Source organism: Fulvimarina pelagi HTCC2506 (assembly GCF_000153705.1).
In the GTDB taxonomy this organism is placed as follows: Bacteria; Pseudomonadota; Alphaproteobacteria; order Rhizobiales; family Rhizobiaceae; genus Fulvimarina; species Fulvimarina pelagi.
In genome coordinates, this window is the sequence record NZ_DS022272.1 from 1219592 (window position 1) to 1334075 (window position 114484).

Genomic DNA, 114484 nt, shown 5'->3' on the forward strand with positions numbered 1-114484 from the left:
ATCCGTATTAGGCGATCTGATCGCGCGATTTCGAAGCCCCATCGATCCGCAGTCGCGATACGCCACCCGGTCTGGCCCTCGCCGTTATTAGAGGCAATTCGATCGACAGCGTCAGAGTGATCCGTGTTCATATGGTCGACCGCTCGTATTGCGGCCATTTCGAGCTCGGCGAGCCGATCGTCCACCAGATCGTCTGCTTTTAGATCGTAGGCTCTGGCAAAGCCGCCGTTGAGACTGGCCTCCACCGGTTCGAGAACGACAAAGCGGAAATCGGGAAAGTCGACATATAGCTCGGCCTTGGGGTGCCGAGCGAGGAAGCGCGTACGCAGTTCCTGCCGATCATTTGATTGAGGTTCGACAAGTCTGGCGTTCGCGCAGATTGAAAGGCGTGGATGGGCGAGGGGGTCTCCTTTCGCCGGCTCACCGAGCAGCAACGAGCAGCGAGTGTCCGCCGCTAGCGCTCGCGAATGCAACGAAAGACCTGAAATCAAAAGCACCGGGCGACCGATGAAGTCGGTCGCGCTGAGCACACGGCTCACCGACGGGAAGCCATCCTCGGGCCGCAGAACGCTCAACGCACCGAAACGGGCCGATCGGCTGAGGTGTCGGGCCAGCTTGCGTACGTCGTCGTCGACTGGCTGGGTGAGGGGTGTCTTCGTCTCATCGTTCATGATCGTTTGCGCCTGCAAGTTTGAGGTGCCCGCACGGAATTAAATCTGCTGCTCGCCTCACGTTTGCGTTCGCGTCTGGACGGCATATCTCCGCAGTCGAGGGCCAATCGCAGAAAGGAAGTTTCGTGGCGGAAGAGCTGAAAGCGACGATAAAGGCGATCTTGGGCGATATGAAAGCTCCCGATGGCGGAGGAGACGTCGTTTCGCGCGGCATGGTGTCCGATATTTTCGTCGCCGACGGCAAGGCATTCTTCTCGCTGACGGTTCCGGCGAAGGATGCCGACAAATTCGAGCCCTTCCGGAAGGAAGCCGAGCGTTACATCGAGCAGCTCGACGGGATCACCAAGGCGATGGTCGCGCTGACGGCCGAGAAGCAGGCCGGGGAACCGGCTAGCAAACCGTCGCCGATCCCTGCCCAGCCGAAGAGTCTTACTGCCGGGCGAGACGCCGCGCCGCGCGCGACCAAACCGGGCATTCCGAATGTCGACAAGATCGTCGCCGTCGCCTCCGGCAAGGGCGGAGTCGGCAAGTCGACGACTGCCGTCAACCTGGCGCTCGGGTTTCGCGATTTGGGACTCAAGGTCGGGATCCTCGATGCAGACATATACGGTCCGTCCATCCCACGCCTGCTCGACCTCAAGGACAAGAAGCCGCAATCGGCCGGAGGGCGGCTGCTGAAGCCGCTCGAAGCCTATGGCATTAAAGTGATGTCGATCGGACTGCTGGTTGCCGAGGAAACGGCAATGGTTTGGCGAGGGCCAATGGTGGTCTCGGCGCTCAACCAAATGATGCGGGAGGTCGAATGGGGCCATCTCGACCTTCTCGTGGTCGATATGCCTCCCGGCACTGGTGACGCCCAGCTGACAATGGCGCAACAGGTGCCGCTCGCCGGAGCTGTCATCGTCTCTACGCCCCAAGACCTCTCGCTCATCGACGCCAGGCGGGGAATTACAATGTTCCAGAAGGTCGATGTCCCGATCCTCGGGATCGTCGAGAACATGAGCTATTTCATAGCTCCGGACACCGGGGCGCGATACGACATCTTTGGACATGGCGGTGCGGAGGCCGAGGCTGCCAAGCGCGAGGTACCGTTTCTCGGCGCGATGCCGCTCGACATGCACATCCGCGTCCGCTCCGATGAAGGTGTTCCAATCGTCCAAGCCGAACCCGATGGCCCCCATGCGGAAATCTATCGGGACATGGCTTCCCGGGCACTGGCGGGCCTCGAAATGGGTGAGACGAGCAGCGTGAGTCCTAGTATCGTTTTCGAGTGATTGAACATTTCGCCTCTTGCACACTCGATGCAAAAGCTGTCGGATGCGGGAATAGAAGAGACGGCATGAAGATCGGCTCTCGATATTCTGACAGGAGGCACGACACCCTATGCGGCTTACCACTCGGCTTCTCGCCGCCACGGCCTTGACGCTTGCGCTCGGCACGGCGGCTTCTGCGAAGACTCTGGTTTATTGTTCCGAAGGCTCGCCGGAAGGCTTCGATCCAGCACTTTACACCGCCGGCACCACGTTCGATGCATCCTCCAAGACAATTTATAATCGGCTTGTCGAATTCGAACTCGGTACGACGAACATCAAGCCGGGGCTTGCCGAGAGCTGGGAAGTGTCGGACGACGGGCTGGAATATACGTTCAATCTGCGGCCCGATGCGCAATTCCACACGACCGATTTCTTCACACCCTCGCGACCGCTGACAGCCGACGACGTCGTCTTCTCCTTCGATCGGCAGAACAACGCTGAAAATCCGTACAACGAATACGTCACCGGGGCGGCTTGGGAGTACTGGAATTCGATGTCCATGCCAGACATCCTCAAATCAATCGAGAAGGTCGACGACCAGACGGTGAAGTTCACGCTGAACGAGCCCTACGCGCCGTTCCTTGCCAATCTTGCCATGGACTTCGCTTCGATCGCCTCCAAGGAGTACGCCGATCAGCTCGCCGAGGCCGGCAACGAGGCACAGCTCAACCAACAGCCGATCGGAACCGGGCCCTTCCAGTTCGTCGCCTATCAGCCGGACGCGGTGATCCGCTATCGGGCCCATCCCGATTACTGGAACGGCAAGGAAGCGATCGACGATCTGGTCTTCGCTATCACCACCGACGCTTCGGTGCGACAGCAGCGCCTGCTCGCCAACGAATGCCAAGTGATGCCCTATCCGAACCCGGCCGACATCGAGAGTTTGAAGGGCAATGAGAACCTGACTGTGATGGAGCAGGAAGGACTGAATGTCGGCTATCTCGCCTACAACACGCAGATCGCTCCCTTCGATAACGCTCAGGTCCGCAAGGCCCTAAATATGGCGATCAACAAGCAGGCGATCATTGATGTCGTGTTTCAGGGCTCCGGCGAGATCGCCAAGAACCCGATCCCGCCGACGATGTGGTCCTATCGCGAGGAGACCGAGGACGACGCCTACGATCCGGAAGCCGCTCAGCAGATGCTCGAAGAGGCTGGCGTCACCGACCTCTCGATGGAAGTCTGGGCGATGCCGGTGCAGCGACCCTACAATCCCAACGCGCGGCGCATGGCCGAGCTGATCCAGGCCGATTTCTCCAAAATCGGTGTCGATGTCGAGATCGTCTCATACGAATGGGGCGAATATCTCGAGCGATCCAAGGCAGAAGATCGCGAAGGCGCGGTACTTCTCGGCTGGACCGGCGACAATGGCGATCCGGACAATTTCCTCGCCGTGCTCCTCGGCTGCGATGCCGTCGGCAACGCCAACCGTGCTCAGTGGTGCAACGAGGAGTTCGACGCCAAAGTGACTGAAGCCAAGCGGCTCGACACCCAGGAAGAGCGCGCGGCCCTCTACAAGGAGGCCCAGGCGATCTTCAAGGAAGAGGCGCCGTGGGCAACGATCGCCCATTCCGTGACCTTCATGCCGATGCAGAAAAATGTAACCGGCTATGTCCAGGACCCGCTAGGCGGCCACTGGTTCACGGGCGTCGACATCGCGGAGTAAGAGCAAAGCTTATGGGGTCGCCGAGAGGCGGCCCCAGAATGCTCGCTTCGTTCTTCCCGTCATGCGAATATGCGCTGTCAACGACATCGGCTCCAAGTCGGTGAGACGGACTCCATGACGTCTTGCTCTCAGTCCCCTGATCGGCGGTCCTGATGCTCCGCTTCATTCTTTCGCGTATCGGCGTTCTGGTCCCGACTTTCGTCGGCGTCGCGATCGTCGCCTTCGCCTTCATCCGGCTGCTGCCCGGCGACCCCATCATCCTTATGAGCGGCGAGCGCGGCATCTCCGAGGAGCGCTATGCGCAACTCCAGGCCATGCTTGGATACGATCGGCCGCTGCCGGTCCAGTTCTGGGATTATTTGACCGGACTCCTCCAGGGCGATTTCGGCAATTCCATCGTCACGAACCGCCCGGTGCTCGAAGAGTTCATGACGCTTTTCCCGGCAACGATCGAGCTTTCGCTCGTCGCCATCACGCTCGCCGTCCTCATCGGCATTCCGGCGGGTATTCTCGCTGCGATCAAGCGTGGTTCTTGGTTCGATCAGGTCACCATGGGCGCCGCGCTGACCGGCTATTCGATGCCCATTTTCTGGTGGGGCTTGCTGCTCATCATCTTTTTTTCGGGCTATCTTCAATGGACGCCGGTCTCCGGCCGCATGTCGTTGATGTTCTACTTCGATCAGCCGACCGGGTTCATGTTGATCGATAGCCTGCTCTCGGGGCAGGAGGGCGCTTTCAAGTCTGCTGTTTCCCATCTCATCCTGCCTGGCGTCGTGCTTGCAACGATCCCACTTGCGGTCATCGCTCGCCAAACCCGCTCGGCCATGCTTGAGGTGCTCGGCGAGGACTATGTCCGCACCGCGCGCGCCAAGGGACTCAGCGCATTCCGTGTCGTCTCGGTTCATGCCCTGCGCAATGCACTCATCCCGGTGGTGACGACGATCGGCCTCCAGATCGGTGTGCTGATGGCTGGAGCGATCCTTACCGAGACGATCTTCTCCTGGCCGGGCATCGGGAAATGGATGGTCGACAGCGTGTATCGCCGTGACTATCCGGTGGTGCAGGGCGGGCTGATCCTCATCGCGCTAGTCGTCATGATCGTCAATCTCATCGTCGACGTCCTCTACGGGCTGATCAATCCGAGGGTGCGCACGCGATGAGCCACGTTGAAGCCGACGAAGCGCGCGAAGGCATCGGGGCCGGCATCGAGGACCGAAAGGCAAAGGTCAGCCCGCGCCGCCAGATGCTCAAGGAGTTCTGGTACTATTTTTCGGAGAACAAAGGCGCCGTCGTCGGCCTTTACGTTTTCATCGCGATCATTCTGATCGCCATATTCGCCCCCGTTCTTGCGCCCTACGACGCGACTGCGCAGAACCGGGGTGCGCTGCTGGTGCCGCCTGTCTGGGCCGATAACGGAAGCTGGGCCTACATTCTTGGCACCGATGCCGTCGGTCGCGACATGCTTTCGCGGCTCATCTACGGCGCTCGCTATTCGCTGACGATCGGTCTCGTGGTGGTCACCCTCGCGGTGACCGTCGGTATCTCGGTCGGCCTGATCGCCGGCTATGTGCGCGGCTGGGTCGATATCGTCATCATGCGGCTGATGGACATTATCCTTGCCTTCCCCTCGCTACTGCTTGCCCTCGTTCTCGTCGCCGTTCTCGGTCCCGGACTGCTCAACGCCATGATCGCAATCGCGCTCGTTCTGCAGCCGCATTTCGTGCGCCTGACCCGCGCTTCGGTGATGGCCGAGAAACAGCGGGAATACGTGACGGCAGCCAGGGTGGTCGGCGCCAGCCCACTGCGACTGATGGTGGTGACCATCCTGCCGAACTGTCTCGGCCCTCTCATTGTCCAAGCGACGCTTTCGTTTTCGTCGGCGATCCTGGACGCGGCCGCTCTCGGCTTCCTCGGCCTCGGTGCCCAGCCGCCGACGCCCGAATGGGGCACGATGCTGGCCGACGCGCAGGAATTTGTGCTGCGCGCCTGGTGGGTGGTGACCTTTCCCGGCCTTGCGATCCTGATCACTGTGCTCGCCATCAACCTCGTCGGCGATGGTCTCCGCGACGCGCTCGACCCGAAGATGAAGCGGAGTTGATCTCGATGCCGCTCCTCACCATCCGCAATCTCACCGTCACTTTCGACACCGCCTCTGGACCCTTCAAGGCCGTAGACAGCTTCGACCTCAACGTCGACAAGGGCGAAATCCTCGGCATCGTTGGCGAATCCGGATCCGGCAAGTCGGTCGCCATGCTGGCGCTCATGGGTCTCCTGCCACCGACAGCAACGGTGACCGCCGACGAACTCGCATTCGAGGACCACGACCTTCGAACGATGAGCGGACGCGAACGGCGCAGGCTGATCGGGGCAGAGATGTCGATGATCTTTCAGGAGCCGATGAGTTCGCTCAATCCGTGCTTCACCGTCGGATTTCAGATCAAGGAGACGCTGCGCATCCATCTCGGCCTTGACCGGAAAGCGCGCCAGAAGCGGGCGATCGAATTGCTCGAGTCCGTCGGCCTGCCCGAACCCGAGCGGCGGCTATCCGCCTTCCCGCACCAACTTTCCGGCGGGATGAGCCAGCGTGTGATGATCGCCATGGCGACGGCTTGTCATCCGAAGCTTCTCATCGCGGACGAGCCGACGACGGCGCTCGACGTGACGATCCAGGCGCAGATTCTCGATCTTCTCGTCGACCTCCAGAGAGATCGCGGCATGGCGATGGTGCTGATCACCCATGACATGGGCGTTGTCGCCGAAACCGCGCACCGGGTCGTCGTGCAATATGCCGGCCAACAGGTGGAGCGCCAGCCGGTCGAAACCCTCTTCGACGAGCCGCATCATCCGTATACCGCCGCGCTCCTCTCGGCCATTCCAGAGCGTGCGACGGGGGACCGGTTGCCGACCATTCCTGGTGTCGTGCCGGGGCAGGGGGACCGGCCGGACGGCTGCCTTTTCAATCCGCGTTGCTCGCGCGCCGACGACAGGTGCCGCACAATCGAGCCCCCGCATCAAAGCGATGCCCTGGGGCAGGCGCTCTGCCATTATCCTCTCAATACCGAGGAGGCGGCATGAGTGCGATCGTCTCAGCCGAAGGCGTCAGCCAGGTCTACGAGGTCAAGCGCGGGCTCTTTGCGAAAGCGGCCGGCCTCAAGGCCGTCAAGGAAGCGAGCTTCACGGTCGAGGAAGGCGAGACCCTCGCGATCGTCGGAGAATCGGGTTGCGGCAAGTCCACGCTCGCCCGCATCCTGACAATGATCGAAGAGCCGACCGAAGGCCATCTCACGATCGACGGCATCGACATTTCGGCCGGGCGTTCGAGCGATGTGAAGCGCCTACGGTCGACCGTCCAGATCGTCTTCCAGAACCCCTACGGCGCCCTCAATCCGCGCCAGAAGGTGGGCGCGATCATCGAGGAACCGCTCAAGATCAACTCGAAGCTCTCGCGGGCCGAACGGCGCGAGAAGGCTAAGGACATGCTGGCGCAGGTCGGGCTGCGCCCGGAACACTACGACCGCTATCCGCACATGTTTTCCGGTGGCCAACGCCAGCGCATCGCCATCGCACGAGCTCTGATACTCGATCCGAAGATCCTCGTCCTCGACGAGCCGGTCTCGGCGCTGGACGTGTCGATCCAGGCCTCGGTGCTTAACCTGCTCGCCGACCTGCAGGATCGGCTGAAGCTCACCTACATCTTCATCAGCCACGATCTCTCGGTCGTGAAGCATGTGGCGGACCGGGTTCTCGTGATGTATCTCGGCCGCCCGGTCGAGATCGCACCCAAGGCGGCGCTCTATTCCGAGCCGAAGCATCCCTATACCAAGGCGCTTCTCTCGGCGACGCCGGCGACCAACCCCGACGATCGCGGCGAACGCATCCGCCTCACCGGCGAGCTCCCGTCGCCTTTCGATCCGCCGCCTGGCTGCTCGTTCAATCCGCGCTGCCCGCACGCCAACGAGCGTTGCCGGACGGAGCGTCCCGTGCTGACGGAGCATGGCCCGACGCGTGTGGCATGCTTTGCAGTGGACGAAGGGCGAATCTGACAGCGGCCTCAACACCTGCGGCATTTGCGCGCTTGCCGGGGCGCTTGCTGACCCTCTTTTGATCTGGACCGATGTCTGGAACCCGAGGGAACTCTCATGCAAGTCACACGGCCGCTCCATAACCGCATCGCGCTTGCTTTCGATTTCGACGAGACGCTGGCGGAGTCGTCCTTGGAAGTGCTCGTGAAGGCGATGGGGCTGGATGTCGACGATTGGCATCGCAATTTTCGCGAGCCGCTGGACGAAGACACTTGGGACTCGATCAATGCACGCGCATACGCGCTGATCAAAGCCGGGCGTGAGCGAGGCCGGCCGCTGAACCGCGACGCGTTGCGCAAGGCCGCCGCGGAGATCGAACTCTACGACGAAGTAACACAGATGCCCGAGCGCATTCGATCGGCCGCGCGTGAGGTCGCGCCTGGGGTGGAGGTCGACTTCACGGTGATCTCCTCGGGCTATGTCGACATCATCGAGCACACAGCGATCAAGGATTGCTTCGACCGCATCTGGGGCTCTTCGCTCCATTTCGACGAGAGTGGCGAGGCAGTTTTCATCAAGCGGGCGCTCACCCATCCAGAGAAGGCGCGATACATGGAAGCGCTCTCTAAAGGCTTCAGCATTCACGGATCGAACGCCCCGGAATCGACGACCAAAGCCGTTTCCGACGAGGATAAAGCTGTGCCGCCGAACCAGATGATTTTTGTTGGCGACGGCGCTTCCGACCTTCAGGCCTTTCAATATGTGGAAGCGAACGGCGGGATCGCCATCGCTGTTCGCCAGGACGGTGGCTTTGCAGGCGCGAAATCGATGCACGCGCGTCAACGGCCGACCAATCTCGCGCCAGCGAGCTATGCTAAAGGTGGCGAGATGATGCAGTCGCTCACCTACGCAGTGCAGTCGATTGCCTCGCGGATCGCCCTCTCGAGGCTCGGTCAGAAGGGTGGCGAATAGCCGTTTTCCTCAGCTCATCTGCCAGTGCGGGTAGGTTTTTTGTCGTCGTTCGGGTGTGGGCCGATTTTGAGGGCCTGTCCTATATCCGAAGGCAATGGCGCTGGGATCGAGCGCGAGGGAATGCACGCTACGGATCGTATTAAACTGTCCAGCATCGTGTCGAACCGAATGGGAGGAGCCTCATCATGAATGCACCAGTTTTTCCGGAACTGAAGATTCCCGATACGATTGCCGCCGGTCCCGGTCCGGGCAACACGGCGCAGCGCGTACTCGACGCCTATCACGATCAGGGTGTCGCCGATCACATGAACCCCGACGTGCTGCGGGGCATGATCGAATCGAAGAAGATGCTCCGTGAAGTCTGGGGCACGAACAACATCCATACTTTCGCCTGTGCGGGTACAGGCTGGTCGGCGCTCGACATGATGTTCAGCGTGGTCCATCCGGGCGACAAGATCGTCCTCTTCGTCAACGGGACGTTCTCCGGGATCGACGAACTGTCAGTTCGCATGAAAGGCGCCACTCCCGAGGAACTCGCGGCAAACTCGCTCGACCCGAAGGCCTCTTCGGTGGTCACGATCAAAGTGCCGCATGGAGAGTCGGTGACCGGCGAGATCGTCGAGAAGGCGCTTACCGAGCACAAGCCGAAATGGGCGGCCATGGCCCATTGGGAAACCGGCTCAGGCCGAGTCAATGATATCCGAGGGTTCAGTGATGCGTGCGAAAAGCACGGCGTCATGGGCCTCGTCGATGCCGTCTCCTCCCTCGGTATCGCCGAGTTCAGGGTCGACGATTATCCGGGCATCCACGGCTGGGCGTCATGCCCCCAGAAGGGCGTCATGGCCTTGCCGCTCACCTATGCGCCGGTCACGTTCACCGACACCTACATCGAAGAGCTGAAGAAGGTCGGAGGCCGCTGCTTCGTCCATCACCCGATCATGGAAGCCCGTCACTGGGCGATCATCGAAGGTCAGGATGTAGAAAAGGGCACCTATCACCGCACCCATTCGCCCTATGCTGTCGCGAGCTTCCACGAAGCGCTTCGTATGGTGCTGGAAGACGGCATGCTTCAGCGCGCCGAGAAGTACCGGACAGCGGAGAAGGCTCTGCGAGCAGCCCTGACCAAGATGGGCTGCAACGTCACGTCCAACATGACGAGCCTTCTCGTTCTCGACCTGCCCGATCAACTGAAGGGTCAGGAAAAAGACTTCGTCAACAAATGCCGCGCCGAGAATTTCTGTATCTGGCCGACTCTTTCAGAGCCGACTCAGATCCGCGTCGGAATCCTCAATCTCTTGTCTGAGGCAGAGCTTACCGAGATTGTCTCCCGATTCGGCGACATGCTGAACCGGTTCGACTACAAGACCGATGTCGATGCGGCGGTGGCCGAACTGAAGAGCCATCTGAACTGACGCAAACGATCCATAGCATGAATTTCGAGGCCGGCATCTCAGGGTGCCGGCCTTTTCAGTTCCAGATGCCGCTTGGCGGTTATCCGATGATCGCGTGTGGGATGAACCGCGACAGATTTCTCGTAATTCGGCTTCTGTCCTCGCGCATGCCGAGACCGCAGCAGGTGTTGCCAACGATCCAGGTCCCGAGGACGGCGTACTTGCCATCCTTTTCGAACAGTCTCGTCAACTCCTGAACAATGAAGCCTTCCTCGCCATAATTCCCGTCCGAGACTTCAGTCTCCAGACCGGCTTCGATGACCGTGATATTTTCGCCCTCGCGGGAGTGAAGGGGTTTCCTCACCGCATTCTTGAGATTCCCCGCGCGCGGATCGTCCGCGAAATAGGCGGGGAGAAGGTTGGGATGACCGGAAAAGCGTTCCCAAAGCAGTGGAAGCAGGCCCTTGTTGGAGAGGATCGCCTTCCAAGGCGGCTCGACGAACTGCGTCCGTGAGTGGGGAAGGTGCTCTGCGAAGGGCTCGCGCAGCATATCCTCCCATGGATAGAGCTTGAAACAGAGTTCGATCGTCCGGTCCTGCATGTCCGTATAGCGACCTTGATCGTCGACGCCGATCTCTCGCATGTCGAGAAGTTCGGTGCGGTGGCCGGCTTGAATGGCGCAGTCCATCAGATAGGCGGCAGTGCCGCGATCCTCGTCGCTCTCGGTATAGGCGGCGAAGTGGAAGATTGGCTCGTTCGAGAATTTCCGGAACGCCTCAATCAGCGTTTCCTGGATGGCATTGAACTGATCGGCGTCCTCCGGCAGGACGCCCCGTTCCACGTTGTCGGTTAGCCAATTGTACTGGAAATAGGCCGATTCGAAGATCGAGGTGGGCGTGTCCGCATTGTATTCCAGAAGCTTGGCCGGCCCGGTGCCGTCATAGGCGAGATCGAAGCGGCCGTAGAGATGGCGCTCCTGATCTTCAAAGGAGCGGCGGACGAGATCCTGCATTGGCTCAGGGATCGCGAGCTTCGTCATCATCGCCGGATCGCGGATGACGTCTTCGGCGACGTCCATGCACATCTGATGGAGTTCCGCGCTCGGATCCTCGATCGCTTCCTCGATTTCGGCTAGTGTGAAAACGAAGGCCGCGTCGTCGAGCCAATAGGGCTCTCCATACATTTCGTGAAAGCCGAAACCGACGGCTTCCGCCTTTTCGCGCCAGTCTTCGCGCTCTGGCAGACTGATCCGCTGCACTTTACGTCAGCTGCCGAAAAAGCCCCGGGACGACGATCGTCCGCCGAAGCCCGAGCGCGAAACCGTGCGCGTGTTCACGTTCACAGGCCGCGAAACCCGTTGGCCGCCCTGTACTGCGCTCGTCACCGTCTGCCCGCCACGGGTCCGGTAGATCGGCGCGGAGTAGGTGTAGCTCGGCGAGGAACGGTAGTTCCGGTAGGCGGCGTAACTCGCCAGGTTGCCGATTGCCGAGGAGATCAGGTAGCCTGTCATAAAGGGGATGAAAAAGGAGCCTGCGCCATCATTGGCCTGCTGGTTGACGAGGTTACTCGTCTCCAAACAGCGGCCCTCGCCATATTCAGCCTCGCAAGCGGCCTGCCCGTCGAAGCGCGGAGCGTTCTTGAGGTGCTCGCTCAGCGCGGCCTGGTATTCGGCTTCGCAGATCTGAAGATCGACGCCGGACGCGGCGCACTCGGTGGGTGTGGAGAAGAGGGCTTCGGTCGGCGGATCCTCGCCGCAGCCAGTCAGTACCATTCCCGTCGCCGCTATAGTACCGAGGGTGAGGAGAGGGGGGCGTGCCCCGATCTTGCGCTTTCGCATCCTTCCTTCCTCCTCAGTAGGTCATGCAGGCGGCGTTCAGAAGACCGACCGCGATGGAATTTCCGGCGCTCCAGACACCTGCTGCGATCTCACCTTTGGTGATTCGCTCGTGCAGCTTCGTCATTGTCATGGACGCAATGAAGAAAGCTAGGATCTGGACGAGAACACCAATGATCGCCCAGATAATGAAATCAATGATGGCGACGGAATTTTCAGCTGCAGACGACAAGACGATGCCGAATCCGATGATCGCGCCGAGATAGGCGAGTACGGCGGCCATGTTGCCTTCGCGGATCAGCGTTACCTCCTTGTGCGGGGTCAGCGCCGTATAGATCGCAGCAAAAAGGCCGTAGAGCACGAGGCCCAGAATGAAATACGCCAGGAAACTCGGCAGGCCTGAAACGTAACCGAACATCGTCCCTCCAGTCTCTTGTTAGAAAGCGGCACGACCAATAGCTGCGGTCGTGGTTAAACCCGTCTCACATCCGCGGCGCCGAGGCCATAGCCGAGGAGGAATTCGATCGAGCCCCCCTGCCGGGACGACCCCGCCGCCAGTTCGCGCTCGACATTGATGAGAAGCATCTCCTGGGTCCGGCCGACAGGTCTTGCGTAGAGCATGCAGGTCTGGTGGATGGCGCGTTTGCCACGTCCATCCTCGATGTCCTCGACGAACTCGACGAGGTCCGCGCGTTCCTCGCCCGCTCCCCAGAAGCGCTCGAAAAGGACGCCGTCCGCATCGTACCGAGCCTCGCCCACCATGCCGCGCGGGCCGATCCAGCGGTCCCACTCGGCCTGCCCGGCGGGCACGACGCTGTCCCAAGGATGATAGATGCTGACGTCGTCTATGGTGTCGCCGTAGCGGCCGCTTGCCGAAAGCACTTGGAGCAGCCGATCGTCGTCGTCATAATATCGGGACAGGACGGTGTTTGCGTCGAGTCTGGCCTCGCCGTATGCGACGCAAACGAACGTTCCGCCCTCGGGCAGTGCCATGCCGGGTTCGCCCGTCGCCGCATCTGCCTCCAGCGATAGAAGATCGAGTTCGAGTGCGCCGCCGATCGGAATACCGAGCGGGCCGCGTTCGTCGGGAAGGCCGGCGCCGTTGTCCTTCTTGCCGAAGAGAGAAAAGATCATCTGCCAGCTCCCTCCATCGCCGACCAGTCGATCGCTCCTGCGTCGAGCCGGTTATCGCTGATATAGTAGATGGTGTCGCCCGAGGAGATCGGATCGTCTGCGGGGCAATTTAGGTCGACCTTGCCTGCGCGGCCGACACCCACCAACGTGGCGTTGCAGCTACGGCGAAGGCCGATAAGCGCATCGCCGTATCGGATCGGCGCTCGGCCTTCGGGCAAGAGCATGGAGAAGGCCGTGTCCGCGGTGCTGGCCGACAGAAGCAGCTTGGCCACCTGCGAAGAACCCGGATCGCGCGCTGCGCGTACGAGGAGTTCCGGCGATAGCGAGGTGATCGTTTCGATGCGGGCGGCCTGACGTTCTGCGATCTCGGCGGTCCGCTGATATTCGAAATAGGCAACGACATGAATGCTGCTGTTCAGCGTCGCGGAGACCAAGGCGGCGGCGAGTGTCTCATCATCGTTTTCGCCCCTCACGACGACGCCGCGCGCTCCCGAAATTCCGGCGCGTTCCAGTGCTTCGGGATCGGCGAGGCGCTCGGCACGGACGAAATCAATCTGATCGGACATTGGATTCTGCGCCAGGCTTCGCGAAACGAGAACTGGCAAAGCCTCGTCCGACGCGCGTTCGCCGGAGAGCATCGAAAGAAGTTGCTGTGAAGCGCCCTCCTGCCAGCCGAGAACGATCATGTGGCCGACCCTGGTGCTAAAATCGCCTGCGCCTTGCATCCTCTTTCTCCAAACCCCGCTGATCCCCGAGAGCAGTTTGCCAAGAACCGCCGTGAAGATCGCGATAGCTCCGGGAATGACAAAAAACGCCGCGATAAGACGTCCTGCGGTGCCAGCCGGTGACAGATCACCGTATCCGACCGTCGTCGCCGTCACACCGTAATAGTAGATGTAGGTCGCGACGTCACCGGTTAGTCCGTCCTCCCCAACGATACCCAGCAGGATGTAGGAAACGAAGAGATGGGCAACGAAGAGAAAAAGGACCGCGCCCCAGGTCAGCTCTGCGATCGCGATATAGGCTCGGCGCGCGACCTTGAGGAACAGAGGCATCTCGCATCCTTGATTTCGCAGCCCCATCTAACCGGGGCCGCGAGGGCTGTCCTTTGAAGAGCTTCGATTGAACAAGCGCTCGCCGCTGATGTAAAACCGGTCTCGAAACCGATTGCAAGAAAGGTCGTCCCGACGTGGAACCGTGGAATCTCGCGAGCCTCACCGAGCTCTTTGCCTCCGATCCCGAAGAGTTGGGCGACGTCGACGTTTCCGTCGTCGAGGGAACGGATGTCCTGCGCGTCACGCTGAAGGAAAAGGGTGATCTCGACATCCTTGTTACGGCGAGCGGCGATCAGGTGTTGGCGAGTGTCGCCCTCGTGAAGGCAAGCGACCTGCCGCGCCGTGAGCAATTCGACCGGATGATCCTGTCGACTCACAAGCTCGTGCCGCTTTCGACCTTTGGCATTGTCAATTTCGACGGCGAGGAATGGTACGAGTTGTTCGGCTCGCTTTCGGCACTTTCGAGCGCGCATGCGATGATCGAGGAGATCGCGGTTCTGGCGGAAAACGCTGTGGATGCAGCGAATATGATCGAAGAATGGAAGAATGGGGAGTTCGGCCTATGAGTGTCTGGGGCAAGCTATTCACTGCTGTGCGCGGCGGAGCCAACGAAGCGGCCGAAACCGTTGCCGACAAACAGGCACTGCGCATTCTCGACCAGGAGATTCGCGACGCAGAAAACTCGCTGCGTAAGGCGCGTTCCGATCTCGCCGGCATCATGGCGTCAAATAAACGGCTATCGAGAAAGATCGAGGAAGCGCGCGAGAAGGAACAGCGAGACACCGAAAGCGCGCGCGCAGCGCTTCAGGCCGGAAGGGAAGATCTCGCACGCGGCCTCGCCGACCGGATCTCCGGATTGCGCCAGGAAATCCATCGCGACGAAGGGGAACTGGAGCGCATGCAAGCGAGCCAGGGCCAGATGATGCGGGCAATCCAGGACACTGAGCACCGGTTGCAGCAAATGCGGCGGGAAGTCGAGAACGTGAAGGCCAACGAGTCGCTGATCAAGGCTCAGTCGGCGATCGCTCACTCCCAGTCCGGCGTCAATTCCAAGCTTGGCAACGCCATGGACTCGCTTGAGCGCATCCGCAAGCGGCAGGATGAGACACGCGGCCGGATCGAGGCGGGGGCTGAACTCGCCGCCCTCGAGTCGGGCTCCGATCTCGATCGCCAACTGGCGGAAGCCGGCATCGGCGGCAGTCGCTCGTCTTCGGCGGACGATGTTCTGGCTCAGATCATGGGTGAGTCCAAGCCGGCGATCGGCCAGTCACGCGATCCGCTCGGGATTGAACGCAAGGACAACTGAGACGGGAAGGGCGGCGCGAAGGGGCCAGAAGCGCGTGGCGTCTTCAGACGGTCGCGAGTTCGGCCTCCTCGTGCTCGGCCCAGGCTTCCGGATTGAAGTCAGGCAAGGCGTCGAATGCTGATTTCAGGGCATCGGACCATCCGGCGGAAATAGTCTTGTAATAGGGGTCTTCGCCGGTAATGCGCGTCCGAAGGCCGGCCTGGTAGCTGTCGCGCTCATAGAACTGGAGGTCGAGCGGCAGCCCGACCGAAAGGTTCGATCGAAGGGTCGAATCGAACGACACCATCAGCAGTTTTGCGCACTCGGCCATGGACATCTTCCGGTCGTAGGTGCGGATGATGATGGGCCGACCGTATTTGTGCTCGCCGATCTGGAAGAACGGATTATCCTCGCCGGCTTCGACGAAATTGCCTTCCGAGTAGATGTTGAAGAGGCGCGGCGGTGTCCCCTTGATCTGCCCGCCAAGGATGAACGAGCCGGAAAACATCGGGTCGGGCGTCTGGGCCTGTGGGCCGGAAGCACCGCTGATGACCTCACGCAGAGTCTCGCCAACAAGCTTTGCGGTCTGGAACATTGTCGGCTGGGAAAGGATCGCCGGTTGACGCTCGGACGGGGCGACCGTTCGCTCGTCGAGCAGCGATATCGTTGCCTGGGTCGTAGCCAGATTGCCCGCTGACATGAGGCACAAAAAGCGCTCGCCCGGCACCTCCCAGGTCTTCATCTTCAGGACCGTGGAAATGTTGTCGATCCCGGCATTCGTCCGGGTGTCCGACATGAAAATGAGACCGGCATCAACGAGCAGGCCGACGCAATAGGTCATGAAAAGGCTCCGCGAAGGGCGCGTTCACGAATGGGTTTGCACAGGCTTACGGTCCGCTGCCGGGCCGCCGCAATTGCACCTTCACCACGAAGACAGATTTATTCACACCGTCGACGACTTCATTACCGTGCTTAGTCAGGCGCTCTGGCTTTGCGACTGGCTCTGGTTAGCGGGATCGATGTCGGGGTAGAAGCGATAGTTCTCCGCGATCAGTCCCGAAACCTTGTTGTTGTCGATGATGAAATCCTCGAGAAACTCGTGCAGTCCGCTCGCCAGGACTTCGCGTACGGTGAGATTGGAGAGGCGCTCATAGATCATGTTGACGCGGGCGGCGCTCTCGTTCGGCGTTTCCGAGCCGCGGTCGAGATAGGACATCGAATCGCGCATCATGCCGTAGCAGTGACTCAGCGAGCGAGGCATCCGGCGATTCAGCATCAGGAAGTCGATGATGTTCGTCGCGGTCGGACTGGCGTCGTATTCCCAGCTGTAGGACCGGTGCGCCGAGACCGAGCGCAGGATCGACGACCACTGAAAGTTGTCGAGCGACGAGCCGATAGAAGAATGTTCTGGCAGAAGCACCCAGTATTTCACGTCGAGGATGCGCGCCGTGTTGTCGGCTCTCTCCAGGAAAGCGCCAAGATGGCAGAAATCGAAGATCTCGTTGCGCAACATGGTGCCGTAGAAGGCGCCGCGGATCAGAGCACAGCGCGTCTTCACGAGGTCAAGCGTCTTGGGAAGGGTGCGATGATTGAGCGGGCCAGCGAGCGCAGTCCTGATCGTGAGATAAGTGTCGTTCGTCGCTTCCCAGAGCTCGCGGGTGAGGGCGGTACGCACCATCCGACCGTTCATCCGTGCCGTGTCGATGGAAGAGCGTATCGAGGACGGATTGTCCTGATCGCGGATGAGAAAATCGATGATCTTGGTCTCGTCTAGTTCGCCATGCTTTTCCTTGTAGGGGTCTTCGACGCCGGCGGACACGAGGATCGACTCCCATTCGTCGCGATCTTCGACCGAGAGATTGGTCAATGAAATCCTGAGACCTGCGTCGACAAGACGTGCCATGTTTTCCGCTCGCTCGATGTAGCGGAACATCCAGAAGAGCCCGTTCGCCGTCCGTCCGAGAAGTGCCATGATTCGTCCTTCCGTGTCTCGCGGCTTCATCGCATCGGTTTGCGCGGGCCGCCTGTCATCCTGCCGTTGGTGCTTGGTTGCGACCTCAGTCGCGCAGCACCCAGGTGTCCTTGGTGCCGCCGCCTTGACTGGAATTCACCACCAGAGAGCCCTCCTTCAGCGCGACGCGTGTCAGGCCGCCCGGAATGATTCTCACTTTGTCCGAGACGAGTACGAATGGGCGCAGATCGACATGGCGCGGTGAGAGCTTGTCCTTCGCCAGGATCGGCACGGTCGATAGGGCAAGGGTCGGTTGCGCGATATAATTCTGTGGGTCTTCCTTGAGTTTCTTGGCGAAGGCCTCGCATTCGGCCTTGGTCGAGGTCGGGCCGACGAGCATGCCGTAGCCGCCCGAGCCGTGCACTTCTTTCACAACGAGGTCGGCGAGATTGTCGAGCACGTATCTGAGGCTGTCCTCCTCGGCGCAGCGCCAGGTCGGAACGTTTTCCAGCATGGCCGGCTTGCCGGTGAAGAACTCGACGATTTCCGGCATGTAGGAATAGATCGCCTTGTCGTCCGAGATGCCTGTCCCCGGCGCGTTGGCGATCGTGACCGCGCCGCGCTTGTAGGCATCCATGATGCCCGGGATGCCGAGCATTGATTCCGGGTTGAAAGCTCTCGGATCGAGGAAGGCGTCGTCGATGCGCCGGTAGATCACATCGATCGGCACGTAGCCTTCGGTGGTTCGCATCTGAATGCGGCCGTCGATCTCGGCGACGTCCGAGCCCTCGATCAGTTCGACACCCATCTGGTCGGCGAGAAAGGAGTGCTCGAAATAGGCCGAATTGAAGATCCCGGGCGTCAGTACGGCGACCCGAGGTTTGCCTTCGCACATCGGCGGCGCGACGGCTTCCAGCGAGCGGCGAAGATGGTGCGGATAGGTTTCTACCGGCCGCACCCGGTTCTGCGCGAACAGCTCCGGGAACATCTGCATCATCGTCTCACGGTTCTCTATCATATAAGAGACGCCGGAGGGGGTTCGGGCATTGTCTTCGAGAACGTAGAACTGGTCTTCACCCGTACGCACGATGTCGGTGCCGATGATGTGGGTGTAGACTTTGCCAGGAGGCGTAAAGCCGATCATCTGCGGTAGGAAGGCATCGTTATCTTCAAGAAGACGGGCAGGGAGGATGCCGGCTTTCACCACCTCCTGATCGTGATAGATGTCGTGCAGGAAAAGGTTCAGCGCCTCGACACGCTGCTCGATGCCCTCAGCGAGCTTGTCCCACTCGTTCTTCGCCATGATCCGCGGCACCATGTCGAATGGGATCAGCCGTTCTGCAGCTTCCTGCTGGCCGTAAACATTGAAGGTGATGCCGGTGCGCCGGAAGAAGGTTTCAGCCTCGTTCGCCTTCGATGCCAGTTCGTGCGCGTCCTGATCCTTGAACCAGCCATGAAAGCTTTCATAGGGCTGCCGTACCTCGTCTTGATTCAGCAACATCTCGTCGAACGGTGGCACGGCGCGCTCCTTCGGTGATTAGTTTCACCTCACTATAGAAAGCGCGTCTCCGAACGAACAAGGGCGAGAGACGATGGTTTTTTGAGCAAAGAGGATGTTTGAACGGTCTTTCGGCGGGGTAATTCTTGGTGCGATGAGACTGCTGGCAGCGATTTATTGGCTTTCTTCGTACTGTCGACGCATCGTCTCCATTCGTCGAATAGGGCTTCCATCTGCACCGTAACCCGTGCCATTTCCGTGAGGACGCCTTATTTGCCGGGTCTGTACCCGAATGACATCCGCCGGAGCTTTACCGTTGCTGCAAGCGACTTCCCGGATCGACCCAGCTGAATATCGTACCGCCATGCGCCGTTTTGCTGCTGGCGTCTGCCTCGTCACAACGGACGGGGGGGCCGGACAACGCGGCCTGACGGTAACGAGCACCTGCTCGGTCTCGTCCGATCCCCCGACACTGCTCGTCTGTCTCAACACTGCAAGTGCTCTCAATCAGCGCTTCGAAGCGAATGGTTGCTTCGTCCTGAATGTCCTGAGTGCTGAGGATGAAAAGCTCGCCAAAGCCTTCGCTGGGGAGGGTAGCCTCGAACAAGAAGATCGATTCGCGCTGGGCAAATGGGCGAAGCTCGAAACCGGCGCTCCTGTTCTGAAGAGTGCCGCTGCCGCCTTCGATTGCCGGTTGGTCGATACTAAAGTCGTGGCCACCCACCGCATCATCATCGGTGAGGTTGTTGGCATTGCCGCCGATGCGCGGACGTCTTCTTTGGTCTACCTCGACCGGACATGGCATTCGCTCTAGCCTTCCCGCCCGCAACCGCGACAAAGAAATGGACGGATCTACCGACGTGACCAGAGCGCTGCCCGACAGCATCGATGCAACCGCAGAATTGCTCGGAGGGGAGGGGTATGTCGCGGATCGTTCACTCGCAACGGTCCTCTTCCTGGCGCTTAAAATGAAGCGTCCGATCTTCCTCGAAGGTGAGGCGGGCGTCGGCAAAACCGAGATCGCAAAGGTTTTGGCAAAAGGTCTCGACCGGCCGTTGATTCGGCTTCAGTGTTACGAGGGCCTCGACGTTTCTTCAGCGCTGTACGAATGGAACTACGCGGCGCAGATGATCGAGATCAGGCTTCGCGAGGCGTCCGGCGACACGTCGCGCGAGTCTGCGCGATCAGAAATCTTCTCTAACGAGTTTCTCATCCGGCGGCCGATCCTGCAGGCCATGGAGGGCGAGCCCGGACGCGCGCCGGTGCTGCTGATCGACGAACTCGATCGCACGGATGAAGCTTTCGAGGCGTTCCTCCTTGAGGTACTCGCCGACAATCAGGTGACCATTCCAGAACTTGGCACCATTCGCGCACCGGAACCGCCGATCGTTGTGATCACTACGAACCGCACACGCGAAATCCACGACGCTCTCAAGCGACGCTGCCTCTATCATTGGGTCGACTACCCGGAAGCCGACCGCGAATTGGAAATCGTCCGCCTCAAGGCACCGAACGCTAACGCGGACCTCGCGAAGGAACTTGTCGCGTTCGTTCAGCGGCTGCGCGAAACCGACCTTTTCAAGGCCCCGGGCGTCGCTGAGACGATCGATTGGGCCAACGCACTCACCGAACTTAACGCTGTCGCACTCGACCCGCGTTACGTCTCCGATACGCTTGGCGTGCTGCTGAAATATCAAGACGATATCCAGCGTCTTCAGCAGGGCGAAAGCACGCGCATCCTCGATGAGGTCAAACGTGACCTCAGGAACCAGTCCTGAGCGGATGACGGCGAACCAGCATAAAAGTATTGGTACTGAAATTTCCGAAGCCGACCCGGACGGACGGCTTGCCGATAACATCACTTATTTCGCGCGCGCACTGAGACGGGCAGGCCTTAAGCTCGGTCCTTCCGCAACGCTCGATGCGATCGAGGCTGTAAAGGCTTGTGGGTTCGGCTCACGCGACGACCTCTATTGGACTCTTCACGCCACGCTCGTCACCCGGCACGAGGATACGGCGGTCTTCGAGGAGGCCTTCCGGCTTTTCTGGCGCTCCCGTGAGTTGATCGAGAAGATGATCGCGATGTTCTCACCGAAGGCGCCGCCTCGCGAGTCCGAGAGGCAGAAGCCCAAGGCGGGATCGCAGCGCGCTTCTGACTCGCTCTTCGAAGGACAGGAAAAGCGGGTGACAAAGCAGGAAAAACCAGAGATCGAAATCGATGCATCAATGACGATGTCGGGCAACGAAGTCCTGCGAAGCATGGATTTTGCTCAGATGTCAGCATCCGAACTCGCGGCAGCTCAACGCGCTATCGCGAATCTCCGGCTGCCACGCGACCATGTCGAAACGCGCCGCTTCAAGTCCGATCCGCGTGGCCGCAAGATCGATGCCCAGGCCACTATGCGAGGTGCGATGCGCACCGGCGGCGATCTCATCTTGCCGCGATTTCGCTCCCAGCGCGTGGTTCAGCCGCCGTTGATCGTGTTGGCGGATATCTCAGGCTCGATGAGCCAGTACAGTCGCATTTTCCTGCATTTTCTCCACACGATCATGGAGAATCGCCGCCGAGTTCATGCGTTTCTGTTCGGTACGCGCCTCACCAACGTCACGAGGCAGCTGCGCCGGAAAGATCCGGATCAGGCCTTTGCCGAGTGCGCCGATACCGTCAAGGACTGGTCCGGCGGCACCCGCATTGCCGAGGCGCTGCACCGCTTCAATCGCGACTGGTCGCGTCGTGTGCTCGGACGCGGTGCGATTGTCCTCTTGATTACCGATGGCCTTGAGCGCGACAGCGCCATGAGCCTCGATGCGGAGATGGAGCGGCTCCATCTCTCCTGTCATCGGCTCATCTGGCTGAACCCGCTGCTACGCTACGAGGGCTTTTCCGCAAAGGCGAAGGGGGTGCGCACGATGCTGGACCACGTAGACGAATTCCGGGCCGTCCACTCTCTCGACGCCATGGCCGAACTCTGCGCTGCCCTTACCGCCGATGATCAAGAACGAAACGACCCGAAGGTTTGGCTTCGAGCTGCATAAGCGAATGTCGCGAGCTAGACGCGTCGTCTTTCGACGTATCGAGCGTTGAGAGCGTTTCATTCTGCAGTCACCAAACCTAGATCTGGCTCGGGATAGGAAGTCCGGCGCTTTGCCGGCTTCTCTGCAACCACGGATAAAGGTGGTGATATGAGCGCTGCGCCGCGGAAAAACGAGACATCTGGGATCGACGTCTCACACACCGACATCCTCGCGACAGCCGCCGACTGGGCAGCAATCGGCCGTAAGCTGGCGTTGGCCACAGTGGTCGAGACCTGGGGCTCGGCCCCGCGTCCGACAGGGAGCCATTTGGTGATCGACACCGAAGGCAATTTCGAAGGCTCCGTATCAGGCGGCTGTGTCGAAGGCGCCGTAATCACCGAGGCGATCGACGTCATTGAAAGCGGCAAGGGCAAGATGCTCGAATTCGGCGTCGCAGACGAGACCGCATGGCAGGTCGGCCTCTCCTGCGGCGGCCGCATCCGCGTCTATGTCGAACCGGTAGTTTGATGCGGCTCGATATCCTCACGACCGTCAATGCCGAGCGCGCCGCTCGCCGGGCCGTCGTCACAATCACCGACATCGCTACGGGCAAGCAGCGGGTGTTGCGGGAAGCCCAAATCGGGGCAGACCCGATGGCCGACGTCGTGGAAAAGGCGGTTCGGGCCGGTAAATCCGGTATGGTCGAGACCGAAAGCGGCGAAAGCTTCGTCAATGTCTATCTGCCACCGGTGCGCATTGTTCTGATCGGGGCCGTCCACATTTCGCAGGCGCTCGCGCCAATCGCGCGCATCGCCGGCTACGACGTCGAGATCATCGATCCGCGCACGGCCTTCGCGACGCCCGAGCGTTTCGCCGGCTTCCAGCTCGATGCCGATTGGCCGGACGTCGTCCTTAAGCAGCGTCCGCTCGATCCCTACACGGCGGTCGCGCTGATCACTCACGATCCGAAGATAGACGACGGCCCGCTGATAGAAGCACTGAAGACGGGCTGCTTCTATATTGGTGCGCTCGGTAGCCGGAAAACCCATGCGCGCCGACTAGAGCGCCTCCGGGAAGCCGGCATAGCCGACCACCTGATGGAGCGGATCGACGCGCCGATCGGCGCCGATATCGGCGCGTCAACGCCTGGCGAAATCGCGGTCGCCATCATGGCCTCGATCGTCGAGGCGTTCCGCAAGCGCAAGATGTTCGCCGATAAGCGGGGCGAGCAGGCGCCGCGATGAAGTTCGGCGAGATCGCGATCGACGAGGCCGAGGGAGCAATCCTCGCCCATGCGGCGAAGTCCGGAAGGCTCGACCTGAGGAAGGGAAGGCGCCTGACGGCAGAAGATGTCGCAGCGCTGCGTGAAGCCGATATGACGAGCGTGATCGCGGCGCAGCTCGACGCTGGCGATGTCGGCGAGGACGAGGCGGCCGCTTGGGTCGCCGCCGCGCTCCGCGCGCCGCATATGACGATCGGCCTTGCAGCGACCGGTCGCGTCAATATCCACGCCGACACGGCGGGCGTCTTCCGCCCGGACAAGGCATTGGTGGACGCGCTCAATGCTGTCGACCCGGGGATTACGCTTGCCACGCTCGGGGAAAATGCGGCGGTGCGCGCCGGCCAAATGGTGGCAACGATCAAGATCATCCCGCTGGCTGTGCCGGGATCGGCGCTCCAGAAGGCACTCGACATTCTTAATCGCGGACCGGCGATCGGGATCGCGCCGTTCGCGGCGCGGGCCGTCGCCATCATCCAGACGACCTTGCCGGCCACCGCGACGAAGATGCTTGAAAAGACGCGCCGCGTGACCGAAGACCGGCTAGCGCTCTCCGGCTCACGCGTCGTCGTTGAGACCCGCGTCCCACATCGCGCGACCGATCTAAGCGTAGCCATCGCCGAGGCGGCTTTGAAGAGCGATCTCGTCCTTGTCTTCGGCGCATCGGCGGTGATCGATCGCAGCGACGTCATTCCGGCCGCTATCGAGCAGGCTGGCGGCGAGGTCGACTATTTCGGCATGCCGGTCGATCCTGGCAATCTCCTGCTGGTCGGCCGGATCGGCAAGGTACCTGTCATTGGGGCGCCCGGCTGCGCCCGCAGCCCGAAGGAGAACGGCTTCGATTGGGTGCTGGACCGTATTATGGCCGGCATGGAGGTGACACCGAGCCTTCTCCAGTCATGGGGTGTAGGCGGCCTCCTCGCCGAGATCGAGACCCGTCCGCGTCCACGGCAGAGTGTGTCCGAGTCGATGACGCGCAGGGTCGACGCGATCGTTCTTGCGGCGGGCCGCTCTACGCGGATGGGCGAGCAGAACAAGCTGTTGGCCGAGATTGCACCGGGTCTACCGATGGTCCGCCACGCTGCGGAGACAGCGCTGAAGGCGAATGGCCTAAAGGCCGTTCACGTCGTGATCGGGCATCACTCGGACGAAGTTCGCCGCGCTCTTGTTGGGCTCGATGTCCAGCTGGTTGAAAATTCGCAATTCGCGGAGGGTCTCTCGACGTCCCTTCGCGCCGGGTTTGCCGCAGCCCGGGATGCAGACGGAGTCCTCGTCCTTCTGGCCGATCAGCCTTTTTTGAAGTCGCGCGATCTCGAGCGTCTTGTCGAGCGGTTCAAGCGGTCGGAAGGTCGTATGGTTGTAGCCGCAGCGGATAACGGCACTCGCCGGAATCCGGTGATCCTTCCTGCGCATACACGCGATGCGGTGGATCAGTTGACGGGAGACATCGGAGCGGCACCCATCATTGAGGCGATGACGGAAGCGCCGATCCTTATCGAGATCGGCGAGGCGGCTAGTTTTGATGCAGATACGCCAGATAGCCTGACAGAAGCGCAAAAACGCCTCGCCAGGGAGGCATAAGTTCCAAACCGCTGCGATCGCCGACGTACGTTGCGTCGCACGCGGCAGATTCATTCATCTAAAATCCCATGTCCGAGAGCGAAGTCCGGTGGGGCGAACCGGAGACAACTCCTTCGGTCATGTCCTGACCATTAATCAGGGCCGCGCCATCTCGTCGATCAGCGCTTCGAGTGCCTTCTTGCGGTCTGAGGCAAGCCTGTTGAACTTGCGTGCCATGCCAATATCGCGTGGGCTCGGGCCAATATCGCTTGGCTCATTGTCGGCCTCGTCGAAGAACCACTGAATTTCGCGACCGAGAATGTGCGCAATCTGGTGAAGGCGACCGGCTGAGACGCGATTGGCGCCCGACTCATACTTCTGTATCTGCTGCCAACTGATGCCAAGCTGCACACCGAGCTTTTCGCGCGACAGACCGGCCATCAAGCGTCCGAGCTTGATCTTCGCCCCCACGCTTTTGTCGATGTGCGAGGCCGCTTTCGTGTCGTACATTGTCTTGTCCTTTGTTCACTGCAGTCGGCTGGCGCTATATCGAAAAGCGACCGTGACCCTCTGCCAGCTCAACCGCACCATCCATTTGAGATGATATGGTAACACTTTTGGTCGTTTGGGAGTAGAAAGATCGTCGGGTGACCACCGTTTATCGATCGTCACGCGGTGAAAAAGCCGACCTCCATTCGACCGACTGCCATCATAGTAACGTTTACGACAACGTAAAGCGGTCGGCTCGCAAATCGCGCCTGCTATTGCTCGATGCGACTGAACACCTGCCGTTCAATCCGAGACGCTCCAGCCGACGACCGAAAGGTGATAGCGATAGTAAGTATCGGATCGATATCTGTAAATTCGGGTATGCATTTGCACTATGTGGCTACTTTGAGGTTAGACCAGCCGGTGAATGTGACCGATAAATTTTTTGTCCTGTCATCCTCAAAGACGGTTTTCCTGTTCTTGTTTTCCACAGTCACGGCTGCTCTGCTTCGTGCGAGGCATTCAAGACGAAAGTCATTCTTCTGAGAATCGCACTTCAAACAGCGCAGACAGAGCCAAATTGGCTCATTGATTCTTTCGTCCACTGAACATGCGTGATCAACGCCTATCTGATCGGTGCGGTATTGTATGACCGATAGGCCAGAATCTTGCCGAATTCGAAAGTCTCGTAAGAGATGATCTGAGCGATTTCAGTAGTTTGTACACCCGTTTCGATTACGAAATTGAACCCACAAGTGGGTTAAATCAAAATGCTTGCTGCAGAAGCTCAGGCTTGCGCGTTTTGAACCACGCTGGTGGTCGTTTTGGTCTTTTACTTTGCGAGCATACAGGTCGCATCAAGACGTCCCGAATTTCTTAAGCAGATACCAGCAGGCAATGCACGAGTGCATCAAGTCTTTCAGAAAGCAGTAACGCCGGCAGAAGAATTCGAGCCGACAAATAGGACATGAGACGCTGACGATGCAGTGGTTTGAACCGAACCGAGGAACCGGTTGCCCTCTACCCTGATGTGTAACCGGATAGACTTTCAATTGACTTTCGATTGACTCGGTTTCCGCCGCCAACTGGCTCATCAAGACTAACGCAGGCCCAGTCTAGCCGGATTTCACCTCCTGATCTGAAGCTTGGCTCAACGAGCTATCCAATCTGATGCCGATTAGCGAAAGCCTCGAGTGCCGAAGTAGGGTGAACTCGACTCAACATGAAATTCGACATAGCAGTGAACACCGTATTGGCCCCGAGGGAGGAGCATATGCTGGGCAAGATACTCGTGCCGGTTCGGGGCGACGGAATGGTCGCGACCGTTATGGGCCATGCGGCGGAACTGGCAAAGCGTCACAAGGCCCATGTCCTTGTCGTTCATTGCCGGCTGCAGGCGTCTGACCTGATTCCGCAGGAAGTCCTTTTGCCGCGTTTTGCCCGCCAGGCGATGGCACGCCAAGCTAGCGAACATGCCGACAGCCAGGAGAAGCACCTCCGCGGCGTGATGCATCGCCTCGCCCGGGATTTCGGTCTCGAGGAGGGACCGCCGCGAATTGGGGAGGCCGCTACCTGCGAGTTCGTCGAGGGCAGCAGCAAGATGGCGGACGTGATCAAGTACAACGGTCGTCTAGCCGATATGATCGTCGTCGCCAAACCGCAGCGCGAGCGCAATCTCGGGCAGAGCGAACTGAAGGCGGCGCTCTACGGTGCCGGGCGTCCGGTACTGATGTGCCCCGGGCAATTGACGCCCGACGAGACCTTCGGCCGCCATGTTGCGATCGGCTGGAACGGCTCCTTGCCGGCCTCTCGGGCGGTCTCGATGACGCTCGAAATTGTTGCCGCGGCCGAGAAGGTTACAATCCTGAGCGGCAATAAGGGCGAGCCGAACGGCGCCACCACGGAGGAACTTACTGCCTATTACGCCTTGCGCGGGATCGCTGCGCAGTCCTTGCGCTTCGAAGCGAAACGCGCGGCTAAAGCGCTACTGGAGAAGACGGCGGAGATCGGTGCGAGTCTACTGATCGCTGGCGCGTACAGCCACAGTCATGAAAGTGAGATGCTGTTCGGCGGAAACACACAAATTCTCGTAGACGAAACAAGACTACCTATTCTTATGGCTCATTAGACAAGATGCTTTTCCGAGGGTAAGACCGCCGAGCGATCTTCAAGAGGGCAGGAAACGAAAGAAGAGTTTGGAAAGCCCCTGCAGAAGGGGTTCAAGGGAGGAAAGTGAATGTTCAGCAAGAGAAAGTTCATGTGTCTTGCCGCGGCGGCGACGATGCTTGCTGCCATACCGGTCCAGGCGTTCGCGTCAGACTGGACGCCAAGGCGTCCGATCGACTTCGTCATCATGGCAGGTCCCGGCGGCGGCGCCGACCAGATTGCGCGCTTTATTCAGTCGGTCGTCGAAAAGAATGATTTGACGAGCCGGCCGCTCGTGCCGAACAACAAGGGCGGTGGCTCCGGCGCCGAGGCCTTGCTGCAGCTGAACAGCGCGCGCGACAAGGATCACACCCTCCTCGTCACGCTGAACTCTTTCTTCACGACGCCTTTGCGCCAAGAGGGCCTCGGCATCGACATTCAGACCTTCACGCCGGTTGCGATGATGGGTGTCGATCCGTTTGTGCTCTGGGTCCACAAGGACTCGGGAATCACCACTTTCGAACAGTTCGTCGAGAAGGTGAATGCCGACGACGGACAGTTCGTGATGGGGGGGACCGGCAAGGGTCAGGAGGATTCGATCGTCATCGCTTACATGTCGGGCGCTTACGATCTGAACATCAAGTATATTCCTTATGACGGTGGTGGCGCCGTCGCGAAGGATCTTGCCGGTAAGCAGATCATGGCGACTGTCAACAACCCGGCCGAAGCGAAGGGTTTCTACGAGAATGGCGATTTCGTGCCGCTGCTCGCTTTCTCGGATGAGCGCATGGACGCGTATCCGGATGTGCCGACGATGAAGGAGAAGGGGCAGGACTTCTCCTATTACAATCAGCGCGCAATCGTCGGACCGCCGGGAATGTCGGAAGAAGCAGCTGAATATTATCGCGATCTGTTCCAGACTGTTTACGAGAGCGAGGAATGGCAGAACTATCTGCAGTCCGAGAGCCTCTCGCCGCTGCCGATGAACGCGGAGGAGACCCGCGAGTATTGGACGAAACAGGTCGATAATCATCGCGAGCTGCTCGCCGAAATCGACGACTAACGCATCTCATCATGCGACCGGCGTTGCATTTGCAAGCGTCGGCGCGGATTGAACGAAAGAGCACCATCAGGCGATCTCACTTGTCGCCTGATGGCAGGGACCTGAAGGTTTCCATCGGGTTACGGGGGGACAGGAATGCGTATTGGCGAGATTTCCGTTGCGGGTATTCTTGCTCTCTTTTCAATTTATCTCATGATTAAAAGCGCGGAGCTTCCGATCGGCTACATCCGCGGGGAGGGACCCGGCGGCGGCGCGTGGCCCTTCTGGCTTTCCGCCGTCATGCTCATTTGCTGTGGCGTGATCGCGTTGAACTGGTGGCGGGGTACGAGCCCGCCCTCGCAGTCGGACGAACCGATGCTCGACGCGTTCGGCTGGCGTACTCTGGCGCTTGTCGGCGGCGGTTTGGTCGTATTCGTCGCGCTGATCAGCGTCGTGTCGATGTACGGCGCGATTGGCATTTTCCTGTTCTACTACATGCGGTTCCTCGGCCGCCACACGCTTCTTCTAACGTTGCCTGTCGCTTTGATTACTCCATTCGCGCTCTTTTTCTTTTTCGAAGGCGCGATGCAGATCTCCATGCCTCAGGGTATGCCATTCACCCAGCCGGTCTTCGACCTGCTTTACGACGTCATCTACTGACGCCCCGAGCGTTCGAGGAACCGTTTTATGGAAATATTGTCCTATCTCGTCGATGGCCTCCTTCTGGCACTGCAGCCTATCAATCTCGGGCTGATTGTCATTGGAGTCTCGGTTGGCCTGTTCATTGGCGCCATGCCCGGTCTAGGTTCGGTGAACGGTGTCGCAATCCTATTACCGATTACGTTCTTGGTGCCGCCTGGTTCGGCGATCATCTTCCTCGCAGCAATCTACTATGGTGCGATGTACGGTGGTGCCATTTCTTCGGTCACTCTCGGCATTCCTGGCGCATCGACGGCGGTAGCAACGACGTTTGATGGACGCCCTCTGGCCCTTCAAGGACGTGCAAGCCTAGCGTTGGTGACGGCCGCATTGGCGTCGTTCGTGGGTGGTAGCGTCGCCAACGTTCTTTTTACGCTGTTCGCACCACCGCTCGCTACACTCGCCCTTTCCTTCGGTCCGCCTGAGATCTTCGCGCTCATGCTGCTCGCATTCGCGACCTTCGTCGGCCTTGGTGGTGACGACATCGCGAAGACCGTGTTTTCGATTTGTATTGGCCTGGTATTCGCGTCGATTGGTTTTGATCAGATCTCTGGTCAGCCGCGGCTTGTCCTCTTCGATATATCCGGTTTTCTGCACGGAATCGGCTTCATCGTGCTGGCGATCGGTGTCTACGGCATCGGGGAGATGATTTGGACAATTGAGCAGACGCGCGGTGAAGTGACTACCACAACGCCGCGAATGAGTGTTGCCGGCATGATCTCCGATACGCGCGAAGCGGTGAGAAGAGGCTGGAAAGGAACGACGATCGGCTCGTTCCTGGGTTTCTTCGTCGGCGTTTTGCCGGCTGCGGGAGCGACGCCAGGATCGTTGATGGCCTATGGGGTCGCGAAGCTGGTCTCCAAGACCCCGCGGGAATACGGCAAGGGCAGCCCGGATGGTGTCGCGGCACCGGAAGCGGCCAACAATTCCGCCTCCACCGGCGCGATGCTACCAATGCTGACACTCGGTATTCCCGGTTCACCGACCACCGCGATCCTGCTGGGCGGCATGGTGATCTGGGGACTGGTGCCGGGCCCGCAGCTCTTCGTCAACGAGACCGAATTCGTCTGGGGCCTGATCGGATCCTTCTACATCTCCAACTTCGCGGCGTTACTGATCAATCTCGCCTTCATCCCGCTCTTCATCTGGATGCTGCGGATGCCGTTCACAGTGCTCGCGCCGATGATCTTCGTCCTGTCGATCATCGGCGGCTTCGCCGCGACTCGAGACATGCACGACATTTGGCTGATCGTGATCTTCGGGCTCGGCGCATTCTTCCTTCGAAAGTTCGATTATCCACTGGCGCCGGCGGTACTGGCGATCGTTCTCGGCCCCATCGCCGAGCCGACCCTCCGCCAGTCGCTGCTTCTGTCGTCTGGCGATCCGTCTATTTTCTTCACACGTCCGATTGCAGGACCGATCACCATCATCGCCCTGGTTCTGATTTTCCTTCCGGCGTTAAAGTTTTTCCGGCGGAACAAATCGACCGAGAGTAGCTGAAGACGGTCATGTTCCGTCTGAGGGCTTCGTGCGAACACGATCGACGAGGAATCGTCAATCGTGACGTAATCCTCTGCGAGACAACCCTGGCGAACCGACCTTCGGTTCAGTAGAGCCCCGCGACCTTCGCCCTTAGCTGCACCAGCGCCAGCACCGTGTCGATCGTCGGGGTTGGCGTATCGATGATGCGGCCGAGTTCTTGGACGGAGGCGACAAGGGCATCGATCTCCATGGGGCGGCCGGTGTCGAGGTCCTGCAGCATCGAGGTGCGGTGCGCGCCGACCTCGGCGCCGCCTTCAATGCGGCGGTCGACATCGATGGGGAACTTCACGCCGAGCTTTTCGGCGATCGTCTGGGCTTCCAGCATCATGTTTCGCGCCACCGCGCGCGTACCGGCGTCGTTGCAGAGGACGTCGAGGGTTGCATGGGTGAGGGCAGAGATCGGGTTGAAGGAAAGGTTGCCCCACAGTTTGACCCAGATCTCGTCACGGATCTTCGGGCGCACCGGCGCCTTTAGGCCGGCTGCCGTCAGGGCTTTCGACAGGGCCGTCGCCCGCTCCGACTTCGAGCCGTCCGGCTCGCCCAGCGAGAACCGGTTGCCCTCGATATGCTTGACGATCCCAGGCTCGATCACTTCGGCGGCCGGATAGACGACACATCCGAGCACCCGGTCCGGGCCGAAACCGTTCCACTGTTTGTCGCCCGGATCGACGGTCTGAAGGCGGGTGCCCTCGTGCTCGCCGCCGCTCTTATGAAAGTACCACCATGGCACTCCGTTGACGCCTGACACGATCGTCGTGTTTTCGCCGATGAGGGGCTGCATCTTGTCGACAACCGGCGGCACGGAATGAGCCTTCAGCGTCACGATCACGTAGTCCTGCGGCCCGAGATCGGCGGGGTTTTCAGACGCCGTGACCTGGACGATGGTCTCGGAACCGTCCTCGATCAGCTTTAGGCCATTTTCGCGCATCGCCTTGAGGTGCGGCCCGCGCGCGACGAGACTGACGTCGGCACCTGCCTCGGCGAGCTTTGCGCCCATATAGCCGCCGATCGCGCCGGCTCCGAACACGCAGATCTTCATGACTTGTCCTCGCCGTTCCGAATTAAGCCCCAAGACCCAGCTTTTCGGCGAGGCCGATGCGCTGCAACTTTCCGGTCGCTCCCTTCGGGATCTCGTCGAGAATCACCACCTTGCGCGGCACCTTGAAGGGCGCGAGTCGCTCGGCAGCGAAATCGCGGATGGCCCGCTCGTCGGCTGTCTCGCCCTCTTTGAGGACGACAGCGGCAGCCACTTCCTCGCCGAGCTTTTCGTGGGGCAGGGCGAAGGTCACGACCTGCGCCACCGCCGGATGGTCGGAAAGGATGCCGTCGACCTCCAGCGGGCTGATCTTCTCGCCGCCGCGATTGATGATTTCCTTCAGGCGCCCGGTGAGGGTGAGATACCTGTCTTCGTCGAAGACACCCTGATCACCCGTCCTAAACCAGCGCTTGCCATCGGCCTCGAAGAAGCTCTTGGCGTTGGCGTCCGGATTACCCTCGTAGCCCGGTGTCACGTTGGGACCGGAAATGACGACTTCGCCGGTGCCGTCGATGAGATGATCCTCCGCCTCGTGGGCAATCGCGACTTCCGGGCCTGCGGCGAGCCCGACGGCACCAGGCTTCTGCTTGCCGGGTTCGATCGGATTGCAGCACATCTGGTGGGTCGCCTCGGTCATGCCATAGGCTTCGACGACGGGCGCACCGAAGGTATCCAACAGCTTTTTCATCACCGCGCCGGGCAGGGAAGAAGAGGAAGAGCGCAGGAAGCGCAGGCGCGCCTTGCCGATCACCTCGGCGTTGCGTCCCGCACGGGCCAGGATCGTTTGGTGCATGGTCGGTACGGCCGTGTACCAGGTGGGATCGACCGCTTCGAGCCAGCCGAAGAACTTCAGTGCATCGAAGCCCGGCGTGCACGAGATCGATGCACCCGCCGCAAGTGAAGTGGTGACGGCGGCAATCAAGCCGTGGATGTGGAACAGCGGCATCAGGCCCAGGCAGCGATCGTCCGGCGTGAGCTGCAGCGATTTCTGGATGTTCGCGGCCGATGCCGCCACGTTGGACTGAAGCAGCGGCACGATCTTCGGACGTGACGTCGTACCCGAAGTATGGAGGATAAGCGCGACATCGTCCGGCCCGGGCAGGGCGTCCGGCGCGGCTTCAATGCCCGTCGCGGCGGTTGAGAGTGCGAAAGTACCCGCCGGGCCATCGGCATCCGGACTCAGTTCAATGACAGTCAGCCCGAACTTGTCGGCGGCGCTCCGGGCAGGACCAGCGTAGCCGGCTTCGACGATGATCGCCTTGGCCTTCAGATCCTCCAGATAGAAGGCGAATTCCTCCTCCTTGTAGGCCGGGTTGAGAGGGGCGGTGGTAGCGGACTGTGCGACCGTTATGAACGCGACTGCCATGTCCGGACCGTTCGGCAGGACAATGGCAACCCGATCGCTTGCACCGACGCCCGAGCGCCGAAGAGCCGCGCGAACCGTTTCGGTCTGTTCGCGAAGGGCTCCGTAGGAGAGCCATTCGCGGCCGGGCGCGCCAATTGCGGGAGCGGTCTCGGGATGGGGCTTGATCAATTCTGCAATGGTTCGCGCCATAGTTCTCTCAACGCTGGGGAATCTCTAGGTCGACGGCGAAAGAATCGATATCGACCCAAATTCTCGGATGTACAGGCGGTTCGGGTTACCATGAATTCTTCAGAATTTGCCACCTTTGCAGTTAGGCCTGCCAACTGGAAGCGGGAAGTGCCTCGACGCTTCCTGAACAATCGGTCGCTTTAATACAGAGTGGCTGTGTCACACCAGGTGGTTGCAGATCGGAACGGCGACTGCCGAATGTTTGTTATTGGAACTCGCTGAGGCTGCTTCTGTCGAACTAGCACCTCCGGAATCGAGCGATACCGAGCACGTGAACGAACTCTTAAGACTTCAGGTGAATTCTAGCAGGGCTGGGCGCCGTTGCAGCGAAACCACAGACCGGAAATGAAAGCGCGCTTGTTGCTCTCCTCAGCATATGCGCCAGGGTCGCGCTGAATTGCCCGCGAATTTTTCTGGGATCTGCGTTTGCTTTTTCATCGAAATTTAAATGGTGCCGGTCAATCGCCATTCGGAAAATGGACGTCCGATCATCGCCTTAGAACAAACTGAATGCCGATTTTTTTGCAAATGGAAGTCTGCCGGTCTGTCCTCAGCGCAAGCAGTCGAAGGAGAGATCTTGGCAAGGTTCAATCGTCATTCTTCGTGGCCCGCCGACCCTCACGACATTTGGTCTATGACCATGCTGGTCGCTGTTGTCGCTTGATCCGCAATAGTCCGCCTTGTTAAAGAATTGGTCCGGTCGCGGGCCTTGAAAGTGGGGACTTTCTGAAAGGGCACGCTCGAAGAGTGCTGAGAGGGAAAACGCGTATGGTTTCCAGCGCTGCGACGGCACGTCGTCGACAGATAATGCTCGCCTCACTTCTAGGGCTTGGGCTCGGATTGGTTGGCTGCCAGGATAAGAACGCGGGCGGCGCGATGGATGAGATCGCAACGGACGTGAAGTTCGACGAGGCGACATACGGCGTACCCGCTTCGCCACGGATGGCCGAAAGCACCGCGAGAAACATCAAGAAGGGCGGGGGACGCTCTCAGGTCGGCAAGCCCTACAAGATAAAAGGGAAATGGTACTATCCGAAGGATGACCCCGGCTATGTGGCCTCGGGAATGGCGTCCTGGTACGGACCAAATTTTCATGGCCGTCTGACCGCCAATGGGGAAACCTACGACATGCACCACCTTTCGGCGGCGCATAAAACCTTCCCGCTTCCATCCTATGCGATGGTCACGAATCTAGAAAACGGCCACCGTGTGAAAGTTCGTGTCAACGATCGCGGGCCATTCGCTCACGCACGCGAGATCGACGTCTCCAAAAAAGCTGCCGAGCTCCTCGATTTCAAGCGTAGCGGTACGGCCGAGGTGCGCGTCGAATATCTTGGCCGCGCGCCGCTCGAAGGCGACGACAGCCAGATGCTGCTCGCAAGTTACGCGCCGGGAGAGTCCGCTGCGGGTAGTATAATGGTGGCATCCTCCGAGGCGCGCGGGAACGGCTTGGCAAGCGCGGCTTCCTACGACGGATCGTCCAAAGCTCCGGTTCCTGGCACACGGCCCATGCAGACGCTCTTTCAGAACCAGCCTTCGCGGACCGGCGATATGATCGACGCGCTAAGCTCGTTCCGGAGCGAGGAAAGGCGGTCCGGGGCAACCAAGGCGCTCGAAGCACTTGGCGCTGCAAGCGCGCCCAAAAACGAAGAGATTCACCTCGGAACGATCGACCGCAGGCTGATGGCAAAGGTTGCCGATGTAATCGGTGTCGGCTCCACTGCACGCGCGGAGGCGACCAATCGACCTAACCTCGTCTCTGCCACTGTGACGGCAGCGCCGCGAGTCGACAAGGATCGATTGCTGAAGAAGCTCTGGTCGGCCGGTTTCAGCGACGCTTTTCCGATCCGTGATTGAGCAACGGTACCCTCCGGCAGCTTTCTTAAGGGATGACCGGACTTGCAGCTTTCGCTAGCGGGGTAGGGGGGATAAGAAGGAAGCGATCTCCTTACCGCCGCTCCTTACGTTGCACCGATGATGCCATTTCGAATGAATATCGCCAGACCGCTGCTAGCGGCGTTCGCAATCCTTTCACTGACGAGCCACGTAACACAAGCGCAGGAGGGCGCAGCTGCGAACGCCTACGGTCTGCAAACGGAGGCACCCCGAGCCCTCCTCGTCGAAGACCGAACCGGCACCGTCATCCTCGACAAGAACGCGTCCGAGCCCTTTGCGCCGGCCTCGCTCGCCAAACTCATGACGATGGAGATCGTCTTCGAAGCGCTGAAGGCGGGCGAGATCTCAATGTCGACGGAATACGCCGTGACGGAACATGCCTGGCGAACCGGCGGCGCTCCGTCCGGCGCTGCGACGATGTTCGCGGCCATCAACTCCAGGATACCGGTGGCCGATCTCATTCGTGGTACGATCATCCAAGGCGCGAACGACGGGGCAATCATCCTCGCCGAGGGTATGTTTGGTTCCGAGGAAGAATTCACCGAGCGGATGAATGCGCGGGCCGAAGAACTCGGCCTCGACGATACGCGCTACGCCAATCCGACGGGCCTGCCGACGGAGGAGGGCGAGCAGCAGACGACGGCACGCGATCTTGTGACGCTGACCCGTCATCTGCGTTCCGAACACCCGGAACTCTACAAGATCTACGCCGAGCCGGCTTTCGAGTGGAACAAGATTTTCCAGCGCAACCGCAACCCGGTGCTACGTGAGGAACTGGGCGGGGAGGGCGTCGGCACCGGCTATACAGAGGCGAGCGGCTATTCGCTGATGGGCGCGGCCTCGAAGGGCGGGCGGACGTTCCTGGTCGCGCTTTCTGGACTGGAGAGCAGCGCAGCCCGCGAAGCAGAAGCACAGCGTCTCTTGGAATTCGGCTTCGACAGACTGATCGAGGCTGATGTCCTCGAGGCTGGCGCTAAGCTTGGCGAAGTCCCGGTCTTCAACGGCGTGGTAGAAACAGTGCCGGTCCGGATCGACCAACCGATTGCAATTTTGCTTCCCGAGGAAGCGCTTGAAGAGGTGAGCGCCCGTCTGCGCTTCGAAGGTCCTGTCATCGCGCCGGTAGAGCCGGGAGACCGGATCGGGCTGGTCGATATTCAGGTCTCGGGCGAGACGGTCTACAGTCAGGCCATATTCGCGGCCGCGCCAGCGCCGGTGGGCAGCTTCGCCGAGCGCGCGAGCGGCGCTCTTTCGGAACTGGCCTTCGGCTGGACACGTTCGTTCTAGGCTGAACGACAGACGGGAGCATCGGTGGCCGGAAAATTCATCACGTTCGAAGGCGGCGACGGTAGCGGCAAGACCACCCAGGTATTACGCTTGGCCAAAATGCTTCGAGAATACGGTTTCGACGTGGTGACGACCCGCGAGCCAGGCGGCACTCCAGGCGCCGACGCTATCCGCCATGTCGTTCTTTCAGGCGCAGCGAGGGATTTCGGCCCCAACATAGAGGCGGTTCTCTTTGCCGCGGCCCGTGCTGACCATCTAGACAAGGTGATCCGTCCGGCACTGGAGGAGGGCGCGATCGTCATATGCGACCGTTTCCATGACTCGACGCGGGTCTATCAGGCCGCCACAAAGGATCTCGACCTCGCCTTTCTCGATAGGCTGGAGACGGCGACGCTCGACGGCGTCGCACCGGATCTCACCATTATCCTCGATGTTCCGGCCGAGCTCGGTTACGAGCGGGCAAAGGCGAGGCGCTCAGAAGCTGAGGCCGATCGGTTCGAATCCGACGCACTCGATGTCCATGCCGAGCGTCGCGAGCGTTTCCTGGCGATAGCCGAAGACGAACCGGACCGTTGTGTTGTTATCGACGGGAGAGGCGAGGAAGAAGAAATTGCGGAGGATATCGTCGCCGCCCTTGAAGACCGGCTCGGTCTGAAACCGGAGGACGAAAAGGCGGAACGCGCTAGCGAGACCGTATCCGGCTGATCATGGATATCGCGACCCAGGCCGAACATGACGACCTCGACGGGGTGCCGCCGCCGAAGGCGCAGACGTGCCTGATCGGCCATTACGACATGTTCGAAGAATTCCGCTCCGCGTTCGCCGGCGGTAGGCTCCATCACGCCTGGCTGCTCCAGGGACCGCGCGGCGTCGGCAAGGCGACGACCGCTTTCGCCTTTGCGCGCTTGCTACTTGGCGTGGAGCCGGTAGTGTCGAGGGAAGCTGTCACTTTCCCGGATCAGGGTGCAGTGACGCGGCAGATTGCGACCGACGCCCATCCCGGCTTGATCCACGTCACACGGGCTGCGCAAGAGCGAGGGACCGGCTTCCGCAGTCAAATCACCGTGGATGAGGTTCGGCGGCTCGCGCGTTTCTTCCATGCGACCGGGGTGCAGGACGGTTATCGAATTGCGATCATTGATCCGGCTGACGATATGAATCGCAACGCGGCGAATGCGCTTCTCAAGATGCTTGAAGAGCCGCCGCGCCGGGCGGTCTTTTTCCTCATCAACCATGCGCCCGGCCGCCTCCTGCCGACTATCCGCTCGCGCTGCCGATTCTTGCGCTTCGCCGAACTCGGCGACGAGGCACTGCTTTCCGCGATCCGAACCGTGAAGCCTGATGCGGCGTCCGAGAATGCTGACGTCCTTGTGCATGCGGCCGAAGGGTCGGTGCGTCGAGCGCTACAGATTGCCGAATACGGCGGTGTCGAGATACTCAAGGTGCTGGAACCGCTGCTCGCCGCCCATCGCCCGGACTGGAACGCTATGGGCTCTATGGCAGATCAGCTGTCGATGCGGGGGCGCGAAGCTTCCTACGATCTTGCGGTGGAAGTGATCACCTCGACTATTGCCAAGGCGAGCGAGGCTGCGCTGAGGACAGGGGCGCCCGCCCGTGCCGCCGAACTCTCCGCCCTCTGGCAGAGCGAGAAGAACCGGATCCGCGAAGCTGCTGCCTACAATCTCGACCGCAAACAGGTGCTGCTGACGCTCTACGATCGCTTCCATGAGGCGAATTCAAACGAGCATGCCGACCGTGCCTGACGAAGGGGGAACAGCGAGCGGCGCGCTTCATTGAGGCCGGCGCGCTTTTGGTCTATCCCGCGCTCAATCGATGCCAATCCTCAAGAGACTCAATCCCACCTATGGCCGAACGGTATTATCTGACCACCGCGATCTCGTATCCGAACGGCAAGCCGCATATCGGGCACGCCTACGAACTGATCGCGACGGATGCACTAGCACGTTTCAAGCGGCTCGACGGCTATGACGTCTTTTTTCTGACGGGCACCGACGAGCACGGCATCAAGATGCTGCAGAACGCTCGAGCGCAGGGATTGACGCCGCGCGAGCTCGCCGATGCGAACTCGGCAGAATTCCAGCGTATGTCGGCTGCTCTCGGCGGCTCGAATGACGACTTCATCCGCACCAGCGAGGCGCGCCACAAGATCGCTTGCCAGGCGATCTGGAAGCGGATGGAAGAGGCGGGCGACATTTACAAAGACGCCTATTCCGGCTGGTACTCGGTGCGAGACGAGGCCTATTACGGCGAGGACGAGACCCATATCTCAGAGGATGGCACCCGGATCGGTCCGCAAGGCACGCCGGTCGATTGGATCGAGGAAGAGAGCTATTTTTTCCGCCTCTCGAACTTCCAGGATCCGCTCCTGAAGCTCTACGCGGAAAACCCGGATTTTATCGGTCCGAACGAGCGGCGCAACGAGGTCATCTCCTTCGTCAAATCCGGTCTTCGCGATCTCTCGATCTCGCGCACCACGTTCGACTGGGGCATTCCGGTGCCGGGCGACGAAAAGCACGTGATGTATGTCTGGGTCGACGCGCTCACGAACTATCTGACGGCGACGGGCTATCCAGAGGACGGGAACGGGGGGCGTACCGAATTCTGGCCGGCGGACCTTCATGTAATCGGGAAGGACATCACGCGTTTTCATACCGTCTACTGGCCTGCATTCCTGATGTCCGCTGGCCTGCCGCTCTGCAAACGCGTCTACGCTCACGGTTTTCTCTTCAATCGCGGAGAGAAGATGTCCAAATCGGTCGGCAATGTGATCGACCCCTTCGCGCTCGTCGACACCTATGGGCTGGACCGTCTTCGCTATTTCCTGTTGCGTGAAGTGCCGTTCGGCCAAGACGGCAACTACTCGCACGACGGCATCGTCAACCGGACCAATTCCGAGCTCGCAAACGATCTCGGCAATCTCGCCCAACGATCGCTGTCGATGGTCGCCAAGCACTGCGAGGGTAGGGTGCCAGATCCGGGTGCCTTCACGGAGGCCGATGAATTGATCCTGAAGGCGGCGGGCGATCTCTTGGCGCAATGCCGCGAGGCGGTTGAAAAACAACAGCTTCATCAGGTTCTGGCAGCGATTATCGGAGTCGTGAGCCAAGCCAACCGGTATTTCGCCGGCGAAGAACCTTGGGCTCTGCGCAAGACGGATTTCGATCGGATGCAGACGGTGCTTTATGTCACCGCGGAAGTTCTGCGGACGGTCGCCATCCTGCTGCAGCCGTTCACGCCGGAGAGCGCTGGAAAACTCCTCGACATTCTCGGCGTCCAAGAGGACGATCGTGGTTTTGACGAGTTGACGAAGGGTACGCGTTTGGCGCCAGGCGCGTCTCTACCCGCCCCGAAGCCGATCTTCCCACGATTTGTCGAAGAAGAAGCGACGGCCGCGAGCTGATGTTCATTGTCGACAGTCATTGCCATCTGGATTTTCCCGATTTCGAGGAAGACCGCGACGCGTTGATCGAGCGGGCGAGCACCAATGACGTACGCCTCTTCGTGACGATCTCGACCAAGGTCGCGAAGATCGAGCGGCTACTCGATCTGACGCGTCGCTATGACAGCGTCTACGCCTCCGTTGGCACCCACCCGAACTCGGCTGACGAGGAGCCGGACGTGCCGACTGAGATTCTGGTAGACATTGCTAACAGCCATGCCAAGATCGTCGCGATCGGCGAGGCGGGGCTCGACTACCACTACGATCGGGCTCCCCGCGACGTGCAGAAGGCCGTCTTCCGCCGGCACATCGCGGCAGCGCGTGAGACCCAGCTTCCGCTGGTCATCCATGCGCGCGATGCCGACGATGACGTTGCAGAAATTCTGCGCGATGAAAGCGGGAAGGGGGCTTTCTCGTTCATCCTGCACTGTTTTTCTTCCGGCCGCGCGCTCGCCGAGACCGGGCTCGAACTGGGCGGTCACGTGTCTTTCTCGGGCATCCTGACCTTCAAAAATTCGTATGAACTCCGATCGATCGCGGCCGATGTGCCAATGGAGCGGCTGCTCGTCGAAACCGACGCGCCCTATCTCGCGCCGACGCCTTATCGCGGCAAGCGGAACGAGCCAGGCTATACGCGCCACACGGCGGAGGTGCTTGCGGACGTCAAGGGCGTTCGGCTGGACGAGATCGCTCAGGCGACCTCCGACAACTTCTTCAGGCTGTTCACCAAGGTGCCGGACCCCCGGCCCTCAACCTAGACCAAATGGCTGACGCAGACCCAGGCACGTGGCTGCGGCTGACGATCCTCGGCTGTTCGTCATCGCCCGGCGTGCCGCGCATATCCGGCGATTGGGGCAATTGCGATCCGGCGAACCCGAAGAACCGGCGCACGCGGACAGCGGCGCTGATCGAACGCGTTTCTCCCACTGGCATCACCCGGGTCGCGATAGACTGCGGACCGGATTTCCGCCAGCAGATGCTGTCGGCAACCGTCGACCGGCTCGACGCGATCATCCTCACGCATGCTCATGCCGACCACATCCACGGCATCGACGATATACGAGGGTTCACGCAGCTCCAGGGCAAACGCATCCCGGTCTTCGGCGATGTCGATACGCTCGCCCGCGTAAAGGAAGCCTTTGGCTACATCTTCAAGACGCCGCGCGGAAGTTTCTATCCGCCGGTCGGCGAAGCGCAGGTCATAGATGCGGGCAGGGCATTCGCAATCGACGGCCCTGGCGGCGCGCTGCGGATCCTGCCGCTGACGCAGAACCATGGTTCGATCACATCGCTGGCCTTTCGTTTCGGATCGCTCGCTTATTGCACTGATGTCAGCGATATCCCGCCGGAGACCGAGGCGCGGCTTCAGGACCTCGACCATCTGGTCCTAGGCGCGCTGCAGTACCGGACCCATCCGAGCCATTTCTCGCTGGATCAGGCGCTCGGCTGGATCGAACGTCTCGCACCGAAAGCCTCGACGCTCACGCATATGCACACGCCGCTTGATTATGAGACTGTGCAGCGGGAGACGCCGGATCATGTGGAACCCGGCTACGACGGACTGGTGATCGAGGTCCCGCTGCAGGAGTGAACCTCAGTCCGTTGAGCGGGACGGTCCTGAAGCAAGAGCGTTTAAGGGCCCGAAGCCGTAATCGCCGGAAAGCGATCGGAGAGGACGCAAGCGCCGAAACGAGACTGAATGCCCAGGTGCAAAAGTTGCATAATATAGATTATGGAACTGCCGCGAGCAGGGGAACGCGCGTGCGGCGGTTTCGTTAACCACGATCTTCCCCGCGCCTGCGCTATAGCTTTATCAGCCGGCATACCCATCGGAACCTGCTATTTGGTTACCGCCTCGGATTAACGTCGCGAACCGGGTCAGAGCCTGCGAACGATCTGTCCGGCGGAGACGCCGCTTCGACGTATGCCGGGCCACCCAGATCCGACCGGTCAGGCTTCCCGCATCCGTCGCCGCGCCACGTGCTTTTCAGTGGAAAGCTCACCGACGCGGGTTGATGCCGCCGCACATCCGCGTCTTCGTCTCGATACCTAAGCCGATGGAGCCGCAGCCCATGGAACCCGCCCGCGACATCTCCCGCCTGATCGAGATCATGGCTGCGTTGCGCAATCCGGACGGTGGCTGCCCCTGGGATCTTGAGCAGGATTTCGGGACCATCGCACCTTACACGATCGAGGAAGCCTACGAGGTGTGCGACGCGATCGAGCGCGGCGACCGGATCGACCTGAAGGAAGAGCTCGGCGATCTCTTGCTCCAGGTCGTCTACCACGCGCAGATGGCAAAGGAAGCTGGTTGGTTCACCTTCGAGGACGTTGTGGAAAGCATCACCAAGAAGATGATCCGCCGCCATCCGCACGTCTTCGGCGATGCCGAAGCGCGATCGCCCGGCAGCGCGAAGGGCCAGTGGGAGCGCATAAAGGCCGAGGAAAAGGAAGAAAAAGCCGCAGAAAGGGCAATAATCCTAGGACAGAATACCAATTCGGGCGGCGAGGGGTTTCTGGATAAAGTTCCTAGCGCCTTCCCTGCCCTGACGCTTGCCCTCAAGATTCAGAAAGAAGCTGCCAAGGTGGGCTTCGACTGGTCAGAGCCTGAGCCGATCTTCGCCAAGATCGAGGAGGAGATTGCGGAGTTTCGTGAAGAACTTGGAATGTCGAATGGCTATCAGGAGGCAAGCTCCAATAGAGATATCGAGCCACCGCGCGCGGACCGCGATGCCGCGCCGTCGAATGGTGCGCCTGCGGACGCCGATCTGCTACTGTACCACGAACGGGCCGGTGATCGGGTAGACGCCGCTCGCGGCCGCCGCGAAGAGGAACTCGGCGACCTCATCTTTTCGGTCGTCAATCTCGCACGCTACTACGACGTCGATCCCGAAAAGGCGTTGCGCGGGTGCGTCACCAAGTTCCGCAACCGCTTCGACCACATCGAAACCGCCCTCGCCTCGGAAGGCAAATCGCTTCAGGACGCGAGCCTCGACGAGATGGAGGCGCATTGGGTGGCGGCGAAGACGCCGAGACTGCCGCGTTGAGCAGAGCCCACGGGCGCAGGCTTCGGCTATCTGTTGGAAGCGAGAATCTTCCTATGCATCGAGCGCCATCAAGGAGCCGGCACCTTTGATGAAGCCGCTCAGGATCGCAGTATTGGGTTCAGCCGAAAACTGCTGGTGCATATGTTCAGCGGGACGCCTCCCGATCCCTTGAGACGAATTGGATTGAGCTAGCGGACCGGGTAGGAATTTAGTCTATTGAGGACCCGTCATGGATCGCGGGTCAAGCAAAAAGAGCCATCTCGAGCCCTTCTCGATCAGCCCTCTTGCAGGGCGCGGAAATTTCGCATAGGCGGTCGCCGCGAGGCCGAACCGTACGGTACGGTTCGGCTCAGATGGATTGGTCGATGCAAGCTGCTCAGCACAGGATCGCGGCGAATGACGGGATAGTCGAGCCCCTGACCGACCGTCAGCGGGATGTGCTGGAAGCGGTTCTGGAGCTTATCGTCAAGGGCCAGCGGCCGCTGTCGATGATCGCGGTCGCGCGGGCGGCATCCTGTTCCAAGGAGACGCTCTATCGCTGGTTCGGCGATCGGGATGGGCTTTTGATCGCGACAGTTCGTTGGCAGGCTGCCAAGGTGCGCGGCATCGACCTACCGAACGGGCCGATCAACAGCGAATTCTTGCTCGCCGCCCTCACCCGTTTTGCCTCCGACTGGCTGAGTGTGCTGACTGGCCCGACTTCGATCGCACTCAACCGGCTGGCGATCGCCGAGGCGGGGTCCGAGACTCTGGACCTCGGCGCGATCGTGCTGCGCAACGGACCGGTGGAGATGGCTCGGCGCATCGCGCCGCTTTTCGTCGCTGGGCGGGCGAGCGGGCTGATCGCCTATCCCAGCGAGAGTGATGCGTTCTCAGCCTTTTTCGGGCTGGTCGTCGGCGACTTGCAAATCCGCATGCTACTGGGCGATGAGGCCGGCGGAACATTCGACATCGACCGGGCCGCTGAGCAGGCCGCCCGGCGCTTCATGACCCTCTTCGGGTCTTAACCGACGGCCGGGCGGACACCCCTCCCCGGCCAAATGAAACGGAAGGAAACTATATGCGCGTCTATTACGATCGCGACGCCGATCTCAATCTCGTCAAGGGCAAAAAGGTCGTCGTCGTCGGCTACGGCTCGCAGGGGCGCGCCCATGCGCTGAACCTGAAGGACTCCGGCTGCGGCGAGATCAAGGTCGCCCTACGCCCAGGCTCGGCAACCGCCAAGAAGGTGGAAGCGGACGGTCTCGAGGTTCTCTCGGTGGCTGACGCGGCGAAATGGGCCGACCTGATGATGATGGCGACGCCGGACGAGCTACAGGCCGGGATCTGGAACGCCGAGATCAAGGACAATATCCGCGACGGCGCGGCGATCGCCTTCGCCCACGGTCTCAATGTTCATTTCGGGCTGATCGAAGCGCCCGCATCCATCGACGTCGTGATGATCGCGCCGAAGGGGCCCGGGCACACGGTCCGCTCCGAATATCAGCGCGGCGGTGGGGTGCCCTGCCTGGTCGCCGTGCACCAGGACGCCTCCGGCAATGCGCTCGATCTTGCCCTGTCTTATGCCTGCGGCGTCGGCGGCGGCCGGTCGGGCATCATCGAGACGACGTTCCAGGAAGAATGCGAGACCGATCTCTTCGGCGAGCAGGTCGTCCTTTGCGGCGGTCTTGTCGAGCTCATCCGCGCCGGTTTCGAGACGCTGGTCGAAGGCGGCTATGCGCCTGAGATGGCCTATTTCGAATGCCTCCACGAGGTGAAGCTGATCGTCGACCTCATCTACGAGGGCGGCATCGCCAACATGAACTACTCGATCTCGAACACGGCCGAATGGGGTGAGTATGTCTCGGGACCGCGCATCATCACCGCCGAGACCAAGGCTGAGATGAAGCGCGTTCTCACGGACATCCAGACCGGCCGCTTCACCTCCGAGTGGATGCAGGAATGGCACTCCGGCGCGGCGCGCTTCAAGAGCACGCGTCGCATGCACGACCGGCACCAGATCGAAGAAGTCGGCGAGAAGTTGCGCGGCATGATGCCGTGGATCAAGTCGAATGCCCTGGTCGACAGGGAACGCAACTAGGATCCGACCACATGAGGCCGCGGGGGCAACCCGCGGCCTTTGTTCGATGGGAAATCGATCGATCTGCGAAACCGATCCTTCACGATGGCGCTCGAAACAGATGAGTTGAACTGCTCTGGCGAAGCCGTTTACGGCGTCGTAACCAGTCTCGCCGAAAATCCCAGAGACTTGAGAAGCCCTGGGACGATTAGACGATGGCACTTCCCGAAAAAGAAGCCGACGGATCGGAGCGACGGTTCGCGCCGCGCATGCGCGTTCTCAAACGAGCAAAAATCATCTTCAACAACGGCTTCTCGACCTTCGACTGCGTCGTGCGGAACGTCTCGGCGACAGGCGCCCTTCTGACGCTTGCCGAATCGGTGCACATGCCGAAGGAATTCACCATCAAGATTAGCGAGGAAGCGCCCCGCCCTGCCCGGCTGATCTATCGCCGAACTATGTTCGCCGGCATCCGCTATGCCGACATCCCCGAAGAGGATTCCGAACGAGCTGGAAGCGAACGCCCCGCGAGATCGGCTGCCTCATCAGTGTCCCCGATCGAACCGGTCGAACAGGCCAAGCCTCTGCCAATCTCGACCAGCATTGCGAAAATTCGCCCGCAGATGTTCCCACTGGCAGTCCTACGCAACCTTCCTTGGCAGGATTGAGGTCTTGCATTTATCGACCGACGTCCGCTGAAACCGGGTGGACACAATCAGACTGTCCCCTTATATGCGGTGCACGAAGCGGCCATAGCGCTTCGGCGTGGGTGATTAGCTCAGTTGGTAGAGCAGCTGACTCTTAATCAGCGGGTCATAGGTTCGAGCCCTATATCACCCACCATATCTCCATCGCGCATCGATTTCCTGCACCGACTTACGCGGTGTCGCTCGCGACGTTCTGCGGATTGCTCCCTACGCACACATCTGCATTTCGACGCATGGATTTGCGACCGAGTGTCCGTTGAGAGCCTTTTCAGGACAGATCCCCCTGCCCTGCGCAACCGTGAACGATTCCACATAACCGACGAACTCGACGATCTCATCGACTTCTCTGCAGGACAATTCGGGCGCCGATCAACAAAGGTAAGCTGATTTATTCTCCGCTCGGCCAGTAGTCCTGACTGGCCGGACCTCGTTGCGTTTCCAAGTTTCTCAAGGTCGAGTTTATTCTTCTCATAAGCTCTTCTTTCAAGAGGCGACGGACATATCAGTTGTTGCGAAAATCAAAGACCGATGAAGGACAATAGAACCGTTCTAAAAAGCATGTTTCTATTTGACATCGTGCTTGGTTACGCATAGCCGACAATAGCCATGAATGGACCGACGGTCGTCTAGGGCGTTCCGCCGAAAGTCTTGTCCGTTCGCGATTCTTCCACAATCCCGCTTTCGCTTCACGGCAACGAGGCAATACGCGGATCATGAAAGCCTTCCTCGCAGCCTAATGCCGCGCCCATCGTCCGAACATCGCCTGCTTGGCCTGACATGCGTGACATCCGGGATCGCGTTGATCGTGATGTTGCCCCTTGTTGCCGTCGTCTTCGCCGCGTTGGACGGCAATTTCGATATCCTCGGCCATCTATGGGAAACAGTCCTGCCGCGATATATCGCGACGACCCTTTTCCTGACGGTGAGCGTTGCTCTCGGTACCTTCCTGATGGGAGCGGGATCGGCTTGGCTGGTCACGTCTTATGAATTTCCTGGACGACGGCTTCTGGAAGTTGCGCTCGTCCTGCCGCTGGCCTTTCCGGCCTACGTTCTCGCCTACGCCTATACCGATCTTCTCGACCATCCTGGCCTTATCCAGACTGTTCTACGGGACGTAACAGGCTGGGGGGCAAGGGACTACTGGTTTCCAGAGATCAGATCGCCGGGAGGCGCGGCGACGATGCTGACGTTTGTTCTCTACCCTTACGTCTATCTTCTTGCTCGGGCAGCCTTCATCTCGCAGGGAGCGCGAGCCTACAGCACCGCACGGACGCTCGGACACGGACCCTGGAGCGCCTTTCTGAGAATTTCTTTGCCGATGGCCCGCCCGGCGATAGCGGCCGGTGTGCTTCTCGCTTGTATGGAAACAATCGCTGACTACGGGACGGTCGCCTATTTCGGCGTCCAGAGCCTTGCATATGGGATATATCAGAGCTGGTTCAGCATGGCCGACCGCGCCGCGGCTGCGCAACTCGCATTCAGCCTTCTTGTCTTCGCTCTTTTCCTGGCTGTGCTCGAAAGGCGGACACGCGGCGGTGCGCGTTTCGAATCCGGATCGACACCGCTTCCTCGATCACAACTGCAAGGAGGTTCCGCCTGGATCGCGACATTCGTCTGCATGATCCCGGTTCTCCTTGGCGCCGTTCTTCCTGCGTTTGCTCTTCTCGTCATGGCGACGGGGTCCAGCCAGTCGATCTTAAGCGAGCGCTATCTCGGGTTCGTCAGGAATTCATTCACTCTGGCCGGTATCGCTGCGCTCGTCACGGTGAGCGCGGCGATCGCGATCGGAGCTTACGACCGATTGCGCGACGGTCTGCTCGGCAGCGCGCTCCTACAGATCGGCCGGATTGGCTACGCTGTCCCCGGCGGCGTCATCGCCGTCGGGCTTCTTGTGCCTTTTGCTGCGTTCGACAACGCGCTCGACGTCTTCATGGAGGCTCGCTTTGGTATCTCCACGGGGCTTCTGATTACCGGATCGATCTGGCTGATGGTCGCTGCCTACATGATCCGCTTCCTGGCGGCCGCGCTTGGTGCTTACGAAGGCGGTGAGGCCGGCATGAGTCCCAATGTCGGATCGGTGGCGAGAACACTTGGCAAAGGTCCGTACACCGTACTTGCTCGTGTGCATCTGCCGATCATGGCGCCGAGTCTGCTGACCGCCGTCTTAATCGTCTTCATCGATACCCTGAAGGAGCTGCCGGCGACGTTGATCTTGAGACCCTTCAACTTCGACACGCTCGCCGTTCAGGCGCATCGCTTGGCGGCGGATGAACGGCTCGACGGCGCAGCAGCGCCGAGCCTCGTCATCGCCGTTATGGGGCTCCTGCCGGTGATCTTACTGATCCGAAAAATCAGGGCGCGGTAGTCCGGCCAAAGCGTTCAGACCGTATGCACCATCGCCGTGCGGCATAGTCTGAAGGCGCGAGGAACCAAATTCCTGCAAGACCGGCCGCGCACCTGCAGGTGGTAGCGGAAATGCCACTAGGTTCTTGAAGACGCTCGACTTGCAAACCCGCGAGCGTGGGATTTCAGTTGGAAACGCGTTCCTCGAACAGGCTTGCGCAGATTGGACTTACCGCAAGCCTGAAGCGATACCACGCCGCTGCGATTTGCTGCTGTCGCGCGAAGGCGCCCGAGCCATTTTAAGGCCCGGACGCCGTTAGCTTATTCCCAGCCGACTTCGTTGAAGATCTGCTGCGCAGTCGGCAGGTTTTTGGCCACCGCGGAAAGGTCGACCTCGTCGGCCTTGAACTCGCCGAGTTCGTCGACAGCTTCCGTTGTCTCGACGCCTTCGACCACCGGATATTCGTTGTTGCCGGCAGCGAAATACTGCTGAGCGCTATCAGAGGCGAGATATTCGAGGAAGGCGACCGCGTTCTCGCGGTTGGGCGAATTTGCAGCTACGCCACCGCCGGACAAATTTACATGGGCACCGGTCGTATCTTGGTTCGGAAATACCCAGCCGATCTGATCGGCGCCGCTCGACACCCCTTCCACATCACTGGCAAGTGCTCTCGCAAAATAGTAGGTGTTCGAGACAGCGATGTCGCACTCGCCGGAAACCAATCCGCGCAGCTGGTCGGTATCACCCCCTTGCGGATCGCGCGCCAAGTTATCGACGACGCCCTGCGCCCATTCACGTGCGGCTTCTTTGCCTTGATTTTCGATGATCGAGGCGAGAAGTGTCTGATTGTAGACGTTGCCGGACGAGCGGATACAGATCATGCCCTTGTACTCATCATTTGCGAGATCGGCATAAGTCTGCGGCGGGTTTTGTACATCGTCCTTGTTGTAGAAGAAGATTCGGCTGCGTAGCGAGAAACCGAACCACTCGTTTTCGGTATCCTGATACTGGTCAGGAATCCGCTCTTCCAGCGTTTCGCTCTCGACTGGCTGCAGTATTCCGGCACCTTTGGCCCGCTCGAGGCGCGAGGTGTCCACTGTCAGAACGACGTCAGCGGGCGAATTATCGCCCTCAGCTTCGATGCGCGCGATGAGCTCGTCCGCGTCACCCTCGATACGATTGATGGTTATGCCGGTCTGTTCCTCGAAATCGGAATAGAGCCGCTCGTCGGTGTCGTAGTGCCGTGAGGAGTAGAGGTTGACTTCACCGCCACTTTCCTGGGCGGCCGCCGGTAGTGAAAAGCTTACTGCAACTGCACTCGTTAGAAGACACTTGAGCATGGATTTCGGCATAAACGCCTCCTTATTGATGATGCGCGAAGTCAAATAAAAAATAGAGCTATACGTCAATAGAAAAGCGGGTTTTCTTCAAAAATTTTGCTTTTATTAGATCTATTCTAAACTAAAAATGACGCTTTATATCTTGTTTAAAGTTCTGAATGTGACGAACAACGGCATTCGCCTTAGCGCGCAATCGGATACGGCCTCACTCCTGCGGAAATGCGCGAGATCGCGCGCTTTCTTTGCCTCGTGTCCGACGGTGCAGCGGCGTTTCGCGAAGGTTGTTGACGAGCGGCCTGAACTGGATGGCAGAACTAAAGCCTGCTTCCCATCCGTCTCAAGACTGCCCAGCTTCTCAAGTCCGTCAGGGCCTTGCCCAATGCAGCAAGGACGAGGATGCAGAGTACGAACTTCGAAACCGTCCCCATGGGGCCCTCGATCAGGACCGCATGGACGACGCTTCCGACGACGACAACTGTTGCCAACGCTGTGTGGGCAAATCGCCAGATCGGTGGGCTAATGCGCAATTTCCGACGGAGTAAAGCAAGTGATGCCGCCGCAAACAGCGCCCACATTGCGACGACGCCCCAGGCGGAAAATGGGGTCGGCGAGTCGAATAGTAGCGCATCGATAACGTCGGGCGGGCTCGTCAGCCAGAGGCCCGCCACGTGGGCAATGATGGCGGCGACGAGAGTCGTTCCAACCCAGCGGTGAATTTTGCGCCCGTCCCGCATGCTGAGCCCCGGCAGATATCCGGCCGCGAGGAGCGGTTGGAGAAGGAGAAGCGCCATCGCAGCGATTCCGGCAAAGCCCGCCGCGATATAGATCCAACTGCGATAGGCGAGGTACTCGCTCGTAGCGGCGATGGCGATTGGGCCGACCACGGCGAAGGCAAGCGCCGACCAGCCGAGAACGGCCCGGACGGACCACGACATTGCGTCAGGCCGGCTGCAGGACGAAGTCGGCGCTGAGGCTCGTATCCTTCGGACTGGACATGATGGGACGCAGGAAGACCGTCTCGAATTCCGGATCGTCATAGGCGAGATGACCATGGGCCTGGCCGAACGCCGGCACGATCTGCGGCATTTCCAACCTGAACGTGCCGTCCGGACCGGTCAGCGTCGCGCCGTGGCTTTCCGGATCGCGTTCGTAGGCTTCGGTCGTATGCGCCCAGATCTGGATGCGGATGCCTTCGAGCGGTGCACCATCCCCGGCGCGGCGAACGCGCCCCGACATCCAGAAACCACCATTACCGATCCGCTCGACGATCGGCGCGCCAGGACGATAGTTGTTCGAACCACCGCGCATTGATTGAGTCGGGGCGAGCCCCTGAGCCCGCGCAGGTGTGAACAGACCGGAGGCACCGCTCGTCACCAAGGCGCCGCCGAAGGTGGCACTCGCTACGAGCAATGTTCTGCGATTTAAGAGGGGATGGGCCATGTTACGCCTCCCAGAGAAGTTAAAGAACGAAGAGCATTCACCAAACAAACAAGACAACATCCAGCCGACGTCTGGGCGCAGACATACCCTCGATGGTGATGCCCCGAATCGGGATCTCAATTCATTCATCGACATGGAGCCGGTGCTGATCAGATGCAAGTCAACACTCTTCACAGAGCGCTGAGACCCTGTCGACTGGTTCTACATCCATCGCGATGCAACCTTGAAGCATCGACTACCGCCCCCGTTATGCCTGTGCTAATCGCCCCCCCATGAACCCGCTCCGGCAACTTCTTGCGGACCGACTATCTGCCTTGGCGTTGATCGTCGTCATCGCCCAACTGCTTGTGCTGCAGGCGGTTACGGCCGCATATGTCTGTGCCGGCATGGATGCCGCCAAGGCAAGCGGCACCTTCATCCTCTGTCACGAAGCGGGCACGTCTGTATCGGATCGGGCGCCGGATCACTCGGGAATCCACGACTGTTGTACCGACTGCTTCTGTGCCATCGGTTGCGGTCATCCGCCATCGGTCGTTGCCGCATCGCTCGACACGGACGGCTTGATCGTTGCGCGTCTTGAAACCGGTACGGGCCCTTCTTGGCCGTTTACGATCGACGCCCTCGGCCCGAGGGGTCCGCCCCGGGGTCTCGCCTACAAGCGTGGGCCTCCCGCCCTCTCCGCCTGAACGAAACAAGGCTGGACGTCTCGTCCTGCCGTTTATTCCTGTTCACTCGGAGATATCCAATGTTTTCCCGTATGCTTCTTGCCGTGAGTGCGGCCCTGACTCTTGCCGTTTCGACACTAGCCTTCGCCCACGATTACAAGGCCGGCGACATCGCCATCGGCCATCCCTGGACCCGTGCAACGCCGCCGAACGCGCCCGTTGGGGGCGCCTACATGACCCTCGACAACCAGGGTTCCGCCGAGGATCGCCTCCTCGGCGGCTCGACGCCGATCGCGGAGGACGTCCAGATCCATGAAATGGGTATGGCGGACGGCGTCATGACGATGCGCGAGCTGCCCGATGGCCTGACCGTACCTGGCGGCGAGGCGGTCGAGCTTGAACCTGGCGGCTACCACATCATGCTTGTAGGCCTGAAGGAGCCGCTGAAGGAGGAAGACCGCGTTCCTCTGACGCTGCGCTTCGAAAAGGCCGGTGAGGTTGAGGTGGAACTCGCCGTTGAAGCGATGGGTGCGCGCTCTGGCACCGGCGACGGCGCGCATGACGTACACCAGGGCGCGGCGAATGGCGACGCCGGAATGGTCGATCGCAACGCCATGGGCGACGCTTCGGCTCGATAGAGCAAACGCTCGTATTGCTGCCAATCAACATGGGAACGGCCCGGCTCATCGAGAACCGGGCCGTCATCCTGCTGCTTCTTCCAAACGTTCAGCTCAGCTGTAGTTCAGACTTCGCCGTCTTCATGGCTATGGTCATGATCGTGATCGTGCTCCGCGCCCGGTGCTTCCTCGACCTCGACTTCGATCTGCACCGGATCCATTCCGGTGAATGTCAGCGTCAGATCGAAATGCTCGCCATGTTCGAAGGTCTGCTGAACGCTTTCAAGCTCGATCCATGCACCGCCCGGCTGCATCGTCAGCGTCTGCCCGGCGTTCACGGTGATCGTTTCGGGCTGAGTGGTCGTCAGCGACCCGTTCTCTAGAGCCTGCGCTTCGAAAAGAACATTCTCGGCAAATCCGACCGAAGCCCCGGTGAGTTCGACCGCTTCGTCGCTGCCATTGGTGATCGTGAGATAGACCCGCATGGAATGCGCCATCTCGGCGTTTTCAAACGTGTAGGCGTGGCTCACCGTGACGCCTTCGGCAGCCTGCATCTGTTCGCCTGCGTGATGGGCAAAAGCCGGGGTCATGCCCGTCACGCCAAAGAGCGCGGCTACGAGAATGTTCTTCATGATGTTCATTCCGAGGACCCGCCGTCCTCTTTTCGAGGTTTCGCTTCCGTCGACCGGTCTCCTGGCTTGCGCTTCGACAACGAAACCCGCCTTCCCGGACCTTATGTCCAGTGGCTGCGATGGGCCGGCTCCACGCTGACAGTTGCGGGGGCAGCTAAGGATTGGACACCACGATATGCGTCGTCACCACATTCCCGATTAAGCCCTACGATCCGTACCGGATCGCGTCGGGCATCGACCAGCCTGACTTGAAGCGTCTCACCTGCGGAGTAAACGGACACCACCGACAAGGACCGGTTTCGCTCGATCGGGATCGGATCGACGCGATTCTATTTGGGCTGCAGAGCGCCATAACCTTTCGCGAGGATCGGTCCGGTCGGGCGACCGGTCGGTCAATGGTCCTCTGTCTTTTCTTAAGAGCCGATGTTTGTGCGGAGTGAGCAGCCCTCATGCTGTCAGGCAAAATCTAGACCTACGCAGGCAGATCTCGGGATGACTTAAGTAGCGTCTAGGGCGGTCTGGCGACTGAGATCGCAATATCGGTCACGGTCTTCGGCGACCGCAGTCCCGCGACCTCGCGCATCGGCGGGGATAAGCTCGCCCTGTTCTAGATGAAACCTACCCTCGCGAACGCAACGATAGAGATCACAGGCGTCGATCAAGTGCTGAAACTTCACGCAGGCACGCGTTCAGCACCCAGAAGCTTCGAATTTACGGATCTGAATGTCTGTTCGCTGCATGCGCTGACGAGAATGCCGTCGCGACGGGCCGGGTTGTAGGGCTCACCGTCCGAAAAAGCGACGTGCCCACCAGCCTCTGTGACAATCAGCGTGCCCGGCGCGTGGTCCCAAGGCATGATCTTCGAATAGAGATTGAAATGGCAGCCGCCGGTCGCAAGCATTTGATATTCATGACCCGCATTCCGGAAGTTGGTAACGACCTTAACCTCGTTGAGGCGGTTATAGAGCCGGGTTCGGGCTTTCGGCTCGAAATAAGTCGCCGAGATTATGCCGATTGTCTCCTCGAGCGCGACGGGCCATGCGACCTTCGCCCTTCGCACTTCGCCACTTGCAAGCAGCCACGAGGCACCCGCTCCCTTTTCGGCGCGAATCGTGTCGCCGCTCACGGGATTGTGGATCGCGGAGCAGACAACCTCGCCTTTTACCGAGACCGCCGCCATGATCGAGAAAAGCGGCAGTCCTGCCGCAAAATTCGCTGTGCCGTCGATCGGATCGACGATGACCGCGAACTCGGCGTCACCGATCTTGTCGAGTACACTTTTGTCCTTGGCGACGGATTCCTCGCCGACGAAGAGCGCGCTTGACGAAAACGCCTCGATTTCTTTGCGAATGAAGTCCTTGGCGGCTTCGTCGGCATCGGTTACGAGATCGATCGCGGAGGTCTTTTCGCGGATATTGTCGTCGCCGAGATTGCGGAAGGACGGCATGACCTTTTCCGTACCGGCCCGCTTCAGAATATCAGTCAGACTGTCGAGATCGATCGTATTGTCGCCCACGTCGCATCACTCCCTGTCGCACGCTGTCGTCTTCGGTCCGAGCCCCGCGAAGTCGAATAGGCTCGGATCGAGAAGATGGCTGGGCCGCGCATTGGCGAGCGCCCGCATCATCACCGCCTTGCGTCCCGGAAACCGCGCTTCCAGGTCGTTCAGCATCGCCTTCGTCACGTTCCGCTGCAGACCGTCCTGGCTGCCACATAGATCACAAGGAATAATTGGGAACGCCAGTGCCTCGGCGAAACGCGCGAGGTCTTCCTCCGCGGAATTGATCAGCGGGCGAAGCACCAACAGATCGCCTTCGTAGTTCAACAGCTTTGCCGGCATCGCCGAAAGTTTGCCGCCGTGGAAGAGATTGAGAAAGAAGGTCTCCAAACAGTCATCGCGGTGATGGCCAAGGACCAGCGCCTCGCACCCCTCCTCCCGGGCGATGCGATAGAGATGGCCGCGGCGCAGCCGCGAGCAGAGCGAGCAGTAGGTCGCGTTGTCGGGCAATTTGTCCGTGACGATGGAATAGGTGTCGCGATATTCGATCCGGTGCGCGATGCCATTCTTCGCCAGCCAATCGGGCAGCACGTGCTTGGGAAAGTTCGGCTGACCCTGATCCAGATTGCAGGCGAGGAGGTCAACAGGAAGCAAGCCGCGCCATTTGAGGTCGAGAAGAAGGGCCAGCAGGCCATAGGAATCCTTGCCGCCCGAAATGGCGACCAGCCAACGGGCACCCTGACGTGCCATAGCATTTGCGGTAATCGTCTCGCGGACCTCCCGGGTCAGCCTTTTGCGCAGTTTCTTGAATGAGATCGAAGACGGAGCGTCGGCAAAGAGAGGGTGGAAGTTCTCGTCAGACGACGAATATGCACTCAGCGGCTTGTCCGCGTCTTCGATATCTGCGCCATCCCACATGCGTCCTGCCCTCTTCACTTGGTGAAGGATCGTTTAACGGATCGGCGATAGCGAAGAAACCGCGAATTCTACCCAGCCCCCTGAGCTGAACATGTGCGTTACGAAGCTCCGCTCGACTGTGCGAACAATGACCGCTCTTCACATTTTCATGTAGAAAAGGCCGCCCTTTCGGACGGCCTTCTTGTTTCTCGGCAAGAATCGAAATCGATTAACGCGAGTAGAACTCGACGACGAGGTTAGGCTCCATCTGAACCGGATACGGTACGTCGTGCAATGCCGGAACGCGCTGGTAGGTCGCGACCATCTTATTATGGTCGACCTCAATGTAATCCGGCACATCGCGCTCGGCGAGGCCGACGGATTCCAGAACCGAAGTCAACTGCTTCGACTTCTCGCGAACCTCGATCACGTCGCCCGGCTTGCAGCGGTAGGACTGAACGTTGGTGCGCACACCGTTGACGTTGACATGGCCGTGGTTCACGAACTGGCGAGCCGCGAAGACCGTCGGGACGAACTTCGCGCGGTAGACGATCGCATCGAGACGGCTTTCGAGCAGGCCGATCAGGTTCTCCGAGGTGTCACCTTTGCGGCGGGCGGCTTCCTCGTAGACCTTCCGGAACTGTTTCTCGCGGACGTCGCCGTAATAGCCCTTCAGCTTCTGCTTGGCGCGCAGCTGCACGCCGAAATCGCTCAGCTTGCCCTTGCGGCGCTGGCCGTGCTGACCCGGACCATACTGGCGCCGGTTAACCGGAGACTTGGGCCGTCCCCAGATGTTTTCGCCCATACGGCGATCGATCTTGTATTTTGCGGATGTACGCTTTGTCATCGCATTTCCTTTGACAAACAAACATGCCCAAACGCTTGGAGGCGCTAGGCTCTCAAGGAAACGCGCCCTCCTCTGCTCGCCCTCCGGCGGCCGACAGGACACAACGAGGCGCTGCTCGTCAAAAGTCCGCGGGACACGTTAAAAAGCTGCTCAGACGCCTGTCCGAACGGCTGAGGGGTCAATAGTGATTGGCGCGTGCAGCGTCAAGCCCGGTTTTGACTTCCGTTGTTCAAGTCGGATGACCGTGAGGGGCCGGGCTTTTCGCGAAGACTCTGTTAAGAAGTGATTATTACTTTTTTGGTCCGCGCGTCTTGGGCGGGGCAAACCGGCGGCCAGTATAAAGGGAACCTCTTTCCTGACGAACGAGCTCCCGAGAGATCGCTTGTACCGCCTTCCCCACGAGTGTCCAAAGCGCGATTGACCACATTTATGATGTGTTCCCGCAGGCTCGACGGTTGCGGGCTGCTGTAGCTGCGAGTCTAGAGTTCTGCGTGTCTCTCGATAATGTCGAAAGAAGGCACTCGGCTCTGCCATCTTACTGGCTGATTTCCACTCTCTGCAGCTGGTTTCAGTGACACGTTCCTCCGTTTCCAGAAACCTTGAACGCATCAGCTCCTTTGGCTTTGGGATCTATGCTTCACAGACTCGTTAAACAGAACCAAAACCTTTGCGGAGTGCTTCGGCCTGAAGCACGGCGCGCGCATATTGCTCCCAGATCGATCGTAAAGCTAGATGATTAGCTGTAAGGGCCTCTGCAAGTTGTTCAAGCTCGTTGAGCTTCGCGAGAGTTTGCGTAAACTTGGAACCGAGTTCGCCGCTGAGATCTCCGGACTTTGCCGCGTCCATTTGTTTAGACAAAGCTTTGCCATTCTCCGCGACTTCAGGAGCAATCTTGGCAAGCAATGTCTGTAGCCGTCCGCTTTCTATCTCAAAGGCTTCCAACTGTGGCCGCAGCTGTTCCAAGAGGCGCGCCGAATTCATCCAGTCTCGAGCGTGAGCGTCTAGATCTCTTCCCAGACCTTGAAAGCCACCGTGTATCGTTTTGGGAAGCACATTGAATGGTTCCTCAGTTCGGAGGCTCGACGCAGAATTTCGATGACCGTTCCCTACCGCCTGGCGCGCAGCGAAAGGTAGTCGGCCTGCGATTTCGGAGTCCTTGAAAGTTTTATTCAATTCTTTTTCAAGAAAATCCGGATCAGAATTTTTGCTTAAATCTTTAGTGACTTCAGACATGATGATCTATCCCGAGATGGTTGAAGAACTTTTAGCAAAGATGCATGACTTTCAAAGTTTTTCCACTGAAAAAAGCGGGGTTAGTTAATCGCATGAGCGGCAGTCGGTCCGACTGTTGCGCCGATTCATCAGCTCCGTTCATTCACGTGATGATCTCGCATAGTTCGTAGCGTCGTAATTAACCGTGCCGTATGGTTTGCACATGTTGCCTTCGCTCCCACCTGGACCCGCTGAGTTGTCTGATTCGGAACTTCCTCGAGCCATCGAGGATCTGGAGAACCGTGCGCTGCACTTTTGGCAGCTCGCAAATGATTTCAACAGGTTCGGGCTCACTTGGGAGCGTGATCAAGCGAGAAACGTAGCTCTCCAAGCGAGGGTCCGGGCGCTGATAGCGACTCACCAAACTCCGTAGCTCCGTAGAGCCGAGCACAGGCTTGGAAGATGCAGCTTGTTGGCGCAACAAATCAGACGGATGCCACACGATACTCAGCGCATCGAAGCGTCCCTCGGCACACAACGGGCTCTCCAACGCTGACAGCGGCAGCCATCTAGTGGGATGAACACCGTTGCAGAATCTGCGATTCGGTTAACCACGCGGTTGCCGGACCTCGAAGACGAATCTCTGCTCTTCCTGCTCGTCATGATGTTCCCGTTCGCTTCTAACCGAGAAGGCAGCGACAAGAGACGCTTCGAACACATGCTTGATCGGGCGCTCCGCTGTTCGGACCGCGATCGAAGATCAATCCCACGAAGCGAGAGCACCTAGGAAAAAGGTAAGCGCGTCATCGCGCAGGTCAGCGACATTGCTTTCCAGGCGTTTGCAGACGGTGATGGCGGAGAGGGGGGGATTCGAACCCCCGATACGCTATTAACGTATGCCGCATTTCGAGTGCGGTGCATTCGACCACTCTGCCACCTCTCCGCGAGGAATCTCGCCTTATAATGTCCGAAGACGCTGCACGACCGCAGCTTCAAGGACATGGCGGGATAGCGTGGTGTTCGCGCCAGCATCCGGGCGCGGACGCTCAATAGCAACAGGAATGCCCCGATGACAAGCGTTCAAACGCGTTGTCGCGAAAATTCGAGTAGTGCTGCCCCCGATACGACGATCCTCTTTCGAGCCGCCCTTTCTCACGTCACCCTGCGACGGTCAGACTTTCTGTTCATGCTTCACGAAGTTCGGTTGTACAATCCGCATGTCGAGTTTTTCGATCGTCTCAGGGGGACAAGTGCCGATTGAGCATTTTGTTTGAAGAAGGTGGGCGATTTCAGCCTGAATACTGGGTTAGACCTACCCGTTCGGTGAGAATCGGTTGCCCGAGGGGCTTTCTCGTCTCTCGCCTGTTTCCTTCGACCGACCTTGCCCATAACATTACTCATTCGCCATATCGAATGGCCCTGGGAGGTGCTGAATGAGTGACGTGAAATCTGACATCGAGATTGCCCGTGCGGCAAAGAAGAAGCCGATCCAGGAGATCGGCGAAAAACTCTCCATTCCGAGAGACCATCTCCTGCCCTACGGCCACGACAAGGCGAAAGTCACCGCAGACTTCATCAAAAGCCTTGAAGGACGTCCCGACGGCAATCTCATCCTCGTCACTGCGGTCAACCCGACACCCGCCGGCGAAGGCAAGACGACGACGACGGTCGGCCTTGGCGATGGCCTCAACGCGATCGGGAAGAAGGCGACGATCTGCATCCGTGAGGCCTCGCTCGGTCCGAATTTCGGCGTCAAAGGCGGCGCCGCAGGCGGCGGGCTCGCTCAGATCGTACCGATGGAGGACATGAACCTCCACTTCACCGGCGACATTCATGCCATCGGGACCGCGCATAACCTCCTGTCGGCGATGATCGACAACCATATCTACTACGACAATGAGCAGGGCATCGACTCGCGCCGGATCACCTGGCCGCGTGTCATGGACATGAATGACCGCTCGCTGCGTCATATTGCTATTTCACTGGGCGGGGTCACCAACGGTTTTGTTCGTGAAGACCGTTTCGATATCACGGTCGCATCTGAGGTAATGGCGATCCTCTGTCTTGCTACCGATCTCGCCGACCTGCAGGAGCGGCTCGGCAACATCATCATCGGCCAGCGACGGGACAAGACCCCGGTGACGGTGAAGGACATCAAGGCCGAAGGTGCGATGGCGGTCCTCCTGAAGGACGCGATTCAGCCCAATCTCGTTCAGACGCTGGAGAACAATCCGGCCTTCGTGCATGGCGGGCCGTTCGCGAACATCGCCCATGGCTGCAACTCTGTGATTGCGACGAAGACGGCGCTGAAGCTGTCCGATTATGTGGTAACCGAAGCCGGTTTTGGCGCAGATCTTGGCGCCGAGAAGTTCCTGAACATCAAGTGCCGGAAGGCCGGACTTAATCCCAAGGCCGTCGTGCTGGTCGCCACCGTGAGAGCGCTGAAGATGAATGGTGGCGTCGCCAAGGACGATCTCGGTACGGAGAACGTCCAGGCGGTGAAGGACGGCTGCGCCAATCTCGGCCGGCATATCGAGAATCTGAAGAAGTTCGATGTACCTGTGGTCGTCGCCATCAATCATTTTATCAAGGATACCGATGCCGAACTTCAGGCGGTTGTAGACTTCGCAAAGCAGACAGGCGCCGAAGACGCGATCGTAGCCAAGCACTGGGCCAAGGGCTCCGAAGGTGTCACGGAACTCGCCCAGAAGGTCGTCGAGGTCTGCGAAAGCAGCAGGTCGGCCTACAAGCCGCTCTATCCGGACGAGATGGGGCTGGTCGAAAAGATCGAGACTATCGCACGCGAGATCTACCGGGCCGACGGGATCGAGGCGGATTCCAAGATTATCACTCAACTGAAGGACTGGGAGAAACAGGGCTACGGCAACCTGCCGGTGTGCATGGCGAAGACCCAGTACTCTTTTTCGACGGATGCCTCGAAGCGCGGTGCGCCGACCGGCTTCAAGATCCCGATCCGCGAGGTGCGCCTGTCGGCCGGGGCTGGCTTCGTTGTCGTGGTCTGCGGTTCGGTGATGACCATGCCGGGCCTGCCGCGCAAACCCGCCGCCGAATCGATTCGCCTCAATGAGCAGGGGCAGATCGAAGGCCTCTTCTAAGCTCGTCTAGCCGGGCCGCATCCGGACCGCCCTCGCCTGTCGGCGCAGCCCTGTTTGCCAATTCGAAGAAGTGGAGATCGCCCGAAGTCTTTTCGGACTTCGGGCGACTATTTGTCGGAAGAGAACATGACCGACCGCTTCGCACGAGCCTCGGTCGAGCCGGTTCACTCACTGACCGACCGGTTCGTTTCGACCGCTCCTACGCGATAGCCACGTTAGTTCACCGGGGTCAGAAGAGGCTGCCCCGCGATGAAGGCCTTGACGTTGTCGCGCTGAAGCTTGCCCATCGCGGCACGGGTCTCCACGGTCGCCGAGGCCTGATGCGGCTGCAGGACGACGTTCTCCATATCGTAGAACCGCTTGTCCGCATGCGGTTCGTTCCGGAAGACATCGAGGCAGGCGCCGCCCAGACGGCCGTCTTGAAGCGCCTCGATCATCGCATTCTCGTCGACGGTCGTGCCACGCGAAATGTTAACTAGAATGCCGCGAGGACCAAGCGCCTCGATCATTTCTTTTGTGACGAAATCTTCCGTCGCCGGCCCACCGACGAGGGCGACGACGGCGAAATCGACGGCGCCCATCATGTCGAGGGCGTTCTCGTGGTAGATCCAGCTGTCCGGCGTGTCCTTGGATTTGCGCGACCAGTAGTGGATTTCCATCTTGAAGGCCGCGAAGCGGTCCGCGATCTCGCGGCCGATCCTGCCGAGACCGATGATGCCGACCTTCCCGCCGCTCATCTTGCGCTGGAGGGGAAAGGGCTGCTTTTGATCCCAGGCACCGGACCGCACGTGCTGTTCGGCTCTGGAGAGAGACCGCAGCTGAGCGAGGAGCATGGCGACCGTCAGATCGGCGACGTCGTCGGAAAGGACGTCCGGCGTATTGGTGATCTTGATGTTACGCTGAGAGGCCGCGTCCACGTCGATCGCATCGTAGCCGACACCATTGTTCGCGATCAGTCCGAGGTTCGGGAAAAGATCCATCAGATCGCCGCCGAAGGCGTGATGGCCGATATAGGCGATCGCCTCGATCTTGTTTCTCGCCGCTTCGTCGAGGTCCATCGCTTGCTTCATCGAAGGCAGGAAGGTCCAACCCTCATCCTCGATCGCCTGATTGCTGATGTCGTCGTATCGGCCGACCGCCAGCACCTTGCTCATGACTCCCCCTCAAGCTGTGACATCTCAGCGCCGCGAAACACATACGGCGCAGAATTGACAGATGAGGCGGAAGAGGCGGATGTAAACCGCCGTTGCGCCCAGATCGGCGCGAGCGCGAAAAGCCCAGGAGCCATCGCAGGAAAGCGTCAGGCGCCGGCGCGCTGTTCGGCAAGAACCTTGAGATCGGCTGCTTTCAGTTCGACCGACTCGCCGCAACCGCAAGCGGAGGTCTGGTTCGGATTGTTGAAGACGAAGCCCGAGCGCAGGACTGTCTCTTCATAGTCCATCTCAGTGCCGAGTAGGAATAGAACGGCTTCCGGCGCAATGTAGACCCGGGCGCCGTCCTTCTCGACCACGTCCTCGTTCTCGCGATGGTCCTTGGCGAGTTCGACCGTGTATTCCATACCCGCGCAGCCACCCTTCTTGACGCCCACACGAACACCTAAAGCGTCGGCGGCGGCGTTATCGAGGATCGCCTGGACACGGCTTGCCGCTGCATCCGTTATGGAGAGCACCTGGAAACGGCCCATGATTTCGGTCCTTTCTCCGGCAACTTGCCGGACGGTCTGGTATCTGATCGCACGGCGATCGGTCAGAACCAACCGACGGCGACCTGCGCCTCTTCGCTCATTCGTTCCGGCGTCCAAGGCGGATCGAAGACGATTTCGACCTTGACCTGGCCCACGCCGTCTACGGACGCCACGGCATTCTCAACCCATATGGGCATTTCACCCGCGACGGGGCAACCGGGCGCGGTCAACGTCATTTCGATATCAATGTCGCGGCTGTCATCGATGTCGACCTTGTAGATCAAACCCAACTCGTAGATATCAGCCGGAATTTCCGGATCGTAGACGGTCTTGAGCGCGCCGATGATGTCGTCGGTGAGCCGCGTGAGTTCCTCAGGCGGGATCGCCGATTTGCCGGCCGACTCGCCCTGAGCCATCGCTACATTGGCCGCTTCGGTACCCGCCTCGTCGATTGTCTCGTTTTCTTCTGTCATTGAAGCTCCTCAGGCGAAGAACCTGCGCGCCTTTTCGAGCGCTTCAGCCAATTTATCTACTTCTGCCATGGTGTTGTACATCCCAAAGGATGCTCGACATGTGGACGTGGTGCCGAACCGCTTCAAGAGCGGCATCGCGCAGTGAGTGCCGGCACGCACGGCTATGCCCTCGCGATCAATCACCATGGAAATATCGTGGGCATGAATGCCCTCGATGTCGAAGGAAACGATCGCTCCTTTGCCGGGCGCCTCGCCGTAGATGCGCAGGGAGTTGATCTGCTTGAGGCGCTGATGGGCGTAGGCCCCAAGTTCGGCTTCGTGCACAGCAATCGCCTCGCGGCCGACGCGATCCACATATTCGAGAGCCGCGCCGAGCCCGATGGCCTGGACGATCGGCGGGGTGCCCGCTTCAAAGCGATGGGGCGGTGCGTTGTAGGTAACGCCCTCCTCCGTCACTTCGACAATCATCTCGCCGCCGCCATTGAATGGCTGCATCTGCTCCAGCATCTCGCGCTTGCCGTAGAGCACGCCGATACCGGATGGTCCGTAGACTTTGTGACCAGTAAAGACGTACCAGTCGCAACCAATATCGGCGACATCGACCGGCAGATGCACGGCGCCCTGGCTTCCATCGACAAGAACGGGGATGTCCTTTGAATGGGCGAGCCTCGTAACCGCCTCAACGTCCACAACGGTCCCAAGAACGTTCGACATGTGGGTCGTCGCGACCAGCTTAGTGCGCGGCGTGATGGCCTTCTCGAAGGATTCGACGGGGATCGACCCGTCGTCCTCGACGGGCACCCATATCAGCTTGGCGCCCTTCTTCTCCCGCAGGAAATGCCAAGGCACGATGTTGGAATGATGCTCGGCCTGGGTGAGGACGATTTCGTCGCCCTCGCCGATCTCCTGCATGCCATAGCCGTAGGCGACGAGATTGATTGCCTCGGTCGCCGAACGCGTGAAGACGACTTCGTCGCTGGAGCCGGCATTCAGAAACCGCCGCACAGCCTCGCGCGATGCCTCATAGGCATCGGTCGCCGCATTCGAGAGGAAATGCAGGCCGCGATGAACGTTGGCGTATTCATTCTCATAGGCGTGAGTGATGCGGTCGATCACCTGCCGCGGCTTCTGGGCAGACGCGCCATTGTCGAGATAGACGAGCGGTTTGCCGTAGACTTCTTTCGATAGAATTGGAAAGTCCCGACGCACGGCCTCGACGTCATAGCGCACGACGTCGCGCGTTCTCTCGTCGGGGATCGTATCTATACTCATCGTCAATTAACTCCACTAGCTTTCCGTAGAGAGGAAAGAGCAATGCAGCGATCGGGTGCAATTGAGCGGCGCCAATATGCCTTGGACCTATCCCGATCGCTCTCCTTAGGCCGCGCAGAGGCCGCGCTTTCCTAGCGGATGTTAGCTTCCAGCCACGCCTCGATACGCGTTTCGAGTGCGTCCTCGATCGCCTCGACCTCCAGCTCCTCGACGACTTCGGCGACGAAAGCCTTGATCAGAAGTGCACGTGCCTGATCACCGGGTATACCGCGCGACATGAGGTAGAATAGGTGATCGGCATCGATTTCGCCCGCCGTCGCGCCGTGACCGCACTGGACGTCGTCGGCGAAAATTTCGAGCTCCGGCTTTGCAGAGAAATCGCCTTCGTCCGACAGAAGCAGCGAGTTGCAGGCCATCTTCGCATCGGTCTTTTGAGCGCCTCGCGCGACCTTGATGATGCCTTGAAACACACCGTGCCCGCCAGTAACGACGTTTCGGAAAGTCTCGGTCGCCGTGGTGTGGGCTACCGTATGGTTCAGCGTCGTCGTCACGTCCACGTGCTGGCCAGCATGCAGCAGATTCACGCCCCTGATCTGGACGTCGGCGCCCTCGCCCACGACGTCCGTGTGGACCTCGTAACGCACGAACCCACCGCCGGCGTTCAGGACGAAAAGCCGGAAAACCGAGTCAGCTTCCAAGCGCACTGAAAGCTGGCCCAGATGGCTGGAATCGAGACCCTTCTCCTGATCGACGATCCAGAGCACGTTCGCGCCCGCCCCAACATGGAGCATGTTCACGCCGGTCGAGGGCGCACCAGTAGTGCCGCCGTCGAGGCGTTCAACGATCGTCGCCTCCGCTTTTTCGCCGATCGTGACGGTAGTGAACGCATGGCTTTTCAGCCCCGTTGCAGGACGAAGCTCCAGCGCGTGGTCGAGATGTGTACCCGCCGCGACATCGATGGTCGCCGAAGCCGCGCCGAATGCGGCGTTCATGGCGCGGACCGTATCGATCGACCGATCGAGCCGGTTCGGCGTTGTTTTCCAGTCCGCCTCGCCCGCAGAGGCGCTACCGGTGACGCCGTTCGGCAGATGCGCCGCCTCAGGAGCGTCGAGATCGACCACCGCGGAACCCTGAAGCAAGGGCTCGAGCAGCGTCTCACCGCTCTCACGAAGCGCCTCAACGGCATCATCGGAGCCGAGACGCTTGCCCATCAGTTGACGGAGATCTGTATAATGCCAGGCCTCCACCTTGCGGGTCGGCAGGCCCTCGCGGCGCAGCGCCTCGATGGCAGGTCGGCGCGCGTTCTCGTTCTCCCCTTGGGCTTCCGCCAGCTGAATGAGCCGGGTTTCTGCGGGGGTGCGTGGACGCAGTTCGGTAACGCTCATGTTTACGCAGCCTCTTCGATGATCTGGCTGTAGCCTTCCCTTTCGAGCTGCAAGGCGAGATCCTTGTCGCCGGTCTTCACGATGCGGCCATTCGACAGAACGTGAACGGTATCCGGCACGATGTAATCGAGAAGGCGCTGATAGTGAGTGATGACGAGAAAGGAGCGCTCCGGCGAACGCAGCGCGTTGACGCCGTCGGCAACGATCTTCAGCGCATCAATGTCGAGGCCGGAATCGGTCTCGTCCATAACGCAGAGCTTCGGCTCGAGTAGCGCCATTTGAAGGATTTCCGCGCGCTTCTTTTCGCCGCCGGAAAATCCAACATTCAGCGGCCTCTTCAGCATCTCGGGATTGATCTTGAGATCACCCGCAGCGGCTTTCACACGACGCATGAATTCAGGCGTGGTGAGTTCGTCCTCGTCGCGCGCCTTGCGCTGGGCGTTCAGCGCCGTCTTGAGAAAGGTCATCGTCGCGACGCCGGGGATTTCAAGCGGATACTGGAACGCGAGAAAGAGGCCCGAGGCCGCGCGTTCGTCCGGCTCCATTTCGAGGATCGACTCACCGTTGTAGAGGATGTCGCCTTCGGTGACTTCGTAGTCCTCGCGGCCAGCAAGGATATAGGAAAGGGTCGACTTACCAGAGCCGTTTGGTCCCATGATGGCGGCGATTTCGCCGTCGTTGACGGTCAGGTCGACCCCCCGAAGGATTTCGGTCCCCTCGTCGGCAACGCGGGCATGGAGGTTCTTGATTTCGAGCATGTGTTTCCGTCCAGTGTCGTTCATCAGGCGCAGGTTGCGCAGTTCCTAATTTTCTAGGTCATCGTCATGACGTGAGCTCAGTGGCCGCTATAGCCCGAGGCTGACGCGAACCAACGGAAGCAGCGTTGCGGCTGCCACCCCGACAAGAGCTCCGATGCCCAGTCTCAGCATTGTTCCGCCGAGACTCGGCGCAACCGCGCCGAGAATGCCGCAAATGGCCGCGTACCAAACGATGACTGTGCCATCGGTCATCGATCGCAGCACTCCAGCCGATCCGAAGAGAAGATGCCGCCGAGCATCTGCTCGAATCGTCGCGTGATCCGCAGTGCCGAAGTGTTCGAGGCCGAGATCACCCGACGCTTCCTTCCAGCGAAATTCCGATCAGCTTTTGCGCTTCGACCGCGAACTCCATCGGCAACTGCTGAATGACGTCCTTGACGAAGCCATTGACGATCAGGGCGACCGCTTCCTCCTCGGGGATGCCACGCTGCATGCAGTAGAAGAGTTGGTCGTCCGAGATCTTCGAGGTGGTCGCCTCGTGCTCGAACTGGGCCGTCGCGTTCTTCGATTCGATGTAGGGCACCGTGTGCGCGCCGCACTCTTCGCCGATCAACAAAGAATCGCACTGAGTGAAGTTGCGCGCGTTTTTCGCCTTGCGGTGTGCCGAAACCTGTCCACGGTAAGTGTTGTTCGAATGACCGGCAGAAATGCCCTTCGAGATGATGCGGCTCGACGTGTTCTTGCCTAGGTGGATCATCTTCGTGCCGCTATCAATCTGCTGGCGGCCGTTAGAAACGGCGATCGAGTAGAACTCGCCGCGGGCGTTGTCGCCGCGGAGGATGCAGGATGGGTACTTCCACGTGATCGCCGACCCGGTCTCGACCTGCGTCCAAGAAATGCGGGAATTGTCGCCGCGGCAGTCGCCGCGCTTGGTGACGAAGTTGTAGATGCCGCCCTTGCCCTCCTTGTCACCCGGGTACCAGTTCTGGACGGTCGAGTATTTGATCTCGGCACCTTCGAGGGCCACGAGTTCGACGACCGCCGCGTGAAGCTGGTTCTCATCGCGCTGGGGCGCCGTGCAACCTTCGAGATAGGAAACGTAAGAGCCCTCGTCGGCAATGATCAGCGTGCGCTCGAACTGCCCGGTATTCCGCTCGTTGATACGGAAATAAGTGCTGAGCTCCATCGGGCAGCGAACGCCCTTCGGCACGTATACGAAGGAACCGTCGGTGAAGACCGCCGAATTCATCGTTGCGAAGAAGTTGTCGGAGATCGGCACGACCGAGCCGAGATATTTCTGCACGAGCTCGGGGTGTTCGCGGATCGCCTCGGAAATTGGCATGAAGATCACGCCGGCCTTTTCGAGCTCCTTCTTGAAGGTCGTCGCTACGGAGACCGAATCGAAGACCGCATCGACAGCGACACGGGTCTGGCCATTCTGGCCTGCCGGCGGCGTACCCGAGTCCTCGTCGAATTCGCTCGGTTCGTCCATCTTGCGGACGCCGGCGAGCACTTCCTGCTCCTTCAACGGAATGCCGAGCTTCTCGTAGGTCCTGAGAATCTCAGGATCGACCTCGTCGAGAGACGCCGGACCTGACATCGACTTCGGTGCAGCATAATAGTGGATGTCCTGGAAATCGATCGGCGGGTAGTCGAGCCGCGCCCAGTCGGGTGACTCCATCGTCTTCCAGCGCTCGAAAGCCTTCAAACGCCAGTCGAGCATCCACTGCGGTTCACCTTTCTTGGCCGAGATGAGCTTGATGATTTCCTCGTCAAGCCCCTTGGGCGCAACGTCCATTTCGATCAGCGTCTCGAACCCGTACTTGTACTGGTCGACGTCGATCTTGCGGACACTGTCGATCGTTTCCTGAACGGCCGGCATATTCTTCTCCATACTCTCCGGGGTCAAAGCCCGGGGACGGTCTTTCCTGCGGATACCGGAAAAGCGATATCCGGTACACCGATTTAGATAGGAACGGTCCGGCCACCAAATGAGGGGCCCGGTGTTCCGTGCGATCTCATGCGCCGCGACTTCAAGCCGCGTGGTCTATATTTTGCGGCTTCGACTCGGTCTTGGTTGCGAGCCTCACGTATTCATCAACGAAGCGCATGAGCTCAGGCTCACTCGTTTCCCGGCTGAAACTGACCCGAACGGCACCATCGGCTGGATCGATATCGAGACCGGCTGCAGCCATCGTGCTCACAACGTGACTGCGTCCGACCTTTCCTGAAGAGCACGCCGAGCCCGCCGAGACAGCAAGACCGGCGAGATCAAGCGCGATCTGAGCCGTCTCGCTTTTCAAGCCCGGAGTTAAATAGGCGCTGGTGTTCGGCAAGCGCGTCACTGCCTTTCCCAAGACAATTGTCTTTGGCGACCGCTGCAAGACGGATCTATCCACCAGATCACGTAGCCGCACCATTCGACCATCGTCGTTGCGAAGCTCGAAGCTGGCTGCGCGAACGGCCACCCCAAAGCCAGCAATCTCGGGAACCGGTTCGGTACCGGAACGCCGCCCTTTCTCCTGGCCACCGCCCCGTATCAAGGGGAAAGGCCGCGTTGAGGTCGATTTGAGGACGATCGCGCCGATCCCTTTTGGTCCGCCGAGCTTGTGGCTCGACAAAAGTATTGCGTCGGCGGGACAATGGTCGAAATCCAGCGGCAAACGACCAGCATACTGAGCAGCGTCAACGACGAGCCGAATATCTCGACCACGGAGAGTCTCCGCAATCTTGCAAATGTCTTGAACAACGCCGGTCTCGGAGTTGGCCAAACCAATCGCGAGAATGGCGGCATTGTCACCAACGTCATCGAGCCATCTGTAGAGAGCATCGGTCCTAAGAAGACCGTCGCGGTCCACGCTGAGCGCGGTCACGTTAGAAGCCTCGAAACGCCCACCTTCGAGGAACACCGAATGATCTGACTCGAGGACAGCGAGTGCGTTGTGGTTGCGCGGCTTCCCATCGATCAGCCAATCCGGTGTGAGGGCCATGTTCGCTGCCTCGCTCGCGCCGCTGGTGAAAGTCACCTCACCCGGGTTGGCGCCGACGAGATCTGCGACCGCCCTGCGAGCATCCTCGACGAGCGCCCGTGCTGCACGACCCTCCGTATGTACCGATGAGGGGTTGGCACTATCTAATGCTGCGACCATAGCCTCCCGCGCCTCCGGGCGAAGGGGCCAGGTTGCGTTACAGTCCAGATAGATGCGGGTCGGCGCGCCGGCCATGAGCTCCCTGTGATGCACAGCGCTCGGTGAACTTGGTCGAGCGCGCAAATTCCTTGAAAAACCGATCCCTAACAGACTAGATAAGCCGAAGCCACCGCAGTGTTTGGAATCATTCTAAACTGCAATCTATGAAGCCTCGCATCAGGCGTCAAGAAGCGCGCCATCCATCGAGGCTGCGACACGATCTCGGAACGGAGCCGAATGCCCGAAGTCATTTTCACGGGACCCGCCGGGCGCCTTGAAGGCCGCTACCAGCCGGCGAAGGAAAAGAATGCGCCCATCGCGATCGTTCTTCATCCCCATCCACGTTTTGGCGGGACGATGAACAACCAGATCGTCTACCAGCTGTTCTACATGTTCGTGGAGCGCGGTTTTACGACGCTGCGCTTCAATTTTCGCGGCATTGGGCGCAGTCAAGGCGAATTCGATCACGGTTCCGGCGAACTTTCGGACGCTGCCTCGGCACTCGACTGGATTCAAAGCATTCATCCAGACTCAAAGGAGACTTGGGTCGCCGGCTATTCTTTCGGTGCCTGGATCGGCATGCAATTACTGATGCGCCGCCCGGAGATCGAAGGCTTCTTTTCGATCGCCCCTCAGCCTAACACATACGACTTCTCGTTTCTGGCACCCTGCCCTTCGTCCGGCCTTATCATCCACGGCGATCGAGATCGCGTCGCGCCACCGAAGGACGTGCAGGTTCTGGTCGACAAGCTGAAGTCGCAAAAAGGTATCGTCATCACTCATAAGACGATGGAAGGCGCCAATCACTTCTTCCAGGATCAGACCGACTCCCTGATTGCCAACTGCTCGGAGTATCTCGACCAGCGCCTGGCCGGCGAACTTTCGGATCCAAAACTGAAGCGGCTGCGCTAGTCTCCGCGCCGCTCAGGCTCTGAGATGACCCCTCCGCTTGTCGCTTCGCGGCAGCCTGTGGTCGTCGGGAAGGTGAACGGTAAGCCTTTTAGCCCGCGCACCGCCAAATACGCCCAGGCTTCCGCCTCCATCGCATCGCCATCGAAACCACAGTCTTCAGCGAGGATAACGTCCGCCTCCTCGCCGACTGCCTCGGTCAGATAAGACATGATGAACGGATGGCGGCGTCCGCCGCCTGCAATTACCCAGAGCTTCGGCGCCTCCGGGAGATGGTCGCGCGAGCGCGCAATCGCCTCGGCCGTCACATAGCAAAGCGTCCTTGCCACGTCGGAGAGTTCGCCGTCCTCTGTCATAGGAACGGGGAAATCGAATCGATCAAGTGACTTCGGCGTTCTCTTGAGGAAGAATCCGGAGGAGAGATAGCGCTGCGCGAGATCGTCGATCACGCCGCCTTCGCTGGCAATACGGCCATTCTGATCGTAGGGAACGCCCGCCTCCCGCTGCAGCCATTGATCGATCAACGCATTTCCCGGACCGCAATCGAAAGCGATCGGCTCGGCCCCGCCATCGATATAGGTGATGTTCGAAATGCCGCCGATGTTGACGAAGGCGACCGGGCGGGCGTCTAATTCCGGTGGCAGATTGGCCGCGAGCGCCCGGTGATAGGCCGGCACCAGCGGCGCGCCCTGCCCGCCTATCTCCATGTCTCTCGCCCTCATGTCCCAGACGACGGGCCGACCGAGCGTCTCACTCAGGCGCTTTCCGTCGCCAATCTGAACCGTCAGAGCCTTTTCCGGGCGATGCAGAACGGTCTGACCATGAAAACCAACGACGTCGATCTCGCCAATCTCCATGCCGATTTCGGATGCGAACCGTCGGACGACCTCCGCATGACGATCAGTCAGCGCGAGTTCGATGGCGGAGAGCGCCTCCATTCGGGCGGACCGGTCCGTCAGCGTCTTGCCGAATTCCAACGCCTCCTCAAGCCGAAGGCGCATGGCATGCTCGTATTCGTAGGTCCTCGCGGGACCGCGCTTCACCCGGTTCTCGCCGTCCGTCTCAATCAACGCGACGTCGATTCCATCGAGCGACGTCCCGCTCATTAGCCCGATCGCGCGGAATGCGCGTTTGTCCTTCGACGTCAAAATCCTCTCCGCCACTGGAATTCAGCCGCAGGGCTGATAAACGAGCCTTCAACAACCGGCGCGTCCATTGCAAGAGCCGGACAGCAATCCAAGGCATGACGATATGAGCGGATTTCGGTCGGACTTTCTCCATGCGCTGAGCGAGCGCGGCTTCATCCACCAGACTTCGGATGACACGCGTCTTGACGATCTGTTTCGGACAGAGACCGTCACCGGCTATATCGGCTTCGATCCGACGGCGAAGAGCCTGCATGTCGGCTCGCTCATTCAGATCATGATGCTGCACTGGATGCAGAAGACCGGCCACAAGCCGATCGCGCTGATGGGCGGGGGAACCGGCATGATCGGCGATCCGTCCTTCAAAGACGAGGCGCGCAAGCTCCAGACGTCGGAGACGATCGAGGAGAACCTCGCCGGCATTCGCCGGGGTTTCGAGAACTACCTCACCATGGGCGACGGCCAGACCGACGCGGTGATGGTCAACAATGCCGACTGGCTGCTCGACATCAACTATGTCGCGTTCCTGCGCGATGTCGGCCGGCACTTCTCGGTCAACCGAATGCTGTCCTTCGAGTCGGTGAAGCTACGGCTCGACCGGGAGCAGTCGCTCTCCTTCCTCGAATTCAACTATATGATTCTGCAGGCTTACGACTTCGTCGAGCTCTACAAACGCTATGGCTGCCGGCTGCAGATGGGCGGCTCGGATCAGTGGGGCAACATCGTCAACGGCATCGATCTCGGCAGACGCATGGAAGGGGCCGAACTCTTCGCCCTCACCTCGCCGCTGCTGACGACGTCTTCCGGCGCCAAGATGGGCAAGACCGCGGATGGCGCTGTCTGGCTGAACCCGGACATGAAGAGCCCCTACGATTTCTGGCAGTACTGGCGAAACACCGAGGACGCCGACGTCGAGCGCTTCTTGAAGCTCTACACCGTGATGCCCATGGACGAGATCGCGCGGCTCGCGAACCTCGGCGGGTCGGAAATCAACGACGCCAAGAAGACGCTGGCAACGGAGGTCACCGCGATGCTGCACGGGCGTGAGGCAGCGGATGCAGCCGCCGAGACCGCGCGGCAGACGTTCGAGGAAGGGATCGCATCGGAAAATCTGCCCTCGATCGCCGTACCGAGCGCTGAACTTGAAACCGGCACCGGCCTTTTGAGCGTTCTCGTTGCCGCGGGGCTCGCGGGCTCTAACGGCGAAGCACGCAGGCATATAAAGGGCGGTGCTGTGAAGGTGAACGACGAGACGGTGTCGGATGAGCGCATGCAGCTCGATATGAAGCTGACGCGCGATGGATCGATCAAGCTTTCGGTCGGACGCAAGAAGCATGCTTTGGTCAAGCCGATTTAAGCTCGACCTCCTGAACCAAATCGAAACTTCAAGTCAACGAAGGATGAAATCCATGTCGCTCTCTGAAGGTGCCGCACTCCCAGATTTTGCTCTGCCGGACGAGACCGGAACGACCGTTTCGCTAGCCGATCTCAAGGGCTCGCCTTTCGTGATCTACTTCTATCCAAAGGACGACACCTCTGGCTGCACGACCGAGGCGATTGCCTTTTCGGGTCTGAGATCCGAGTTCGAGGCGCTCGGCGTGCTTGTGATCGGCGTCTCGCCCGATCCAGTGAAGAAGCATGTGAAATTCAAGGAGAAGCACGATCTGACCGTGCGGCTTCTCGCGGACGAGGAGAAGGCTTTTCTCGACGCCTGCGGCGTGTGGGTCGAGAAGTCCATGTATGGCAAGAAATATATGGGCGTCGAGAGGACGACTGTGCTCGCCGATGCCGAGGGCAAGGTCATCAAGCTTTGGCCAAAAGTGAAGGTGCCCGGCCATGCCGAGGCGGTTCTCGAAGCGGCGAAGGCACACGCTTCGGCCTGATGACGTCTTCTGACGCAAACAGCCATCCGGGGACACTGAGACGGGCGGCGGTGGAAGCCCTCGCGGCGACCGATCTCGACGCAAAGACCCGTCTGACAAATGTCGCCTGCCGGCTCTGGTTTGCACGGCGGATCGGCCTTCATGCGCCAGACGATCCAAGGTTACCGGCGCGGCCAGGAAGACCGGACAAGCCCGAACTCGTCCATCCCCGCCTCGTGAAGCGCCGCTGGGTAAACAGCGAACCAGGGCGCATCTCACTGATCCATGCACTTGCCCATATCGAGCTTAACGCGATCGATCTCGCCCTCGACATCGTGGCGCGGTTCGCCGACCAGCCAGTGCCGCGCTCTTTCTTCGACGGCTGGATGACCGTCGCGCTTGAGGAAGCCAAGCATTTCGGCCTTCTCTCCAAACGGCTGGAATCGCTTGGTTCGCATTACGGTGCGATGCCGGCCCACGACGGACTGTGGCAGGCGGTAGAGGCGACGGCGCACGATCTCTCTGCCCGGCTCGCCATTGTTCCGCTCATACTAGAAGCGCGCGGCCTCGACGTAACACCATCGATGATCGCGAAGCTCAGTGAGGTCGGCGATGAGGAGACCGCAGCGATCCTCGAAATCATCTACCGCGATGAGAAGAAGCATGTCGCGATCGGCGCCAAATGGTTCAGATTTCTCTGCGCCCGTCATCGGATCGACCCCGCAAAGCGCTTTCAGGAACTCGTGCGCGATTGTTTCCGCGGCGAAGTGAAGGCTCCCTTTAACGATCGCGCCCGGGCCGAAGCCGGACTGACGCCCACCTTTTACCGATCGCTGTCGTCTCTTTCACGATAGATCGCTTAGATTCTGGTTTGATTCCTGTTCGCCTGAAGCAACCAAATCGCTGCTTATTAGTGCATCGATCCGCAAATCATCAGGGAAAGCGAACACTGAATCATACCGTTCTACCATCGTAAGACACCCTTAGAGAAAGGTGTCATTAACGTTAAGCGCGTCTTATGCGTTCTGGCGGAGAAGCCAAAACGGCAGAGAGCTTTGCACGCCCCGGCCAGAGTACAGGGAGCGCTTTTCGCAGATGGACGCGGCACGAGGACAAGGTCCAAGTTTCGGGCGCAGAAAACAACCCATCACCTTCGTAATGGCGCGGGGCGAAGACGTTCGACACGTCACGCTGGATCATCGCCAGTTGTTTCGCGGAGGCATCCTCGGTGGATTAGCGGCGCTCGTGATCGGCGGCTTGGCATTCTACGGATTGCAGGGTGAGCCGACCCGTGCCGTGCCGACCGAAACAGTCCTTCGCCAGTCATATGAAACGCGGCTCGCCAACCTGCGCAACAAGCTCGATGAAGCGACGAGCCGACAGTTCGTTGCGCAGAAGATGGTGGAGACAAAAGTCGACGCTCTCCTCACTCAGCAAGAGATTATCGCGGAACGCTACGAGCGTCTCGAACCGATCTTCGAGCGCGCGCGAGACAACGGGATACTTCCGGAATTCACGAAGTACGGAACACCGATCCCGACGCCACGTCCCTCTGACGACTTCGAAGCCGCCAACGAGGAGGCCGAGCATCCGCATACTCAAGAAGCGGCACTGCAGGCGGTCTCGTTCACCGCGGAAACGGTGAGCCCGCGCGGACTGAAGCTTCGGGAAAGCCAGGAAGATAATCTCCTCGATCCGTTCGAGACGGCATCCCTTCGCCGGTCTACATTTGACCTTTCCGCGGATGCCCTCTCCGGCTTCGGTCGCGCTATCGACTACGCGGAAATTCAACAGATCACGAACATGAAGGCGTTGACGACCGAAGCGGTCGAGCGGTCAATGCAGATCGCTTCGGTACTGTCTTCTTTTGGTATCGAGACCGAACGCGATACCAGAACCGCTCTCGGCGGGCCTTACGAGCCTGTCCCCGAGGATGCCGGTTTTGAGACCCACTATGACGAGTTGGAAAACGCTCTTGACCGTCTCGAAGGCCTGAGAGGGGTTTCCGAGAAGTTGCCATTCGCCGCTCCGATGGCAAGCAACCTGATGTCCTCGCGGTTTGGCATCCGATCCGACCCGTTCCTCAGGCGCAGAGCCCTACATGCGGGCATCGATTACGCAGCACGCTCCGGGACCCCGATCCGCTCGACGGCCGCCGGCACGATCGTACGCGCGGGGCGCTCCGGCGGATATGGCAACCTCGTCGAAATCGATCACGGCAACGGCATAAAGACCCGATTTGGACACATGGCGCGGATCGACGTGGAAGTCGGCGACGAAGTCCCTCGTGGCGCGCAACTCGGGACCGTCGGCTCTACTGGCCGAAGCACAGGACCGCATCTTCATTACGAAGTGCGGCGCAATGGTCGTGCGATTGACCCGATGCGGTTTATTCGGGCTGGCCGGGAGATTGCAGGGCTGAGTTGATCCGTATCAGGCGGGCGGCGACGGCCGCAGAACAGGTCCCCTCGCCTGCCCCCCCGGATCATTCTGCGTCTTCGACCGCTGCTTTCTTCCCTTCGACGCGGTGAGCGAGAGCAGCTTCCATGAACTCGTCGAGTTCACCGTCGAGTACGTCCTGCGGAGAAGTGCTTTCAATCCCCGTGCGCAAGTCCTTGACCAACTGATACGGTTGGAGAACGTAGGATCGGATCTGATGACCCCAGCCGATATCGGTTTTCGAGGCCGCTTCCGCGTTCGCTTCCGCCTCGCGCTTTTCGAGTTCTGCCTCGTAAAGCCGCGCCTTCAGCATATTCCAAGCCGTAGCCCGGTTCTTGTGCTGTGAGCGCTCCTGCTGACAAGCGACGACGATGCCGGTCGCGATGTGCGTGATACGCACGGCCGAGTCTGTCGTGTTCACGTGCTGACCGCCGGCGCCCGAAGCGCGGTAGGTGTCGATTCGCACATCAGACTCGTTCACCTCGATATCGATCGTGTCGTCGACAACCGGATAGACCCAGACCGAAGCGAAAGAGGTGTGCCGCCGCGCTTGGCTGTCGTAGGGCGATATTCGGACGAGCCGATGCACACCCGACTCGGTCTTCGCCCAGCCGTAGGCGTTGTGTCCCTTGATAAGCAGCGTCGTCGACTTGATGCCGGCCTCTTCGCCGCCCTGCTCTTCCAGCACCTCGACCTTGAAGTTCGCGCGCTCGGCCCAACGGATGTACATGCGCTGTAGCATCGAGGCCCAATCCTGGCTTTCGGTGCCGCCGGCGCCGGAATGGACTTCCATATAAGTGTCGTTGGAGTCCGCCTCGCCCGAGAGCAGGGTCTCGATCTGGCGCTTGGCTGCATCCGTCTGGAGCGTCTTAAGAGTTGCCTCAGCTTCAGAGACGATTTCGCCGTCACCTTCCTCCTCGCCCATGGCGATGAGTTCCACGTTCTCCTCGACGGCGCTTTCGAGCTCGCGAATCGCGGTGATGTTGGTCTCGAGATGCTGACGCTCACGCATCAACGCCTGAGCCTCCGCCGGATCGTCCCAAATGGATGGATCCTCGGCCTTGTTGTTCAGATGGTCGAGGCGTCTGAGAGCTTGATCCCAGTCAAAGATGCCTCCTCAGCAGCCCGATAGTCTGCTTGGTCTCATCGACGATGTGTTCGATTTCGGCGCGCACGCGCAGTCCTCCGTCAGCTCTGCAATCTCACGGGAAATGGTGCGAATTCGGGTCCGTCCATTTCGTCCGCATGGAAAAGGGCGGTCGCAAGCGCCGCCCCTTGTCCTGATATTCGATATAGCGAGGCGAAAACGCCTTGGCTAGGTTCTAGAAGAGACCGCCTGCGCCCTGGCTGATCGCTTGGCGGGTCTGTTCCGAGACCACGCCGCGGCGTACGTCGGAGGCGATCGCGTCCATTCCAATCACGCTGTAACTATCGGCCGGGCCCGTACCGGGCTTGAACGCCTCCATGATCGTGCCGTCGCCTTCTCCAGACGACCGCATGCCATTCGAGCGATTGACAGCGATGACATCCATGCCTTCGGGCACCTTGAACTCGACCGGCGTCTTGTCCTTCATCGCCTCTTGCATGAAGTCGATAAAAACAGGGGCCGCGAGTCCGCCGCCGGTCGCTCCACGCCCCATCGGACGCGGCTGGTCGTAGCCGAGATAGACGCCGACGACGAGATCCGGCGTAAAGCCGACGAACCAGACATCCTTCTCCTCGTTCGTGGTGCCGGTTTTGCCCGCCACCGGGAACCCCAGTTCCTTGACCTTGGTCGCGGTGCCGCGCTGGACGACGCCTTCCATCATCGAGGTGATCTGGTAAGCCGTCATCGGATCGAGCACCTGATCCCGCTCGTCGATGAGTTCCGGTTCGCCCTGGCCAGAATAGCTCGCGACATTGCACTCGGCACAGAAGCGCTGGTCGTGTTTGAAGATCGTGCGGCCGTACCGGTCCTGCACCCGGTCGATGAGCGTCGGTTCAATGGCACGCCCGCCATTAGCGAGCACCGAGTAGGCGCCGACCATGCGCAACACGGTTGTCTCGCCGGCACCAAGGGACATCGGGAGGTAGGGGGCCAACTTGTCGTATATGCCGAAGCGTTCGGCATATTCAGCGACGAGCTTCATGCCCATGTCCCGCGCGAGGCGGACCGTCATCAGGTTCCGGCTCTTCTCGATACCAAGACGCAGCGTTGACGGGCCCGCCGAACCGCCACCGTAGTTCGAGGGGGTCCAGAAGCCGCCATTGCCGTCGGGCATGGAAATCGGGGCGTCGAGAATGACCGAAGCGGGTGTGTAGCCATTGTCGAGCGCGGTTGCGTAGACGAAGGGTTTAAACGAGGAGCCAGGCTGGCGATAGGCCTGCGAAGCGCGATTGAACTCTGATTCGCCGTAGGAGAAGCCGCCGACCATGGCGCGAACGCGACCGGTCTCCGGTTCCATCGCGACGAGCCCGCCCTGAATCTCCGGCGGCTGGCGCAATCTCCAGCCTTCACCGTCCGCGACCTTCTGGACATAGACGATGTCACCACGGTTGAGCACCTCGGACACCGATCCGACCGAGCCCTTACGCTCCTCCATGTTGAGGCGCATCGCCCAGCTCATGTTGTCTTTCGTGATCGTCCCGATTTCGCGTTCCGATCCAAGCTTCCCGCCCGCATCGCGAGATGGCTGCAGACCGATGCTCGCGCTCGCACTGTCTGTCGACAGGACGACCGCGAGTTGCCATTGGGGCACGTCCGAGAAGGCTTCGACTTCTCCGATGGCCTCGCCCCAATCGCTCCCAATTTCGACGTTCGCCACCGGTCCGCGGAAGCCTCGCGCCGTATCGAACTCAACCAGAGCGCTCTGCAGTGCGTCGCGGGCATAACCCTGCATCTCGGGGTCCAGTGTCGTGCGAACCGATAGGCCGCCCTCGTAGAGCGCATCGATGCCGTATCGATCGACGATTTCGCGGCGAACGTCCTCGGTGAAGTATTCGGCGGTCGCAAGATAGGTGCCGGTCGGGCGCGGATTGATGCCGAGTGGCTCGTTCTTCGCGCTGTTCGCCTCTTCAGGAGTGACGAAACCATTGCTGTCCATCTGGGCGATTACCCAGTTGCGGCGCGAGATCGCCCGCTCGGGGTTACGATAGGGGTTGTAGTTCTCAGGCGCTTTCGGGAGAGCTGCCAGATACGCCGCCTCCTCGACCGTCAGTTCGTTCACCGCCTTATCGAAATAGGCCAGCGAAGCCGCGGCGATACCGTAAGAACCCATGCCGAGATAAATCTCGTTGAGATAGAGCTCCAAGATTTTGTCCTTCGAATACGCCTGCTCGATGCGCATCGAGAGAATCGCCTCGCGGACCTTTCGGTCGAAAGTACGCTCGTTGCTGAGAAGAAAATTCTTCGCGACCTGCTGCGTGATGGTCGAAGCACCCTGCATGCGCCCGCCCTGGGCAATCACCGTGACGGCGCGAATGATACCTTCGATGTCGACGCCAGGATGCGAGTAGAAGTTCTTGTCCTCGGCGGCGAGGAAAGCATTCTTCACCTGCGCGGGTATCGCTTGAATGGGCAGGAAAAGCCGACGCTCGCGCGCGTACTCCGCCATCAGCTGACCGTCTGAGGCATGAACGCGGGTGGTGACCGGGGGCTTGTAGTCGGCGAGAACTTGATAGTCCGGGAGATCTTGCCCCACTCGCTCGACATACCAGGCGAGACCGCCCGCTACGATGAGAAAGAAAACGGACCCGATCCCGAAGAAATAGCCGATCAGTCTGATCATCGGTGCTTCATCCACTCTCCGGCGTTACAAAATGCCGGATACCCCTAATTCTCTGATTCCTGGCACGAAGCGCCCCCGCGCGCTCCGCCTTTCGCCTTTCGCCGCATCCGTTCATCCAAAGGCACTTAAGCTCGCCCTGCCATAATCGCTCGAGTGGTTACTGCACAGAGTGCTTATGGCTTCGGCCCATCCCGACCTTGGATAAGATAAGTTCCCCGCAGGCGGGTCACGTTTCCGTGCGACTTCACCATTTGCTAGTAAAATGCGGCAGAGCCATGATGTTCGCTTCAGGTCGCGCGATTTGGTCGCCTTCGCACCAGGAACGTTGCGTTGCGAGAATCAATCAACCGTCTGTTCCGATGCCGTAGAACGCGACGATCGCTTCGGCCATCACGGTCATGGTCTCGGTCCGCCATGTTTCATCCGCCAGAAGCCTGGCATCCTCGACGTTCGACATGAAACCGAGTTCCACGAGGACTGATGGCACGTCCGGCGCCTTCAGAACGATGAAGGCGGCTGACCTTTTTGGATTCTTGATGAAGCGGATGTCGGATTTGCGCATCCTGGCCAAGAGAGACGATGCGAAGTGTTCCGAATAGCTTACCGTCTCGCGGCGCGTCAGGTCAGCAAGAATGTCGAAGACCTCCGGCACCTCTTTCGCATATTCCTCTCCGCCGAAACGATCCGCCGCGTTCTCATTCGCGGCAATTTCGAGCGATAGACTGTCGGAGGCTCTGTCCGACAGCGTGTAGATGGTTGCGCCGCGGAGATCTTTATATCGGATGCTGTCGGCATGCAGTGAAATGAAGAGGTTTGCGTTCTCGTGCCTGGCGATCTCGGTACGTTCCATGAGGCCTACGAATTCGTCTTTCTCGCGAGTCAGGACGACACGTATGCCGGGATTTTCTTCCAGCACGTTTCGTAGGGTTTTTGCGGCAGCGAGATTGATGTCTTTTTCCATGACGCCGCTCTTGGCTATCGCACCATTGTCGTCGCCTCCGTGGCCCGGATCGATGACAATGGTGAAGCCAGGCTGCTGTTTGATCGTCGTTTCGGAATCATTTCCGTCTGTGACAACCGCAGGCTCTGCGCTTTCCTGAGAAAGGCGCGGCTCGCCAGCGACGACCGTTACGCCATTGGTTCTGGAAAACGTAATCTCGTATGACGATGTGGATTCACTCCCGCTAACCCGGCTGAGTCGAGCTTCGACACCCGATTTCGGGTGGAAGATATAGCGGTATCGGTGGGGCCCGGTCGCCCCGTGGATCACACTTTCCACGAGACCCATTTCGTCCGGCAGGATCGGCTCGCCAGCCGGCAGCGCATCTCGAAGGTCGAGCGCGATTCGGTCAGGTGAGCGCAGAACGAAGAGCCGCGCATCGGGCGGGGTCGTGAAATTGAGCACGACGCGCTGCTTCCCGTCTTCGGCCGCCATCAACTCGACTCGCATCACGATCGCCGTCTCAGCTATCGCAGGTAGGATCAGGACGATCGACAAGACAAGAATCGTCAAACAGACGCGAGCGCCGTTCCGCAGCATCATTCAAAGCCTCGGGGCCAGATATCCTTGTTTCGCAGTGAGCAGCGCATAGATCACGGATTGGTGACGAATATGGCAGACCTCGCCCGTTCGAGACTGAACCGACGAACTTGCCGCTACTTGGATCGGTCGAGGCTTCTCGTCTCCAGGACGTATGCAGAGTGGCGAAGCTCGCGCAAGCCTGACGTCTTGTTTCTTTCCGCACCAAGGCATAAGAGGGTTGAGAAGTCCCGCCAGACCGGACCCTGGATCCGGTCGCCGACCATTCGAAGAGAGGTGGTCGGCTTATTGGCGAGGAGCTTTGGGGGCTCCAATGCTGAATGCATCCAGTGCCACCAGCCGCTCTGCGGACTTTCAGGAATTTGCGTTGCGCGCGATGCGAGTACTTTATGCGTCGCCCGGCGATCACAACAGCCCTCGACCCTTTGCGCCGAGGGCACCTAAACATCATCGACCCTTTCTCAGGAAACGGTCATCCTTATTTTTGCGGGGTTAAGTCGTGACGATGACAATCCGGCCAACGCAGCGGACAAGGAGTGCGGCCCTACCGGTCGCGCAGTCCGCGCGACTGCAGCCGGCCGCGTCAACGACAACAAGCTCCGCCGCCCGGTTCACTATCCGATTCCACTCATCGTCGTTCAGAAGATCAGCCAATCGTAGAAGCCGGGCCTTGGAGAGATTCCATGGCCAACAAAATGCTTATCGACTCCTCTCATCCGGAGGAGACGCGCGTCGTCGTCGTACGCGGTAATCGCGTCGAGGAATTCGATTTCGAATCCGAGCACAAGAAGCAGCTCAAGGGAAACATCTACCTTGCCAAGGTGACGCGGGTGGAGCCTTCGCTCCAGGCGGCCTTCATCGAGTATGGCGGCGGGCGCCACGGGTTCCTGGCGTTCAGCGAGATCCATCCCGATTACTACCAAATCCCGAAAGCCGATCGCGAAGCTTTGCTCGCCGAAGAAATGGCGCGCGGCCAGGCGGACGAGGAGGACGAGGAAGAAGAGCGCGAAGTCAAACGAAAATCGCGCTCGAAAGCTGCCCGTCGCGAGGACAAGTCAGACGAAAGCGTGTCGGAAGACGCCGAAGCCGAAGGAGGTCTCAGGGACGACCTGAACGACTCGGACGACGCGGATAGCGAGCGCCGGAACGAAGATGTGGATGCCGCGGCGAAAACGGAGGCTGACGACAGCGTCAACGCCGAAAGCCGAGCAGATGAGGATCTTCCGGACGACGACGATCGCGAAATTGCGGTGAACGTCGACGAAGATGACGATTCCGACGACGACAGTGATGATGAGGACTCGTCCGAGGACGACGACTCCGGTGACCGGGAAAACGACGAAGAAGAGGCGTCATCCGATGGCGAGGGTCGACGCTCAAAGCGTAGCGCACGCCGTAAGCGCGGTCGGCGTTCGAGCAATCGTGGTCGTGGGCGTCATGACAGCGACGACAAGGAAGTCGATAGCGACAACGACGGAGACGACGACAACGGCGATGAGGTCGACGAAATCGGCTCCGAGGACGCGTTGGAAGAGGTGCCAGTCCGACAGGCGCGACCTCGCAAAAACTATAAGATTCAGGAAGTCATCAAGCGCCGCCAGATCCTGCTGGTGCAGGTCGTCAAGGAAGAACGAGGCAACAAGGGCGCAGCACTCACAACGTATCTTTCCCTCGCGGGCCGCTATTCGGTTCTGATGCCCAACACGGCGCGGGGCGGCGGCATCTCGCGTAAGATCACCAATCAGGCGGATCGCAAGCGGTTGCGCGACGTGGTGAAAGAGCTCGACGTGCCGCGCGGCATGGGCATCATCCTGCGCACCGCCGGAGCGAACCGCACCAAGGCCGAGGTCAAGCGCGACTACGAGTATTTGATGCGGCTCTGGGAGTCCGTGAGGACCTTGACACTCCAGTCGATCGCGCCTTCGCTGGTCTATGAGGAAGGCAGCTTGATCAAGCGGTCGATCCGCGACCTCTTCAACAAGGATATCGACCAGATCCTCGTCTCCGGTGAGGCCGGCTACCGCGAAGCGAAAGATTTCATGCGTATGCTGATGCCGAGTCAGGCGAAGGCAGTGCAGCCCTATCGCGACGCGACGCCGATCTTCACCCGCCAAGGCATCGAGGCCCAGCTCGACAAGATGTTGCAGCCGCATGTGACGCTGAAATCAGGCGGCTACATCATCATCAATCAGACCGAGGCGCTGGTTGCGATCGACGTGAACTCAGGACGCTCGACGCGCGAGATGTCCATCGAGAACACCGCCTACCAGACCAATCTGGAAGCGGCCGAGGAGATCGCCCGGCAGCTTCGGCTGCGCGACCTCGCCGGCCTGATCGTCGTTGACTTCATCGACATGGACGAGAAGCGGAACAACCGCAACGTCGAAAAGAAGATGAAGGACTGTCTGAAGAACGACCGGGCGCGCATCCAGGTCGGCAAGATTTCCCATTTCGGCCTGATGGAAATGAGCCGCCAGCGCATCCGCGCGAGCGTCCTGGAATCGACAATGCGGCCCTGCCCGGTGTGCGAGGGCGCTGGCATGGTACGCGCGACCTCATCGCTGGCCCTTCATGCGATCCGCCACATCGAGGATTACCTCCAGAAGAACAAAGGGCGTGACCTCATCGTCAAGGTGCCGACCGAGACCGCACTCTTCATTCTTAACGAGAAGCGTCACCATATCGACGAACTCGAGCAGAACCACGATCTTCGAATCTTCATCGAGGCCGACCCGTCGGTCGGTCATAACGACCTTTCGATTGAACAGGGCGGCGTCGCCAGCCGGCCGATTACTCGGAATTTCGTGAGCCCAATCTCCGTCGCCGCCGAAGACGCGGTGGACGAGGACGAAGATGCCGACGTGGAGATCAGCGAAGAGGAAACCGGTACCTCTGAGGCCCGCGACGATAGCGAGAGCTCCGACGACAATAACGAGGGCCGCTCCAAGGGAAGAGGCCGTCGCAGACGCCGACGCCGCGGCGGCTCAGACGGAGACGACAACGAGAACGGCGGCAACGAGCAGCAGGCGTCCGACAGTTCAAATGCCTCGTCCGACGATGTGGACAACTCGGATGACGAAAGTCAGGACAGCGACGGCAGTTCCGGCCGCCGGCGTCGGCGGCGCGGGCGTCGCGGTGGACGCCGTCACCGGGACGGCAACGATAAGCAGGCCGAAGGCCAGATCGAGAGCGATCAGGACAACGATCAACAGTCCGACGACGCCGATGGCGCCGAGGAGGAGAACTCCCAAGGCCGCCGCAGGAGACAGTCAAACTGGGGTTCGAAATCGGACGAAGATACGAAGAGCACCGAGAAGAGTGACGCTGAGCCGGACGGTAGCGCCACTGAACCTTCGGACACGGGAGTTGGTGCAATGCCGGCTATCGATCCGGCAGCACCTTCGACCGCCGACGAACGCTTCGACGATCCGGTCGCGACGCTGATTGGCGAAGCGGCCGAGGCCGGAAGCGCCGAAAAGGCAGCAACCGAAGAGTCGAGCGAAAGTACGCCCGCGTCTGACAGAGACGAAGACAATACGCCGTCCAACGACAACGAGCGATCGACCGCCGGAGCGGCCGACGAATCCGGTGAGAAAAAGGACGAAAAGCCCAAACAGGCTGCCTTGACTGAACCGGTCGTCACCTCCGGCGAGGACAACGGCGGGCCGAAGCAGGAAGAGACCAAGCCGCGCCGTACGGGCTGGTGGAGCCGCGGCTTTTTCTAAAGTGCGCATTGGGCGATGAAGGAGATAAAGGGGCCGGCTCGATCGGCCCCCTTCTGATTGTGTTGACTCGGCTTCGGTCAGGCTTTCGAGACGAAGTCCGCAATTCGATCCAGTGCGCGGGCTACATCGGCCTCCGCGCCTGCATAGGAGAGGCGGACGAAACCATCGCCGCGTCGCAGGTCGAAATCCGTGCCCGGCGTCACTGCGACATGGCTCTGTTTCAAAAGCGTCTTGGCGAAAACCGTGGCGGAAGGAAAGCCTTCAGGAATTTGAGCATAAGCATAGAAGGCACCGTCGATCGGAGCGATCGTGCGGAAGCCGATTTCAGGCAGCCTCTCCCTCATAGTCAAACGATTGCGGCGATAGCTTTCGCGTACGGCGTCGAGTTCGTCGCCGGCACTAAGCGCGGCAAGCGCGGCCGTCTGAGAGAGATCGGATGCCGAAATGTAGAGGTTTTGACCCAGTCTCTCTGCCGCGTCGGTGAGGCTCGGCGGCAGGATCATCCAGCCGATGCGCCAGCCGGTCATGCAGTAGTATTTCGAGAACGAGTTGACGACGATCGCCTCCTCGAGGTCCTGGAGCGCAGATCGCTCTTCCTGTCCGAAACTGAGGCGGTGATAGATTTCGTCGGAAATCAGCCAGACGCCGTTTGTCCGGCAAAAGTCAGCAATGCGTCTTATCTCGTCGGGCGGCGTCATCGTTCCGGTCGGATTGGCCGGACTTGCGATGAGGACGCCTTGAAACGGTTCACGCCGGAAATACGCTTCCAAGCGATCGCTCGTCAGGATGTAGTCGTCGCTTGGACCAACTTCGATCTCGACCGGCGCGATGCCGAGTGCACGCATGATGTTGCGATAGGCGGGGTACCCAGGCGCGGCGATCGCGATCCTGTCGCCCGCCTCGAAAGCGGCCAGGAACGCGATGTTGAAGCCGCCCGAAGCCCCGGAGGTGATCATCACCCGGGCCGGGTCGATCGTGACGCCATAGGCTTGCCGGTAATGCGCGGCGAGCGCGCTACGGAGGGCGGGCCTGCCCATGGCGTCGGTGTAGCCGACGGCGCCACGCCCGATCATCGTAGTTGCGGCTTCCCGGGCCGGAAGCGGTGCGGGAGAGGCTGGCTGACCGACCGCGAGCGAGAGGACGTCCGCCCCCTCGGCCTTCAAGCGGTTGGCCTCGGCAAGAAAAGTCATGGCATGAAACGGCTCGATGCCCGACCGATCCGACGGCCCCGATCCGTGCTTGCGCATTACTCGGTTCCCCATTCAGATTGGATACTTTGTTCAAACCGAATTGACATAACAAGCAGCGAACTCAAAACCCTCTCAGAGATGAACGAACCGAAGCGCTGCTCGGCCGGGCTGTGAGGATAGTCGCTAGATCGGAACCAATGTTCTATTAGCGCTTCAAATTTCGCCACTCATGTTGTCTACGTTCGGCAACGCTGTTCATCCGAGCAAGGGACCCTCGCTTCATGCGTTCGATCACGACCATCGCTGCCGCCACATTTCTATGCGGCATGTTCACATCATACGCCGTATCGCAAGAGAGTTTCGACGCGACAGAGACGCAAGAGATCGAAACGATCGTCCGCGACTACCTCATTGCCAATCCTGAAGTTCTTGTGGAAGCGATGAACGCCCTTCAGGAGAAACAAGATGCCGAACAGAAGACCGCTCAGGCTGATGCCATTGGTAAGGTACGCGAGCAGTTAAATTCTGCGCCCGAAGGCATGGTGCTGGGGAATCCAGACGGCGACGTCACTGTGACCGAATTCTTCGACTACAATTGCGGCTACTGCCGTCAGGCGCTCGACGACATGACAGCACTTCTGGAAGAGGACGGAAATGTCCGCTTCGTCCTCAAGGAGTTCCCGATCCTCGGCATGGGTTCACTAGAAGCCGCACGCGTCGCCATGGCGTTCCGCGATCTCGCGCCGGAAAAGTATCGCGAGTTTCACGAAACGCTGCTCTCGAAACGCTCCGGTGCCGATAAAGCATCCGCGCTTGACGTTGCCGAGGGACTCGGCGTCGACACAGCGAAGATTGAGGAGATCCTCGCTGCTTCAACCAACATGAAAGCACTGCAGGACATCCAGGTGCTCGCTAGCGATCTACGTATCAATGGCACGCCTTCATACGTGATTGGCGAGGAAGTTCTGCAGGCACGCGTCGGGCTGGAAGGTCTGAAGAACGCTATCGCATCGATGCGCGAATGCGGCAAAGTCGATTGCGGCGCAGGCTGACATGTGCCGCTAAATGCACGGAAAACGGATGCTATGTCAGCGAGGATCGTTCACGCGTGTGGGAATCTTAGACAGGATGCATCCTGGAAGCGCGCCGGACGTTGATATTCTTGTCGCGAACGTGCAAGCAACCGCTCGACCAAGCCGGCCTTGACGAAACCATGTTTCTTCTCAGGCTTGCATGATGAGTGGATGAAGTATGACGGGGCGACAGGATAGGACACGATGAGCGATAAAAGCTTGGATCCCGAGATTGTTCGTGAACTAGCTGCGATCCTGAAGGAGAGCGATCTCACCGAGATCGAGGTCGAACGGAACTCGCTGCGCATCCGCCTGACCCGTCAGATCGAAGCTGCCCCGATCTACTATTCACAGCCCCCGATGACCTCGCAGCATATCCCGGCGGCGCCGCAACATCAGCAGGCACCGGCCGCAGCCCAAACTCAAGCCGCACCGTCCAAAACCGGTCCTGCCGAGGGGACGGTGACGTCACCGATGGTTGGTACGGTCTATCACGCCGCCTCGCCCGGGTCGAAACCCTTCGTCGAGGTCGGTCAGTCCGTCAAAGAAGGCGAGACGGTCTGCATCATCGAAGCGATGAAGACCATGAATAGCATTCCATCACCCCGTTCCGGCACAGTGCGCGAAATCCTTGTGGACAACGCCCAGCCGGTGGAATTCGGCGAACCGCTCTTCGTGATCGACTGAGAGGTTCAAAGACGATGGTCTCCAAGGTCCTCATCGCCAATCGTGGCGAGATCGCTCTCCGAGTCTTGCGCGCCTGCAAAGAGCTTGGAATATCGACAGTCGCCGTCCATTCGACGGCCGACAATGCGGCAATGCACGTACGTTTAGCGGACGAAAGTGTCTGCGTTGGCCCTCCCTCGGCGCGCGACAGCTATCTGAACATTCCGCAGATCGTCGCTGCCTGCGAGATCACCGGCGCAGACGCGGTGCACCCAGGGTACGGGTTCTTGTCCGAGAATGCGCGTTTTGCCGATATCCTCGAGGCCCATCAGCTGACCTTCATCGGCCCGACGGCTAGTCACATTCGAACGATGGGCGACAAGATCGAAGCAAAGCGCACCGCCGAGCGTCTTGGTATCCCTGTCGTGCCGGGATCACCCGGTGCCGTCACCGAAGACGGCGAGGCGATGAAAATCGCCAAGGACATCGGATTTCCGGTGCTCGTGAAAGCGTCGGCCGGTGGTGGCGGACGCGGCATGAAAATAGCCCGGACCGAGAAAGAGCTGCCGCACGCCCTTGCGACCGCCCGTTCCGAAGCCGGCGCGGCGTTCGGTGACGATGCGGTCTATATCGAGAAATATCTCGAAAAGCCGCGCCATATCGAAGTGCAGGTCTTCGGAGACGGTGCGGGCAACGCCATTCATCTCGGCGAACGCGACTGTTCGCTGCAACGCCGGAACCAGAAGGTTTGGGAGGAAGCCAACTCCCCTGCCCTGAAACCGCAGCAGCGCGAGAAAATTGGGACGATCTGTGCGGAGGCCATGAAAGGTCTCCAATATCGCGGTGCCGGTACGATCGAGTTTCTCTACGAGAACGGCGAATTCTTCTTTATCGAGATGAACACCCGGCTTCAGGTGGAGCATCCGGTGACGGAGGCGGTGACGGGCCTTGATCTCGTCCACGAGCAGATTCGGGTGGCGAGCGGCGACGGGCTTTCGCTGAAACAAGAGGACGTGACGTTCTCGGGCCATGCGATCGAGTGCCGTATCAACGCAGAGGACCCCCGGACCTTTGTGCCCTCACCTGGTGAGATTACCCATTACCATGCGCCAGGTGGGCTCGGCGTCCGCATCGACTCGGCAGTCTACCGCGGTTATCGGATCCCGCCCTTCTACGACAGCCTCGTCGGCAAGCTCATCGTCCACGGTCGGACGCGCGAGGAATGCATGATGCGGTTGAAGAGGGCTCTCGACGAATTTGTGCTCGACGGCATTAAGACAACCTTGCCGCTCTTCCGCGATCTCGTAACAAACCATAGCGTGAGGCGCGGCGAATACGACATTCATTGGCTCGAGCACTTCCTCGATGGTGAGGTCGGCTGACGCAACATGGCGAAGAGTGGCGGACAGGATTACCGGATCACACCCGCCATTCTTCTCAAGGCCTATGCTTGCGGTATCTTTCCGATGGCCGAATCGGCCGAGGACCCGAACATCTTCTGGGTCGACCCCGTCGAACGCGGCATTCTTCCGCTGGGCTCCGTGCACATCCCGCGCAGTCTCAAGAAGACCATCCGTAAGCAGATCTTCGACGTGCGTTTCGACACCGCCTTCGCGGCCGTTCTGGACGGGTGCGCCGAACCTACGCCGAATCGCAGCGAAACCTGGATAAACCGGACCGTTCGCGAACTTTATATCGCCCTCTATCGTGAGGGCTTCGCCCATTCCGTAGAAACGTGGCGAGACGGAGAATTAGTCGGAGGGCTCTACGGGGTGTCGCTGGGCGGCGCGTTTTTCGGCGAAAGCATGTTTTCCCGGCAAACGGATGCCTCAAAGGTCGCACTCGCCTTTCTGTGCGAGCGCCTCATCAGAGGCGGTTATTCGTTACTCGATACCCAGTTCCTGACCGAGCATCTCGAACGCTTCGGTGCCATCGAAATTCCGCGGGAAGATTATCAGGCGCTCTTGGCGACGGCGGTGGAAGCCGACGCGACCTTTTATTCGGAGGGCGCCGGCACGTCCGATTCGGTCTTGCAGCTCTTCAGCCACACGTCGTAGACCGGGTGCTCGACCGCGTTCAGACCGGGCGACGCTGCGAACATCCAGCCTGAGAAAATGCGCCGGATTTCGCGGTCGAGGGTGATCTCGTCCACCTCGACGAACGCATCCGTCTGCGTGGCCTCGCCCTCGGCGCTCGTCTTGCAGACCCGCGGCGTCACCTGCAGCGCGCCGAACTGCACGGTCTCGTCGATGAAGACGTCGAAGTCCGTCAGCCGTCCGGTAATCTTATCGAGACCGGAAAAGACGGCGACCGGGTTCTCTAGGCGCTGTTGGGCCATGGCCGGATCGGCGACGACAAATCCAGGCGCGATGGCCAGCGTGGCGGTCAACAGCGCGCACGCCTTCGAGTTCAGGTCGGAAAAAGTCGCCAAAATTTTCAAACTCACTACCGATCGGTCCCGAAGCGCAGCGCTGACAGTCTCGTTGAGGCCGTACCTTCGAGCAGTGATTGACCGCGCCGTGTTTCCGAGAGCGCGCATAATAAAGTAATCCGGCAGAAAATCGGCGGCGCGCTCAGGGTGTCCAGGCGTCGTACTCGCCGGTGACGCGGGGGCGGTCCTTTTCGGGGCGCAGGAGGGAGCCAGACGGACGATAGGCCTCGTGCGTGCCCGTATGATTCTTCTGGAACGGCTTTTCCCATTCCCGCGGCTTGTAGCTTTCGGATGAAGGCGGCGTGTCCACGCGATGGTGGATCCATCCGTGCCAACCGGTCGGGATCGCGCTCGCCTCGACTGGACCGTTGTAGATCACCCAGCGCCGACTGCCGTCGGAATTTGTATAGTAGACATTGCCGAACTCGTCCTCGCCGACGCGTTTGCCGTTACGCCATGTGTAGAACCGCGTGCCCATCGTCTGGCCGTTCCACCAGGTGAAGATCTGCAGCAGCCATTCCTTCATCGCGACCATGCCCATGCTCGTCAACGTCATGCCGTACTTATGGGGCCGATGCCGATCCTTGTCCAGCCGAACCGGCCCGTCGGTGGCGGCCTATCAGGGGCGATCGACCCGAGATTTTGGCGTCGTATGCTCCTGCCTGTCGATCACGCTGACGAGGAAGAGCGCAAGCCCGAGAGCGAGCACGGTCGCTGCAAGACCCATCAGGAAGACGCCGGACGTGCTGTCTACCTCAAGCAGAATGAGCTTCCGAACGACTGCGAGAACGCCGATGACGATGACGGTGCGAACCTGGGCGAGACGATGGTCTCCGGTCGCCATCTGTTGGATCGAGTGCGCGAGCTCCAACGCGATGACGGCCGCAAGGACGCGGTCGAAGAGGATCTGGAAGGCTCCGTATTCCAACGGATCGCCGACGCCAGTAAAGATCGTTATCAGAGAGCGGGCGAAGCTGAAGACCGCCAGGACGACGACGACGGCCATGCCAAGGAGAAGCAGATAGGCGATGCCGCGTTCGAAGACATGGTAGATCTTCAAGGCCATGGTCGAGCGCTCCCGATCGCGTTCGGCGTGGTCAATAAACCGAGCCTTACCGAATAGAGGTGTCGCGGAGAGGCGGATTGTCGAATCTTTGGTGCGGACGATGGCGAATGAAGCCGGTGGACCAGCGAACGACGATAAGGAGATCAGCCTAGAAGGCGTTCGAAGACGGTCACTTCGACGCCGTCGCTGGATGCGTTCCGCGCGATCGCCGTAGCAGTCGGCTTGAAGCCGTGCTTCTCGTAGAAGGCGACGGCGCCGAGATTGGCGGGCTCGACCTCGCAGCGGATGCGTCGCCCGTCCGGGAAGGCGTTCATGATCTCAAGCAACATCTCCGATCCAAGACCGGCACGCTGTTCGCTCGGGCGCACGTAGAGCTGGTGGAGCACCACGAGCGCGCGATCGGCGTCTGACGAAACAGCGAAACCCATCCCGCCGATCGATTTCCCATCGTCACCGACGATGAACTCCGACGACGGCCGCTTGAGGCGCGGCTTCAGGGCCGCAACCGAGTGCCAGCTCTTCGTTATTTCGTCGACCCGCGCCGACCCATAAATCGGATCGTAGGTCGCGCGCCAAGTCTCTGAAAGAAGCTCGCTGATCGCGTCGAGATCGCGCTCCATCGCCGTTCGGATGAAGAACATGTCGCCGACTACTCGACTCCCAGCTTGTCTTTGACGAGGGCGTTCACCGCCTGTGGATTGGCTTTGCCGCCGGTGGCCTTCATCACCTGACCGACGAACCAGCCGGCCATCGATGGCTTCGCCTTCGCCTGCTCGACCTTGTCGGAGTTCGCGGCCATCACGTCATCGACCGCCTTCTCGATTGCCCCGGTGTCCGTGACCTGCTTCATGCCGCGGTCTTCGACGATCCGTTTCGGATCCCCACCCTCGTTCCAGACGATCTCGAAGAGGTCCTTGGCGATCTTGCCGGAGATCGTACCCTCGCGGATAAGATCGAGGATCGCACCAAGCTGCGCGGCCGAGACCGGTGTCTCCTCTATACTCTTGCCGTCCTTGTTGAGCGCACCGAGGAGATCGTTGATCACCCAGTTCGCCGCCTGCTTGGCATCGCGGCCCTTGGCGACCTCTTCGTAGAAATCGGCGATTGCCTTTTCCGAAACGAGGATCGACGCATCGTAGGTCGAAAGGCCACCCTCTTCGATGAAGCGGTTTTTCTTGTCGTCGGGCAACTCGGGCAACTCCGAGAGCAACGCATCGATATAGGCCTGGTCGAATTCGAGCGGCAGGAGATCCGGATCGGGGAAGTAGCGATAGTCGTGCGCGTCTTCCTTGTTGCGCATGGCGCGGGTCTCGCCCTTCGACGGGTCGAAGAGCCGAGTCTCCTGCTCCACCATGCCGCCGTCCTCGATCAGCGCGATCTGGCGCCGCGCCTCCGACTCGATCGCCTGTCCGACAAAGCGGATCGAGTTGACGTTCTTGATCTCGCAGCGCGTGCCAAATGGGCCGCCAGGGCGGCGGACGGAGACGTTCACGTCCGCGCGCATGGAGCCTTCGTCCATATTGCCGTTGCATGTGCCGAGATAGCGCAGGATCGTCCGGAGCTTGGTGAGATAGGCCTTCGCCTCGTCCGCCGAACGCATGTCGGGCTTGGAGACGATCTCCATCAGCGCGACGCCCGAGCGGTTTAGATCGACGAAGCTCATGGACGGATGCTGGTCGTGCATCGACTTCCCGGCGTCCTGTTCGAGATGCAGCCGCTCGATGCCGACTTCGATATCCTCGAATTCTCCCTGATTGTTCGGGCCGACGGAGACCGTCACCGTGCCCTCGCCGACGATCGGGTCCTTGAACTGGCTGATCTGATAGCCTTGCGGCAGATCGGGGTAGAAGTAGTTCTTCCGATCGAAGACCGAACGTTTGTTGATCTGCGCCTTGAGGCCAAGACCCGTACGCACCGCCTGACGCACGCATTCCTCGTTGATGACCGGCAGCATGCCGGGCATCGCCGCGTCGACGAGGCTGACATGGGAGTTCGCCTCCGCGCCGAAATCGGTCGAGGCGCCCGAGAAGAGCTTGCTGTCCGACAGGACCTGGGCATGCACCTCCATGCCGATGATGATCTCCCAATCCCCGGTCGCGCCGGGAATGAAGCTCTTCGGATTGGGGTCACGGGTGTCGACGATGGTCATGGCGCGGTCCGCAGGCTGATGTGATCTCTCGATTTGCTTTGGCTATATCTAAGAGCGGGCGTGTTCAAGCCGAAGCCCGCCGAGCAGGTCTTCTCCCGGTCAGAGACATGCTTTCGGCGAGCGCAAGAAGGACCAACGCTCCATTTCTCACCGGCCCATGAACAGCGCCGCCGTCTCGAAATCGGCCTTGCGCCGCCGGCTGACGAGCTGCGCCTCTTCGTCTTCGCCCCAGCGCTCGGCGTTCCAGTCCTCGTCGAGGCGTGACAGGGCCCAGGCTTCGTCGACCCCGAGCCGGCGCTCGAACAGCGCCAGCGCGATCAGTCCCGAGCCCGAGATCGAGGTCGCCTGCTGGAGGCCGGCTATCACCCACGGATCGTGGATCGGGGAGACGCGCTTCGCGAAGGCCTTGAGCGACTCGGCCGACTGCTCCACATGCATCACGCCTTCGGTGAGGACGAACCGTACCTCAAGCAGTTCCGATGCCCAGACGACAATCGGATCCCAGCGTTCGCGCTGGCGTTCGACAAGGCTGTCGGGATGGCCAGCGCGATAGAACAGCAGATCGGTTTCCGCATAGCGCGGCACTTCGGCTAGAACCGGCTTCGGGTCGAGCGCGACAGCATCCACCACCGTGTTTGCAAGCCGTGTGGCCGGCATGGTGCCCGGATCGATGCGCTCGCCTTGTGCGGCCCATTCATCCCTAATGGCGTTCGAGATTTCATCGTTCGGCAGGACAAGCGCTTTCTTCGCCGGCGTCTTCACAGGCCGGCCATCGAGCAGCACCTGATACCCGGTCTCGGCGGAGCCTAGTGCCGCCTCCTCGTAGAAGCGCTTGGGCAGGTCGCGACGCATGGCGTTCGGATTTTCGAACAGGCGCTGAAGGATATCGGGGTTGTTCGACATAAAGATAGAGACTTGCGTTCGGGTTCTTCGCTCAAGAAGGAAAGCTAGGTTCTAGCGGGCTCGCGCGCCAGCCAGCGATCCAGTGCCGCAGAGAGATCCTGCACTGTCTCGGTAACCTGAAGCGAGCCGCTTCGCATCAGATGCTCCGGTGCGTGCGAGCCCCACGAAACGCCGATGGCCGTGCTGCCCGCTGCTCGCGCCATCTCCATGTCGAAGCTCGTATCGCCGACAACGACTGCGGAGGCCGGTTTAAGTCCGAGTTCGCCGCAGGATTCCAAGACCATGGCCGGATGGGGCTTGGAGGGGCAATCATCTGCGGTTCGAACGACTGAGAAAGCACCCGTCAGCCCATGCGAAGCAGTGAGCGCGGCCACTCCGCGCCGGGACTTGCCGGTCACCATACCGACGAAGACGTTTTCGCGGGCTGCGAGATCGAGAACGAGCTCGACCATGCCTTCGAAGAGATGCTCAGCAAAGTGCGGACGGCTGCGCTCGAGCCGATATTCGCTACGATAAGCATCGGCGAGACGCGCAACCTCGAAGGCCGTCAGGCTTGGGCGGAGCGCGGCGATGGCGGTGTTTAAGGAGAGCCCGATTATCGAGCGAGTTGCTTCGCGTGCCGGCGGCTCCAGCCCATGCACCAAGAAGCAGCGCTCCATGATGTCGCAGATAAGACCGGCTGAGTCGGCAATCGTCCCGTCGCAATCGAAGAGAACGGCTTTCAGTGCTGCCACGTCTCACTCAGTCTTCGAGTTCGGCTTCGTCGAAGCCGAAGAGGTTAAAAGTCTGGCGCATGTGCTGCGGAAGGGGCGCAATCTGATCGATCATCCCACCGGAAGGATGGGGTATCACAAGCCGCCGCGCATGGAGGTGCAGGCGCATCTGGACGCCGCCCGGAAATTCCCAGTTGGTGTCGTGCTCAAAATATTTGGGATCGCCGAGGATTGGGTGGCCGATATGGGCGGCATGAACGCGCAGCTGATGGGTGCGGCCGGTATGGGGCTCAAGCTCGAGCCAGGCGAAGTTCTGAGCGACCTGATCGATCACGCGGTAATGGGATAGTGCGTGGTCGGCGCCTTCGTCGCCGTGCCTGGCGATACGCATGCGATCTCCATCCGGCGTCTGCTCCTTCTTGAGATAGGTCGAGATGCGGCCTTCTTTCTTCGCCGGCACGCCTTTCACAACGGCCCAGTATAGCTTCTTGGTATCGCGTTCGCGGAATGCCTTAGTCAGCGCCGTCGCGGCACCGCGTGTTCGCGCCACCACGAGAATGCCGGACGTGTCCCGATCGAGACGGTGGACGAGGCGCGGCTTCTCGCCCTTTTTGTTGCGCCAGGCCTCCAGCATGTCGTCGACGTGGCGGGCGACGCCCGATCCGCCCTGGACTGCGAGGCCAGCTGGCTTGTTGAAGACGATCACCTTCTCGTCCTCGTAGATTACCATCTGCGAGAGGACGTCACCGTCCGGACGGCCTTTGATGGTATTGGCGGTCAGGGGATGGTTCGTCGATGTCTTGGAATCGGTGGCGAGCGGCGGCACACGAACCATTTGGCCTGGTGCGACGCGCGTGTCCGACTTGGCGCGTCCACCGTCAACCCTGATCTGGCCGGAGCGCAGGAGCTTCTGCAGCTGTCCGAAGGCCAGACCCGGATAATGAAGCTTGAACCAGCGATCGAGCCGAAGGCCCGCTTCGTCGTCGTCCACCCGCCGCTGTTCGACTGCTGCCATGTTCCGGACGCTCCGTTGATTTCGATGGGAGATACAAGCTCCGTTCGGAAGCCGCCTCGATCCTTTCCGCTCTTCTATCCATGCCGCCTCGACCGAGCAACGGCGGCGGGACACGCGATCAGGCGAGGACCCTTGCTGCCGCCAAGCCGGCAAACAGTCCGGCGATACCGAGTACGACCGAACCCGTCACATAGAGAAACGCGAGACCCGTCGCGCCGCGGTCGATCAGGTTCACTGCATCCACCGAAAACGACGAGAACGTCGTGAACCCACCGAGAAATCCGGTCGCGAGGAACAGACGCCATTGCTCCGTCATGCCCAGTTTTCGCGCGAGCAGTTCGACGAGAACGCCCATCAGGAACGAGCCGGAAACATTGACGAAAGCGGTACCCCAGGGAAATCCGGGGCCAAGGAGATGTAGAGCTGCAAGACCCGACAGGTGGCGCAAACCGGCACCGAGTCCGCCGCCGGCCATGACGATGAGAAGATTGGTCATTGATTGCCAAGCGCCTGCGATAAAGAGCTTTGGAAAGAGTTCGGCCCCGAATGCCGGAGGCATCCGGGGCCAAACTTCGCTCAGTACGCTAGAGCGTTATTCAGCCGCCTGATAGGCGCCCTGATTCTGCAGGAACGGTTTCTTGCGTTCCGCGATCAGCCCCTTTCCGACAGAAAAGGTCAGGATCAGAAGCAGGATCACAAATGGGAATCCAGTCGCAACGGCCGCGGCTTGCAGTGCTGCGAGCCCGCCGCCCAAGAGCAGCGCGATGGCGATCAGACCCTCGAAGGTCGCCCAGAAGACGCGCTGGGCCGTCGGAGCATCGAGCTTGCCGCCCGCCGTGATCGTGTCGATTACCAGCGAACCGGAGTCCGAGGAGGTCACGAAGAACACGATGACGAGGACGATACCGATGAAGGACGTGATCGACGACAGCGGGATCTGGCTCAGCATCTCGAACAGTTGTACCGGAAGCTCGGCGTCTGCGATGCCGGCATAGCCGCCGATCGTCTGGGTCAATGCTGTGCCGCCGAAGACGGTCATCCAGATGATCGAAACGATGGTCGGTACGATCAGCACGCAAGTGACGAATTCACGAACCGTGCGGCCTCGCGAGACCCGGGCGATGAACATGCCGACGAAGGGTGACCAGCTCATCCACCAAGCCCAGTAGAAAGTAGTCCAGCCCTGACGGAAGTTGTCGTCCTCGCGGCCGAACGGCACCGAAAGCGGCACGATCTCGCGGAAATAGGCAGCGGTATTACCAAAGAACCCACGAACCAGATCCATGGTTGGGCCTGCAAGGAAAACGAAGCCGAGCAGCAACAACGCAAGAACCATGTTGATTTCCGAAAGCCGCTTCACGCCTCCATCAAGGCCCGCGATGACAGAGACGAGGGCGACAGCGGTGATCACCGCGATGAGGACTACGTTCGTCATCGTCGAATCGGGGATTCCGAACAAGAAGTTCAGACCGGCCGAGGCCTGTTCTGCGCCGAAGCCTAGAGAAGTCGCGAGACCGAAAATGGTCGCGAAAACTGCCAGCGTGTCGATGATATGGCCCGGCCAGCCCCAGACACGGTCGCCGAGGAGCGGGTAGAAAACCGAACGGATGGTAAGCGGAAGGCCCCAATTATAGGAGAAGAAAGCGAGGCCGAGAGCGACGATCGCATAGATCGCCCAAGGATGAAGCGCCCAGTGATAGAGGGTTGCAGCCATGCCGAGACGACGTGCTTCGAGCGTTTCGCCTTCGGCACCACCAAGCGGCGACCAATCGGTGCGCACCCCGTTTTCCGTCGTTATGCCACCCACAGCCGACGAATAGTGGCTGATCGGCTCGGAAACGCCGTAGAAAACAAGGCCAATGCCCATACCTGCCGCGAAGAGCATCGCGAACCAGCCAAAGTAACCATAGTCGGGCCGTGCGTCCTTGCCGCCAAGCCGGACACCGCCGAGCGGTGTAATGATGAGCGCTAGGCAGAACAGCACGAAGATGTTGCCTGCAATCAGGAAGAGCCAATCGAAAGTGGAAGTAAGCAAGGGACGCAGCCAGCCGAAGAAGTCGCCGGCAACGGCCGGGAAGATCAGCGTAAAGGCCACAAAAAGGATGATGACGCCGGCAGAGATCGGGAAGACCGGATTATGAATATCGAGACCGAACTTCTGGACGTTGTCCTGGCCGACTTCGTAATTCGTGACCGACTGCTCGGGGATCATCTCGTGATCCACAGACATTGCGGTTCTCCTTGTTCGTTGCAATTCGTCGAGGGCCGAGGCAAGCCGGTTGGCATCCTGCAGAGCAAGACAGTTCCCGTCCCATTCGAGAAGGTACGCGTGCACAAAGAGTGTCAGGCGCGAACTAATCGTTTAGAGCGACACTAGATCAGCGTTTAGAGCAATTCAACGGCCTGCTTCACGAAACCTTTATGGGCGTTCTAGTCATCTCGTCCGCATCCGCGAGCTGGCTCGATCAATCGGAGTTGCGCCGTTTGCGAAGATCATCGAGGCGCGCCAAGCGGTCTGCAATCCGCTGTTCGGCACCGAATTCGGTTGGTCTGTAGAACCTTTCGCGCTTCATTCCAGCCGGAAAGTAATCCTGGCCGGAGAAGGCGTCCGGCTCATCGTGGTCGTAGCGATAGCCGGACCCGTAGCCTTCCTCCTTCATCAGCTTCGTCGGCGCGTTGAGGATGTGGGCGGGCGGAAGCAGAGAGCCGTTCGCCCTGGCGGCGCGCATCGCCTGCTTGTAGGCGGTATAGACGGCATTGGATTTTGGGGCGGCGGCGAGATAGACGGTCGCTTCGGCAAGAGCGAGCTCGCCTTCGGGCGAGCCTAGGTAATCGTATGCGTCCTTCGCAGCGAGCGTGACGCGCAATGCGTTCGGATCGGCAAGCCCGATGTCTTCGGACGCCATGCGAACCAGCCGACGCCCTAGGTAAAGTGGGTCCTCGCCGGCATCGAGCATGCGGCATAGCCAGTAGAGGGCGGCATCCGGATCTGACCCGCGAACGGATTTATGGAGCGCAGAAATGAGGTTGTAATGACCATCCTGGCTCTTGTCATAGACGGGCGCGCGACGCTGAACGATTTCTTGTAGCGCTGCCGAATCGAAGATTTCTCGATCTCGAGCTGCGCGCCAAACTTCTTCGGCAAGGCTCAAAATCGCGCGGCCGTCGCCGTCTGCAAGCCTCAGCAAAACCTGACGCGCTTCATCGTCGAGCGGAAGCGCCTTCTCCTCGATCGTCTCGGCACGATTGAGGAGAAGGCTTAGGCTCGTCGTATCGTGTGGCTTGAAGGTCAGGACGCGCGCGCGGGATAGGAGCGCGGCGTTCAGCTCGAACGACGGGTTTTCAGTCGTCGCTCCAACGAGAACGACTGTCCCGTCCTCCATTACAGGCAGGAAACTGTCCTGTTGGGCACGATTGAAGCGGTGTATCTCGTCGACGAAAAGCAGCGTCGGGCGTCCATTGGAACGTCGCATTCGCGCCGATTCGAAGACTTTCTTGAGGTCAGCAACACCGGTAAAGATCGCCGAAATCTGTTCGAATGCGTAATCGCTATCTTTTGCAAGCAACCGCGCGACCGTCGTCTTGCCGGTGCCGGGGGGACCCCAAAAGATCATCGAGCCGAGGTTCTTCCCGGCAAGCATGCGAGAGAGTATGCCGCCCTCCCCTGTGAGATGCTCCTGTCCGACGACTTCGCTCAGCATTCTGGGGCGCAATCGATCGGCAAGTGGCCTCCGCTCTGCCGGGTTCACCGCACCACGACGCCCGCCAGTTTCGTTTCGATTTGCCGCCTCGGGGATGTCTGCCTGGCCGAACAGATCGGCCATCTCAGCGCACGCGCCGAACGAGCCGACGTCCGCCACGCTCGATCTCGAAGTCGTAGCCACCCCAGTTTTCAGAGAGGATGCCCTCGATCGATGATGTCGTATCAACCCGATTACCGTTGACCGCAATGATCAAGTCGCGAGGCCGCAATCCGAAGCGGGCTGCGTAGGATCCGCGGGCGACATCAGCAACAACCACCCCGTCCGTTTCCAGCGGAAGATCGAGTTCTTCCGCAACCTTCGGCGACATATTCCAAACCTTCGCCCCGGAGAACGGATTTCGACCCCCCAGGATTCGCTCATCCCGCGGCGGATCCTCGGGCGCACCCGCAAGCGCGATCGTCAGTGTATTGCGGTCTTCGCCTCGCAACACGGTGAGCGTGGTAGACGTCCCGATCCCGGCTGTCGCCAAACGATAGCCGAGCGCGTCAGGATCGGAGATCGCAATAGAGCCTACCTCCAGAACGATGTCCCCCTCCTGAAGGCCTGCCTCTTCGGCAGGTGAGCCGTCGGAAATCGCGTGCACGATCGCACCGGTTGGCCGCGCGAGACCCACGGCGTTGGCAATATCTGGGGTCACGCGTCCGAAGGCTGCTCCGACATAGGGTCTGTTGAACTCCCCGCCGGCCTTTGCAGCCCGCACGAAGCTCGCGACGAGATTGGAGGGAATCGCGAAGCCGATCCCGTTCGACCCGCCGGATTTGGAGAAGATTGCAGTATTCACACCGACCAGCCGTCCCTGCATGTCGATGAGCGCACCACCGGAATTGCCCGGATTGATCGCGGCGTCCGTCTGAATGAAGACACCGGGATCTCTGGGCGAGAGGTTGGTACGTGCCAATGCGGATACGATGCCGTTGGTCACCGTTTGTCCAATCCCGAAGGGATTGCCGATCGCCAGCACAAGATCGCCGATCTCCAGCCCGTCCGAGTCCGCGAGGTCAACGCTCGGAAATTCCTCTTCGGATTCTGCTATCCGCAACACCGCTAGATCGACATCGTCGTCCTTCAGAAGGATGGTGGTCGCGAACTCGCGACCGTCCGCGAAGGCGATCTTCACCTCGTCCGCATCGGCGATGACGTGGTTATTCGTCACCACCAGACCGCTTGGATCGACGATGACCCCCGAGCCGAGCGAACTTTCTATCCTGGGCTCGCGCTGCGACGGCGCACCGAAAAATTGCCCAAAGAACGGGTCGCCAGCGAACGGTGAGAGCCGTTCCGGCACGGCGCGCGCAGCATACACGTTGACGACCGCTGGTGCGCTCTTCCGCACAAGCGGTGCGAACGACAGAGTAATCTCCGACCGGCTGTCCGGCACACTGCGTGACGGATCGACGATCGCCTCTTGATCTGAAATTGTCGGTGGGGGTTCGGTCTTGCGAGTGCTGTCCTCTTGGCCGAACAGGCCCCCAAAACTCCACCCTTGTGCCATTGTGGGTTTGAGCGCGAGCGAGAACGACAGTCCGATTGTTGTCACGAGAAGCGCGAGATTCTTGAAGGAAGCCATCTAGCCCTTATCCGTACGCGCCGCCAAAGACACGTGCCGCCCCTTCGACGACGGACATAGAAGCGGTTGGGGATCAATAGCCCGTCACCTCAAAGGTGTTCAAGGGCCTGACGAAGGAACAGTTGGCGCTCGGGTATCAGGTGGAGACGTAGTGCTCGAAAATACGAGCGCCCTGTCCTTTTCGCTTCTTCGGCGCATAGACCCTGCCTATCGGGCGGTGATCAGAAGTGCATAAAACGAACACAACGAAAAAGGGGTCCAATCGGACCCCTTTTTCGAAATTCGCGCCGCATTTATTGCAGTTGATCAGTCTGCGAGGTTTCCTTCGACCGCGACTGCGCTGGTTGCGGGCGCTGGCAGGTCTGCCGTCGCGTAGCTCGCGGTCAATACAGCAAAAGCGCCTGTAGCGGCGAGGAGCGTGATGGCTGTGCGGCGCACTGGAAACCGTACATTTTGTTTTGTCATTTCGGCATTTTGCATGCTGTTTGTTTATTCCCCGTAAATTTTGCCACATTTGCGTGGCGCGGCCCGTTCGGATTTGGTGGGGTAAGTCGTCACCGCGTGAATGGTTGCATCTCGTTTCACAACTTTTCCGAAAGTACGCGACGTTCCCATGGCACTGGATCGTTTCGTCGAATAGGGTTTTTACAACACACTCGTTTGTCGGATGGCCTCAATGTTTGAGAAGTTGAAGGTGCGAGGTTTCCTTCACACTCCAACGAAGTCGAATGAGGCAATGACAGTCTCAATTTCGACACAATCGCGCCGAAATGCAATTGATCAGCTTGCGTTAACCTTTATATAACGAAATTGTGAGTTTCCGAACTTGGGATGCTCTTGCTTTGGGCGCTACCGTGGACAATCCGGGTAGACCTAACGACTGCTTGGCAAGGGGCACTTCAGCCTCTCGGTGGTTTCGACAGGAACCCGTTTGGCACCGGACTTGCGAAGCCCTTCGCAACTAAATCAGAATTAAGAAGCTGGAGTTTTGAGCTCAAACGGGCTGATGCGTCTTCGATAGCAGAACCAGCAAGTGGTGCCTTATACAGGACGACCCTTTTTTGAAAGCTTTTCCATCCCCGTGTGGATACCGCATTCTCGCTGAAGGCGAGATCGCGTCTGTGATTGCTGCTATCCCACCCCTGCCAGCAAGACTTGGCAGCGAGCCGACCTCATGGCGTGTAGAGGAGGTGAGCGATGGCAATATGAACGCTGTCTATCGTCTCGAAGGGCCAGCTGCTTCAATCATCGTCAAGCAGGCTTTGCCCTATATCCGCGTCATCGGCGAAAGCTGGCCATTTCCGGTTTCTCGGATCGCTTTCGAGGCCAGGGCGCTTGGACACCATCGCCGGGTCGCGCCACAATTCGCGCCCGAGCTTCTCCATTACGACGAGAGCCTCGGCCTTCTCGTCATGGAAGACCTCCGCCACTTTCGGGTTGCCCGCCATGCGTTCGTCGAGGGCCGGACATTTCCGCACCTTGCGCGGCATATGGGCGAATTCCTCGCGCGCGCACTCTACTTTACCTCCGATTTTTATCTGACGACACCCGACAAGAAAGCGCTCGCCGCAGATTTCGCCGGCAATTCGCATCTCTGCCAAACGACGGAAGACGTCGTCTTCACGGGTCCGTATGGCGATCGCGTACTCAACCGCGTGACACCGGGCAACGAGGCGATCGTAGCCGAATTGCGCGACGACGGCGATCTCAAGCAGGCGGCGGCCGCGATGAAGCTTCTCTTCCGGTCGAAAGCCGAAGCCCTCATTCACGGTGATCTTCACACCGGCTCAATCATGGCGACGGAAGACGAAACGCGGGTGATCGATTCCGAATGGGCATTTCACGGTCCGATGGGCTTCGATCTCGGTGCTCTGATCGGCAATCTCTTCCTTGCAGCGATCAGCCAGCCCGGACACGCGACGGCGCTGGACGATCGAACCGAAACCGCCTCATGGGCTCTTCGTGCTGCAGCGGATGTCTGGGCTCATTTTTCGGACGGGTTCCAGCATCTGGCATCGGACCACGAGAGCGAGTTCTTCGCGTCCGACGTTTTTTCCAGGATCGATCGGCAAGCGGTAATTGCCCGACATCTCGACTCGGTTTTTACCGACATGATCGGCTTTGCGGGCGCCAAGATGATCCGTCGAATTATCGGTATCTCCCATGTCGAGGATTTCGAGACGATCGTGGATATCCCGACCCGTGCGCGACTGGAACGGCATGCGCTGCGCACAGCGCGGCGTCTTCTCATCGAGAGGCAGAATGTGAGTTCCATCCAGAAGGCCATCGAGATCCTGCAGATGGAAGCCGACTAGGTCTTCGATTTTCAGGCCAATACAGAACTTTGCCTCCGCCTGACGCCGAATTCGTTTGCGGTGCGCGCCCGGTCCGAAATACGGGTCTTTCATGGCCAAAGCGAAGACCAGTTTCATCTGCCAGTCCTGCGGTGCCGTCTACGCGCGCTGGCAGGGCAAGTGCGAAGCCTGCGGCGAGTGGAATACAATCGTTGAGGAATCCTCCGCGGGTGGCGTCGCGGGCGGCCCCCAGCGATCTCGCCGGCGCGGTACGCCGTCGAAGCTGCTTCCGCTTTCAGGAGAGAAGGAAGAGGCGCCGCGTATCGCATCCGGAATTGCCGAACTCGACCGGGCGACCGGTGGCGGAATCGTCCGCGGATCGGCCATCCTTATCGGCGGCGATCCCGGCATCGGCAAATCGACCCTATTGATGCAAGCCTCATCCGCACTCGCGCGCAAGGGAGCCAGTGTGGTCTACGTTTCCGGCGAGGAAGCGGTGGCACAGGTGCGCTTGCGGGCCGAGAGACTCGACGCAGCAGATACCAGCGTTCAATTGATGGCAGAAACCAACGTCGAGGACATCCTGGCGACGCTGGCTGCGAACGGACGACCGGACCTCGTCATCATCGATTCCATCCAGACTCTCTGGAGCGATCTTGCCGAATCCGCGCCCGGAACGGTCACTCAAGTCCGCACCGGCGCCCAGTCCCTGATCCGCTTCGCGAAGGCCTCGGGCGCCGCCGTCATTCTGGTTGGGCACGTCACCAAGGAAGGGCAAATCGCCGGGCCGCGAGTCGTCGAGCACATGGTCGATGCAGTACTCTACTTCGAAGGCGAAGGTGGGCATCATTATCGTATCCTTCGAACCGTAAAGAACCGATTCGGACCAACCGACGAGATCGGCGTCTTTGAAATGGGGGACAAAGGCCTTCGCGAGGTCCCGAACCCTTCGGAGCTTTTCCTGGGCGAGCGCAGCAACAAGGCGCCTGGAGCGGCCGTTTTCGCCGGCATGGAGGGCACACGGCCGGTGCTCGTCGAGATCCAAGCACTGGTGGCGCCGTCCTCGCTTGGCACACCGCGCCGGGCGGTGCTGGGTTGGGATGCCCCGCGCCTCGCAATGGTGCTCGCGGTTCTCGAAGCGCGATGCGGTGTGAGGCTCGGCCAGCACGACGTTTACCTCAATGTCGCCGGTGGATTTCGCATCTCGGAGCCCGCAGCAGATATGGCGGTCGCTGCGGCGCTCGTCTCCTCGCTCTCGGGTGTCACGCTGCCTGCGGCCTCCGTCTACTTCGGCGAAGTGAGCCTATCCGGCGCGACGCGGCCCGTCGCCCATTCCGGCCAGCGCCTGCGGGAGGCGGAGAAGCTCGGCTTTTCCAGCGCCACTATTCCGGCAAACATTCCCGATCTTGCTCGAGGCTCCCTCAACCTGAGCGAAATCGAAACCCTCGGAGAACTCGTCGCTGCAATCGCCGCAGGCTCTCTTGCAGAGCACGAAAGCGGGAGAGATCGCCCTGCCCCGATGCCGTCTTGATCTTGACGCAAGGAAGGTGTGAAAGGCCTGAGCCGCTCGACGCGATTTCCTTTTCGGTTCACCGGGCGGCTCACGAAGCCAAATTCGCCAACGAATACGGACTCAAAAACCGCGATGTCCCTGACCATTCTCGATGCGATCCTCGTCGCCATCATGCTCGTCTCGGCGCTTCTCGCCATGGTGCGAGGTTTTTCCCGCGAGGTTCTGTCGATCGTCGCATGGGTCGCGGCGGCCGTGGCCGCGCTTTTCGGCTACGAGTATGCCACCCCTTATGTCAGCGAATATGTGAGTTCGGAAGTGGTCGCGATGGCGATCGCGGCTGCGATCGTGTTCTTTGTTGCGCTCATCGTGGTATCCTTCATCACGCTGAAGATCGCCGATTTCATCATCGACAGCCGCGTCGGCGCATTCGACAGGGTCCTCGGGTTTCTGTTCGGTGCGGCACGCGGGCTGCTTCTCGTCGTCGTCGCGATGCTTTTCTTCAACTGGCTGACCCCCGAGAACCAGCCGCAATGGGTGGCCAACGCCGCGTCCAAGCCGATGCTTGACGATCTCGGCCAGAATCTCATTGCCGCGCTGCCGGACGACCCGGAGCAAACGATCATGCAGCGGATCGGCGGTATGACTGGCGGCGAGGAACCAGCGGCTGAAGCCGGCGGTGGTGAGTCTGTGGAAGGCGTCATCGAGAACGCAGAGTAACCGGACTGTCAGTTGCATGGCAGAGGCGGTCTGGCGTATTGCCAATCTGCGAGCCTCGGATCGCGGCTTCAATCCGGTCGCGCATGTGTCTATCTAGTGGCCATCGACCGGCCGCTTTCGCGCCGGCAGGCAATGAGAAACGCCATGGACGAAACGCCTTTCGGCGACGACACGCTGCATGAAGAATGCGGCGTTTTCGGCATTTACAATCGGACGGATGCGGCGGCACTGGTCACCCTGGGGCTCCACGCCTTGCAGCATCGCGGCCAGGAGGCTGCAGGAATCGTGGCCTTTGACGGGACACAGTTCCATGTCGAACGCCATCCAGGGCTCATCGGCGACACCTTTACCAAGCAGGCCGTTCTCGAACGCTTGCCCGGCGAGTCCGCGATCGGTCACACGCGCTATGCGACGACCGGCGGAGGAGGCCTGCGCAATGTTCAGCCGTTCTTCGCGGAGCTCGCCGCTGGGGGCTTTGCCGTCGCCCACAACGGCAACATCACCAACGCTCTGACTGTACAGCGCGAACTTCAGCGGCGGGGATCTATCTTCTCGTCCACTTCGGACACCGAGACGATCCTACACCTCATTGCGACTTCGGGAGCCCGCCTCTTCAAGGACAAGCTCATCGATGCCTTGTCGCGTCTCGAAGGTGCCTTCTCGCTCGTCGGCCTGTCCGCCAAAAAGCTCGTTGGGGTCCGCGATCCACTTGGAATACGCCCGCTCGTTCTCGGCGATCTCGAAGGTTCGCCGATAATCACCTCAGAGACCTGTGCACTCGACATTATCGGTGCCGATTTCGTTCGCGACATCGAGCCGGGCGAGATGGTAATCGTCACCGACGAAGGCATAGAGAGCCTGTTCCCATTTCAGAAGCGCAAGAGCCGCTTCTGTATCTTCGAGTACGTCTATTTCGCGCGGCCAGATTCCACTGTCGAAGGGCGGAACGTCTACACGATACGCAAGAATATCGGTGCTGAACTTGCCCGCGAGAGCAATATCGATGCCGATCTCGTCGTGCCGGTCCCGGACTCCGGCGTGCCGGCCGCGATCGGCTATGCTCAACAGGCCAATCTCGCCTTCGAACTCGGCATCATCCGCAATCACTATGTCGGCCGCACCTTTATCCAGCCGAGCGACGCCATCCGGCATATGGGCGTGAAGCTCAAGCACAACGCCAATCGCGCGATGATCGAGGGCAAGCGCATCGTCCTCGTCGACGACTCGATCGTGCGCGGTACGACGAGCCAGAAGATCGTCCAGATGATGCGCGATGCCGGAGCCTCGGAAGTGCACATGCGCATTGCGTCGCCGCCGACGACAGGCGCCTGCTTCTACGGTGTCGACACGCCGGAGACTGGCAAGCTGCTCGCCTCGCGTATGTCGGTCGAGCAGATGGCCGAATTCATTAAGGTCGACAGCCTAGCCTTCATCTCGATCGAAGGCCTCTACCGGGCCTGCGACGAACCCGATCGCGACCGCCACCAGCCGCAATATTGCGATGCCTGCTTCACGGGCGACTACCCGACGGCGCTGACCGATCTCGACGCACACGAGAACGTCCGCCAGCTCTCGCTTCTCGGCGGTTTCGGCTAAACAATCATCGAAGGACTGCATGACGGGACGACTGGACGGACGGATCGCGCTTGTCACCGGCGCATCGCGCGGGATCGGCTGCGAACTCGCCGAATTGCTGGCAGGCGAAGGCGCCCATGTCTATTGCGTTGCGCGCACCGTGGGCGGCCTCGAAGAACTCGACGACCGGATCAAGGCCGCTAGCGGCAGTGCTACCCTGGTTCCGCTCGATCTTCTCGACTTCGAGGGGATCGACCGGCTGGGCGCGGCGATCTACGAGCGGCACGGCAAGCTCGACGTCTTCGTCGCCAATGCCGGCATGCTCGGCGTCCTTTCGCCGATCGGTCATATCGAGGCAAAGACTTTCGAAAAGACGATGGCGACGAACGTCACCTCGGTCTGGCGGCAGATCCGCTCGTTCGATCCGCTGTTGAGACGATCGGACGCCGGCCGAGCAATATTGATGTCCTCGGGCGCCGCGCATTCGGCGAAGGCCTATTGGTCTCTTTACGCAGCGACAAAGGCATCGGTCGAAGCTCTGGCGAAATCATGGGCCAACGAGACGCAGAAGACCGCACTCCGTGTCAATTCCGTAAATCCAGGCGCAACGCGAACGAAGATGCGGGCGCAGGCGATGCCGGGCGAGGATCCGGAAACCCTGCCGTCCGCCCGCGAGGTCGCCGCGAAGATCGTGCCGCTGGCCCTGCCGGACCTTGCCGAGACCGGCCATCTGTTCGACGTTCGGAAGGGTCGCTTCCTGACCTATCACAATCCAGACTGACCGCTTGTTGAAAGAGTGCGTCCGCTCAGGCGGCGGTTGCGCTGATGGCATTTCTTCGGTTTATCGAGGCAAGGGCTTTGACCAAGCAATCAGCAAACAGATCGAGATCGATCGGCGCGTAACGTACCAGCGCGTTTTCGATTGTCCGTCGGTCGAAACCTTCCCTGAGTAGAGCCTCGATAGCCTGGAGAAGCATCACTTCGTCGTCCATTCTCGGAAGATCGCGTTCGAACATCTTGTGTCCCTCGGAATTCGTGTCGGGATTTCACCGCCTCGCAATTATCGGACTGTTAGGTTGATCGAATGTTACTTCCACCGAAAATGGGTACCTGCCAAGGACGCCTTGGAATCTCAGTAGCCCTATCGACAGTTTCACCCATTACGAGCCGAACTTGGCCTCGCATTCGTTGCTTTTGATTTTGCCTTTGCGAGCGTCTGCGCTTGATGATGCGGAGAAACGGCGGCAGGCCAACGCGAAGAGGGAGACCCGACACATGCCGATCTACCAGCTGGAAGACGACAAGCCGGACATCGCGGGCGACGAGCCGCATTTCATCGCGCCCGGCGCCCATGTGATCGGTCGCGTGCGCTTCGGCCGGAATGTCGGCGTCTGGTTCAACGCCGTCATCCGGGGCGACAACGAATGGATGGAGATCGGCGACGATACGAACATTCAGGACAATTGCACCCTGCACAGCGACATGGGCTTTCCGCTAACCATCGGAAAGGGATGCACGATCGGCCACAACGCCATCGTTCACGGCTGCACCCTGGGCGACAACGTCCTCATCGGCATGGGCGCGACCATCCTCAACGGTGCGAAGATCGGCGACAATTCGATCGTCGGCGCCAACGCGCTCGTGACCGAGGGCAAGAGCTTTCCGCCGAATTCGCTGATTGTCGGATCGCCGGCCAAGGCGGTTCGCGAACTCGACGACACAGCGGCCGCGAAGCTGAAGGAGTCGGCTCAGCATTACGTGCGCAACGCCCAGCGCTTTGCAGACAGCCTGACCGAGATCCTCGGCTGACGTCACATGCATCTTTCGTCGGCGATCACCGGACACTGCCAAACATGACAGGCCTTTTCGACGAGCGCATCCGCGCCCTCGCCTCCGAATCTCCCTTTACCGGACCAGAAACCCTGGAGCGCCGGAACGGGCAGGCGTTCGCTACGCGGCTCGGCGCGAATGAGAGCGTGTTCGGCCCGTCACCCAAGACGATCGAGGCGATGGCGCGGGTCGCGGCGGATAGCTGGATGTACGGCGATCCGGAACAGTTCGAGCTTCGCGAGGCGCTCGCGGAAAAGCATGGATTGGCCGCCAAGAACATCATTTGCGGGGTCGGGATCGACGGACTGCTCCGCGATCTCCTGTCGGTGGCCTGCGCACCCGGCAGCAGGGTGCTAACGAGCCTCGGCGCCTACCCGACTTTCGGCTATTTCGCGACCGCGGCCGGCGCGGCGATCGAAACCGTGCCCTATACCGCGGACTTCCGCCAGAACTGGCAGAGACTCACCGAGCGGGCGCAGGAATTGCGGCCGAAGGTCCTCTACCTCACCAATCCAGACAATCCGACCGGCAGCTACCATGACGCCGGATCGCTCCAGACAGTGCTCGCCGACGTTCCGGACGATACGATCGTCGCTCTCGACGAAGCCTATTGCGATTTCGCGCCGGCCGAGGCGATACCGCCGGCCGACCTCGTCCGGCCCAACCTCTTACGCTTTCGCACCTTCTCTAAAGCCTATGGCATGGCGGGTGCACGCATCGGCTACGTGATCGGCGATCCTTACGCCATCGCGCAGTTCGACAAGGTACGCGACCATTTTGCGGTGACGCGCTTATCGCAGGCGGGCGCGATCGCGGCGCTTGCCGACGTGGACCATCTGAAAAGGACCATTGCGGAAGTCGCAAAGGCGCGAGAGCAGCTTGCTCAGGTCGCTGAGAACCTCGGCTTCGCGGCACTTCCATCAGCGACCAATTTCGTCGCCATCGATCTCGGTAAGGGCGGAGAAGACTGCCGGAAAATTGCAGAAGACATTGAACGCCGAGGCGTTTTCGTCCGCCGTCCCGCGACCGAGTTCCTGAATCGAACGCTGCGCGTGACTGCGGGCACTGCGACCGACATCGAGCGATTCGGTAAGGCGCTACGGAGTGCCGTGAACAGACTCGATTCCTGAAGGCGATCCGGCAACGTTCTAACCGTACTGACTGCAGACTTCTCGGCGCTCTCGCAATCCGAAAAAGTTTCTCCTTGCGGATTACTGCCGTTCTAAGATCAAAATTTAAAGCGATGTACGCTGGGGACACCAGTTCAAACGTCGAAACGACCTGACCATGACAAATTCTTCCATCGCCCGTCGATCCAGCGCACTCGCGTTTGGCTCAGTACTTGGCCTAGCCGCTCTCATTGCAGTCCCTGCCAACGCACAACCCGATATTGTCGGCTCATGGTCCACGTCGGATGGCGAGATCATATCCGTCGAACACTGCGGCGGCGGATTCTGCGCGACCGTCGCTAGTGGCCCCTACAGCGGCGCTGCTGTCGCACGCGTCGCGGGAGCAGGTCCGGAATTCGAGGGCCGCGTCCACGACCCTAGAAACGGCAAGAGCTACCCGGGTTCGCTGACGCTTGATGGCGAACGCATGGCGCTGAAGGGCTGTATCATGGAGGTGTTCTGCAAGACAGTCCAATACTGGCAACGCGCCGGTTGATCCTTCGGCATCCGGCGCAGACGGATGCATTCCCATCTTCGTCTTGCTGGCTTCCGATTGGTAGCAGCTACGCGGTTGCCAAGTCTAAGCCGGTGCTCGGCCGACACAAGCGCAGGCTGATGGGAGAGTTCTCGGGTTCGGTCACAGAGAGCGGGAGCTCGCGATTAAGACGCCCGATGGTACGCAGTCGTCACGATCAAGTGTGGCGCCGGAACTGAACCTGCCTGATCTGCTTCCATCGCCACACCCTACCTCAATTTGCCTTATCGCCACTACTCAAGGGGAATGACATGAGACATAGCATCCTCGCTCTCGCCGCAGCCACTTCGATGGCATTTGTGGGTTACGCACCAACCGCTTTCTCCGCCGAGCCGATCGTCGGTCAATGGCGCGCACCGGGCGGCGGCGTTGTCGAGGTCGCGCCGTGCGGAGGAGAATTCTGCGCGACGGTCGTGAGCGGAGAACACAAAGGCAAGGCGGTCGGCCGTATGTCCGGCACAGGCGACTCCTACTCCGGCACGGTCACCGATCCGCGAGAGGACAAGACGTATGACGGTACGGCCTCGATCGAGGCTGGGGGAAACACTCTGAAGTTAGAGGGCTGTGCGCTCAAGGTGTTCTGCAAAAGCCAGACATGGAGCCGGGTCTGAACACTTAGCACGTCTATCCGGTTTTACCTCTCGCCTCCGGATCCACGCCGTCGATGTCGTCGGCGCCGCCGTCGACGACATCGACGGCTAGGCCATAGGGAAAGCCTGCCCTCATCATGGCCGCGATGTCGCGTTCACGCCGATCGACTCTGTCACGGAGACGCCAGGGTCCAAGCCGGCGCCGTTTGGCATAAGCGTGCGCCGCCTCTTCCTCAGTCGTTTCGTCTTCGGCGGCTACAGCTTCAATTACCGCGCGTTCAACTCCCTTTTCAGCCAGCCTGGCCTCGGCGATCCGGCCAGACACGCCCTTGCGCCGCATGGATCGCAGCTTCGCCTCCGCAAAGCCTCGGTCGTCGAGAAAGCCGAGCTCTGAGAAGCGTTCGGTCACGGCATCAATAAGCGCTTTATGATCGGTGTCGACCTCCTCGCGCAGCACCATGCGGCGACGAACCTTGCGAGCGAGAACCCGGCGAAAGTTCTCGGTCGAGGTTGCATACCGCTCGAGGTAGTGCGCACCTGCCCGCATCAACCAATCACGCGTCACCGGACCGGGCTGCTTTTTCGGTTTGTCGACGATCGGCGATCTCCTGAAACTCGACGTCACCCTGCGCCCGTCAGTCCCGGGCGATCTTTTGCAGTTCCGATTGGATCGCACATTCCAATGGCTTGCGAAACGGCGCCCCAATCCTTAACGAACGGACGATTTCGGCCACGCTGCCCCTGAAGCTTCACGAGAAATAGGCGCGTGCGCGCGTGCAGGATGTCAGGGGTCCGCGACGCCCCTCCGGGAGGAAACGGATTATGCAGGCCCTCTTGTCCTTTTCGCGGGGCATCGATCGCGTCACGACCTTTCTCGGCCGCGGCGTCTCTTGGCTCGTGCTGGTCGTCGTCCTTGTGAGTGCCGGCAATGCAATCGTCCGCAAGGCCTTCAGCATGTCGTCGAATGCCTGGCTCGAAGTGCAGTGGTATCTCTTCGGCGCGATCTTCATGCTGGCGGCGGCCTGGACCCTTCTGCGCAACGAGCATATCCGGGTCGACATCGTCTCAAACTACCTTTCCAAGCGAAGCCGCGACTGGATCGACTTTCTCGGACATCTCTTCTTCCTTCTGCCCTTCGCCATCCTCATGGTCTGGCTTCTGGTGCCGTACGTCATCGGTTCGTTCGAGCGACAGGAATACTCGCCGAATGCGGGCGGTCTCATCGTGTGGCCGGCCAAAGCACTGCTGCTAGCAGGCTTCGTCCTGCTGCTGTTCCAAGGCCTCTCTGAACTGATCAAGCGAGGCGCGATCCTCTTTGCCGGCATGACCGACACGACGCCGCTCGCAAAACATCTGCCGCTCGCAGAGGATATTGAGCAGCTCGCGCCAGAATATCCGCCGACGACCACGGAAGAAACCAATTCTCGAACACGAACCGTGAAAAGGGACGAGGACCGGTCATGATCGAATTCATCGCGCACAATCTCGCGCCGATCATGTTCGCCTCGCTCGTGATCTTCCTTCTGCTTGGCTATCCGGTCGCCTTCTCGCTTGCGGCGAACGGGCTGCTCTTCTTCTTCATCGGCGTCGAGCTGGCGCCGCTCTCGCCGGAAATTAACCTCTTCTACCCGCTGCTCGGCGCCCTGCCCGACCGGTTCTTCGGCGGCATCATGTCGAACGACACGCTGCTCGCCATTCCATTCTTCACCTTCATGGGGCTGATCCTCGAACGCTCCGGCATGGCCGAGGACCTGCTCGAAACGATCGGGCAGCTTTTCGGTCCCCTGCGTGGCGGGCTCGCCTATGCGGTGATCTTCGTCGGCGCACTGCTGGCGGCGACGACTGGCGTTGTCGCGGCCTCTGTCATCGCCATGGGCCTGATCTCTCTGCCGATCATGCTGAGATACGGTTATGACCGACAGCTCGCTTCTGGCGTGATCGTCGCATCCGGCACTCTCGCTCAAATCGTACCACCGTCGCTCGTCCTGATCGTGCTCGCCGACCAGCTCGGACGCTCGGTCGGCGATATGTATTCCGGCGCGCTCGTCCCGGCGCTCGTCCTATCGGGCCTCTATTTGCTCTACGTCTTCGGAATGACGCTCTTCCGGTCGAAATCCGCGCCGGCCCTGCCACCGGAAGCGCGTACGCTCGGACGCGGCGTAACCTCGCTGATGGTCGCGCTTCTTGCTGCCTGCGCCATCGCCTATGGCACCTCTCATTACCTCGAAACGAAAGTCCAGCAAGGTGCGGTAATTTGGGGCGCTGTGATTGGCGTCGCGGTGATCTATGCGGTTGCAACGCTCAACAAGGCGCTTGACCTGAAAATTCTGTCCTATCTCGCCCAGCAGGTCGTCATCGTCCTCATCCCCCCTTTGGCGCTGATCTTCCTCGTGCTCGGCACGATCTTCCTCGGCATCGCGACCCCCACCGAGGGCGGCGCGATGGGCGCCGTCGGTGCGTTGGTGCTGGCCTTCGCGAAGCGTCGGCTGAACATCAATTTGATGACCCAGGCGATGGAGTCGACGGCCAAGCTCTCAGCCTTCGTGCTCTTCATCCTGATCGGCGCACGGGTTTTCTCACTGACATTTTACGGCGTAAACGGCCATATCTGGGTGGAGGAACTGCTGACATCCGTGCCTGGCGGAGAGACCGGCTTCCTGATCTTCGTCAACGTCTTGGTTTTCTTCCTGGCGTTCTTCCTCGATTTTTTCGAGCTTGCTTTCATCATCGTGCCGTTGCTCGCCCCAGCGGCGGAAAGTCTCGGCATCGATTTGATTTGGTTCGGGGTGCTGCTCGGCATCAACATGCAGACGAGCTTCATGCATCCGCCCTTCGGATTCGCGCTCTTCTATCTGCGCTCCGTCGCGGCGAAAGTGCCTTATCTCGACCGCGTCACGGGCAAAAACATGCAGCCAGTGACCACCGGACAGATCTACTGGGGCGCGATCCCGTTCCTTTGCATCCAGCTCCTGATGGTGGCGCTCACGATCATCTTCCCGGAGATGGTCATGCGCTACAAGAATGAACCGACCACGACGGTCGCGCCGGAGGAAAGCATCCAGTTCCCGTCCTTCGGTGGCGAAGACGGACTTGGCCTGCCGCCACTCAACCCGGGATCGGCCACTGGTGTGAATGAAGAGAACGATCCGTTCGGGCTTCCTCCCTTGGGATTGCCGAACGCGCCATCAGAGAGCGCGCCGTCCGCTCCGGACTCGTTGTCGCAGCAGCCGAGCCTCGACCAGCCCCCGTCCGAGCTCAGCGGCGCAGCTGCGACCGGTACCGACGAGCCGGCCCAAGCCAGCCCGCCACCGGGTCTTTCGCCG

104 protein-coding genes, 2 tRNA genes and 1 riboswitch (2 of these 107 cut by a window edge) are annotated in these 114484 nt (G+C 60.1%); of the genes, 57 read left to right on the top strand and 49 right to left on the bottom strand.

Annotation, left to right across the window (positions count from 1 at the left end; all coding sequences use genetic code 11):
- On the bottom strand, positions 1-671 hold the 5' portion of the coding sequence (locus FP2506_RS05725; protein WP_040489446.1) for a HugZ family pyridoxamine 5'-phosphate oxidase. 70 nt of this gene lie to the left of the window's left edge; 671 of the gene's 741 nt are visible here — the first part of the coding sequence; its start codon is at positions 669-671; its stop codon lies beyond the left edge, outside the window.
- Between the two features lie 125 nt (positions 672-796).
- Here FP2506_RS05725 and FP2506_RS05730 point away from each other — a divergent pair, with 125 nt between their 5' ends.
- The 8 genes from FP2506_RS05730 to FP2506_RS05765 all read left to right on the top strand — a co-directional run bounded on the left by FP2506_RS05730 (position 797) and on the right by FP2506_RS05765 (position 10056).
- Positions 797-1945: an Mrp/NBP35 family ATP-binding protein gene (locus FP2506_RS05730; protein WP_007066465.1), complete on the top strand. Its 1149-nt coding sequence runs from the start codon at positions 797-799 to the stop codon at positions 1943-1945.
- 109 nt (positions 1946-2054) lie between these two features.
- Positions 2055-3650, top strand: a complete 1596-nt coding sequence (locus FP2506_RS05735; RefSeq protein ID WP_007066466.1) for an ABC transporter substrate-binding protein — start codon at positions 2055-2057, stop codon at positions 3648-3650.
- 152 nt (positions 3651-3802) lie between these two features.
- Positions 3803-4810: an ABC transporter permease subunit gene (locus FP2506_RS05740; RefSeq protein ID WP_007066467.1), complete on the top strand. Its 1008-nt coding sequence runs from the start codon at positions 3803-3805 to the stop codon at positions 4808-4810.
- An 83-nt stretch (positions 4811-4893) separates the two neighbouring features.
- Positions 4894-5748, top strand: coding sequence for an ABC transporter permease subunit (locus FP2506_RS05745; protein WP_050765124.1), 855 nt, complete (start codon positions 4894-4896; stop codon positions 5746-5748).
- Between the two features lie 5 nt (positions 5749-5753).
- On the top strand, positions 5754-6725 hold the full coding sequence (locus FP2506_RS05750) for an ABC transporter ATP-binding protein (protein ID WP_040489448.1): 972 nt from the start codon (positions 5754-5756) through the stop codon (positions 6723-6725).
- Positions 6722-7693: a dipeptide ABC transporter ATP-binding protein gene (locus FP2506_RS05755; RefSeq protein WP_007066470.1), complete on the top strand. Its 972-nt coding sequence runs from the start codon at positions 6722-6724 to the stop codon at positions 7691-7693. The genes FP2506_RS05750 and FP2506_RS05755 overlap by 4 nt, the downstream gene beginning before the upstream one ends.
- Before the next feature lie 96 nt (positions 7694-7789).
- Complete coding sequence (locus FP2506_RS05760) at positions 7790-8644, top strand: HAD family hydrolase (RefSeq protein ID WP_007066471.1); 855 nt, start codon at positions 7790-7792, stop codon at positions 8642-8644.
- Between the two features lie 185 nt (positions 8645-8829).
- Positions 8830-10056: an aminotransferase class V-fold PLP-dependent enzyme gene (locus tag FP2506_RS05765; protein WP_007066472.1), complete on the top strand. Its 1227-nt coding sequence runs from the start codon at positions 8830-8832 to the stop codon at positions 10054-10056.
- 79 nt (positions 10057-10135) lie between these two features.
- Here the strand turns inward: FP2506_RS05765 and FP2506_RS05770 are convergent, their stop codons facing one another.
- From FP2506_RS05770 to FP2506_RS05790, 5 genes are read right to left on the bottom strand one after another with little or no spacing between them, the layout of a single operon-like run.
- Positions 10136-11293 (bottom strand): glutathionylspermidine synthase family protein, encoded by a 1158-nt coding sequence (locus tag FP2506_RS05770; protein ID WP_007066473.1) that lies wholly within the window; start codon positions 11291-11293, stop codon positions 10136-10138.
- Between the two features lie 6 nt (positions 11294-11299).
- Positions 11300-11872, bottom strand: a complete 573-nt coding sequence (locus FP2506_RS05775; protein ID WP_040488938.1) for a DUF1190 domain-containing protein — start codon at positions 11870-11872, stop codon at positions 11300-11302.
- 13 nt (positions 11873-11885) lie between these two features.
- Positions 11886-12287: a DUF350 domain-containing protein gene (locus tag FP2506_RS05780; RefSeq protein ID WP_007066475.1), complete on the bottom strand. Its 402-nt coding sequence runs from the start codon at positions 12285-12287 to the stop codon at positions 11886-11888.
- 53 nt (positions 12288-12340) lie between these two features.
- Positions 12341-13003 (bottom strand): DUF2491 family protein, encoded by a 663-nt coding sequence (locus FP2506_RS05785; protein ID WP_007066476.1) that lies wholly within the window; start codon positions 13001-13003, stop codon positions 12341-12343.
- Positions 13000-14058, bottom strand: a complete 1059-nt coding sequence (locus FP2506_RS05790) for an ion channel (protein WP_040488940.1) — start codon at positions 14056-14058, stop codon at positions 13000-13002. Before FP2506_RS05790 ends, FP2506_RS05785 begins: the two co-directional genes overlap by 4 nt.
- 134 nt (positions 14059-14192) lie before the next feature.
- On the opposite strand from FP2506_RS05790, the gene FP2506_RS05795 reads away from it, so the two are divergent.
- Complete coding sequence (locus FP2506_RS05795) at positions 14193-14624, top strand: YjfI family protein (protein WP_007066478.1); 432 nt, start codon at positions 14193-14195, stop codon at positions 14622-14624.
- A complete protein-coding gene (locus FP2506_RS05800; protein WP_007066479.1) occupies positions 14621-15364 on the top strand; it encodes a PspA/IM30 family protein in 744 nt (247 codons plus the stop codon). Before FP2506_RS05795 ends, FP2506_RS05800 begins: the two co-directional genes overlap by 4 nt.
- 43 nt (positions 15365-15407) lie before the next feature.
- Here FP2506_RS05800 and FP2506_RS05805 read toward each other — a convergent pair whose 3' ends face one another.
- From FP2506_RS05805 to FP2506_RS05815, 3 genes are all read right to left on the bottom strand, one after another.
- Positions 15408-16184: a proteasome-type protease gene (locus tag FP2506_RS05805; RefSeq protein ID WP_007066480.1), complete on the bottom strand. Its 777-nt coding sequence runs from the start codon at positions 16182-16184 to the stop codon at positions 15408-15410.
- Between the two features lie 135 nt (positions 16185-16319).
- Positions 16320-17315: an alpha-E domain-containing protein gene (locus tag FP2506_RS05810; RefSeq protein ID WP_050764997.1), complete on the bottom strand. Its 996-nt coding sequence runs from the start codon at positions 17313-17315 to the stop codon at positions 16320-16322.
- Between the two features lie 85 nt (positions 17316-17400).
- Positions 17401-18795: a circularly permuted type 2 ATP-grasp protein gene (locus FP2506_RS05815; RefSeq protein ID WP_007066482.1), complete on the bottom strand. Its 1395-nt coding sequence runs from the start codon at positions 18793-18795 to the stop codon at positions 17401-17403.
- A 361-nt stretch (positions 18796-19156) separates the two neighbouring features.
- Between FP2506_RS05815 and FP2506_RS05820 the strand changes: the two genes are divergently transcribed.
- The 6 genes from FP2506_RS05820 (at position 19157) to FP2506_RS05845 (ending at position 24667) form a co-directional block, all read left to right on the top strand.
- Positions 19157-19606 (top strand): flavin reductase family protein, encoded by a 450-nt coding sequence (locus tag FP2506_RS05820; RefSeq protein ID WP_007066483.1) that lies wholly within the window; start codon positions 19157-19159, stop codon positions 19604-19606.
- A 28-nt stretch (positions 19607-19634) separates the two neighbouring features.
- Positions 19635-20570, top strand: a complete 936-nt coding sequence (locus tag FP2506_RS05825; protein WP_007066484.1) for an AAA family ATPase — start codon at positions 19635-19637, stop codon at positions 20568-20570.
- 4 nt (positions 20571-20574) lie between these two features.
- Complete coding sequence (locus FP2506_RS05830) at positions 20575-21828, top strand: vWA domain-containing protein (RefSeq protein ID WP_007066485.1); 1254 nt, start codon at positions 20575-20577, stop codon at positions 21826-21828.
- Between the two features lie 147 nt (positions 21829-21975).
- Complete coding sequence (locus FP2506_RS05835; protein WP_007066486.1) at positions 21976-22335, top strand: XdhC family protein; 360 nt, start codon at positions 21976-21978, stop codon at positions 22333-22335.
- Positions 22335-23051: an XdhC family protein gene (locus tag FP2506_RS05840; protein WP_007066487.1), complete on the top strand. Its 717-nt coding sequence runs from the start codon at positions 22335-22337 to the stop codon at positions 23049-23051. Before FP2506_RS05835 ends, FP2506_RS05840 begins: the two co-directional genes overlap by 1 nt.
- A complete protein-coding gene (locus FP2506_RS05845) occupies positions 23048-24667 on the top strand; it encodes an NTP transferase domain-containing protein (RefSeq protein ID WP_007066488.1) in 1620 nt (539 codons plus the stop codon). The genes FP2506_RS05840 and FP2506_RS05845 overlap by 4 nt, the downstream gene beginning before the upstream one ends.
- 135 nt (positions 24668-24802) lie before the next feature.
- Here FP2506_RS05845 and FP2506_RS05850 read toward each other — a convergent pair whose 3' ends face one another.
- Positions 24803-25156: a helix-turn-helix domain-containing protein gene (locus FP2506_RS05850; protein WP_007066489.1), complete on the bottom strand. Its 354-nt coding sequence runs from the start codon at positions 25154-25156 to the stop codon at positions 24803-24805.
- Between the two features lie 1252 nt (positions 25157-26408).
- Between FP2506_RS05850 and FP2506_RS05855 the strand changes: the two genes are divergently transcribed.
- The 4 genes from FP2506_RS05855 to FP2506_RS05870 all read left to right on the top strand — a co-directional run bounded on the left by FP2506_RS05855 (position 26409) and on the right by FP2506_RS05870 (position 30521).
- Complete coding sequence (locus FP2506_RS05855; RefSeq protein ID WP_007066490.1) at positions 26409-27263, top strand: universal stress protein; 855 nt, start codon at positions 26409-26411, stop codon at positions 27261-27263.
- 108 nt (positions 27264-27371) lie between these two features.
- Complete coding sequence (locus FP2506_RS05860) at positions 27372-28343, top strand: Bug family tripartite tricarboxylate transporter substrate binding protein (protein ID WP_007066491.1); 972 nt, start codon at positions 27372-27374, stop codon at positions 28341-28343.
- A 135-nt stretch (positions 28344-28478) separates the two neighbouring features.
- Positions 28479-28982, top strand: coding sequence for a tripartite tricarboxylate transporter TctB family protein (locus tag FP2506_RS05865; protein WP_007066492.1), 504 nt, complete (start codon positions 28479-28481; stop codon positions 28980-28982).
- A gap of 27 nt (positions 28983-29009) precedes the next feature.
- Positions 29010-30521 carry a tripartite tricarboxylate transporter permease gene (locus FP2506_RS05870; protein ID WP_007066493.1) on the top strand — a complete coding sequence of 504 codons (1512 nt, stop codon included), beginning with the start codon at positions 29010-29012 and terminating at the stop codon, positions 30519-30521.
- Positions 30522-30627: 106 nt separating this feature from the next.
- On the opposite strand, the gene FP2506_RS05875 is transcribed toward FP2506_RS05870, so the two are convergent.
- Positions 30628-31602: a 2-dehydropantoate 2-reductase gene (locus FP2506_RS05875; RefSeq protein ID WP_007066494.1), complete on the bottom strand. Its 975-nt coding sequence runs from the start codon at positions 31600-31602 to the stop codon at positions 30628-30630.
- A gap of 22 nt (positions 31603-31624) precedes the next feature.
- Positions 31625-33154, bottom strand: coding sequence for an acyl--CoA ligase (locus FP2506_RS05880; protein WP_007066495.1), 1530 nt, complete (start codon positions 33152-33154; stop codon positions 31625-31627).
- A gap of 915 nt (positions 33155-34069) precedes the next feature.
- Between FP2506_RS05880 and FP2506_RS18320 the strand changes: the two genes are divergently transcribed.
- From FP2506_RS18320 to FP2506_RS05945, 13 genes are all read left to right on the top strand, one after another.
- Positions 34070-35050, top strand: coding sequence for a septal ring lytic transglycosylase RlpA family protein (locus tag FP2506_RS18320; RefSeq protein ID WP_244404127.1), 981 nt, complete (start codon positions 34070-34072; stop codon positions 35048-35050).
- A 132-nt stretch (positions 35051-35182) separates the two neighbouring features.
- The gene (locus tag FP2506_RS05890) at positions 35183-36373 is read left to right on the top strand and encodes a D-alanyl-D-alanine carboxypeptidase family protein (protein ID WP_007066497.1); all 1191 of its coding nucleotides are present in this window, start codon (positions 35183-35185) and stop codon (positions 36371-36373) included.
- Between the two features lie 24 nt (positions 36374-36397).
- Positions 36398-37078, top strand: coding sequence for a dTMP kinase (gene tmk / locus FP2506_RS05895; protein WP_007066498.1), 681 nt, complete (start codon positions 36398-36400; stop codon positions 37076-37078).
- Positions 37079-37080: 2 nt separating this feature from the next.
- Positions 37081-38136: a DNA polymerase III subunit delta' gene (locus tag FP2506_RS05900; RefSeq protein ID WP_007066499.1), complete on the top strand. Its 1056-nt coding sequence runs from the start codon at positions 37081-37083 to the stop codon at positions 38134-38136.
- A gap of 101 nt (positions 38137-38237) precedes the next feature.
- A complete protein-coding gene (gene metG / locus FP2506_RS05905; protein ID WP_007066500.1) occupies positions 38238-39794 on the top strand; it encodes a methionine--tRNA ligase in 1557 nt (518 codons plus the stop codon).
- A complete protein-coding gene (locus FP2506_RS05910; protein ID WP_007066501.1) occupies positions 39794-40591 on the top strand; it encodes a TatD family hydrolase in 798 nt (265 codons plus the stop codon). The genes metG and FP2506_RS05910 overlap by 1 nt, the downstream gene beginning before the upstream one ends.
- Before the next feature lie 5 nt (positions 40592-40596).
- Positions 40597-41424 (top strand): MBL fold metallo-hydrolase, encoded by an 828-nt coding sequence (locus tag FP2506_RS05915; protein ID WP_007066502.1) that lies wholly within the window; start codon positions 40597-40599, stop codon positions 41422-41424.
- A 481-nt stretch (positions 41425-41905) separates the two neighbouring features.
- Positions 41906-42880, top strand: a complete 975-nt coding sequence (gene mazG, locus FP2506_RS18940; RefSeq protein ID WP_040489453.1) for a nucleoside triphosphate pyrophosphohydrolase — start codon at positions 41906-41908, stop codon at positions 42878-42880.
- A gap of 365 nt (positions 42881-43245) precedes the next feature.
- Positions 43246-43887 carry a TetR/AcrR family transcriptional regulator gene (locus tag FP2506_RS05925; protein WP_040489454.1) on the top strand — a complete coding sequence of 214 codons (642 nt, stop codon included), beginning with the start codon at positions 43246-43248 and terminating at the stop codon, positions 43885-43887.
- A 53-nt stretch (positions 43888-43940) separates the two neighbouring features.
- Complete coding sequence (gene ilvC, locus FP2506_RS05930; RefSeq protein WP_007066506.1) at positions 43941-44960, top strand: ketol-acid reductoisomerase; 1020 nt, start codon at positions 43941-43943, stop codon at positions 44958-44960.
- A gap of 194 nt (positions 44961-45154) precedes the next feature.
- Positions 45155-45607 carry a PilZ domain-containing protein gene (locus FP2506_RS17920; RefSeq protein WP_007066507.1) on the top strand — a complete coding sequence of 151 codons (453 nt, stop codon included), beginning with the start codon at positions 45155-45157 and terminating at the stop codon, positions 45605-45607.
- Positions 45608-45706: 99 nt separating this feature from the next.
- Positions 45707-45782, top strand: a tRNA-Lys gene (locus FP2506_RS05940).
- 672 nt (positions 45783-46454) lie between these two features.
- Entirely contained in the window at positions 46455-48011 is a 1557-nt protein-coding gene (locus FP2506_RS05945) for an ABC transporter permease (protein WP_244404251.1), read from the top strand.
- 299 nt (positions 48012-48310) lie between these two features.
- Here the strand turns inward: FP2506_RS05945 and FP2506_RS05950 are convergent, their stop codons facing one another.
- The 3 genes from FP2506_RS05950 to FP2506_RS05960 form a co-directional block, all read right to left on the bottom strand.
- The gene (locus FP2506_RS05950; protein WP_244404128.1) at positions 48311-49342 is read right to left on the bottom strand and encodes a Fe(3+) ABC transporter substrate-binding protein; all 1032 of its coding nucleotides are present in this window, start codon (positions 49340-49342) and stop codon (positions 48311-48313) included.
- A 302-nt stretch (positions 49343-49644) separates the two neighbouring features.
- Entirely contained in the window at positions 49645-50265 is a 621-nt protein-coding gene (locus tag FP2506_RS05955) for a ferric reductase-like transmembrane domain-containing protein (protein WP_007066510.1), read from the bottom strand.
- Positions 50266-50269: 4 nt separating this feature from the next.
- Entirely contained in the window at positions 50270-50770 is a 501-nt protein-coding gene (locus FP2506_RS05960; protein WP_040488947.1) for a hypothetical protein, read from the bottom strand.
- Positions 50771-51084: 314 nt separating this feature from the next.
- On the opposite strand from FP2506_RS05960, the gene FP2506_RS05965 reads away from it, so the two are divergent.
- Together FP2506_RS05965 and FP2506_RS05970 are read left to right on the top strand one after the other, a co-directional pair.
- Positions 51085-51456: a hypothetical protein gene (locus tag FP2506_RS05965; protein WP_040488948.1), complete on the top strand. Its 372-nt coding sequence runs from the start codon at positions 51085-51087 to the stop codon at positions 51454-51456.
- A 59-nt stretch (positions 51457-51515) separates the two neighbouring features.
- Positions 51516-52073 carry a copper chaperone PCu(A)C gene (locus FP2506_RS05970; RefSeq protein WP_040488950.1) on the top strand — a complete coding sequence of 186 codons (558 nt, stop codon included), beginning with the start codon at positions 51516-51518 and terminating at the stop codon, positions 52071-52073.
- A 104-nt stretch (positions 52074-52177) separates the two neighbouring features.
- On the opposite strand, the gene FP2506_RS05975 is transcribed toward FP2506_RS05970, so the two are convergent.
- The 6 genes from FP2506_RS05975 to FP2506_RS06010 form a co-directional block, all read right to left on the bottom strand.
- Positions 52178-52684, bottom strand: coding sequence for a copper chaperone PCu(A)C (locus FP2506_RS05975; protein ID WP_187289024.1), 507 nt, complete (start codon positions 52682-52684; stop codon positions 52178-52180).
- Between the two features lie 34 nt (positions 52685-52718).
- Positions 52719-52938, bottom strand: a riboswitch (cobalamin riboswitch).
- 419 nt (positions 52939-53357) lie between these two features.
- Positions 53358-54200, bottom strand: a complete 843-nt coding sequence (locus FP2506_RS05985) for an inositol monophosphatase family protein (RefSeq protein ID WP_007066516.1) — start codon at positions 54198-54200, stop codon at positions 53358-53360.
- 6 nt (positions 54201-54206) lie between these two features.
- Positions 54207-55100, bottom strand: a complete 894-nt coding sequence (ttcA, locus tag FP2506_RS05990) for a tRNA 2-thiocytidine(32) synthetase TtcA (protein ID WP_007066517.1) — start codon at positions 55098-55100, stop codon at positions 54207-54209.
- A 208-nt stretch (positions 55101-55308) separates the two neighbouring features.
- Complete coding sequence (gene rpsD / locus FP2506_RS05995; RefSeq protein WP_007066518.1) at positions 55309-55926, bottom strand: 30S ribosomal protein S4; 618 nt, start codon at positions 55924-55926, stop codon at positions 55309-55311.
- Positions 55927-56574: 648 nt separating this feature from the next.
- Positions 56575-57159 (bottom strand): hypothetical protein, encoded by a 585-nt coding sequence (locus tag FP2506_RS18670; protein WP_148227479.1) that lies wholly within the window; start codon positions 57157-57159, stop codon positions 56575-56577.
- An 831-nt stretch (positions 57160-57990) separates the two neighbouring features.
- Positions 57991-58081, bottom strand: a tRNA-Ser gene (locus FP2506_RS06010).
- A gap of 490 nt (positions 58082-58571) precedes the next feature.
- Between FP2506_RS06010 and FP2506_RS06015 the strand changes: the two genes are divergently transcribed.
- Positions 58572-60254, top strand: coding sequence for a formate--tetrahydrofolate ligase (locus FP2506_RS06015; protein ID WP_007066521.1), 1683 nt, complete (start codon positions 58572-58574; stop codon positions 60252-60254).
- Positions 60255-60469: 215 nt separating this feature from the next.
- Here the strand turns inward: FP2506_RS06015 and FP2506_RS06020 are convergent, their stop codons facing one another.
- The 9 genes from FP2506_RS06020 to FP2506_RS06055 form a co-directional block, all read right to left on the bottom strand.
- Positions 60470-61408: a 2-hydroxyacid dehydrogenase gene (locus FP2506_RS06020; RefSeq protein WP_007066523.1), complete on the bottom strand. Its 939-nt coding sequence runs from the start codon at positions 61406-61408 to the stop codon at positions 60470-60472.
- A gap of 146 nt (positions 61409-61554) precedes the next feature.
- On the bottom strand, positions 61555-61938 hold the full coding sequence (sufA, locus tag FP2506_RS06025; protein ID WP_040489457.1) for a Fe-S cluster assembly scaffold SufA: 384 nt from the start codon (positions 61936-61938) through the stop codon (positions 61555-61557).
- Between the two features lie 62 nt (positions 61939-62000).
- Entirely contained in the window at positions 62001-62411 is a 411-nt protein-coding gene (locus FP2506_RS06030; RefSeq protein ID WP_007066525.1) for an SUF system Fe-S cluster assembly protein, read from the bottom strand.
- A gap of 9 nt (positions 62412-62420) precedes the next feature.
- Positions 62421-63683: a cysteine desulfurase gene (locus FP2506_RS06035; protein WP_007066526.1), complete on the bottom strand. Its 1263-nt coding sequence runs from the start codon at positions 63681-63683 to the stop codon at positions 62421-62423.
- Positions 63684-63814: 131 nt separating this feature from the next.
- Positions 63815-65068, bottom strand: a complete 1254-nt coding sequence (sufD, locus tag FP2506_RS06040; RefSeq protein ID WP_007066527.1) for a Fe-S cluster assembly protein SufD — start codon at positions 65066-65068, stop codon at positions 63815-63817.
- A 2-nt stretch (positions 65069-65070) separates the two neighbouring features.
- Positions 65071-65826 carry a Fe-S cluster assembly ATPase SufC gene (gene sufC / locus FP2506_RS06045; RefSeq protein WP_007066528.1) on the bottom strand — a complete coding sequence of 252 codons (756 nt, stop codon included), beginning with the start codon at positions 65824-65826 and terminating at the stop codon, positions 65071-65073.
- Between the two features lie 87 nt (positions 65827-65913).
- Positions 65914-66078, bottom strand: a complete 165-nt coding sequence (locus FP2506_RS18945) for a hypothetical protein (protein ID WP_007066529.1) — start codon at positions 66076-66078, stop codon at positions 65914-65916.
- Positions 66079-66175: 97 nt separating this feature from the next.
- The gene (gene sufB / locus FP2506_RS06050) at positions 66176-67708 is read right to left on the bottom strand and encodes a Fe-S cluster assembly protein SufB (RefSeq protein WP_007066531.1); all 1533 of its coding nucleotides are present in this window, start codon (positions 67706-67708) and stop codon (positions 66176-66178) included.
- Positions 67709-67859: 151 nt separating this feature from the next.
- Entirely contained in the window at positions 67860-69050 is a 1191-nt protein-coding gene (locus FP2506_RS06055; protein WP_007066532.1) for a cysteine desulfurase family protein, read from the bottom strand.
- 201 nt (positions 69051-69251) lie between these two features.
- Between FP2506_RS06055 and FP2506_RS06060 the strand changes: the two genes are divergently transcribed.
- Positions 69252-69926 carry an alpha/beta hydrolase gene (locus tag FP2506_RS06060; RefSeq protein ID WP_007066533.1) on the top strand — a complete coding sequence of 225 codons (675 nt, stop codon included), beginning with the start codon at positions 69252-69254 and terminating at the stop codon, positions 69924-69926.
- On the opposite strand, the gene FP2506_RS06065 is transcribed toward FP2506_RS06060, so the two are convergent.
- Positions 69923-71071, bottom strand: a complete 1149-nt coding sequence (locus FP2506_RS06065) for an anhydro-N-acetylmuramic acid kinase (RefSeq protein WP_040488953.1) — start codon at positions 71069-71071, stop codon at positions 69923-69925. The two genes, FP2506_RS06060 and FP2506_RS06065, sit on opposite strands and share 4 nt — an antisense overlap.
- A 103-nt stretch (positions 71072-71174) precedes the next feature.
- On the opposite strand from FP2506_RS06065, the gene tyrS reads away from it, so the two are divergent.
- The 4 genes from tyrS to FP2506_RS06085 all read left to right on the top strand — a co-directional run bounded on the left by tyrS (position 71175) and on the right by FP2506_RS06085 (position 75357).
- A complete protein-coding gene (gene tyrS / locus FP2506_RS06070) occupies positions 71175-72425 on the top strand; it encodes a tyrosine--tRNA ligase (RefSeq protein WP_007066535.1) in 1251 nt (416 codons plus the stop codon).
- 52 nt (positions 72426-72477) lie between these two features.
- Positions 72478-72951 (top strand): peroxiredoxin, encoded by a 474-nt coding sequence (locus tag FP2506_RS06075; RefSeq protein WP_040488954.1) that lies wholly within the window; start codon positions 72478-72480, stop codon positions 72949-72951.
- A complete protein-coding gene (locus FP2506_RS06080; RefSeq protein ID WP_007066537.1) occupies positions 72951-73784 on the top strand; it encodes a ferritin-like domain-containing protein in 834 nt (277 codons plus the stop codon). The genes FP2506_RS06075 and FP2506_RS06080 overlap by 1 nt, the downstream gene beginning before the upstream one ends.
- Before the next feature lie 352 nt (positions 73785-74136).
- Complete coding sequence (locus FP2506_RS06085) at positions 74137-75357, top strand: M23 family metallopeptidase (protein WP_210160426.1); 1221 nt, start codon at positions 74137-74139, stop codon at positions 75355-75357.
- A 58-nt stretch (positions 75358-75415) separates the two neighbouring features.
- Here the strand turns inward: FP2506_RS06085 and prfB are convergent.
- From prfB to FP2506_RS06100, 3 genes are all read right to left on the bottom strand, one after another.
- A protein-coding gene (prfB, locus tag FP2506_RS06090; RefSeq protein WP_148227480.1) for a peptide chain release factor 2 occupies positions 75416-76544 on the bottom strand; the annotation gives its coding sequence in 2 pieces (ribosomal slippage) (positions 75416-76474 and positions 76476-76544; 1128 coding nt in all).
- Positions 76545-76691: 147 nt separating this feature from the next.
- Positions 76692-79136, bottom strand: coding sequence for a penicillin-binding protein 1A (locus FP2506_RS06095; protein ID WP_007066540.1), 2445 nt, complete (start codon positions 79134-79136; stop codon positions 76692-76694).
- A gap of 343 nt (positions 79137-79479) precedes the next feature.
- Positions 79480-80679 (bottom strand): N-acetylmuramoyl-L-alanine amidase, encoded by a 1200-nt coding sequence (locus FP2506_RS06100; RefSeq protein ID WP_244404129.1) that lies wholly within the window; start codon positions 80677-80679, stop codon positions 79480-79482.
- Positions 80680-81359: 680 nt separating this feature from the next.
- On the opposite strand from FP2506_RS06100, the gene FP2506_RS06105 reads away from it, so the two are divergent.
- Positions 81360-84401 (top strand): Rne/Rng family ribonuclease, encoded by a 3042-nt coding sequence (locus tag FP2506_RS06105; RefSeq protein WP_007066542.1) that lies wholly within the window; start codon positions 81360-81362, stop codon positions 84399-84401.
- Between the two features lie 77 nt (positions 84402-84478).
- Here the strand turns inward: FP2506_RS06105 and FP2506_RS06110 are convergent, their stop codons facing one another.
- A complete protein-coding gene (locus tag FP2506_RS06110; RefSeq protein WP_007066543.1) occupies positions 84479-85648 on the bottom strand; it encodes a pyridoxal phosphate-dependent aminotransferase in 1170 nt (389 codons plus the stop codon).
- 224 nt (positions 85649-85872) lie between these two features.
- Between FP2506_RS06110 and FP2506_RS06115 the strand changes: the two genes are divergently transcribed.
- From FP2506_RS06115 to aat, 4 genes are all read left to right on the top strand, one after another.
- Complete coding sequence (locus tag FP2506_RS06115) at positions 85873-86643, top strand: DsbA family protein (protein ID WP_007066544.1); 771 nt, start codon at positions 85873-85875, stop codon at positions 86641-86643.
- A 225-nt stretch (positions 86644-86868) separates the two neighbouring features.
- Positions 86869-87351 carry an acetyl-CoA carboxylase biotin carboxyl carrier protein gene (gene accB / locus FP2506_RS06120; protein ID WP_007066545.1) on the top strand — a complete coding sequence of 161 codons (483 nt, stop codon included), beginning with the start codon at positions 86869-86871 and terminating at the stop codon, positions 87349-87351.
- Between the two features lie 14 nt (positions 87352-87365).
- The gene (gene accC / locus FP2506_RS06125; protein WP_007066546.1) at positions 87366-88712 is read left to right on the top strand and encodes an acetyl-CoA carboxylase biotin carboxylase subunit; all 1347 of its coding nucleotides are present in this window, start codon (positions 87366-87368) and stop codon (positions 88710-88712) included.
- Between the two features lie 6 nt (positions 88713-88718).
- Entirely contained in the window at positions 88719-89387 is a 669-nt protein-coding gene (gene aat, locus FP2506_RS06130; RefSeq protein ID WP_007066547.1) for a leucyl/phenylalanyl-tRNA--protein transferase, read from the top strand.
- On the opposite strand, the gene FP2506_RS06135 is transcribed toward aat, so the two are convergent.
- From FP2506_RS06135 to FP2506_RS06190, 12 genes are all read right to left on the bottom strand, one after another.
- Complete coding sequence (locus FP2506_RS06135) at positions 89327-89668, bottom strand: DUF2155 domain-containing protein (protein WP_007066548.1); 342 nt, start codon at positions 89666-89668, stop codon at positions 89327-89329. The two genes, aat and FP2506_RS06135, sit on opposite strands and share 61 nt — an antisense overlap.
- Before the next feature lie 235 nt (positions 89669-89903).
- A complete protein-coding gene (locus FP2506_RS06140; protein WP_007066550.1) occupies positions 89904-90287 on the bottom strand; it encodes an NADH:ubiquinone oxidoreductase subunit NDUFA12 in 384 nt (127 codons plus the stop codon).
- Positions 90288-90380: 93 nt separating this feature from the next.
- Complete coding sequence (locus tag FP2506_RS06145) at positions 90381-90827, bottom strand: phosphate-starvation-inducible PsiE family protein (protein ID WP_007066551.1); 447 nt, start codon at positions 90825-90827, stop codon at positions 90381-90383.
- Between the two features lie 143 nt (positions 90828-90970).
- Positions 90971-91468, bottom strand: a complete 498-nt coding sequence (locus tag FP2506_RS06150; RefSeq protein ID WP_007066552.1) for a GNAT family N-acetyltransferase — start codon at positions 91466-91468, stop codon at positions 90971-90973.
- Between the two features lie 8 nt (positions 91469-91476).
- Entirely contained in the window at positions 91477-92976 is a 1500-nt protein-coding gene (gene gatB, locus FP2506_RS06155; RefSeq protein ID WP_007066553.1) for an Asp-tRNA(Asn)/Glu-tRNA(Gln) amidotransferase subunit GatB, read from the bottom strand.
- Positions 92977-93123: 147 nt separating this feature from the next.
- The gene (locus tag FP2506_RS06160; RefSeq protein ID WP_007066554.1) at positions 93124-93879 is read right to left on the bottom strand and encodes an ATP12 family chaperone protein; all 756 of its coding nucleotides are present in this window, start codon (positions 93877-93879) and stop codon (positions 93124-93126) included.
- A 44-nt stretch (positions 93880-93923) separates the two neighbouring features.
- Positions 93924-94613 (bottom strand): HAD-IA family hydrolase, encoded by a 690-nt coding sequence (locus FP2506_RS06165; RefSeq protein ID WP_007066555.1) that lies wholly within the window; start codon positions 94611-94613, stop codon positions 93924-93926.
- 7 nt (positions 94614-94620) lie between these two features.
- On the bottom strand, positions 94621-95607 hold the full coding sequence (locus tag FP2506_RS06170; protein ID WP_007066556.1) for an RluA family pseudouridine synthase: 987 nt from the start codon (positions 95605-95607) through the stop codon (positions 94621-94623).
- Positions 95608-95725: 118 nt separating this feature from the next.
- Positions 95726-96103: a fluoride efflux transporter CrcB gene (gene crcB, locus FP2506_RS06175; RefSeq protein ID WP_040489461.1), complete on the bottom strand. Its 378-nt coding sequence runs from the start codon at positions 96101-96103 to the stop codon at positions 95726-95728.
- A gap of 96 nt (positions 96104-96199) precedes the next feature.
- Complete coding sequence (locus FP2506_RS06180) at positions 96200-97837, bottom strand: BCCT family transporter (RefSeq protein WP_007066559.1); 1638 nt, start codon at positions 97835-97837, stop codon at positions 96200-96202.
- A 235-nt stretch (positions 97838-98072) separates the two neighbouring features.
- Positions 98073-99431 (bottom strand): replication-associated recombination protein A, encoded by a 1359-nt coding sequence (locus FP2506_RS06185; RefSeq protein WP_081448399.1) that lies wholly within the window; start codon positions 99429-99431, stop codon positions 98073-98075.
- A gap of 1 nt (position 99432) precedes the next feature.
- A complete protein-coding gene (locus FP2506_RS06190) occupies positions 99433-100938 on the bottom strand; it encodes a Do family serine endopeptidase (protein WP_007066561.1) in 1506 nt (501 codons plus the stop codon).
- Between the two features lie 1061 nt (positions 100939-101999).
- On the opposite strand from FP2506_RS06190, the gene mtnK reads away from it, so the two are divergent.
- The 5 genes from mtnK (at position 102000) to FP2506_RS06215 (ending at position 107818) form a co-directional block, all read left to right on the top strand.
- Positions 102000-103253: an S-methyl-5-thioribose kinase gene (gene mtnK, locus FP2506_RS06195; RefSeq protein WP_040488958.1), complete on the top strand. Its 1254-nt coding sequence runs from the start codon at positions 102000-102002 to the stop codon at positions 103251-103253.
- A 91-nt stretch (positions 103254-103344) separates the two neighbouring features.
- Positions 103345-104763 carry a DNA repair protein RadA gene (gene radA / locus FP2506_RS06200; RefSeq protein WP_007066563.1) on the top strand — a complete coding sequence of 473 codons (1419 nt, stop codon included), beginning with the start codon at positions 103345-103347 and terminating at the stop codon, positions 104761-104763.
- A gap of 114 nt (positions 104764-104877) precedes the next feature.
- Positions 104878-105462, top strand: a complete 585-nt coding sequence (locus FP2506_RS06205) for a CvpA family protein (RefSeq protein WP_007066564.1) — start codon at positions 104878-104880, stop codon at positions 105460-105462.
- Positions 105463-105606: 144 nt separating this feature from the next.
- Entirely contained in the window at positions 105607-107058 is a 1452-nt protein-coding gene (gene purF / locus FP2506_RS06210; protein ID WP_148227481.1) for an amidophosphoribosyltransferase, read from the top strand.
- 19 nt (positions 107059-107077) lie between these two features.
- Entirely contained in the window at positions 107078-107818 is a 741-nt protein-coding gene (locus FP2506_RS06215; protein ID WP_007066567.1) for an SDR family NAD(P)-dependent oxidoreductase, read from the top strand.
- Positions 107819-107843: 25 nt separating this feature from the next.
- Here FP2506_RS06215 and FP2506_RS06220 read toward each other — a convergent pair whose 3' ends face one another.
- The gene (locus FP2506_RS06220) at positions 107844-108053 is read right to left on the bottom strand and encodes a hypothetical protein (RefSeq protein WP_007066568.1); all 210 of its coding nucleotides are present in this window, start codon (positions 108051-108053) and stop codon (positions 107844-107846) included.
- Between the two features lie 259 nt (positions 108054-108312).
- Between FP2506_RS06220 and FP2506_RS06225 the strand changes: the two genes are divergently transcribed.
- The 4 genes from FP2506_RS06225 (at position 108313) to FP2506_RS06240 (ending at position 111182) form a co-directional block, all read left to right on the top strand.
- Entirely contained in the window at positions 108313-108846 is a 534-nt protein-coding gene (locus tag FP2506_RS06225; RefSeq protein WP_040488960.1) for a gamma carbonic anhydrase family protein, read from the top strand.
- Between the two features lie 44 nt (positions 108847-108890).
- The gene (locus tag FP2506_RS06230) at positions 108891-109997 is read left to right on the top strand and encodes an aminotransferase class I/II-fold pyridoxal phosphate-dependent enzyme (protein ID WP_007066570.1); all 1107 of its coding nucleotides are present in this window, start codon (positions 108891-108893) and stop codon (positions 109995-109997) included.
- 157 nt (positions 109998-110154) lie between these two features.
- Complete coding sequence (locus tag FP2506_RS06235; protein WP_007066571.1) at positions 110155-110532, top strand: DUF2147 domain-containing protein; 378 nt, start codon at positions 110155-110157, stop codon at positions 110530-110532.
- A gap of 290 nt (positions 110533-110822) precedes the next feature.
- The gene (locus FP2506_RS06240) at positions 110823-111182 is read left to right on the top strand and encodes a DUF2147 domain-containing protein (RefSeq protein ID WP_007066572.1); all 360 of its coding nucleotides are present in this window, start codon (positions 110823-110825) and stop codon (positions 111180-111182) included.
- 13 nt (positions 111183-111195) lie between these two features.
- Here FP2506_RS06240 and FP2506_RS06245 read toward each other — a convergent pair whose 3' ends face one another.
- A complete protein-coding gene (locus FP2506_RS06245) occupies positions 111196-111726 on the bottom strand; it encodes a regulatory protein RecX (RefSeq protein ID WP_244404131.1) in 531 nt (176 codons plus the stop codon).
- Positions 111727-111983: 257 nt separating this feature from the next.
- Here FP2506_RS06245 and FP2506_RS06250 point away from each other — a divergent pair, with 257 nt between their 5' ends.
- Positions 111984-112625: a TRAP transporter small permease subunit gene (locus tag FP2506_RS06250; RefSeq protein WP_007066574.1), complete on the top strand. Its 642-nt coding sequence runs from the start codon at positions 111984-111986 to the stop codon at positions 112623-112625.
- On the top strand, positions 112622-114484 hold the 5' portion of the coding sequence (locus FP2506_RS06255) for a TRAP transporter large permease (RefSeq protein ID WP_007066575.1). 135 nt of this gene lie beyond the right edge of the window; only the first 1863 of its 1998 coding nucleotides appear in the window; the start codon lies at positions 112622-112624; its stop codon lies off the right edge, out of view. The genes FP2506_RS06250 and FP2506_RS06255 overlap by 4 nt, the downstream gene beginning before the upstream one ends.

What these genes read in the sequence shown, in the direction of transcription:
- FP2506_RS05735 (WP_007066466.1), top strand. Translation starts at nt 2,055, where the DNA reads ATGCGGCTTACCACTCGGCTTCTCGCCGCCACGGCCTTGACGCTTGCG.
- FP2506_RS05740 (WP_007066467.1), top strand. Translation starts at nt 3,803, where the DNA reads ATGCTCCGCTTCATTCTTTCGCGTATCGGCGTTCTGGTCCCGACTTTC.
- FP2506_RS05745 (WP_050765124.1), top strand. Translation starts at nt 4,894, where the DNA reads ATGCTCAAGGAGTTCTGGTACTATTTTTCGGAGAACAAAGGCGCCGTC.
- FP2506_RS05750 (WP_040489448.1), top strand. Translation starts at nt 5,754, where the DNA reads ATGCCGCTCCTCACCATCCGCAATCTCACCGTCACTTTCGACACCGCC.
- FP2506_RS05755 (WP_007066470.1), top strand. Translation starts at nt 6,722, where the DNA reads ATGAGTGCGATCGTCTCAGCCGAAGGCGTCAGCCAGGTCTACGAGGTC.
- FP2506_RS05760 (WP_007066471.1), top strand. Translation starts at nt 7,790, where the DNA reads ATGCAAGTCACACGGCCGCTCCATAACCGCATCGCGCTTGCTTTCGAT.
- FP2506_RS05765 (WP_007066472.1), top strand. Translation starts at nt 8,830, where the DNA reads ATGAATGCACCAGTTTTTCCGGAACTGAAGATTCCCGATACGATTGCC.
- FP2506_RS05775 (WP_040488938.1), bottom strand. Translation starts at nt 11,872, where the DNA reads ATGCGAAAGCGCAAGATCGGGGCACGCCCCCCTCTCCTCACCCTCGGT.
- FP2506_RS05780 (WP_007066475.1), bottom strand. Translation starts at nt 12,287, where the DNA reads ATGTTCGGTTACGTTTCAGGCCTGCCGAGTTTCCTGGCGTATTTCATT.
- FP2506_RS05785 (WP_007066476.1), bottom strand. Translation starts at nt 13,003, where the DNA reads ATGATCTTTTCTCTCTTCGGCAAGAAGGACAACGGCGCCGGCCTTCCC.
- FP2506_RS05790 (WP_040488940.1), bottom strand. Translation starts at nt 14,058, where the DNA reads ATGCCTCTGTTCCTCAAGGTCGCGCGCCGAGCCTATATCGCGATCGCA.
- FP2506_RS05800 (WP_007066479.1), top strand. Translation starts at nt 14,621, where the DNA reads ATGAGTGTCTGGGGCAAGCTATTCACTGCTGTGCGCGGCGGAGCCAAC.
- FP2506_RS05805 (WP_007066480.1), bottom strand. Translation starts at nt 16,184, where the DNA reads ATGACCTATTGCGTCGGCCTGCTCGTTGATGCCGGTCTCATTTTCATG.
- FP2506_RS05810 (WP_050764997.1), bottom strand. Translation starts at nt 17,315, where the DNA reads ATGGCACTTCTCGGACGGACGGCGAACGGGCTCTTCTGGATGTTCCGC.
- FP2506_RS05815 (WP_007066482.1), bottom strand. Translation starts at nt 18,795, where the DNA reads ATGTTGCTGAATCAAGACGAGGTACGGCAGCCCTATGAAAGCTTTCAT.
- FP2506_RS05820 (WP_007066483.1), top strand. Translation starts at nt 19,157, where the DNA reads ATGCGCCGTTTTGCTGCTGGCGTCTGCCTCGTCACAACGGACGGGGGG.
- FP2506_RS05825 (WP_007066484.1), top strand. Translation starts at nt 19,635, where the DNA reads ATGGACGGATCTACCGACGTGACCAGAGCGCTGCCCGACAGCATCGAT.
- FP2506_RS05830 (WP_007066485.1), top strand. Translation starts at nt 20,575, where the DNA reads ATGACGGCGAACCAGCATAAAAGTATTGGTACTGAAATTTCCGAAGCC.
- FP2506_RS05835 (WP_007066486.1), top strand. Translation starts at nt 21,976, where the DNA reads ATGAGCGCTGCGCCGCGGAAAAACGAGACATCTGGGATCGACGTCTCA.
- FP2506_RS05840 (WP_007066487.1), top strand. Translation starts at nt 22,335, where the DNA reads ATGCGGCTCGATATCCTCACGACCGTCAATGCCGAGCGCGCCGCTCGC.
- FP2506_RS05845 (WP_007066488.1), top strand. Translation starts at nt 23,048, where the DNA reads ATGAAGTTCGGCGAGATCGCGATCGACGAGGCCGAGGGAGCAATCCTC.
- FP2506_RS05850 (WP_007066489.1), bottom strand. Translation starts at nt 25,156, where the DNA reads ATGTACGACACGAAAGCGGCCTCGCACATCGACAAAAGCGTGGGGGCG.
- FP2506_RS05855 (WP_007066490.1), top strand. Translation starts at nt 26,409, where the DNA reads ATGCTGGGCAAGATACTCGTGCCGGTTCGGGGCGACGGAATGGTCGCG.
- FP2506_RS05860 (WP_007066491.1), top strand. Translation starts at nt 27,372, where the DNA reads ATGTTCAGCAAGAGAAAGTTCATGTGTCTTGCCGCGGCGGCGACGATG.
- FP2506_RS05865 (WP_007066492.1), top strand. Translation starts at nt 28,479, where the DNA reads ATGCGTATTGGCGAGATTTCCGTTGCGGGTATTCTTGCTCTCTTTTCA.
- FP2506_RS05870 (WP_007066493.1), top strand. Translation starts at nt 29,010, where the DNA reads ATGGAAATATTGTCCTATCTCGTCGATGGCCTCCTTCTGGCACTGCAG.
- FP2506_RS05875 (WP_007066494.1), bottom strand. Translation starts at nt 31,602, where the DNA reads ATGAAGATCTGCGTGTTCGGAGCCGGCGCGATCGGCGGCTATATGGGC.
- FP2506_RS05880 (WP_007066495.1), bottom strand. Translation starts at nt 33,154, where the DNA reads ATGGCGCGAACCATTGCAGAATTGATCAAGCCCCATCCCGAGACCGCT.
- FP2506_RS18320 (WP_244404127.1), top strand. Translation starts at nt 34,070, where the DNA reads ATGGATGAGATCGCAACGGACGTGAAGTTCGACGAGGCGACATACGGC.
- FP2506_RS05890 (WP_007066497.1), top strand. Translation starts at nt 35,183, where the DNA reads ATGAATATCGCCAGACCGCTGCTAGCGGCGTTCGCAATCCTTTCACTG.
- FP2506_RS05900 (WP_007066499.1), top strand. Translation starts at nt 37,081, where the DNA reads ATGGATATCGCGACCCAGGCCGAACATGACGACCTCGACGGGGTGCCG.
- metG (WP_007066500.1), top strand. Translation starts at nt 38,238, where the DNA reads ATGGCCGAACGGTATTATCTGACCACCGCGATCTCGTATCCGAACGGC.
- FP2506_RS05910 (WP_007066501.1), top strand. Translation starts at nt 39,794, where the DNA reads ATGTTCATTGTCGACAGTCATTGCCATCTGGATTTTCCCGATTTCGAG.
- FP2506_RS05915 (WP_007066502.1), top strand. Translation starts at nt 40,597, where the DNA reads ATGGCTGACGCAGACCCAGGCACGTGGCTGCGGCTGACGATCCTCGGC.
- mazG (WP_040489453.1), top strand. Translation starts at nt 41,906, where the DNA reads ATGGAACCCGCCCGCGACATCTCCCGCCTGATCGAGATCATGGCTGCG.
- FP2506_RS05925 (WP_040489454.1), top strand. Translation starts at nt 43,246, where the DNA reads ATGCAAGCTGCTCAGCACAGGATCGCGGCGAATGACGGGATAGTCGAG.
- ilvC (WP_007066506.1), top strand. Translation starts at nt 43,941, where the DNA reads ATGCGCGTCTATTACGATCGCGACGCCGATCTCAATCTCGTCAAGGGC.
- FP2506_RS17920 (WP_007066507.1), top strand. Translation starts at nt 45,155, where the DNA reads ATGGCACTTCCCGAAAAAGAAGCCGACGGATCGGAGCGACGGTTCGCG.
- FP2506_RS05945 (WP_244404251.1), top strand. Translation starts at nt 46,455, where the DNA reads ATGTTGCCCCTTGTTGCCGTCGTCTTCGCCGCGTTGGACGGCAATTTC.
- FP2506_RS05950 (WP_244404128.1), bottom strand. Translation starts at nt 49,342, where the DNA reads ATGCCGAAATCCATGCTCAAGTGTCTTCTAACGAGTGCAGTTGCAGTA.
- FP2506_RS05955 (WP_007066510.1), bottom strand. Translation starts at nt 50,265, where the DNA reads ATGTCGTGGTCCGTCCGGGCCGTTCTCGGCTGGTCGGCGCTTGCCTTC.
- FP2506_RS05960 (WP_040488947.1), bottom strand. Translation starts at nt 50,770, where the DNA reads ATGGCCCATCCCCTCTTAAATCGCAGAACATTGCTCGTAGCGAGTGCC.
- FP2506_RS05970 (WP_040488950.1), top strand. Translation starts at nt 51,516, where the DNA reads ATGTTTTCCCGTATGCTTCTTGCCGTGAGTGCGGCCCTGACTCTTGCC.
- FP2506_RS05975 (WP_187289024.1), bottom strand. Translation starts at nt 52,684, where the DNA reads ATGAAGAACATTCTCGTAGCCGCGCTCTTTGGCGTGACGGGCATGACC.
- ttcA (WP_007066517.1), bottom strand. Translation starts at nt 55,100, where the DNA reads ATGTGGGATGGCGCAGATATCGAAGACGCGGACAAGCCGCTGAGTGCA.
- rpsD (WP_007066518.1), bottom strand. Translation starts at nt 55,926, where the DNA reads ATGACAAAGCGTACATCCGCAAAATACAAGATCGATCGCCGTATGGGC.
- FP2506_RS18670 (WP_148227479.1), bottom strand. Translation starts at nt 57,159, where the DNA reads ATGTCTGAAGTCACTAAAGATTTAAGCAAAAATTCTGATCCGGATTTT.
- FP2506_RS06015 (WP_007066521.1), top strand. Translation starts at nt 58,572, where the DNA reads ATGAGTGACGTGAAATCTGACATCGAGATTGCCCGTGCGGCAAAGAAG.
- FP2506_RS06020 (WP_007066523.1), bottom strand. Translation starts at nt 61,408, where the DNA reads ATGAGCAAGGTGCTGGCGGTCGGCCGATACGACGACATCAGCAATCAG.
- sufA (WP_040489457.1), bottom strand. Translation starts at nt 61,938, where the DNA reads ATGGGCCGTTTCCAGGTGCTCTCCATAACGGATGCAGCGGCAAGCCGT.
- FP2506_RS06030 (WP_007066525.1), bottom strand. Translation starts at nt 62,411, where the DNA reads ATGACAGAAGAAAACGAGACAATCGACGAGGCGGGTACCGAAGCGGCC.
- FP2506_RS06035 (WP_007066526.1), bottom strand. Translation starts at nt 63,683, where the DNA reads ATGAGTATAGATACGATCCCCGACGAGAGAACGCGCGACGTCGTGCGC.
- sufD (WP_007066527.1), bottom strand. Translation starts at nt 65,068, where the DNA reads ATGAGCGTTACCGAACTGCGTCCACGCACCCCCGCAGAAACCCGGCTC.
- sufC (WP_007066528.1), bottom strand. Translation starts at nt 65,826, where the DNA reads ATGCTCGAAATCAAGAACCTCCATGCCCGCGTTGCCGACGAGGGGACC.
- FP2506_RS18945 (WP_007066529.1), bottom strand. Translation starts at nt 66,078, where the DNA reads ATGACCGATGGCACAGTCATCGTTTGGTACGCGGCCATTTGCGGCATT.
- sufB (WP_007066531.1), bottom strand. Translation starts at nt 67,708, where the DNA reads ATGCCGGCCGTTCAGGAAACGATCGACAGTGTCCGCAAGATCGACGTC.
- FP2506_RS06055 (WP_007066532.1), bottom strand. Translation starts at nt 69,050, where the DNA reads ATGGCCGGCGCGCCGACCCGCATCTATCTGGACTGTAACGCAACCTGG.
- FP2506_RS06060 (WP_007066533.1), top strand. Translation starts at nt 69,252, where the DNA reads ATGCCCGAAGTCATTTTCACGGGACCCGCCGGGCGCCTTGAAGGCCGC.
- tyrS (WP_007066535.1), top strand. Translation starts at nt 71,175, where the DNA reads ATGAGCGGATTTCGGTCGGACTTTCTCCATGCGCTGAGCGAGCGCGGC.
- FP2506_RS06075 (WP_040488954.1), top strand. Translation starts at nt 72,478, where the DNA reads ATGTCGCTCTCTGAAGGTGCCGCACTCCCAGATTTTGCTCTGCCGGAC.
- FP2506_RS06080 (WP_007066537.1), top strand. Translation starts at nt 72,951, where the DNA reads ATGACGTCTTCTGACGCAAACAGCCATCCGGGGACACTGAGACGGGCG.
- FP2506_RS06095 (WP_007066540.1), bottom strand. Translation starts at nt 79,136, where the DNA reads ATGATCAGACTGATCGGCTATTTCTTCGGGATCGGGTCCGTTTTCTTT.
- FP2506_RS06100 (WP_244404129.1), bottom strand. Translation starts at nt 80,679, where the DNA reads ATGATGCTGCGGAACGGCGCTCGCGTCTGTTTGACGATTCTTGTCTTG.
- FP2506_RS06105 (WP_007066542.1), top strand. Translation starts at nt 81,360, where the DNA reads ATGGCCAACAAAATGCTTATCGACTCCTCTCATCCGGAGGAGACGCGC.
- FP2506_RS06110 (WP_007066543.1), bottom strand. Translation starts at nt 85,648, where the DNA reads ATGCGCAAGCACGGATCGGGGCCGTCGGATCGGTCGGGCATCGAGCCG.
- FP2506_RS06115 (WP_007066544.1), top strand. Translation starts at nt 85,873, where the DNA reads ATGCGTTCGATCACGACCATCGCTGCCGCCACATTTCTATGCGGCATG.
- accB (WP_007066545.1), top strand. Translation starts at nt 86,869, where the DNA reads ATGAGCGATAAAAGCTTGGATCCCGAGATTGTTCGTGAACTAGCTGCG.
- accC (WP_007066546.1), top strand. Translation starts at nt 87,366, where the DNA reads ATGGTCTCCAAGGTCCTCATCGCCAATCGTGGCGAGATCGCTCTCCGA.
- aat (WP_007066547.1), top strand. Translation starts at nt 88,719, where the DNA reads ATGGCGAAGAGTGGCGGACAGGATTACCGGATCACACCCGCCATTCTT.
- FP2506_RS06135 (WP_007066548.1), bottom strand. Translation starts at nt 89,668, where the DNA reads ATGGCCCAACAGCGCCTAGAGAACCCGGTCGCCGTCTTTTCCGGTCTC.
- FP2506_RS06140 (WP_007066550.1), bottom strand. Translation starts at nt 90,287, where the DNA reads ATGAAGGAATGGCTGCTGCAGATCTTCACCTGGTGGAACGGCCAGACG.
- FP2506_RS06145 (WP_007066551.1), bottom strand. Translation starts at nt 90,827, where the DNA reads ATGGCCTTGAAGATCTACCATGTCTTCGAACGCGGCATCGCCTATCTG.
- FP2506_RS06150 (WP_007066552.1), bottom strand. Translation starts at nt 91,468, where the DNA reads ATGTTCTTCATCCGAACGGCGATGGAGCGCGATCTCGACGCGATCAGC.
- gatB (WP_007066553.1), bottom strand. Translation starts at nt 92,976, where the DNA reads ATGACCATCGTCGACACCCGTGACCCCAATCCGAAGAGCTTCATTCCC.
- FP2506_RS06160 (WP_007066554.1), bottom strand. Translation starts at nt 93,879, where the DNA reads ATGTCGAACAACCCCGATATCCTTCAGCGCCTGTTCGAAAATCCGAAC.
- FP2506_RS06170 (WP_007066556.1), bottom strand. Translation starts at nt 95,607, where the DNA reads ATGGCAGCAGTCGAACAGCGGCGGGTGGACGACGACGAAGCGGGCCTT.
- crcB (WP_040489461.1), bottom strand. Translation starts at nt 96,103, where the DNA reads ATGACCAATCTTCTCATCGTCATGGCCGGCGGCGGACTCGGTGCCGGT.
- FP2506_RS06180 (WP_007066559.1), bottom strand. Translation starts at nt 97,837, where the DNA reads ATGTCTGTGGATCACGAGATGATCCCCGAGCAGTCGGTCACGAATTAC.
- FP2506_RS06185 (WP_081448399.1), bottom strand. Translation starts at nt 99,431, where the DNA reads ATGGCCGATCTGTTCGGCCAGGCAGACATCCCCGAGGCGGCAAATCGA.
- FP2506_RS06190 (WP_007066561.1), bottom strand. Translation starts at nt 100,938, where the DNA reads ATGGCTTCCTTCAAGAATCTCGCGCTTCTCGTGACAACAATCGGACTG.
- radA (WP_007066563.1), top strand. Translation starts at nt 103,345, where the DNA reads ATGGCCAAAGCGAAGACCAGTTTCATCTGCCAGTCCTGCGGTGCCGTC.
- FP2506_RS06205 (WP_007066564.1), top strand. Translation starts at nt 104,878, where the DNA reads ATGTCCCTGACCATTCTCGATGCGATCCTCGTCGCCATCATGCTCGTC.
- purF (WP_148227481.1), top strand. Translation starts at nt 105,607, where the DNA reads ATGGACGAAACGCCTTTCGGCGACGACACGCTGCATGAAGAATGCGGC.
- FP2506_RS06215 (WP_007066567.1), top strand. Translation starts at nt 107,078, where the DNA reads ATGACGGGACGACTGGACGGACGGATCGCGCTTGTCACCGGCGCATCG.
- FP2506_RS06220 (WP_007066568.1), bottom strand. Translation starts at nt 108,053, where the DNA reads ATGTTCGAACGCGATCTTCCGAGAATGGACGACGAAGTGATGCTTCTC.
- FP2506_RS06225 (WP_040488960.1), top strand. Translation starts at nt 108,313, where the DNA reads ATGCCGATCTACCAGCTGGAAGACGACAAGCCGGACATCGCGGGCGAC.
- FP2506_RS06230 (WP_007066570.1), top strand. Translation starts at nt 108,891, where the DNA reads ATGACAGGCCTTTTCGACGAGCGCATCCGCGCCCTCGCCTCCGAATCT.
- FP2506_RS06235 (WP_007066571.1), top strand. Translation starts at nt 110,155, where the DNA reads ATGACAAATTCTTCCATCGCCCGTCGATCCAGCGCACTCGCGTTTGGC.
- FP2506_RS06240 (WP_007066572.1), top strand. Translation starts at nt 110,823, where the DNA reads ATGAGACATAGCATCCTCGCTCTCGCCGCAGCCACTTCGATGGCATTT.
- FP2506_RS06250 (WP_007066574.1), top strand. Translation starts at nt 111,984, where the DNA reads ATGCAGGCCCTCTTGTCCTTTTCGCGGGGCATCGATCGCGTCACGACC.